The sequence below is a fragment of the Pseudomonas sp. ICMP 10191 genome (genome assembly GCF_001467335.1).
GTDB classification, from domain to species: domain Bacteria; phylum Pseudomonadota; class Gammaproteobacteria; order Pseudomonadales; family Pseudomonadaceae; genus Aquipseudomonas; species Aquipseudomonas cerasi.
On sequence record NZ_LKGW01000001.1, the window covers coordinates 1 to 115343 of the forward strand.

Consider the following 115343-nt stretch of genomic DNA (forward strand, 5'->3'; position numbering starts at 1 on the left):
GCCCAGCCGTTCGGACAGCTGGCGAGCGCCTTGCAGCGGCGTTTCGATGGCAACGTCGTAAACGCGGGAGGTGAGGATTTTGCGCGCGTAATAGTTGAGCAGATCGTGCGGGCCCTGGCTCATCGCATCGCCTCTTCATACGTTGTGCCTGGATACTCGGCGAACGCGCGCGGCAGATCGATAATCAGGTCCAGAATGGCGAGAAGGGCAATAGAGCGAGGGGTGGCGATCATGTCTGACTCCTGATTCGGCAATGGTTGCCCGGGAGACAGAAGAAACCCGCCTCCAGGGCGGGTTTTTTGCAAACGTCGGCTAACCCGCCATGACTGGAATGACGGTAATAATAATCTGGCCGAGGTTGTGCTTGATGAGGTTCATGAGCAGGAGGTTAGGTCGACACTGGCATGCAAGTCAATAGCGCCCGTCCGCTAGAGAGTTGAGGGGAGTGCTGAATCGGCCGCTGTCTTTTTCGTCTGTTTGACAGGAATCAACATTTTTATTTCACATTGGCACTTTAATGTTGATCTTGCGGTCAGTTATTTCAGCTTTGATTATTACCCCCAATCACTCAGCCAAGAGGGCGAAGAAATGGACGAATACCAGGAAGAACTACTTGAATACCGTGCATCGGAACTGGACCCGGTAGAGCCTGCCGACGACGCTACCGAACTGTGAACGGCTTCATGCGCTTTGACGCTGGCTGCGGCGGAACTCTCCCGGAGTCTGCCCGTTCCAGCGTTTGAAGGCGCGTTGAAAGGCTTCGGCAGAAGCGAATCCCAGCAGGTAGGCGATCTCCCCGAACGCCAGTTCAGTGTCGCGAATATAAGTCATCGCCAGATCGCGCCGCGTGTCATTGAGCACTGCGCGAAAGCATGTACCTTCCTCGGTCAGCTTGCGGCGCAGCGTCCAGGTGGGCAGTTTGAGCCTTGCCGCCACTTCCTCCAGATCCGGTTCACTTCCGCCGTTCAATAGCGGCCCCAGCAATTGAATGATGCGTTCACGCAGGCTGCGGGTGCGGGTCTGTTGTTCCAGTTCGCTTTCGCACAGCTGCAACAGGTGCCGCCAGGTACTTGGGCAATGGTCCGGGTTGCGTAATGCCAAGCTGGTCTGATCCAGACGCAGTTGATTGGTCGCCGCGCCAAACACCATCGGGTTATCACTCAAAGCGGCGTACTGCGCGGCATAGTCAGGCGCTTCGAATTCGATCTCGATGCGTTGTGCGCGCAGTTCTGTACCTGCCAGCGTCGAAAGCTGAGCCAGCCAGCCACCTAGAATCGAGTCCACCACAAACCTGTTGTAAGCGTTGTAGGGGCTGATCGAATAGAAGCGCATCCAGGCGCCGCCGGCATCCTCGTGGAAACTCGACTGGCCGCGATAATTGGAACCGTACAAAGGCTCAAAGCGAATCAGCGTGCGCGCCGCCTCGCGCACGTTGGGTGCCTGGGCCGCAGTGATACCGGCCAGACCTGCCTGCGCAAAACGACTGAGCTGGCCCATGCGCAACCCCAGCCCGGGCTGGCCGGTCAGTTGGATGGCGGCATGCCCCAGGCGCATGTAGCGCGGGATCGATAGCCGCGCTCGCGCCTGGCTCAGGCGAATCGGGTCAAGACCGTACTGCTCCAGCAGCGCGTCAGGGTTCCTGTCGAAACTGTTGACCGCATCAGTCAGGCTCTGGATGAAACCCACCGACAGATCACCGAGGCGCAGCGTCAGGGTCGGCATCGTCAAAGCCAGAGGTTGATCAGGCGCGCGCCGCCAGTGGCAGCATTTTCCTGCTGTGGCTCGGCGATCGTTTGCCCTGCGTAGCTGGCAAAACTTTGTCCGGCCACGCCCTGATTCCAGAACTGTCCGCGCATGAATACACTGATCCCGGCCTGCGCAGTGCTTTGCGGAGCACGGCCGGTCAATGTCAGGTGATGCCAGGCGTCGCCCTCACTAGGCGTTTCGTTCGGCACGTCGATGTCTGAGTGCCGAGGCTTGCGCCACGGTTGGGACCAGGCGGCCTTGCCGATCACAAAGGCCGGCACCGCAATCAGTTGTGCACCGCTCTGGTTCAGGCGCGCGTAATTCTCCGGGTACCAGCTGTCGCTACCGATCAGCACTCCCAGACGCCCGGCCGGGGTGTCGACCACATACAACGGTGCGTCGCTTGCCGTGTGCACATAACGCCTCTGATAGCGCTCGGCGTACAACTGACGCTGTGGCTGACCGAGCGGCAGGCCATCGCTGCCAAATGTCAGGCTGCTGTTATACAGGGCGCCGTTGCCGACTTTCAGCTGACCGCCTTCAACACTGGGATCGGGCAGCACAATTGAACCGGCCACCAGTGTGACGCCGAACTCTCTGGCCAGCCCGCCAAACAGTGTCTGATAGTCCCGCGCCATCGATCGGGCCTTGATCCGCAGGTGGGCGTCATCCAGACGGTCCCGGCCTTCGGCCCGCAGCACCGCTTTGATGAATTGCAGCGGGTTGCTCCACGACAGCCAGTCCATGGCTTCATCCAGCGTGGCAGCTTGATAGAGCTGATCCTTCTCGCCACTGGCGAACAGCCATGTGCCGATATGTTCCGGCAGTACCACCACCGTTCGTGGGTTGATCAGGCCATGTTCACGGGCCTGTTGCAGATAAGCGGCGAGCTTGCGGTGCAGTCGCTCAATGTTCTGGTAATCAGTCGGAAACAACTCGGGCTCGATCCCCAGCAGATTGCCGCGTTCTCCGGGCTGGCCTTCATTGATGGCCAGACGAATGCGCAGATCGGACAGGTAGTGACCCGCCGGGCGTTGTCCGGTCCAGATTGCGTAGCTGACAAGGCTGGCAATACTCAGCAGGAGCAGGCAGATGGCGAAGAATTTGCGCATAAAAAGATCGAATGACGGCCATCGGGAAATTGTCGACTAGGGTAGGGCGGCGTCAGGCGCTTGCCAAGTGCCACTGCGCGTTTGGATCAATAACTTGTCACTTTCGGTCATTGAGTGTGTGGCGGGATGCGTCTTTACTGTTGCCCATGAACCAGAGGACCCGCAGAGGTCCTTGCTATTCCGTGATTGACTCGATGGAGCTTCGCCATGACTGCTGCTCATTATCCGCACCTGCTGGCCCCCCTGGATCTGGGCTTCACGACCTTGCGCAACCGCACCCTGATGGGCTCGATGCACACCGGTCTTGAGGAGCGGCCGGGCGGCTTCGAGCGCATGGCGACCTACTTTGCCGAGCGTGCCCGCGGCGGGGTCGGGCTGATGGTCACCGGTGGCATCGCGCCCAATGAAGAGGGTGGTGTCTATGACGGCGCGGCGAAGCTAACCAACGCTGAAGAAGCGGAGCACCATCGCATCGTGACGCGTGCGGTGCACGAGGCTGGCGGCAAGATCTGCCTGCAGATTCTCCATGCCGGTCGTTACGCCTACAGCCGCAAGCAGGTCGCGCCGAGCGCCATTCAGGCGCCGATCAACCCGTTCACGCCGCGAGAGCTGGACGAAGAGGGCATCGAAAAGCAGATCGCCGATTTCGTGACCTGTTCGACGCTGGCGCGCAGTGCCGGTTATGACGGTGTCGAAATCATGGGTTCGGAAGGCTACTTCATCAATCAGTTCCTGGCCGCGCATACCAATCACCGCACCGACCGTTGGGGCGGCAGTTATGAAAACCGTATGCGTCTGGCGGTCGAGATTGTCAGGCGCGTACGTGAGGCGGTCGGGGCACACTTCATCATCATCTTTCGCCTGTCGATGCTCGATCTTGTGGAAGGCGGCAGCAGTTGGGAAGAAATCGTCGAGCTGGCCAAGGCGGTCGAGCAGGCCGGAGCGACCCTGATCAACACCGGTATCGGCTGGCATGAAGCGCGCATTCCGACCATCGCCACCAAGGTGCCGCGCGCCGCGTTCAGCAAGGTCACTGCCAAGCTGCGAGGCTCGGTGAACATCCCGCTGATTACCACCAACCGGATCAATACCCCGGAAGTTGCCGAGCGCATTCTCAGCGAAGGTGATGCGGACATGGTCTCAATGGCTCGTCCGTTTCTGGCCGATCCCGAGTTCGTCAACAAGGCCGCTGCGGGCCATGCCGAACGCATCAACACCTGCATCGGCTGCAATCAGGCGTGCCTCGACCACACCTTCGGCGGCAAGCTGACCAGCTGTCTGGTCAATCCGCGTGCCTGCCACGAGACCGAGCTCAATTACCTGCCCACCCTGCAGGTCAGGAAAATTGCCGTAGTGGGCGCCGGGCCTGCCGGTCTGGCCGCCGCAACGGTTGCCGCACAGCGCGGGCATGAGGTGACGCTGTTCGATTCGGCCAGCGAAATCGGCGGCCAGTTCAATATCGCCAAGCGCGTGCCGGGCAAGGAGGAATTCGCCGAAACCCTGCGTTACTTCCGCAACAAAGTGCAGGAGACGGGTGTTCAGTTGCGCCTCGGCAATCGGGTAAAGGCCGCAGACTTGCTGGGCGCAGGTTTTGACGAGGTGATTCTGGCGACCGGCATCGCGCCGCGCACACCGGCCATCCCCGGTATCGATAACCCCATGGTGTTGAGCTATCTGGACGTCATATTGCAGCGCAAGCCGGTCGGGCGCCGCGTGGCAGTGATAGGTGCGGGTGGCATCGGTTTCGATGTGTCGGAATTTCTCGTGCATCAAGGCGTGGCCACCAGTCTGGATCGCGAGGCTTTCTGGAAAGAGTGGGGCATCGACACGACCTTGCAGGCCCGCGGCGGTGTCGCCGGAGTCAAGTCCGAAGTCCACGCGCCGGCACGTCAGGTGTTTCTCTTGCAGCGCAAGAGTTCCAAAGTCGGCGATGGCCTGGGCAAGACCACCGGCTGGATTCACCGCACGGGGCTCAAGAACAAACAGGTGCAGATGCTCAATGCCGTGCAGTACCTGAAAATCGACGATGCAGGGCTGCATATTCGCATTGGCGAAGACGGCGAGGAAAAGCTGCTGGCGGTGGATAATGTGGTGATCTGTGCCGGGCAGGACCCGTTGCGTGAACTGTATGACGAACTGCTCAACGGCGGGCAAAGCGTGCACCTGATTGGCGGCGCGGACGTTGCCGCAGAGCTGGACGCCAAACGGGCCATCGACCAGGGCTCGCGTCTGGCCGCCACCCTGTGACAGACAATGCCTGATTCAGGGCTTCGCGCCGCAGCCTGCTGATCGACGAAGACCCTGAAACGGCTTGTCTGTAGACTACGGCGCATGATGCTTGACGCCCTCGGCTGGCAACCCACTGCGCCCTTGGAACGCTTGAACCTGCCCTGGCTGCAAGACGCCGGGGTCGAGGTTGCGATTCTGCGTCTGGACCTTATCGATGCGCTGATCAGCGGCAACAAGTGGTTCAAGCTCAGCGAGCACCTGAGCCTGGCTGTGGACTCGGGTGCCGAGGGACTGATCAGCCTCGGCGGAGCGCACTCCAATCATCTGCATGCCCTGGCCGCTGCAGGCAAGCGCTTCGGTTTCCCGACGGTCGGCCTGCTACGTGGTCATGCCCAGCAGACGCCGACGGTGCTCGATCTGCAGGCTTTCAATATGCAACTGCACTGGCTGGGTTACGCCGGCTATCGTGAGCGGCATGCTGCTGGCTTCTGGTCGACCTGGCAGTCCCGCTATCCCGGTCTTTATCCGATTGCCGAAGGCGGTGGCGGGCTTGCTGGTGCTCTGGGTTGCGGTCGATTGCGGGCAATGGTCGAAGAGCAACTCGGGCATCTGGGTTGGGGCGATTACCACGGATGGTGGCTGGCGGCAGGCACCGGTACCACGCTGGCCGGCTTGCTGTTGGCAGAGGCGGGCGTTCGTCCGGTGTATGGGGCGATGGCTGTGCCCGAGGATCACGGGGGCGCGCAAAACATTATCGCGATGCTGAGTGAGGCGGCTGGTGCGCAGGCCGACGCCAGTACGTGCCTGCCTCCCAACTGTGTTCTGCTTGATGCCAGCCGCGGCGGTTTTGCCAGGACCGACGCGGCGCTGCTCGATTTCATTGCCGCCAGCGAGGCTCAGAGCGGCATACCCCTGGAACCACTGTACACCGGCAAGGCATTGCTGGCCCTGCATGATGAGGTGCTGGCCGGTCGTTTCGCGCCCGGCACCCACCTGGTCTTCGTCCACACCGGCGGCCTTCAGGGGCGGCGCGCGATGGACCTGTAAACCACGTGGCAGAGCCTTTGGCACGAATTCTGCGCAGTTCGATGGCGAGACGTCGGCCCTGACTACGTGGATGACACTTCTGGAGAGGGGCATCCGGGTCGCTGTCTCGATAATCGATCCATTCCAGATCAAGACGTCGAGGCCAGTCATGACAACTCCTACCGTAGAGCAAGTCGATCCTGCCACGCTGAAAAAAGTCATCGTCGCTGCGGCCATCGGCAACTTTGTCGAGTGGTTCGATTTTGCTGTGTATGGCTTTCTGGCAACGACGATTGCGCTGCAGTTCTTCCCCAGCGGCGACAGCAGTGCGGCGTTGCTGAAAACCTTTGCCGTGTTCGCCGTGGCCTTCGCCTTCCGACCGCTGGGCGGGATTTTCTTCGGCATGCTGGGTGACCGGATCGGGCGCAAGAAAACCCTGGCGATGACCATCCTGCTGATGGCCGGTGCCACCACACTGATCGGCCTGTTACCGACCTATGCTGCTATCGGTGTGATGGCGCCGGTGCTGCTGACCATCATTCGCTGCGCGCAGGGTTTTTCGGCCGGCGGGGAGTATGCCGGCGCCTGTGCTTACCTCATGGAGCACGCCCCGCGCACGCAACGTGCCTGGTACGGCAGTTTCGTTCCGGTCTCGACGTTCTCCGCATTCGCTGCTGCGGCAGTGGTGGCTTACGCGCTGGAGTCATTTTTATCGACCGAGGCGATGGGTAACTGGGGCTGGCGTCTGCCGTTTCTGATTGCTGCACCGCTGGGGCTGGTCGGGCTGTACCTGCGCTGGAAGCTCGATGAAACCCCGGCGTTTCAGGCGGTCGCTCAAGAACACGCCGTTGCCCATTCGCCACTCAAGGACACCTTGCGCCATCACGCGGCGGCGATGTGCTGTCTGGGCGCATTCGTGTCGTTGACGGCGTTGTCGTTCTACATGTTCACCACCTATTTCGCGACCTACCTGCAAGTGGCCGGTGGGTTGAGCAGGGCAACGGCGCTGCTGGTCTCGTTGATCGCTCTGGCCTTCGCCGCCGCCCTCTGCCCACTGGCCGGTGCCTATTCGGATCGGGTAGGGCGCCGGGTCACGATGGCAACGGCCTGCATTCTGTTGATGATCGTGGTGTTTCCATCATTCCTGATGGCCAGCTCCGGCTCGTTCATCGCCTCGATCATCGGCGTCATGCTGCTCGCCGTGGGCGCAGTGCTGTGCGGCGTGGTAACGGCCGCACTGCTGTCGGAAACCTTTCCCACCCGTACCCGCTACACCGCCTCGGCGATCACCTACAACATGGCCTACACCCTGTTCGGCGGCACCGCGCCGCTGATGGCCACCTGGCTGATCAGCATGACCGGCAGCAACCTGTCGCCCGCGTTCTACCTCATCGTAGTTGCAGCGCTGGCAATGGCTGGCGGCATGGCCCTGCCGGAAACCTCGAAAATCTCGTTGCATGATGTACCTGTTGCAGGTGAGGAGCCGGTGGTGGGGTCAATTGCCTGAGTGCGGGAGTGGTGCGTTAAAACCCGCAGCCTCTGCCGCAAGCGCTTTTCAACAGCGAAGGAACCCGACGAAGTCGGGCCGGAAACTGAGCTGGGACTTTGCTTGCTTTGGTCCCTCAAAGTAAGGCGCCGTAAGGGCGCAAAGGTGACCTGAGCCAAACACCAATCCTCCTGACATCACAGAACCATCGTGTGACGCAGAGCGTCACGAACTGCATTACCACGCGGAGCGTGGAAACGAGAATCCGAGTCGAACTTCAATCCGCCTGATGTCACAGGGCCGCTGTGTGACGCGGAGCGTCACGAACTGCATTACCACGCGGAGCGTGGGAACGAGAATCCGAGTCGAACTTCAATCCGCCTGATGTCACAGAGCCGCTGTATGACGCGGAGCGTCACGAAAGGTATTTCCGTCAGCGAAAACGCAACAAAACGTGGCACAGTCGCCCCGAAAAATGGCACATTGGCGCGCCCCGATACGCGTGACACATCTTGTAATCATCCGTACCGGGCGACCCGCGAACCCTTTTACGGATAAATACCATGGCGACCAGTGCTCCGCCCGCGACGGCGAAGGCCTCGACCACCTCCCAAGCCAGCCCGCTGGTGATGCGCATCATCGGTGCCGTCGCCCTCGCGCACCTGGTCAATGACCTGATTCAAGCCATCCTTCCGTCGATCTACCCCATGCTCAAGGCCAGCTACGACCTGAGCTTCACCCAGATCGGCCTGATTACCCTGACCTTTCAGATCACCGCCTCGCTGCTGCAGCCCTGGGTCGGTTATTACACTGACCGCCATCCCAACCCGCTGGTACTGCCCGTCGGATCGATCTGCACGCTGATCGGCATCGTGATGATGTCGGTGGTCGGCAGCTTCCCCTTGATCCTGCTGGCCGCTGCATTGATCGGCATCGGCTCTTCGACGTTCCACCCGGAAGCCTCGCGTATCGCGCGACTGGCCTCCGGTGGTCGCTACGGGCTTGCGCAATCGACCTTTCAGGTCGGTGGCAACACGGGCACGGCGTTCGGACCATTGTTGGCAGCGGCGATCATCATCCCGTTCGGCCAGGGCAATGTCGCCTGGATCGGGCTGTTTGCGTTGTTCTCGCTGGGGCTGCTGTACGCAATCAGCCGCTGGTATCGCGCGCACCTCAATCTGTTCAAGCTCAAGGCCGGTCAGGCCGCGACTCATGGTCTGTCCAGAAAGCGTGTGATTGCCTCCTTGGCAGTGCTGGCGTTTCTGGTGTTTTCCAAGTTCTTCTACATGACCAGCCTGACCAGCTATTTCACCTTCTACCTGATCGAGAAATTTGACCTGTCGGTCGCCAGCTCGCAGTTGCACCTGTTCCTGTTTCTGGGCGCCGTGGCGGCAGGGACCTTTTTCGGTGGGCCGATCGGTGACCGCATTGGCCGCAAGGCGGTGATCTGGTTCTCGATTCTTGGCGCTGCGCCGTTCACCCTGGCGCTGCCCTACGCCGATCTGTTCTGGACCAGCGTACTCAGTGTGATCATTGGCTTTGTACTGGCCTCGGCGTTTTCCGCCATCGTGGTCTACGCCCAGGAGCTGGTGCCTGGCAACGTGGGCATGATTGCCGGGCTGTTCTTCGGCCTGATGTTCGGCTTCGGCGGCATCGGTGCTGCCTTGCTTGGCTATCTGGCCGACAGCCACGGCATCCTGTTCGTCTACACGCTGTGCTCCTACCTGCCGCTGCTCGGCATCCTCGCGATTCTTCTGCCTCGGACCAAATAATGCTGATAGCAACGCTGATTTTCCTGTTCACCATCACGCTGGTCATCTGGCAACCCAAGGGCCTGGGCGTAGGCTGGAGTGCCGTACTGGGGGCAATCCTGGCGTTGCTGACAGGCGTCGTGCATTTCAGTGACATCGCTGTGGTGTGGGGCATCATCTGGAATGCCACGGCGACCTTCATTTCGCTGATCATCATCACGCTGCTGCTTGATGAAGCCGGTTTCTTTGCCTGGGCAGCGCTGCATGTGGCGCGCTGGGGCAAGGGCAACGGACGCCGTCTGTTTGCCTTGTTCGTGCTGTTCGGCGCGCTGGTGTCGGCTTTGTTCGCCAACGATGGTGCCGTGCTGATCCTCACCCCGATCGTCATTGCCATGATGCTGGCGTTGCGCTTTTCGCCTGCCTCGACGCTGGCGTTCGTCATGGCGGCCGGTTTCATCGCCGATACGGCCAGCCTGCCGCTGGTGGTCTCGAACCTGGTGAACATTGTGTCGGCGGATTACTTCAAGATCGGTTTCAACCGTTACGCAGCGGTCATGGTGCCGGTGAATCTGGCCAGTGTCGCCGCCACCCTGGCCGTGCTGATGTGGTACTTCCGTCGGGACATTCCCGCCGAGTTCGAGCCCGAGCATCTGGACAAGCCGGAAACGGCTATCCACGACCGCGCCACGTTTCTGGCCGGTTGGGCGGTGTTGCTGATTCTGCTGGTGGGCTGTTTCGCCCTTGAGCCGCTGGGCATCCCGATCAGTGCGATCTCGTCAGTGTGCGCAGTGTTGCTGCTGGGCATCGCTGCCAAAGGGCATACGATCAAGACGCGCAAGGTGATGAAAGAAGCACCGTGGCACATCGTGGTCTTTTCGCTGGGTATGTACCTGGTGGTCTATGGCCTGCGTAACGCCGGGCTGACCGATTACCTGGCCAATCTGCTGGATTGGTTCGCGGGCTATGGTATCTGGGGCGCGGCGATGGGCACCGGTGTGATGACCGCGTTCCTGTCTTCGATCATGAACAACATGCCCACGGTACTCATCGGGCTGCTGTCCATCGACGCAAGTCATGCCAGCGGCGCCATCCAGGAAGCGATGATCTACGCCAACGTGATCGGCAGCGACCTCGGCCCGAAAATCACTCCTATAGGCAGCCTGGCCACGCTGCTCTGGCTGCATGTCCTGGAGCGCAAGGGCATCACTATCAGCTGGGGCTATTACTTCAAGGTCGGCATCGTCCTGACCGTGCCTGTGCTGCTGGTCACACTGGCTGCGCTGGCATTGCGGTTGAGTTGAGCGGATGACGGGTGTCGGCCCAAGCTGTGTAAAAACTACTGCGCTCGGCAATACTGCTTTAAAAACAGGCGAAAAATGCTCATTTGGAACACCTAGAGTCGGTCGCGACCCCGGCCGTTTTCGCCTGTTTTTGCCTTGTCTTGCCTTCGCTCGTGACGTTTTTACACAACCTGGGCCAGATTCGGCCACAGGTCCGACACCAGAAACAGCCGCTCGGCTTCCTCCCAATTGCCCTCTGCATTTTCCCTGAGGCGCACCAATAGCTGCGCCGGGGCCAGCGGGTCGAGCTCACTCAGCCAGTCGTGCAACTGCTGATCGCTCCACGCCTGGTTGTAGAGTGCCGGCGCCAGCCAGGCATGGCGCGGCAAGGGCTGCCAGCGTCCCGGCTGGCTTTGCGCAAGGAACGACTGCCAGTCACGCTGGTGCAGCCAGCGACCCTTGAGGTGCTGCGGATGAATGCCGGCAGGGGATTGGCATGAGCCTGGCCACGGGTACAACAGATAGCCGCCCAGCCACAACCGTGCATTGAACGCCTCGACCCCCAGCGCTGCCAGCGTCGCCCGGCTTTCCGGACGTGCGGACATTGGCAACTGATGCTGGCTCAGATGGGTCAGCTTGCGGTCCAGCCGGTCCTGACAGCCAGGCCCCAGCCAGTGCGCCGGATCGCGGCCATCGCCGTCCTGCGGCCCGAGGTAGAGCTTGATCGCCAGTTCGACGTGGTGCACGCCTTCACCATCCCGCAACAGCATGTCCAACTCGCCCAGCGTCTGATTGCCAAGCCTGATGGGCAGGTTGGCGGCGATTATTTCCACCCCCGGTGCATGCTGCACGGCGAATTGCCAGAGCCGTTCGTAATAGCGGCCCAGTCTTCGTGTGCTGGCTTGCGCCAGCCAGTCTTCCAGCGGACGGCTGTCGTGGTCCAGTTGCCAGAGAAAATCCGCCAGCTGCTGTGGGGCTTTCACCCAGTCGCTGCCCGCCAGTGGATGGCGTTGCGGCCAGGGTGCGGTTTCAAGCATGGGCGGGGCGAGGATCACCCAGGCAAGGTCGCGCACTTCGGAATGCCGCAATCGGCGGGGGAGATCGATCAGGCCGGGGAATAGAGTCATGCGCCGAGAATAGCGTGAGTCGCCACCGACAGACAGCGTGTTCGGCAAGCGGCCGGTGCGCACGGGTATTTTTTGCTTCGCAGACAACACATGACGTACGACGTGCGACGGGATGATCATCGAATAAAGAAAGGTTATCGAAAACTATCAGTGGCCTTCTCTTTGTGCAAACTGTCATTCATATCCAGTATATTGTTTGCGTCAAACAATTCAGGCACTGCTCAATGATGTTCATTGGCCGGTCTGTCTCAATTGTGGTCACCTGGTGGTGAACGTCATTCAATCAGTCGGTCGACTCGTGGGCTGCCTAATATAGGCAGTCTTCATGCGGCGGATATTCGACTCGGCAAATCGGATGCCTGGAGTTTTCTATGAACGGTGATATGCAGGCCCGGATAAAACAACTGCTCTCACCCGCCATTGCCCGTGTGCAATGTATTGCCATCGTTTGTTGGCTGGTTGTTCTGTCGGTCACGCCGTATCTGCAATTCGGTCTGCCGGAAATGCTGCTGACCCTTGGCCTGCTGGGGGCGTGCGCCTGGCAATACCGCGCGGTCGACTTCAGAGTCTGGCGATGTATGGGCATGACATTCGTGATCATTGTGGCACTGTGCTTTTCAAGGGCGGGCCATTTGCGCACCGGGATGGACATCAACTGGTCACTCTCGGTCGCCGTGATGATTATCCTGTGTTCGACATTGTTAGTGGTGTATACACGGGATTATCTTCTGGTCGCGGTACTCGCCTGGTGTATTCTCTCTCCCGCTCAAGGATTGGACACGGACAGTGTCGCGACTCTGTTCATGACACTGTTCTTTATCACGTCGGTCAGTCTGGGCAGTGTGATGAATCACACTTACACGCGCACACTTCGTACGGTATTGAGTCTGGAACATCAGTTTCGCGAACTGTCGCTGACCGATGACCTGACCGCCATATTGAATCGCCGGGCACTGATGCAGGCACTGGATAAACATGTGCTGAATAACTCCGCGGGTTATTTTCTGATGCTCGATATTGATGACTTCAAAACCATCAATGATCAATTTGGCCACGACGCCGGTGATCAGGCACTTCGCGTGATGGCTGGCTGCCTGCAAAAGACTGTGGGCAGTCTCGCCTTCGGACGCATGGGCGGAGAGGAGTTCGGCGTGATCCTGCCAATGTGCAGTGAAGATGAAGCTCGGGAATATGTGCTGAACCTGCTGGACTGCATCAGAAAATCACTCGCTGTCAGCCCGCTGACCTGCAGTGCCGGGCTGGCCGACATCCCAGCGGCAGTGGACAGCTCGGAAGTGCTCAAGACTGCCGACATCAATTTGTATCAGGCCAAGCGGGGCGGCAAGGACCGGGCATTCTGGCGAGGTGCGCAGATAGGCGGCCATCGAGCGGGCGGCGTCAGTGTGGAATGCGATAAAACCCGCGCTCTGACACGGTAGGCAGGCATCGGACTTTAGCGTGCTGCCCATACCCTGTTGCAAGGTCCGCGAAACCCTTTTTAAACCCCGGTTTGCTGCTGTCAGGCCCTTTCGCCCATAATCACGTTTTTAAAGTCGTATCGAACCCGCAGCAGGAGCCTCATGGAGCAATTTCGCAATATCGGCATCATCGGTCGCCTGGGCAGTGTTCAGGTGCTCGAGACCGTTCGCCGACTCAAGAGATTCCTGCTGGACCGCCACCTGCACGTCATTCTCGAAGAGACAATCGCCGAGGTCCTGCCCGGTCATGGCCTGCAGACCTCATCGCGCAAGATGCTCGGCGAGGTCTGCGACATGGTCATTGTGGTCGGCGGCGACGGCAGCCTGCTGGGCGCAGCGCGGGCGCTGGCCCGGCATAACGTTCCGGTGCTGGGCATCAACCGTGGCAGCCTGGGCTTTCTGACCGACATCCGTCCCGACGAGCTGGAGGTCAAATGTGCCGAAGTGCTCGACGGGCATTACCTGGTTGAAAACCGCTTCCTGCTCCAGGCCGAAGTGCGTCGCCACGGCGAGGCCATCGGTCAGGGCGATGCGCTCAACGACGTGGTGCTGCACCCCGGCAAGTCCACGCGCATGATCGAATTCGAGATCTACATCGACGGTCAGTTCGTGTGCAGTCAGAAGGCCGACGGCCTGATCGTCGCCACGCCGACCGGATCGACGGCCTACGCGCTGTCTGCAGGCGGGCCGATCATGCACCCCAAGCTCGACGCCATCGTCATCGTGCCGATGTACCCGCATACCCTGTCCGGGCGGCCCATCGTGGTCGACGGCAACAGCGAGCTGAAAATCGTGGTGTCCAAGGACATGACCATTTACCCGCAAGTGTCGTGCGACGGTCAGAATCACTTCACCTGTGCACCGGGTGACACCATTACGGTCAGCAAGAAACCGCAGAAACTGCGTCTGATCCATCCGTTGGATCACAATTATTACGAGGTCTGCCGCACCAAGCTCGGCTGGGGCAGCAAGCTCGGCGGCGGGGGCGATTAATGCTCGATCCGGCGCGTGGCTATGATCTGATCGGTGACGTGCACGGGTGTGCCCATACCCTCGAGCACTTGCTGGAGCTTCTCGGTTACCGTCTGCAGGCTGGCGTTTGGCGCCATCCCGAGCGCATCGTCATCTTCCTCGGCGACATCATCGACCGCGGCCCGCGCATTCGCGAATCGCTGCACATTGTTCGCGACATGGTTCAGGCCGGTCAGGCGTTGTGCATCATGGGCAACCACGAGTTCAACGCGCTGGGCTGGGTGACGCCGGCCCTGTCCGAAAGCGGTCACCAGTTCGTGCGCGAGCACACCCCGCGTCATGCGCGGCTGATCGGCGAGACCCTGGCGCAGTTCGAGCAGTATCCGGATGAGTGGAGCGAGTTCGTCAATTGGTTCTACGAGTTACCGCTGTACCTCGATGCCGGTCGCTTCAGGGTCGTGCATGCCTGCTGGGATGCGACCCTGATCGATCCGCTGCGTGGCCTGCATGGTACGGGGTGTATCGACAAGCATTTCGTCCAGGCATCGGCAGTACCCGGCAGCTTCGCCAGTAATGTCTTCAATCGTCTGCTGCGTGGCACCGACATGCGTCTGCCGCACGGCCTGACCCTGACTGGCGGTGATGGACTGACCCGCGAATTCTTCCGCACCAAATTCTGGGAGGATGATCCGCAAACCTATGGCGACGTGGTCTTTCAGCCGGACGCCTTGCCCGAAGGGGTTGCCAAGACGCCGCTGTCCACATCGGAAAAAAACGCGTTGCTGCGGTATGGCATCAATGAGCCGCTGCTGTTTGTCGGTCATTACTGGCGCAGCGGCATCCCTGCGCCCATCCGGCCTAACCTGGCCTGTCTGGATTACAGCGCCGTGCTCTACGGCAAACTGGTCGCCTATCGGCTGGACCAGGAAACACAAATCGATCCGGACAAATTCGTCTGGGTAGATGTGCAGCGTCCCGAGGTTTGAGAATGAGTCCTGTAGCTGTCCTGCGCTTGCCGCTGAGCACCGACCTGAGCGGTTTTATCAGTTTGTTGCTGCGCTTGCAGATTCCTCACCGAGTCAGTGAAGAGGCTGGCGAGCAAGTCCTGTGGGTGCCGGACGCGCCGCGACTGGTCGAAGAAGTGCGCGAGTTGTACACGCGCTTCCCCGAAGGCGACGAGCACGTTCAACTGGCGCAAGACACCGTGAACTCCACCTACAAGCCGCCCGGCCTGATCGAGCAGTTACGCAGCAGTCCGGTGACGGCCCTGGTGTTGCTGGTCACCTTGCTGGTGGCCGGCTTGACGCTGCTGGGCGATAACCTTGAGGCCGTCCGCTGGCTGACCTTTCAGGATTTCCGCATCAATGGCGAGTACGCAACGTTTCTGCCATTGTCCGAAAGCCTCGCGTCCGGGCAGTGGTGGCGCATCATCTCGCCCATGCTGATCCACTTCGGCATCCTGCACCTGGCCATGAACGGCATGTGGTTCTGGGAGCTGGGGCGGCGGATTGAAATTCGTCAGGGCAGCCTGTCGTTGCTGTTGCTGACCTTGCTGTTCTCGTCGGTCTCAAATTACGTGCAGTACCTGTTCAGCGGCCCAAGCCTGTTTGGCGGACTGTCCGGCGTGCTGTATGGCCTGCTCGGGCATTGCTGGATTTTCCAGATGCTGGCGCCCAACCCGGTCTATCGCCTGCCGCGCGGGGTGTTGATCATGATGCTGGTCTGGCTGGCACTGTGCCTGTCCGGGCTGGTGAGCATGCTCGGCTTCGGCGAGATCGCCAACGGTGCGCATGTCGGCGGGCTGATCATCGGTTGTGTCACCGGGCTGCTGGGTGGTGCGATTGCACGCCGCAAGGCCTAGAATTACCCGCTATTTTCTGGAGTGCGCCATGTCGTCTTTTATAGAAATGATCGAAAACATCACCCCGGATATCTACGAGAGCCTGAAACTGGCTGTGGAAATCGGCAAATGGTCCGACGGTCGCAAGCTCACTCAAGAGCAGCGTGAACTGTCCCTGCAGGCGCTGATCGCCTGGGAAGCGCAGAACCTGCCGGAAGACCAGCGTACGGGCTACATGGGGCCGCAGGAATGCGCCTCGAAATCGGCCCCGGTGCCCAATATCCTGTTCAAATCGGATGCTATTCATTGATCGAAATTGGTCGCGGAGCAGTCAACAAAATGTCGGCGCGTCAGGATGACACGTCGTGTGTGCAATACGCTTTTCGCCTGGGCGACACCGAGATAGCAGTCAACCCGCTGATCGGCAAGACGCTGCGTCTGGAGTTTCTCGGCGCCATTCATTGCAGTCATTGCGGGCGCAAGACCAAGTCCAGCTACAGCCAGGGTTACTGCTACCCGTGCATGCTCAAGCTGGCGCAGTGCGACCTGTGCATCATGAGCCCGGAAAAATGCCATCACGACCAGGGCACCTGCCGTGATCCGGCGTGGGGCGAGCAGTTCTGCATGACCGATCACATCGTTTACCTGGCCAATTCGTCAGGCGTGAAGGTTGGTATTACCCGCTCAACGCAGTTGCCGACCCGCTGGCTGGACCAGGGTGCAAGCCAGGCTCTGCCGATCCTGCGCGTAGCAACCCGCCAACAGTCCGGCTTCGTCGAAGACCTGCTGCGCAGCCAGGTGGCCGATCGTACCAACTGGCGTGCCTTGCTCAAGGGTGACGCTCAACCCGTCGATCTCAAGGCCATTCGCCAGGAGCTGTTCGACAGTTGCGGCGCAGGGCTGCTGGGATTGCAAGAACGATTCGGGCTGCAGGCCATCCAATTGCTACATGACGCCGAGCCTGTCGAGTTTCGTTACCCGGTCGAGGCGTATCCGACCAAGATTGTCAGCTTCAATCTGGACAAGAACCCGATTGCCGAAGGCACGCTGCTGGGGATCAAGGGCCAATACCTGATTTTCGACACCGGCGTGATCAATATTCGCAAGTACACGGCCTATCAGCTGGCCGTGCATCAGTAGAAGGATTCCAGCATGCGCACCGAACAACCGAAAATGATCTACCTGAAGGATTACCAGGCTCCCGAGTACCTCATCGATGAGACGAACCTGACCTTCGAACTGTTCGACGACCACTCGCTGGTTCACGCGCAACTGGTTATGCGCCGCAACCCCGAGCGTGGCGCAGGCCTGCCGCCGCTGGTGCTGGATGGTCAGCATCTGGAACTGGTCTCGGTCAAACTGAGCGATGTCGAGCTGAGCGCTGCGGATTATCAGTTGACCGACGATCACCTGACCCTGCACCCACAGGCTGAAAGCTTTACGGTCGACAGCACCGTGCGCATCCATCCGGAATCCAACACCGCGCTGGAAGGGCTGTACAAGTCCAGCGGCATGTTCTGCACCCAGTGCGAGGCCGAAGGCTTCCGCAAGATCACCTATTACCTCGACCGTCCTGACGTGATGAGCAAGTTCACCACCACCGTCAGCGCCGACAAGCAGGGCTTCCCGATCCTGCTGTCCAACGGCAACCCGGTGGCCAGCGGCGAAGAAGAGGGTGGTCGGCACTGGGCGACCTGGGAAGACCCGTTCATGAAACCGGCCTACCTGTTCGCGCTGGTGGCCGGTGATCTGTGGTGTATCGAAGACACGTTCACCACCATGAATGAGCGGAATGTGACCCTGCGTATCTACGTCGAGCCGGAAAACATCGACAAGTGCCAGCACGCCATGACCAGCCTGAAGAAGTCCATGCGTTGGGACGAAGAGACCTACGGTCGCGAGTACGATCTGGACATCTTCATGATTGTCGCGGTCAACGACTTCAACATGGGCGCGATGGAGAACAAGGGCCTCAACATCTTCAACTCCAGTGCCGTGCTGGCGCGTGCCGAGACGGCGACCGATGCCGCACACCAGCGTGTCGAAGCGATTGTCGCCCACGAATACTTCCACAACTGGTCGGGCAATCGCGTGACCTGCCGTGACTGGTTCCAGCTGTCGCTCAAGGAAGGCTTCACGGTGTACCGCGACGCCGGTTTCTCGGCCGACATGAACTCGGCTACGGTCAAGCGTATCCAGGACGTTGCCTACCTGCGTACTCACCAGTTCGCCGAGGACGCAGGCCCGATGGCGCACGCCGTGCGTCCGGACAGCTTCATCGAAATCTCCAACTTCTACACCCTGACCGTGTACGAGAAGGGTTCGGAAGTGGTCGGCATGCTTCACACCCTGCTGGGTGCTGAAGGCTTCCGCAAGGGCAGCGATCTGTATTTCGAACGCCACGATGGCCAGGCCGTGACCTGTGACGACTTCATCAAGGCCATGGAAGACGCCAATGGCGTCGACCTGACCCAGTTCAAGCGCTGGTACAGCCAGGCGGGCACGCCGCGTCTGGCGGTCAGCGAGTCGTACGATGCTGCGGCCAAAACCTACAGCCTGACCTTCCGTCAGAGCTGCCCGACCACACCAGGCCAGCCTGGCGATCAGAAGCAACCTTTCGTGATCCCGGTTGAACTGGGGCTGCTAGACAGCAAGGGTGGCGAAATTGCCCTGCGTCTGGCGAACGAAACGGCGGCGACCGGCACCTCACGAGTGTTGTCGGTTACTGAAGCCGAGCAGACCTTCACCTTCGTCGACGTCGCGGAAAAGCCGCTGCCTTCGCTGCTGCGCGGCTTCTCAGCGCCGGTCAAGCTGAGCTTCCCGTATGACCGCGACCAACTGATGTTCCTGATGCAGCACGACAGCGATGGTTTCAATCGCTGGGATGCCGGTCAGCAGTTGTCGGTTCAGATATTGCAGGAACTGATCGGCCAGCATCAGCAAGGCCAAAAACTGGTCATGGATCAGCGTCTGATCACTGCACTGGGTACCGTGCTGGCGGATGATGACCTGGATCAGGCGATGGTCGCGGAAATGCTCTCGTTGCCGGGCGAAGCTTATCTGACCGAAATCAGTGAAGTGGCCGACGTTGATGCCATTCACGCTGCTCGCGAGTTTGCCCGTCAGCAACTGGCAGAGGGGCTGTTCGATGGGCTGCTGGCGCGCTATCAGGCCAACCGTGAAGTGTCGAAGGTCACGCCTTATGTGGCCGAAGCCGCGCACTTTGCCCGTCGTGCCCTGCAGAATATCGCGCTGTCGTACCTGATGCTGAGCGGCAAGCCGGAGGTGCTGGCAGCCACCATTGATCAGTTCGATACCAGCGACAACATGACCGAGCGCCTGACTGCGCTGGCCGTGCTGGTCAATTCACCGTTCACTGCCGAGCGCGACAAGGCGCTCGCGGTGTTTGCCGAGAACTTCAAGAGCAATGCTCTGGTCATGGATCAGTGGTTCAGCGTCCAGGCGGCGAGCACGCTGCCAGGCGGCCTGCAGCGTGTGCAGGAATTGATGAAACACCCGGCCTTCAGCATCAAGAACCCGAACAAGGTGCGTGCCCTGATCGGTGCCTTCGCCGGGCAGAACCTGGTCAACTTCCACGCGGCTGATGGCTCCGGCTACCGCTTCCTGGCGGACCTCGTGATCGAGCTGAACGCGCTGAACCCGCAGATCGCTTCTCGTCAATTGGCACCACTGACCCGCTGGCGCAAATACGACAGCGCCCGTCAGGCGCTGATGAAGGCCGAGCTGGAGCGCATCCTCGCCTCCGGCAAACTGTCGGCGGACGTGTATGAAGTGGTGAGCAAAAGCCTGGCTGAATAAGGGTTTGTGCTGTGCCTATTGCCTGAACTGCGTGGGTGATAAAGGCGCTGTCTGCTGATGCGGACAGCGCCTTTTTTGATTTGTGTGCCAATGCTCAAAGCGCTCATCGCAATGCGCCCATCTCGTGGGAGCGAGCTTGCTCGCGAAGGCGATGGTTGCAACGCCTCTGTCCGTGGATTGTACTGGCACCTTCGCGAGCAAGCCCGCTCCTGCAGAGACTGGCGTTTATCCAGTTACCAGCGTTTCAGCCATCCGGTTTTCAGAATTCATCTCGTGTTGTGTAACGACGATAAGAATTCACTCCTGAAAATCTCACATGTGATGCGTATCTATCTTCAGAAACATCTGATACGTTGCTTACCTGATTCACGGCCAGCAGCAAGGGGAAGCGCCAATGCCTCGTAAAACCCAGGGCGATAACGCAACGGTCCCGGCCAAGGTGTCCAAGAGCTCCACTGATTACATGCGTGAAATGCGCCTGCGGCTCAAGGAGGCGGGGCTGGTGAAGCGCGAATTCTGGATCCGGCCGGAAAATGTCGATGCCTTGCGGGGGATCGAAAAAGCTTTAAGACAGCCCTTTCTGGGCAACAGAATAAAACTGGAGGACTTCATGACCGAGAATACCCACTGGACCATCAGCTCTCTGCAGAAGGCACTCAGCGAACTGGAACTGGTGACGAACGGCAAGATCGAGCTTGATGTGACCGAGGGCGATGCCTCGGGAATCAGGCTGACCATGGCCGACTACGGCGACCTGCCGATCTACATCGCCGTGGAAGGCGAGCAGATTCTCGCCGATGCGACCTTGATCGAAGTGAACAAGATCAAGAACGTGCAAGCGTTCAACGACGTTGTCCTGCGCAGCCGCGACCTGTTTCCGCTGTCGTCGGTCGGCATCGAAAAGCTGGGCGGCGGTCAGGAAGTCTACTGCCTGTTCGGCGCACTGAGCGCGGCCTCTTCGCTCACTGTAATCGTGCAGGAAATCCTCACACTCGCGGACAACGTGATCCGTGCGGCCGATGCTTTTGAAGATCATTTCATCTACTGAACAGCGCTGTCAGGCGGAGAACATTCATGACTACAAGTATCTGGAAAAAACTGGTGACCGCTGTTCGTGGCGGCGCTTCCGAAGTGGGCGAGTCGATTGCCGACGCCAATGCCATCCGCATTCTGGACCAGGAAATCCGTGACGCCGAGAACGCGCTGGTCAAGGCCCGCGACGGGCTGATCACCATCAAGGCCAAGCACAAACTCTCGGCGCAGCGTCTTGAAGAACACGCCACCAGCATCGCCAACTGGGAAGGTCGCGCCCTGCAGGCCCTCGATAAGGGTGAAGAAGCGCTGGCTGTCGAATGTGCAAACAAGATTGCCGAAATCGAAGCCCTGCGTGATCAGGAGCAGGCGCTGGCCGATCAGTTCAGCAAGCAGGTCAACCTGCTGCAGGATCAGGTGATCAAGGCCGAGTCGCGAATCAAGAGCCTCAAGCAGCAGGTCGAGATGGCCAAGGCCCGTGAAACCGTGCAAAAGGCTCGCGTTGCAACGGCCACCGCAACCGGCGGTGCCAGCGGCGCCGTGGAAACCGCAGTGGGTTCGCTGGCACGCCTCAAGCAGCGTCAGGACGAACAGGATGCCAAGCTCGAAGCGGCTGAAGAACTGGCCAGCCAGTCCAGCGGCAGCGATCTGGAACGTCGTCTGCAGGATGCCGGGATCGGTGCCAAAAGCGGCGGTGCGCAGGATGTACTGGCGCGCCTGAAAGCCAAAAGTCAGACGCCGGCTCAGTAAGCGCTGCAACAAGGTGGACGAGGGTAGTGCATGGCGTTTTCCCGACGACTCAAGGTCATCCTCGTCCTCTCGGCCGTGTTGATTGCGGTACAGGCAATCAACTCGGTCACCGACAACAGTCTGGTCCATTTCGGTATCATGCCGCGCAGCTTCATCGGGTTGCGCGGCATTGTGTTTGCGCCCTTTCTGCACGGGTCGATTCAGCACTTGCTCAGCAATCTGTTGCCGTTCATTGTGCTGAGCTGGCTGGTGGCGACCGAGGGTGTCAGGCGTTATGCATGGGTCGCCGGGCTGATCTGCCTGCTGGGCGGGCTGCTGGTCTGGAGCTTCGGTCGCAGCAATATCCATGTCGGCGCAAGCGGTCTGATTTTTGGTTTGTGGGCTTATCTGCTGGCGCGTGCGTGGTATCAGCGCAGTATCGCCAGCGTGCTGATCGCGCTGCTGGTGCTGGCCGCTTACAGCGGGTTGGTATTCGGCTTCGTTCCGGTGGCCGGCGTGTCGTTCGAATCACATATCGCCGGTGCAGTTGCGGGCGTTTGTGTGGCCTGGCTGATGCATTCCAGGGCATTGCTGGCGCAGAAGTGAGCCAGTCTAATGCGCGGCGGCAGTGCGCCTGTTGCGCTTGAAGAGCGTTATATATCGTCACCCGTCACTGCAAGGAAATGGATTATGAGTTGGTTCAAACGGGCCATGGGCCTGGAAGCCCCCAAGGCATCAGGCCGGGACGGCGTACAACCGGTCAGCACGGTCAGTCCGCTGGGGCTGGCGTCCGGACGCATGCTGTGCCTGGACAGTTCACTGAAGCTGTTGCTCGACGGTCACTCGGAAGTGGTCGTTCCGGGCGATGAAAAGGTCTGGTCCGTAGGGCATATTGATCTCGGCCAGTCCATGGCACTGCATCGTTTTTACCTCGATAACGAGGACTATTTTCTGCAAGTGGTCAGCGACGGCCCCAATCCGGAGGACGTGCAGGACATCATCCTGTTCGGCTACTACAGCGCCGAGCCGATCACCAGCAAGGATGAATTGCTGCGCCTGACCGGGCCATCATCGAAGATCGGCCTGCCGACCTACGAGCACGATGGCGAGGTCTTCGAGCGGCAATGGGGGACTTCCCCTGGCCAGACCGAGCTGACGCCGCTCGATGAAGACATTGTCAGTCCCGACGCGACTTATCGTGTCAAGCACCTGAGCATGCTGTACGCCCGCGAAACGGGACTGATCAACCGCCGTGAATTTCTGCTGTTTTCCGTAGAGGAAGACGAGGAGGGCAGCATCACGCTCACCACGGCGGTCGGCATAACGCTGCAATCCACTGATATCAACGTTCTTTGACAAGGAAATCCTCATGATCGACGCGCTGCGTATGTCGCTCAATGCCACGGCCGTGTTTGGCTTCGTCCTGTACATTCTGGTGGCGGTCATCCTGTTCGCGCTGTTCCAGTTCATCTACAGCCGGATCACCCCACACAAGGAGTTTGCGCTGATTCGCGAGAACAACAGTGCCGCCGCGCTGGCGTTGGGTGGTTCGCTGATCGGTTTCGCGCTGCCGGCCAGTAACATCATCAGCTACAGCATCAGCATTCTGGACGTGATCGTCTGGGTGGTGATTGCCGCCATTGTGCAGCTGCTGGCGTTCGGCGTTACCAGTCTGGTGCTCAAGGGCCTGTCGACACGCATCGCCAAGGGCGAAATGGCAGCAGCCATCTATTCGGCCAGCGTCGCGATCAGCGTCGGTCTTCTCAATGCCGCCTGCATGACCCCGTCGGTCTGACGGCAGCCTTGAACAAGGAGACTCACGATGAGACGTAGTTCAGTAAAACTGGTACTCGCCGGTGCACTGCCGCTGGCCCTTGCCGGGTGTGGCCCGTCCGAGAAAAAGGACACCGTCAACGCCAAGGCCAACTTCAGTTCGGTGCAGGAATGCGTCGATGCCAAGGTGCCGGTGAATATCTGTTCGGATGCCTACATGCAGGCGCTGTCCGATCATCGCCGCATTGCGCCGACCTATGATGACAAGGCGTCCTGCGACGCGGACTTCGTACCGGATTATTGCCAGGTCACCTCTGACGGCAAGTACATGCCCAAGCTCGGCGGCTTCGAACTGGGCTTTTCCGGGCAAGTGCCGAAAGAGGCACTGGACCGTGCCAATCAGGAAGTCAACCAGTCTGCTCCGGCAGGCATGAGTGGCACCACCGGGCTGATGGCCGGGCTGCTGATCGGCAATCTGCTCAGCAACGGCTTCGGCAATAACCGCTATTACTCGCAGCCCATCTACCAGACGCGCGATGATCGAGGCGGTTATTACAGCTCGTCGCTGCCCAGTCAGATCGATCGCGGCAAGACCTTCGGCCGTTCCACCCAGGCGCAATCCAGCCCGGATCGCAGCTACGGCAGGAGCACCCTGGGGCGCAATCTGGGCAGCTCTGGGTCCGGCTCGTCTTCGGTGTCATCGACCATCTCGCGCGGCGGCTTCGGCAGCCAGGCTTCGGCACGCAGTGGCTGGGGCGGCAAGAGCAGCAGTGGCAGCAGCAGTTTCGGAGGCTGACGGTTCGCGGCATGAAAAAGATCAGCATCGAGGAACGTCCGGACTGGCGCACGACCGCCGAACGTGAAGGCTTCAACTTTCACACTATCGACGGCGAGCGTTACTGGGACGAGCGCGGGTATTACCTGTTCAGCGAACAGCAGATTACCCGCGATCTTGAAGCGCCCACCCAGGAACTTCACCAGCTGTGCATGGACGCCGTGGCGCGCGTGGTGGACAGCGAAGCGCTGCTCCATCAACTGGCGATTCCGGAAGCGTTCTTCGACCTGATCCAGACCTCGTGGAAGGAGGGACACTCGCATCTGTACGGGCGCTTCGATTTTGCCTACGACGGTACAGGCCCGGCAAAGATGTACGAAATCAATGCCGATACGCCGACCAGTCTGATGGAAGCCGGGGCGGTGCAACTGCTCTGGCTGGAAGAGCAGATGGCGCGCGGCGTGTTGCCTGCGCATGCCACCCAGTTCAACTCGATTGCTGAGGATCTGGTTCGGGCCTTTGCCGAGTTTTCCGGCACGAGTCCGTTCTACTTTTCGGCGATGTCCGGTTCCATCGAAGACCGGGGCACTACCGATTTCCTGCGGCGTATGGCAGCACACGTCGGCATCGATGCGAGGCATATCGATATCGAAGACATCGGCCTCGGCGCTGATGGGCGTTTTGTCGATCTGGACGGGCGCTGGATCGAGCGCTTGTTCAAACTGCACGCGTGGGAGCATATCTTTCACGAGGAATTCGGCCAGCACGTGTCAGCCAGCGGCACTCAGTTTGTCGAACCCGCGTGGAAGGCGATTCTCAGCAACAAGGGGATTTTGCCGTTGTTGTGGCAGCTCAACGAAGGTCATCCGAACCTGCTGCCTGCGCATGTCGACCACGAGCCGAGCAAAGCGGTCCCCAAAGGCTGGGTGCGCAAACCCTACTTTTCCCGTGAGGGCGCCAACATTGAAATGCGTACGCCCGGCGATCAGGTCATCTCGGTCGATGGGCCTTATACCGATGCGCCCTACATTCTGCAGGCGTACTCGCCGCTTCCGCGATTTGGCGACAGCTACACGCTGATCGGCTCCTGGGTCATCGGCGATCTTGCGTCAGGGATCGGTATTCGTGAAGACCACAGCCTGATCACCAAGGATACCAGCCGCTTCCTGCCACACGTGGTTATCGACTGAGCGCTGCCTGTCGTCACCCGGTGTTACGGGCTTGAAGCACGTAACACTCTTTTTGTTACCACACGTTCATATACCCGCCAATAAACCGCCATAACGAGCGGCCTTGTTAGTGTGCTGTCTGACAATCAAACAGGCGGTGTCGTTGTTTTTAATTCTGGTCATAACGCGGGAGCACGACGTTTCAGATCTGTATCTTATATAAGTTGTGATCTGTTCTTTATTGCCTGTTGGCATTCACGTTGCATTACTGTGGGCCATTCCGGGTGCCTGCTTCATGAATGTTTAACAGTGTGTTGTTCATTCTTTTTTATTTTGTGAAGTTTCCTACGGACGTATACCCGATAGACAAACTGTTCGCGGGAAGAATACGTGGGTCACTCGGTCTGCCTGTCAAACAACTGTTTATTGGCCGCGCGTCAATAACCGGTGTCGCCCCGACAAAACGCTGTTTATAGCAGAACTATTACAGGCCAGGACGCCATACATGCGTCCCGACGTGGCCATGCAAGGAGAGCCCACATGCTCATGAAACAACTGCTGGGCGGCGCGCTGACGCTGCTGTTCGCGATCAACACCTGCCAGGCAGTCGATACCACGTTGCTCGGGAGTCGTTTGACCCCGCTGGGAGGCGAGATGGCAGGTAATGCCACGGGGACCATTCCGCCCTGGACGGGCGGAATCACCCGGCCCCCGCCCGGATACAAGGGCTCGGGCACTCGGCATGTCGACCCGTATACCGCTGACAAGCCCCTGTTCACCATCACTCACGCCAATATGCAGCACTATCGCACGCGCCTGACGCCTGGGCAGGTGGCGATGTTCGAAACCTACCCCGACAGCTACCGGATGCCGGTATACCCCACGCGACGTTCCGGATCGGCGCCGCAATGGGTGTACGACAACACCCGCCGCAATGCGCAGAAAGCCCGATTGATCGGCGGTGGTAATGGTTTTGTCGATGCCTACGGCGGCATTCCATTTCCGCTTCCGGAAAAGGGCATTCAGGCCGTGTGGAACCACATTGCCCGGTATCGCGGCCATTATGCGGTGCGACGTACTTCGGAAGTTGCGATACAGCGCGACGGCAGTTTCAAGCTGAACACGTCGCGTCAGGAAGTGCTGTTTCGCTTCTATGATCCTGCGGGCAGCTTTGCCAGTCTGGATAACGTGCTGTTCTATTACCTGTCGTTTACCCAGTGTCCCACGCGTATGGCCGGTTCTGCCGTGTTGGTCCATGAAACACTGGACCAGATACAGGAGCCGCGGCAGGCGTGGACCTACAGTGCGCGGCAACGTCGGGTACGCCGCGCGCCGAGTCTGGCTTACGACATGCCGATCCCGGCCTCTGAAGGCTTGCGTACGGCTGACGACACCGACATGTTCAATGGCTCGCCGGATCGTTACGACTGGAGGTTACTGGGCAAACGCGAGATTTATATTCCCTACAACAACTACCGCATTTCCAGCCCCGACATTACCTATCGGCAATTATTGCAGGTGGGTCATCTCAACCCGGCCTATACGCGCCATGAACTACATCGTGTATGGGTGGTGGAGGGCACGCTCAAACCGACCGCGCGTCATGTCTACTCAAGACGCACGCTGTACCTGGACGAGGACAGTTGGCAGGCCGCAATCGTCGATCAGTACGATGCCCGGGGGCAGTTGTGGCGCGTCTCCATGGCGTACCTGAAGAACTACTACGAACTGCCGACGACCTGGTCTGCTCTGGACGTCTTCCATGACCTGCAGGCCCGGCGTTATCACGTACAGAACCTCGACAATCAAGAGCCTGGCACCAGTGATTTCTCTCAACCGGCGCCCAGCGTGAACGCCTTCAAACCAGCGGCCTTGCGGCGCAGAAGCATTCGCTGACCGGCGTCCGGTCAATCTGCCCGATCAACCGTCGTTATGTTTCATCAATCACATTCAACACGCTTAACAAAAGATAACGACATGTCGATTGTCAGGCATTTGCAAAGCTGCCTAGGATGGCTGAGCTTCCAGACAGGTAACGCCATAGCGCTGCGGGCGTCGACATCGATACGAGTTGTCCGGCACCCGCACCCGATAACAGCCACCTGATAATAATAAGAGCGGAAAAGTCCATGCGTGAGTCCTTCCATCGTCGCACCTGGTTATGCGCGGGCATGTCCCTGGCTGTCGTTGCGTCATCCCTGTTTGCGCTGCCAGCCACGGCCGGGTCCGAGCCGGTATCCACTGCCGTTGCTGCAGACGCTCCTGTTTATGCCATCGAGTCGGCCAAAGCCTCACGCACGCTGTTGCTGGACGTCGCCCATGCGGGAGCGCGGCTGGTCGCGGTGGGTGACCATGGGCATATTCTGCTTTCCGATGATCAGGGCAAGACCTGGAGTCAGGCCCGCGTGCCTACCCGGCAGTTGTTGACGGCCGTGTTTTTTGTGGATGAACAGCACGGTTGGGCGGTCGGTCACGACGCGCAGGTACTGGCCAGCAGCGATGGCGGCAAGAGCTGGAGCAAGCAGTTCGAGGACTTGAAGCGCGAGGCTCCGCTGCTGGATGTCTGGTTCAAGGATCTCGACAACGGTTTGGCCATCGGTGCCTACGGCCTGCTGCTGAGCACGGCCGATGGCGGGCAGCACTGGGAAGATGTCAGCGACCGGCTGGACAACGAAGACCAGTACCACTTGAACGGCATCACTCAGGTCAAGGACGCCGGCCTGTTCATCGTCGGCGAAGCGGGCAGCATGTTTCGCTCCCGCGACGAGGGGCAGACCTGGGAGAAAATCGACGGCCCGTATCAAGGCTCGTTATTCGGTGTGATCGGCACGGCACAGCCGTCCACGCTGCTGGCCTATGGTCTGCGCGGCAATCTGTTTCGCTCCAGCGATTTTGGTGACAGCTGGCAGCCCGTCGAACTGAAGGGTGCGCGCGGGCCGATCGAGTTCGGGCTGGCAAGTGCCACGCTGCTGGCCGATGGCTCGCTGGTGCTGGTCGGCAATGGCGGCAGTGTCATGCGCAGCACCGACGACGGTGAAACATTCGCGGTCTTCAATCGACCTGATCGCATCTCGCTGGCCGGGGTCACTGGCAATTCTCAAGGCAATCTGATTCTGGTCGGGCAGGGCGGCGTTCGCCTCACCTCGCCGACGGGCGCCGATACCACCCAACAATAAGACCTTTCAGGGCGGGGATATTCAGGCATGAACACGCACCAGCACGCGCAAGATCCGGATGACAAGGCAGCCTTCCTCGAACGCCTGATTTTCAACCATCGCCCGGCAGTCATCATCCTGTGCCTGCTGGCCAGCCTCTTTCTGTTCTGGCAGGCCACGCAGGTGCGGCCTTCCACCAGTTTCGAGAAGATGATTCCGCTGTCCCATCCGTTCATCCAGAACATGATGGAACACCGCAACGATCTGGCGAATCTGGGTAACACCGTTCGTATCTCGGTAGAGGCCAAGGAGGGTGACATCTTTTCCAAACCTTACATGGAGACGCTGCGTCAGATCAGCGACGAGGTGTTCTACATTCCTGGCGTTGACCGTTCTGGCCTGAAATCGCTGTGGAGCCCGAGCGTACGCTGGACCGAAGTGACGGAGGAGGGCTTTGCCGGAGGCGAAGTGATTCCGCAGAGTTACAACGGTTCGGATGAGAGTCTGGATCTGTTGCGCAACAACATACTCAAGTCCGGACAGGTCGGGCGGTTGGTGGCCAACGATTTCAAATCCAGCATCATTGATGTGCCGTTGCAGGAGTCCTACCCGGATCCGGCAGACCAGGGCAAGTTGCTGGCGCTGGACTATCAGCAGTTCTCGCACCAGCTTGAAGAGAAGATCCGCGACAAGTATCAGGCGCAAAACCCGAACATCAGGATTCACATCGTCGGCTTCGCCAAGAAAGTCGGCGACCTCATTGACGGCCTGTTCATGGTGGTAATGTTCTTTGGCATCGCCTTTCTGATCACGCTGGTGCTGTTGATCTGGTTCACCCGCTGTCTTCGCAGCACCATCGCCGTGCTGATCACCACCTTGATTGCGGTGATCTGGCAACTTGGGCTGATGCACGTCGTGGGGTTCGGTATTGACCCGTACTCGATGCTGGTGCCGTTCCTGATCTTTGCCATCGGCATTTCCCATGGTGTGCAGAAAATCAACGGTATCGCCTTGCAATCCAGCGAGGCCGACAACGCCCTGACCGCTGCAAGGCGGACGTTTCGTCAGCTGTTTCTGCCGGGCATGATCGCGATTCTGGCCGATGCGGTCGGCTTTATCACGCTGCTGATTATCGACATCGGGGTGATTCGCGAGCTGGCCATCGGCGCTTCCATTGGTGTGGCAGTGATCGTGTTCACCAACCTGATCCTGCTGCCGGTGGCGATTTCCTACGTGGGCATCAGCAAGCGGGCGATCAATCGCAGCAAGCAGGATGCGGTGTCCGAGCATCCGTTCTGGCGCTTGCTGTCCAACTTTGCCAGCCCAAAGGTTGCGCCGGTCTCCATTGTGCTGGCGCTGCTGGCCTTCGGTGGCGGGCTCTGGTACAGCCAGAACCTGAAGATCGGCGACCTGGACCAGGGCGCGCCGGAGCTGCGTCCCGATTCACGTTACAACAAGGACAACGCGTTCATTATCAGTCATTACTCCACCAGTTCGGACGTGCTGGTGGTGATGGTCAAGACGCCACCAGAAGGTTGCTCGGCCTATCCGACAATGTCAGCGATCAACGAGCTGGCCTGGAAGATGGAAAACACCCAGGGCGTGCAGTCGGCCATTTCGCTGGTGACGGTGTCGAGACAGATGATCAAGGGCATGAACGAGGGCAACCTGAAATGGGAGAGCCTGTCGCGTAACAAGGATGTGCTGAACAACTCCATTGCCCGCGCCGACGGTCTGTACAACAACACCTGTTCGCTGGCGCCCCTGCTGGTATTCCTCAACGACCATAAAGCCGAAACCCTGGACCGTGCCGTACATGCCGTGCAGGATTTCGCCAAGGAGAACGACACGCCGGACCTGCAGTTCCTGCTGGCCGCCGGCAATGCCGGGATCGAGGCCGCGACCAACGAGGTCATCAAGCAGTCCGAGCTGGTCATTCTGGTGCTGGTCTACCTCTGCGTGGCAGCCATGTGCATGATCACCTTCCGCTCATGGGCCGCCACGCTGTGCATCGTCCTGCCACTGGTGCTGACCTCAGTGCTGGGCAACGCCCTGATGGCGTTCATGGGCATCGGCGTCAAGGTCGCGACTCTGCCGGTTGTGGCGCTGGGAGTGGGCATCGGCGTCGATTACGGCATCTACATCTACAGCCGTCTGGAAAGCTTCCTGCGCGCCGGCCTGCCGTTGCAGGAGGCCTACTATGAAACCCTTAAGTCCACCGGCAAGGCCGTGCTGTTTACTGGTCTGTGCCTGGCCATTGGCGTGTGCACCTGGATCTTCTCGGCAATCAAGTTTCAGGCCGACATGGGCCTGATGCTGACCTTCATGCTGCTGTGGAACATGTTCGGCGCACTGTGGCTGCTGCCCGCGCTGGCGCGGTTTTTGATCAAGCCGGAGAAGATGGCGGGGAAGGTGGGCAATTCGCTATTTTCACATTAAGACACACATGAGGTTATCCAGCCTCTTCTTGGTGAAGTGTCTTCGCTCTGTGCCGAACGTTTCGCAACGCGCGGCTGCTTTTATTGATCGGCTTGTGTCAGGTCAAGGTTGCCTTGCCCTGTAAAAGGGGGACAGCGGGATGAGAGAAGGGGCGAAGAATAGAGTTTTTAGGGTGATAGAGTTAAAGTTTTTATGAGACGCCTATCAGAACTATCAAGGTATTGTTCTGTGGGGTGGAGCTGTTAGTGTGCGGCTTAATAAGATGTCGTAAGAAATACTATAATCGCGCACAGTGAGTATCAGTGTGCAGGCAAAGTGCCGGTATTCAAAGTCTGAGAGTTACTTAAGTTGCGTGAAGGGTGGGGCGTAGTTATCATGAATTGCATGGGCTTCTCACTTGAGAAGTAGCCATTTCAAATGGTTCATGGAGTAGGATGATGGCACTTTCATTGCGCAGCGATATGTTTGGCCATGAAAAAAGCACCGGCAGACAAAAGCTGGAATGGGAGTTCGAACAGAGTGCAAGTGAGCGGGGTGTTCATCACTATGCCTATTTTTTTTATCATCACACGCCAGCCTTACAGCAACATGGCTTTGTTCTGGTCAGCGGTCCGGAGGCAGGGGAAAAGAACAGTCATTGTGCGGAGCGGCAGGACGTAGCGGATACGGTTCGGGGCGTTGCTTGCTCTCAGCCACTATTTACCGGGTTACTGAACAGGCCTGTATCATCAAATGACCGTGGCGAAATGATCGACGCCGGTACCACCTCTGACGGGATGACGGCGTTCTACCTCGGCGAAGAGAAGGCATTCAGTTTACTTCGGTTTGCAAATAAAGAAGCCGGAACAGGGAATGCGCAAGGCGAGTACAGTCTTGCGACGGAGGTGAAGTCGCTGGTTCGTGAGTTTCATCATAAGTTGACGGGCCTGGTCATGGGCTTGAATGAATCGGACGAAAACTTCACTATCACGGACCGTGAAAAGGAAGTGTACATCTGGACGGCAATAGGCAAGACCTGTAATGAAATTGCCGTCATTCTAAATATATCCAAAAGAACCGTGGATTTTCACATTTCCAATGTGATCTCGAAGTTGGGTGTCCGAACCAAACTTCAGGCTTGCATACAACTGACCAAGATGGGCATTTTGTAAGGGACGGTGCTAGCCTTGACGACCGCCCTGAGTGGCAGGTCGCAAAGGCCATTAAAGCGTTGAGTGAGCCTCGGCTCTTTGTGCGCGATTCCGATACAGCGCGGGTTCGATCGGAATACTTATTGACAACCTGCAGTGGAACGCGACGGCTACCGGTTATCGCCTGTTGTTGCCTGCGTACCTTCGCGCGTCGACTGCTCGTACCGCGCCTGATGCGCAGTGTTGTGCTGAGAATGACGTTTGTTTTGCAGGCGATAAATGTTCAGTATCTGGCGTATGACCGATTGCCTGTCGCGACGACCCGAGATGATGCCACCCTTGACCTGATTGACTGCAGCATAGCTCGGGTCCTGCAAAAGAACGCAGTGCGCCTTGTACAGATTCCAGTAGGGGATGCCTGCAAACAAGTGATGAGTGAGATGCAGGTTGTCTCCATGCATGCCGATAAACAGCCTCTCCCACCAGGAGGGGAAACGGTTGCGGGTGATACGCAAGGCCTCCCGTTCCTTGCCGAACAATCCAAAATGTTCAGAAACCTCTGACAGCCAACCGATGACCTGAAAAGCCGTGAGGTAAGGAACGAGCCAGAACATCAGGTAACCGTACAGGCCTGTGGTGGCGTAGAACAACGAGAATAAAACAGCGTGTACTGCGATGAGGGTCAGCGCTTTGCGAGGGGACTTGAACAGTGCGCCCAACCGATGAATGACAAGGTAACGCAGGTAGCTGAATATATTCAGGAGCAGCACGGTTTTAAGCAGATGGTTAAACATGAAGTCAAACCGATCTACGGTCGCCTGCAGTCCAGAATCGATATAGTAACGGTAGTCCGGGTCTTTGTCGGCGTCACCGAGATGATGGTGATGCAGGTGCACGTGCGAATGTCGATAAGCTTCGTAATCCTGAAAGATGGGTAAGCCGGTTAGATAGTGGCCAATGGCATAACTTAGGGAACGGCTTTGAGTCAGGGTTAAATGGGCTGCTTCATGAACAAGGGAGGCGAGTGCGCGTTGCCTTGAACCGATAATTAGCACGCTGAGGGGATAAGCATACAACGACCATTGGGTGAGTGCGACAGCGGAAGCAATGACAATAATATCCCCCGACCAACCCAGTAGCCATCGCCAGTTATTCTTTTTGTAAAGACGCATGAGTTCAAATTTGAGTGCATCGTTACAGTGAAATCTTTGGACGGTTTGCATCGTTTACCTCGACAGGTTGTGCTCTGCAATGCGTTGTTATTAGGGCGTTATATAGACTAGGAAGGTTGGGGGGGCTGCGTAAGCTGTTATTTTTCACAGGTAGACGGTTACAGGGTGTATGTGTTTTTTTTGAAAGAAGTCAATCGTCGTTAACAAAATCTCTTGCATCGGTTTTTTTACGAGGTTGATGTCACCTGATTAATATGTTACCTGAGGCCGTCATGAACAGTTTTGAGAAAAATAATACCGCACCGTCACGCTCTCAAGATCTCGCTAAGCGGGCCGGCGTACAGCATATAACCGGTACGGAAGGGCCACTCTCCATGTCTCAGGAACAGGCCTGGTTTCTTGAGACGTTAGTACCAGAAAGTATCGCTTATAATTTTCAGGCCATGCTGAATATTCGCGGCGACCTTGATATCAACGCGCTTGAACTGGCGCTGAGTATGGTGGTTGAGCGTCATCAGTCACTCTCCACTGTTTTCGATGAGGTTGACGGGGAGCCACGGCAAACTATTCAGGACGCCTGGCCCGTGAACATCCCGATCGTTGACCTGTCTGCCAGCAGTGAAGCGGTACGGCAGACCTACATGAATTCTATTATAAAAGCTGAAATAGCCCAGAAAATCCAAGTGGCGAAACTTCCGCTGATTCGATGGGTGCTGTTCAAATTCAGTGACCAATTCCACTCATTGCTGCACATCGAACACCACCTCATTCATGACGGCTGGTCATTTCGGCTGTTTCTCAAAGAGCTCAATCATTTTTACAACGAACAAAAGGGCCGTGTTAATCAAGAGCCCCTTGAGCCGGTGATCCAGTTTATCGATTACTGCCAATGGGAGCGCGACTGGCTGGATTCGGCTCAAGGTCGTCAAGGCCGAGACTTCTGGTACGGTCGTCTTGAAACCTGGCCTGCCTACACGCATTCGCCGTTTCCTGCACCGAAGGGTGGGCAAGCGGCGTTGGATTTTGTCGGCAGTTCCGTGTCGGTACCGTTGCCCGGTGGGTTGATCAGCGCACTTCAGGCGTATGGCTCGAAGAATAAATCCACCCTGTTCGAGACTATGTTTTCACTGTTTGCCTGTGTAGTAGCGGCGCGTTCGGGTCAGACGCAACAACTGATCGGTACCGCCGTCGCCAACCGCGACCTGCCGGGTATCGAAAACACCATCGGTATGCTGGTCAACATGTTGCCGCTGCGCATCGACATTGACGCGAACACGCCCTGGGCACCTCTACTGGCAGCCGTGAAAGAAGAAATCCGCACGGCCTGTTTGCAGTCGCATGTGCCGTTTTCCACCATGGTTGCCGATCTGAGCCCGGAGCGTTTAACTCAGCAGTTACCTTACATTCAGGTTGCTTTCAGTTTTCATAACTCCATGTCCCGCACCCTGGACTTTGCGGACATTGATGTCGAGGTGGTGGAGGGCTTGGCAAACGGTTCTGCGAAATTCGACCTCAATGTCATTTGCGTTTTCGATGACGAGGTTAACCCGGCCGCTGGCGGTCGTTTCATGCTTGAGTACTCCACCGCTGTCGCCAAAGAGGCAGATGTCGTAGCGCTTATGGATGATTTCCTCCACCTGGCAAGCGCCTGGCTCGAGCAACCGGCAGAAAGCCTCGCCAATGTACGCAAGTCTGCTGTCCTTGCCGCAGGCGGTACTTCTGTCAGTCCTGGCGTAGAGTTCTGGAAACAATCTCTCGACCTCGAAGCCTCGGGTCTTCTGGCTGACCATGCGCTTAATCGCGTTGTCAGCGGGCCACTTGTGCGTCATGAAATCCCATTGTCGGATGAAAGCCTTGCACGCCTGTTTCAAGCGTGTGAACAGCGCCGCATTGAACCTGAAGTAGCGCTTTTTTCTATCTATGCCATTGTCATGGCACGTTATGGCGGGCATCAAACCGTCGTGGCTGGTCTGGGTACCGCTGCCGATGGACAGCGTCTTGCCACACCGTTGCCACTCAAGCTGACGCTCACTGCGCACGATACATTTGCCGATGTCTTCCTGCGCACACAACAGCACTGCGAGCAGGCTCGTCAGTGGCACGCATCTTCCGCACAGAGCCTGGAAAAAGCGCTCGATGACAGTGTTGCGGCATCGGGAAGAGCGCCACAGTCATTAATACAGTCGGTATTCTGCAACGGCCTGTCCGCGCGTGCAGAGCAGGGAAGTGCTTCGGGCAGTCTGCATCCGCCCATCGAATTCGTCCTGGACCGTTCCGGCACAAAGGCTTCGTTGTCACTCGGCTATGCCGCTGACCTGTTCACTCAGGAAACAGCGACATCAATGGCCGGGCATTATGTCCAGCTGCTGGAAAAGGCCGGTGAGTCACTTGACGAGACGTTGGCACAAAGCCTGTCGGCCCAGCACCAGGCTGCCATTCAGGCACAGTGTGAGGGGCTTGCTTCGACCTACCCTGAAACGTCCCTGCACGCCATCGTCGAGGCATTTGCGGCTACACAGCCCGAAGCCATCGCTGTGCGGTGCGGGGAGGCAGTGCTGACGTACGCTCAGCTCAATGAGTCCGCCGACAAAATTGCCGACATATTGCTTCGCAAGGATGTGCAGCCCGGTGATGTCGTCGGTATCTGCATGATGCGCTCCGAGTGGCAGGTTGCAGCGCTCTTGGGCGTACTCAAAGCCGGTGCGTGCTACCTCTCGATCGACTGTGCGTCGCCTGCCGAGCGTCGTGACTGGCTGCTGGAAGAGGCGGACGTCAAGTGGGCACTGATCGATGAGAGTGCTCCGCCTCTACGTGATGCAACCTCAACGCTGTTGATCGGGCAATTGTTGACTGAGCAGGATGACCTGCGCGTGTCGCCACTGGTCAAGCCTGTCGTCAGCGCCGATGCTCACTGCTATTACATGTTCACATCGGGTTCCACAGGCACTCCGAAAGCCACTGCCAGTACCCACCGCGCGGTCGTGAGTCTGGTCAAGGGGACGGACTATATCGATATCAATGGTGACGACCACTTCCTGTTTTTCGCGCCCCTCGCCTTCGATGCATCGACCTTTGAAATTTGGGGTGCCTTGCTGAACGGCGCGCAGTTGGTGGTTCAGCCTGGAGAAGCCGGCGGGCTGGATGACCTGGCACACACACTGGAAAGCCAGCAGGTCAGCGTACTCTGGCTGACGTCCGCATTGTTCCAGGAAATGGTCGATCAGTATCCTCATGCGATGGCTGGCGTCAGACATGTAGTGACCGGCGGTGACGTTGTTTCACCGCAAAGCATGCGCAGTTTTCTGGCACAGTCCACCGGGACGCTCACCATCGGGTACGGCCCTACTGAAGGTACGGTGTTTACCACTGCCTACAGCATGGACAAAGTCGAACAAGTGACTGACAAGCCTCTGATCGGATGGCCAATTGCACAGGCCGATGCCTACATCGTGGATGTTTTCGGGCAGCTTGCCGAGCCAGGTGTTCCAGGAGAGTTATTTATCGGCGGCACAGGTATCACCGGCGCCTACCTCAAGCGTCCGGAACTGAGCCAGGAGCGTTTTGTGACACTGAAGAGGTTCCCCGGCAAAACTCTCTTCCGCACCGGTGACCTGGCGCGCTGGACCCAGAGCCGCGGTATCGAGTTTCTGGGGCGCAGTGACAGCCAGATCAAGATCCGTGGCTTGCGCATAGAGCCTGGTGAGGTTGAGCAGGCGATACGTCAATTGCCTGGTGTCACGGCGTGCTCGCTGATTCTGCGCACACTGAATCTTGATAAGCAACTCGTTGCCTTTGTCAGTCTGGACGGGACCATTGCACTGGATGAACAACAGATTCGTGTAGCGCTAAGGGATCGCCTCCCCGACTACATGGTGCCTTCCGAAGTGCATGTGATCGAGCAACTGCCGGTCAATGCGAGCGGCAAAGTCGACAAGCGTGCATTGCTTGAACTGGCGACTCAAAACGGCCGTGCAAGAGTCACCAGCGAGCGACCGTCGACGGCTCTGGAAAAATCCATTGCCGAGGTCTGGGCGCAAATCCTCAATGTGCCGGAAGTGGGTAGAAACGAAGACTTCTTCTCCATCGGCGGGCATTCGCTGGCCGGCATGCGGATCATGTCGCGGCTGAGCAAGCAATTCGGCAGTCGTCTGTCGCTGAATCTGCTCTTTGAGTATCCCAGCGTCGAGACGCTTGCAGGTGCTATCGAGCGCTCGACCGAGCCGTTGACCGCCTGACCGCCTGACCGCTTACCGGCGCGTGGTGGGTAGTAAAAATACCCCCGCGCGCTTTCTCGCCTCTCAGCCCCCCAATTTAACCCGTCCTCGCAGCGACATCGTTCGCTGTCGAGGTGGAGATGGTCATGTCCCAAAAAAAAACGGTCACTTCAACCACCGGATCCGCTGTCAGGAGTCCGACCCCGGCAGCCCGGGGGTTTCTGAATTTATCGCCTGCGCAAAAAAGCCTCTGGTTCATGCACCAGATGGAAGATGCGAGCGCCACATACAATGTGCCTTTCGCGCTGCGCATTGACGGGGCGCTGGATTGCGCAGCCCTTGAGCGGGCGGTGGACAGTGTCTATCAGCGCCAGACTGCACTGCGCTATCGTTTTCCCTGTATCGATGGGCAACCGGTCATTCGCCTTGTCAACGAGCAACTGTTGACTCGCAAAGTTGACCTGCGAGCCGAGCCGGACAGCGAAGCTGCGCTGAAAGCGTTCGAGCAAAGCGAAGCCCGTTATGTTTTCGATCTTGAGCATGAAGCGCTTCTGCGCGCGACGTTGCTGTACTGTGCGACCGACGAGCATGTTCTGTTGATCAATGTTCATCACATCATTTTCGACGGTTGGTCGATGCAGATCTTCCTCTCTGAAGTGGCCTCAGCCTATTCGGCGCTGGTGCAGGGCAGCGAGGTGAACGTCGAGCCGTTGAACTTCGACTTTGGCGACTATTTAAGTCTGAGCCCATCGAGCGCTGAGCGAGATCCCGATATTGCTCACTGGCAGCAGCGATTGGCCGGTGCGCCTCCGGTATTGCCACTACCGCTGGATGACAAGCGTCCTGCCGTTCAGCGTTACGCGGGGCAGCGTTGTCATTTTCAAGTGCCTGCAGCCGTCTCGGACGCGCTGAAAAAACTGGCCAAGGACTGTCGCGTCACGCCCTATATGGTAGGGCTTGCGGCTTTTTCCGTGCTGCTGTATCGCTATACGCAAGAGGCGGATCTGGTCATCGGATCGCCGATGTCGAATCGGCAATCCGCTGATCTGGAAGGCGTGATCGGTTTCTTCGTCAATACGCTGCCAAACCGGATCGATGCATCGGGTTCTCCTTCTTTCGTCGAGTTGCTCAAAAGAGTTCGCGCCTCGGTGCTCGATACATTCGAGCATGCCCATGTGCCTTTCGATCAGATTGTCGAGGCCATTCAGCCCCCGCGCTCTTTGAGCCATGCGCCGGTGTTTCAGGTGCTGTTCGATATGGCCAACGAGGATTTTTCGGTCGAGCTGGAAAACCTGCGCACTCGCGTTTATACGCTCGACTCCTGCACCGCCAAATATGACCTGAGTCTGACCCTGGCACTGACTGCGCGCGGCATGAGCGGCGCGGTCGAGTATGACACCGCATTGCTGGATGAGACCGCAGTGCAGGGGATGATCGATAGCCTGCTGATCATTATGGAGCAGGTGTCGCGCAACCCGGACGGGGCTATTGACGATTTTTCGCTGTTGTCTGACGAAGCCGTGGAGCAGGCGCTGCGCTTGGCTAATCATCAGCCGGCAGCGCCGCAAGCGCCTTTTGCACCTTTCCATCAGTGGTTCAAATGCAGTGCCGCGCAGTGGGGCGAGATGGATGCGCTGATTTATGCGGACCGTCGATACAGCTATGCGCAACTTGATGCAGAGGCCCGGGTACTGGCGGGTCATCTGCATGCTGCCGGTGTTCGTCATGGTGACCGGATCGCGGTAGTGCAACGCTATGGCCCAGAGGTCATCGTCGCGTTACTGGCGGTGCATCAGGTGGGCGGTATTTATGTGCCGCTCGCAATCGACGATGCGCGTCATGCGGATCTGCTCAAGGACATCGAGCCCAGACTGGTCCTGACGCTGCGCGCCTTTCAGAAGCAACTGCAGGACTATCCGTGCCTGCTGCAGGATGATTTGCCGCAGACCACCGGCACGCTGCTCGAGAGCGAATTCGAGGGGCGCAACACGCAACCGGAAGACATCGCCTACATCATTTTTACCTCCGGCTCTACCGGTCGTCCCAAGGGCGTCAGTGTCTCTCACGGCAGTTGGGTAAGCCTGCTCCAGGCCTTGGAGCAGACTTACGGTCAGACCGAGCCGGGTGTTACTGGCATTTTGCAAATGGCCAATTTCACGTTTGACGTATTCATGAGCGATGTCGTCCGCGCGCTGGCGGTTGGCGCGCGGTTAATCATGTGTCCTCGGCAGAGTCTGGCTGACCCTGAACGACTCTATGAGCTGATCACAGCTGAACGGGTGACGTTGCTCGAGTTCGTGCCTGCGGTCCTGCGGCAGATGATTCGTTACCTGGAAGAGACCGCACGGCGTCTGGATACCCTGCATACACTCACCTGCGGTGCGGACGTGTGGTTTGTCCACGAGTATCGGAAAATGCAGACGCTGTGTGGACCGCATACCAGGGTTGTCAGTGTTTACGGAGTCACCGAGGCAACCTGCGAAAGCGCCACGTTCGAGCCCGATGCAGGGTGGTATGACTCTGAGCGCAGCTTGCCTATCGGCGGTCCCTTGCCTAACACCTCCCTGTACCTGGTCGACGCAACGCTGAATCTGGTACCGCGTACTGTCCCCGGCGAATTGTTGATTGGCGGCGGCGCGGTGGCGTCCGGTTACATGAATCGCCCTGAATTGAACGAGAAGAGCTTCCTGACAGGTTCGTTCTCGGCCAGCGGACGGTTTTTACCTGGCATCGGCAAACAGCGGTTCTATCGCACCGGTGATTTGTGTCGGCACATGCGCGACGGCACCATCGAGTTTTTGGGCCGCAGTGACAACCAGGTCAAAATTCGTGGCTTCCGCATCGAGCTGGGTGAAGTCGAGAGCGTACTCGCCGACCATCCTGATGTGAGTGAATGCGCGGTGGTCACCCGTCAGTCACCAGGTGCCGAGGCCGAACTGATCGGTTATGTGCAAACCCGCGCTACAGCGCAGCAACTCAATGCCTACCTTGGCGAGCGTCTGCCAGGCCATATGGTGCCGCGCCTGTTGGTAGTCTTGCCAGCACTGCCTTTGACCGCAAATGGCAAGATCGATCGCAAGAGCCTGCCTGAGCCCGATTGGGCGCAGGACTCACGCGCTTATGCCGCACCGCGCAACAGTCTGGAAGAACAGCTTGTCGAAGACTGGCAGCAACTGCTCAATGTGCCGCGTATCGGCATTGACGACAATTTTTTCGAGAGTGGCGGGCATTCTCTGCTGGTCACTCAAGTCATTGCGCACATCAAAAAGCGCTTTGGTGTGGCCCTAAGTATTGCAAACCTGTTCGAAGGGCCCACCGTCGCTCAGGTCGCCGAAAAGATCATGCTGAATATGATCCAGATCGCCCAAGGTGCCAGTGTCGCTTCCAGGCCTGCCGCGATCGGACGCAGTAGCGGTATCGAGCGCCAACGTCTCTCGTTTGCGCAACGCCGTCTGTGGTTGACCCAGCACAGTGAGCCGGGCACCGCTTACAACATGCCGGAAATATGCCGTCTGACCGGGCAACTGGATATTCCTGCGCTGGAAGGTGCATTGAATCTGTTACTTGAGCGTCATGAAGTCTTGCGCACGCATTTCACCTGCGAGCTTGAAACGTTTGTGGACGCTCAGGGCCTTACGCAGAAAGAGCCGCTGGTTGTGACAAGTCACGCTGACAGCGCGCGCGTACCGTTCAGGCAGCAAAAAATCGCTCGCGAAGCGCTCTCGGTCACACTGGAGCGGGAGGTGCACACGCCGTTCTTGCTGGACAAGGAACTGCCGATACGCGCGGTGCTTCTGCAGACCGCTTCGGATGAATATGTGCTGTGCCTGACCTTGCATCACATTGCCTACGATGGTTGGTCGAGTGCCTTGCTGCGTCAGGAACTGGCAGCATTTTATCGGCATTTGACGCAAGGTGAGTGCCTCAGGCTTAGCGCACTGGAGGCTCAGTATCAGGACTATGCTGCCTGGCAACGAAATCAACTCGAAAGCGGGGCGTTCGAGGCTCAGCTAGACGCCTGGAAGGCTTCGCTTAAGGACTTGCCGCCGCCTCTGGTACTGCCTGTGCGTTCCAGCCCGCGAGCAGGAAATCCGCTGGCCGGCGACTACGTTGCGCTGACTCTTCCTGGCGATTGCTCGGCAAGGCTCGATCAGCTTTGCCTGCGTCTTCAATGCACGCCGGCCATGGTCATGCACGCCGCGTTCGCGCTGCTATTGCATCGCTACACCGGGCAGGACGACATTTTGATCGGCATGCCATTCTCGGGAAGGGACCATGATGAAAGTGCGAACCTGATCGGTTTCTTCGTTAACCTGCTTCCGTTACGGCTGCGTTTGCGAGGCCCTCTGCGTGTGGCGCAGGTTATCGAGCAGAGTCGCCAGGCCCTGCTTGCCGCCGAGGCAAATCATTCGGTGCCGATCGATTACCTGGCGCAAGTGCTCAACCCGCAGCGGCTGCCCGGCAAGCATCCTTTTTTCCAAGTGGGTCTTGTGGTGCAGAGCACGACGGCCGTACCGCTTACCTTGCCGTATGTGCAATCGGAAGAAATTTCTCTTGCCTCCACTGAGGTGAAGCTGGACCTGATGCTGGAGTTGCGTGCTGTTAAAGGCGAAGGGGTGAGTGGGGTATTCAAATATCGGACGTCACTGTTCGAGCGCTCCGTCATTTCGGGCATGGCAGAGCACTTCCAGTGCCTGCTGGAAAATATGCTGGCCAATGCCGAGCAGACCGTTGCTCAGGTGAAGATGCTTCCTGCAACCGAACATCAGAGGCTGATCAGCCAGTTCAACGACACGTCACGCGACTTCGGCGACGGCGATATCGTCAGCCGTTTTGAACAGCGTGTACGTCAGACTCCGCAGGCTATGGCCCTTCAGTTGCAACAACGCTGCTGGACATACGCGGAACTGGACCGGTTAGCCAACGGCATCGCGCACGCGCTGATAAAGAAGGGTGTGCAAGCGGGTGAGCACATCGGCCTGTTCACTGGACGGCATCCCTATCTGGTGGCAGGCATGCTTGGCATCCTGAAGGCGCGCTGTGCCTTTGTCCCCTTGAATCCGCAGGATTCGATGGAAGGTGCGCTGGGCTACATGATCAAAGACGCAGCATTGCGCCGCGTGGTGGGTCATCAAGGCTTGGCACACGAGCTTGCGGCTTTGGGGCTGGAGACGTTGCTGGTCGACGACTTCGAAGGTGCCGAGGGCGAATGGTCTGCTCCGGCCTGCCAGCGTGAGCCTCAGGATCTGGCCTATATTCTTTACACCTCTGGCTCGACCGGGCAGCCCAAGGGGGTGATGGTTTCGCAGCGCAATATCGATAACACCGCGAATGCATTTGCGCGAGCGCTGGAACTGAATGCTCAGTCGCGACAACTGCAGTATTTTTCGCCTGTCTTCGACGGGGTCTGTGGCGAGGTGTTTCCGGTACTGATCAGCGGCGCTACGCTGGTATTTGCCGCCTCTGAACAGCTGCTTCCGGGGCCGGATCTGGTGACGCTTCTGCGCGAGCAACGTATTACTCATCTGCAGATCACGCCGACGGCCCTGCGCTTGCTCCCCCATGCCGAGCTTGCCGAGCTGAAAGTCATTATCAGCGCCGGTGAGGCCTGTCCGGCGAACGTCGCCCAGACCTGGGCAACCGGCAGACGTTTCCTCAATGGTTACGGTCCGACCGAAACGACGGTGTATGCATCTGCCCAGGATTACTGGGATGAACGAGGCGCCTTGGTATTGCGGCCTCTGGACAACGTCAGAATGTATGTTCTGGACCCGTACCTGAACCCTCTGCCCTGCGGTGTACCCGGCGAGCTTTACATTGGCGGGAACGGGGTGGCACAGGGTTATCTGAATCTGGATGAGCGCACTGCGCAAGCGTTTCTTCCAGACCCATATGGTGTTTCACCCGAGGCGCGGCTGTACCGCACTGGCGACTTTGTGGTTCGTCAATTCGATGGAAGCCTGAGCTATGTCGGGCGTATCGATAATCAGGTGAAGGTTCGCGGTTTCCGCATTGAACTGGGCGACGTCGAAGCGCGCTTGAACGCGATAGTCGGGCTTGAGCAGGCGGTCGTGGTCGTTAAACAGGATGACCACGAGCACAAGATCCTGGTGGGGTATTACGTCGGCAAGCCGAGCATTGCACAGGTGCGTGCAGAGCTGGCGAAAGTGCTGCCGACACATATGGTGCCGGAGCGTCTGATCTGCTTGCCCGAACTACCGCTTAGCCGTACTGGCAAGGTCGATCGCAAGGCACTCGAAAACCTCGTTGATCAGCGCGCGCAGGAAGGCACTGCGGTCGGTAAGATGCCGACCTCTCCTGCGGTCGTCAGGCCCGCTGGAAAACGCCTGCACAACAAGGTCAGAAAGATCTGGCAGGAAGTACTCGATTGTCAGGAAATCGATTCGGACGACAATTTTTTCGATCTCGGTGGCCACTCGTTACGCATTGTCGAGACGCAAAAACGTTTGAGCGAGCTTTTGCAGGCGCCCGTGGCCATGACAGACCTTTTCGAATACCCGACGCTGCGTGGTCTGGTCGCTCACCTGGAACGCTTGCATGGGCCGCTGCCGGAGGTTCGCCAAGCCAGCGAGGCATCACCTGCCATTGATCCCGGAAATCGTACGCTGGCGGTCGTCGGCATGGCCGGGCGCTTTCCGGGCGCCGCTGACCTGAGCGAGTTCTGGCAGAACCTCACCGAGGGGGTGGAGTCGACCCTTTATTTCAGTGACGAGGTCATGCTCGCGCATGGCGTAAGCCCTGATCTGCTGGAGCGTGCCGATTTCGTCAAGTGTGGCAATCGTCTCGAGGATGTCGACAAGTTCGATGCCGAGTTCTTCGGCTTCTCACCTCGTGAAGCCCAGTTGATGGATCCTCAGCAGCGCATCTTTCTTCAATGCGCATGGACCGCTATGGAAGCCGCCGGTTATGGCGGTTCTCTGAACGATTTGCGCGTAGGCGTATTTGCAAGCGCGAGCACCAGCCATTACTTGCTTGATCACGTTTACCCGAGGCGCCAGGAGCTGCAACTGGAGAACATCCAGTGGCTATTGGGTAACGGCCGCGATTTCATGGCGTCGCGTGTGGCTTACAAACTCAATCTCGCCGGACCTGCGATTACCGTCGAGACGGCTTGCTCCTCCTCACTGGTAGCGGTCCAGATGGCTTGCGAAAGCTTGCTGCGGGGCGAGTCGGATATGGTGATCGTCGGCGGTGCTTCCGTCGAAGCTCAATACTACGGTTACCAGGCGGCACCGGGCAGCATCATTTCCGCCGATGGCCATTGCAGGCCTTTCGATGCGCAGGCCAGCGGCACCACAGGTGGCAGTGGTTGTGCAGTGCTGGTCCTCAAACTGGCTGACAGGGCAATCGAAGATCGCGACCATATTCATGCCTTGATCAAGGGCGGGGCGGTCAATAACGATGGCTCCAGCAAAGTCAGTTATACCGCGCCCAGTGTTCACGGGCAGGCCCAGGTGGTGAGCGCCGCGCTCGATGCAGCGAATATCAGTGCAGGCTCCATTGGTTATATCGAGGCGCATGGCACCGGCACTCGCCTGGGTGACCCGGTAGAAGTCCGTGCGTTGACGCAGGCCTATACCAGCGCTTTGCCAAATTTCACGCCGGGCTTTTGTGCCCTCGGTTCGTTGAAGAGCAACATCGGTCATCTTGATGCGGCTTCAGGCGTCGCCGGGCTGGTCAAGGCCATACTTGCCGTGCAGCACGACGTCCTGCCTGCAAGCCTTAACTTCACGCGAGCCAATCCCGAAATTGATTTCAACGACAGCCCTTTTTATGTCAACACGACGTCCCGACCCTGGCCGGCTACGGCCTCGCCACGTCGGGCAGGCGTCAGCTCCTTCGGCATCGGCGGGACCAATGCTCATGTCATTGTCGAGGAGCCTCCGCAGCCGTCAGTGCGCCCGCATGACGATAGCGATTGCTGGTACATACTGCCGTTCTCCGCACGTACCGCTACAGCGCTGGACCATCAGCGTCGGCAACTGATCACCTGTCTGCAGAACCCGGTGGCCGATATACGCGATATCGCCTTCACGCTGGGAGAGGGCCGCACACGATTTGCCTTCAGGGACAGCGTTGTCAGCCAGAGCATTGCCGGAGCCTTGCACGCGCTGCAGACACCTTCGTCCACAGCGCTCATGGAGCGCAGACAGGACCGTCCGATCGTGTTCATGTTCTCCGGGCAGGGTAGCCAGTATGAGGGAATGTTCAAGGGCCTCTACGGCAGTGAGGCGGTATTTCGACAGACAGTTGACCGCTGCACGGTCATATTGAAGCGTTATGGCGTCGACATTCTGGCCAGTCTATACCCGCCAGCGGGTGGCGATACAGCCAACAGTCTGAGCCGTACGGAAATCGCGCAACCGGCACTTTTTGTGGTCGAGTACGCGTGCGCCCTGTTGTTGCAAAGCCGCGGTATCCACCCGCAGGCGCTGATAGGCCATAGCCTTGGTGAACTGGTGGCAGCCTGTTTTGCGGGTGTCTACAGTCTGGAAGACAGCTTGAAGCTGGTTGTCGAGCGGGGCCGCCTGATGCAACGTCAAGCTCCGGGTGCGATGCTTGCCGTTGGCCTCTCTGAAGCAGATTGCGCGCGCTTTCTGGGGCACGGCGTGGAGCTGGCGGCCGTCAATGGGCCGCTGCAATGTGTTCTTGCCGGTGATTTTGAGGCCATTGCGCGGGTCGAGCGACAATTGGCCGAGGAAGGGCTCGTGGGGCGTGTACTGGATACCTCGCACGCTTTTCATTCCCGCATGATGGCTCCTGCTGCGCACGCGTTGAAGGCAGTTGTCAGCGGGTTCTCTGTTCAGTCTCCGACTATCGCGCTCGTGTCCAACCACAACGGTGGCTGGTTCTCGATCGATTCGAGCAGCCAAAGTGATTATTGGGCGTCTCATCTGCTCGATACCGTGCGCTTTTCTGACGGTATCGCGCTGCTTGCCGACGAACTGGAAGACCCGATTTTTCTCGAAGTCGGCCCGGGCCGTGCTCTTCAGAGTGCACTGAAATCCTATGCTGAGCCCTTGTGCGTGCTTGGTTGCACTCGGCATGCACGGGACAGCCGGTCGGACGAGGCGGCGTTGGCGGAAGGCATCGCGTCATTGTGGAGGCAGGGAGCAAGTTTCGGTTGGGCGCAGGCCGCAGGGTGTACAGACGGCGCACGCGTGCCGCTGCCGACTTATCCGTTTGCGCGGGACAGCCACTGGATCGAGGCTGCCGGGACGGTTTCTTCCGCGCAGCACAAGCAACCGTTGTTCCTGCATTGGCAGCGCGTGCAGGGTAACCGTCGGCAGTTCCGATTGAGCCTGTCGCCACAACTCTGGCTGGTGGACGAACATCGCGTTTTCGAAGGAAAGCCAGTGCTTTCAGGCACCGGATGTGTCGAGCTGGTACGCAATGCCTACGCGCGTATGGAAGGCATCGAGTTGATCGAACTGAGTGACGTTTACTTCCCGACCCCTCTGGTTCTGGAAGATGAGCAGGCCTCGCAAAGCGTGCTGATTACATTCAAGGATCACACCGAGAGCACTGAGTTTTTCCTCGAGTCGGTATCGGACGATGGTAACGCTCCGCAGCAGCACAGAATGCTGCACGCGCTAGGTTTCATAAAACGCCACAACCGGGAGCGCCTCGTACTAAAAGGGCTGATGCAGCTTCAGTCCGACCATACTGACTGTCTTGCCGATGAAGTCGAACATGCGGCATTGAACACGCGTCTCGGCTTGTTCGGGCCTCGCTGGAAGTGCTTTCGTTCGATCTGGCTCGGCCAGGATGAGGGGCTGGCGCTTCTGGAACTGGATCAGGTGTTTGCCGCTGACCTTGAGCGCTTTGCGCTGCATCCGGCGTTGCTCGACATGGCGACTGGTTTTCTCTCGATCATGGAAAACAGCACCCGCAGATTACCGTTCCATTATCAGCGCCTGACTATTCATGCACCACTGCGCTCCCGGCTTTACAGCCATGCACGGCGAGTTCGCAGCAATGTCTATGATGTGCAACTGTTCGAAGTCGATAACGACGGCGGAATCGGTGCTCTGCTGGCCGAGGTGATCGGCTTTACTTTGCGCGATGAGCGAGTGGCACCGGACGCGCAGCGCACCGAGCCCTTGGACTGGTGTCAGGTACCAGCATGGCGGCCGGCATTGCCTCCCAGGGGCGACTCGCCGTTACAAGGGCCCTGGCTGGTTGTCACGCGTGGCGTTGCAGCCGATAACAGCATTCTCGCTGCGCTACCGCCGGACAGTGTCTGCATAGGCGATGCAGGTGATTCTGGCGCTACGATCGCGACAATTGCTCGCGGCGACGCACAGGCATATGGACAGCTGTTTAATACACTGGCGACGCAATATGCCTTGCCGAGCCAGATCATTTACATGGCCGGTAAGACGCAGCTTGCGGAAGGCGAGCACGCCGCCATTACGCTGTTTTCCGATCTTATGGTGTTGGTACAGGCATACATTCCTCATGCGATAAACACCACTGTTCTGTCAGTGGTGACCGAAGGTGCCTGCCAGGTGGATGACGATGAGCCGGTCAACAGCTGTGTAGCAACCTTGTCTGGTGTGGTTCGTACACTTACCTGGGAGCTGCCGCAGATACGCTGCCGTCATTTTGATCTGCCGCTGGCCAACGCGGCCGAGAATGAGATGCTACTGCTTCAGGTACTCCAGCACATCGATCCCGATCAGGCTTCTCCGCTTGCGCCGACTCTGGCCTTGCGCAAACAGACGTTGCATGAACCTTGCCTGCGAGCGCTGCAAGTCTCGCAACCTTCACTGCACTTCAAGGAGGGCGGGACCTACGTGGTTACCGGTGGTCTGGGCGGCATGGGGCTGGCGCTGGCCAGTCATCTGGCTGCGAAGGTAAAAGCTGTCACCTTAGTCCTGATGTCCCGTTCGGCGACGGTCAAGGATGAGGTCGGGCAAGCGCTGCAGGCGATGGAACAGCAAGGCGCGCGGATTCAACACGTGGCGGTCGATTGTGCTGATCGTGAGGCTTTCACTGCTGCGCTTCAGCAGGTCAGGCTTCAGCATGGGTGTATCAGTGGGGCGATACATGCCGCAGGTGTGCAAGCCAGCGGTCTCATCCAACTGAGCCAGGCAAATGCATGGGCACAGGTGATGGGCAGCAAGGTGGTTGGCACCGATGTGCTGATAGAGGCTTTGCGCCAGGAGCCTGTCGATTTCATATTTCTGTGTTCGTCGCTGGCGTCGGTGCTCGGGGGGCTTGGTCAGGCGGATTACGCCGCTGCCAACGCCTATCTGGACGCTAGGGCGCAGGCCTGTCGTCAGGAGGGCATGCCTGTGGTTTCGCTCAACTGGGATGCATGGGCGCAGGCAGGTATGCGTGTTGCCTATGACAGTGCGCATCCCGAGCAGGCGCCGATTGACGATGTGCGGGGGCTGACCAACGCAGAAGGTTGCCAGTTATTCGAGCTGGCTCTGGCGCAAAACACTGCTCAGATCATCGTGCACAAGGCGCAGGATCTGCAGCAACTGATCGATCAACTGCAGCGCGGCGGTGCGACGTCGGCGGGCCGGGCAACGACGCTGTTCGACTCCGGTGCCGAGCGTGTTGCGCCACGCAATGCTGTGGAGCAGGAAGTCGCGCAGTTGTGGCAAGAGCTGCTGGGCGGTGATATGCCGGGTGTGCTGGATAACTTCTTCGATCTGGGCGGGCACTCACTGTTGGGGTCCCAGCTGATTTCGCGGATTCGTTCGCGCTTTCAGCAGTGCCTGACGTTGGCCGAGTTCCTTGATGAACCGACCATCGAGCGAATCGCCCGTTCATTGGACAGTGTCGCCGAAGATACGCCAATCGATGCCGATGAAGCCGCCGTACGTTACTGTCTGGTGCCGGTGCAGCGAAACGGCGAGGGGAGACCATTCTTTTGTCTGCCGGGCATGGGCGGCAACGTCAATCAGGTGCTTGGGTTGGCCAAGGCCATGGGCGCGCAACGGCCTTTCTACGGTCTGCAATGCCTGGGGCTCGATGGCAAGGCTGAGCCTCACCTCAGCGTCGAGGAGATGGCCGAACACTATATTCGCTGCATGAAGTCGGTTCAGGCGCATGGGCCTTATCTGCTGGGCGGCCATTCACTTGGCGGAAAAGTGGCGTACGAAATCGCCAGACTGCTTGAAGCACGTGGCGACCAGGTGGGTTTGCTGGCGCTGTTCGACTCGGCAGCCCCTCCGTATACGCAAATGCAGGTGCCTACCGATGCTCAGGTGTTGGGTTCGCTGCTGAGTATCTTCGGGCATTACTTCGACAAGCCAATCAAGCTCAGCCGCGAGGAGTTGCAGGCGCTCGAGCACCTGGGTGACGAGGAAAAGATCCGCTATCTGAAGGACACGCTGGAAAGTCACGGGTTGCTGGATGCGCGTGGCGATGAGGGAAGCATTCGGGGGCTGTTCAACGTGTATAAGGCTGCTGCCGCCTTCGGCATGCGCTATGACCCGCCCAAGGTTGCGCTTGATGCCTCACTGGTACTGTTCAGGGCGGTCGACTCGATGCCCTCCGGTATCAACCTGCCCGAGATCCGTGACACGGATGCCTGGGGCTGGGAGTTGTTCAGTGCGGCAAAGGTAAGAACGGTCGATGTCTCTGGGGATCACTTTACTTGCCTGTCCGTCCACGCCCAGCAAATTGCCGATGTGTTGATCGGGCAACTTGCCGAGTGTGATCGATAACCCGTCGTTGCGGAACATGGCGAGCAGGCTCAACGCCTGCTCGCCTGCATTAATCAGTCTGAGGTCTACATATGTCTGGAGGTTACTCAAAAGGTGAAACTCGCCCACCCATGCGCTTCATTCTTCTGATATTGGGGCTCGATGTGCTTGGTATCGGTCTGGCGATTCCTGTCATGCCGACGCTGATCGCGACTATCTGGCCATCGTCTACCGAGCATGTCTCGTTGGCGCTGGGCGTGGCGCTGACACTTTATTCGGCGATGCAGTTTCTGTGCGCGCCGCTGCTGGGGGCGCTGAGCGACTGTCATGGGCGCCGGCCGGTATTGCTTCTGGCGCTGGCCGGCATGTGCCTGGGCAATCTGATGGCTGGCTTCGCCGGCAGCCTGACGGTCTTGCTGATAGGCCGTGCCATCGCAGGAATCACTGCCGCCAATATCGCCACTGCGATGGCCTATATTGCGGACATCAGTGAGGGTGAGCAGCGCACGCATTTCTACGGTGCAGCGGGCAGTGTCATCGCCATAGCGCTTGTTTTCGGCCCGGTCATAGGCGGGGGGCTTGCGTCTTACGGGCCGCACTTGCCCTTTCTGGTCGCTGGCGGCCTGGCGGCAATCAACCTGCTGTATGGCTACATGAGGTTGCCGGAAAGCCTTGCGGCCGAGCATCGGCGCGCCTTCGAATGGCGGCGAACCAACCCGTTTGGCAGCCTGCGAGGACTATGGGGTACGCAAGGCCTGCGCCCGTATCTGCTGGCTGCGACGTGCTCCTGGTTCGCCTACGGGATATTTCAAAGCTGCTTTGTGCTGGCCAATCAGATGCGTTATGGCTGGAGCATGCTTGAAGTGTCGTACGCATTGGCGGCGCTCGCCCTGGGCATGGCGTTCGCGCAGCGCGTACTGGTACGCAAGCTGACGCCAATCATGTCCAACCAGCGGATAATCGTTACCGGTTATGCCTGTTGCTTACTGGGTTATGCTTTCTATACGGCCGCTGCAAGCGTTTGGCTGACGTTGGTGGGAATGTGTTTCCATGCTGTCGGGCTGATTGCCGAGCCGGCGTTGCGTGGTGAGCTGTCGCGTCATGCCAAGGCAGGGCATCAGGGCGAGCTGCAGGGGGGGCTGACATCCCTGCTGAGTCTAGTGGGCGGTGTAGCGCCAGTGATTGGCGCTCTGATCTTTTCGGGTAACGTCGGCTCGGGCGAGCATTTTCTGTGGCTGGGCGCCCCGTTTTTGGTCAGCCTGTTGATGTACGTGCTGGCGATAGGATGCATCCAGAGGGGGAGAACATCAGCCGCCTGAAACGGTTGACCCTCAAGCTGGAAACCCGTCAACCGCCGCCCAGGACTACACTCAGCGCATTGCGCGCATCGTCCAGTTGCACCAGCGAAGCATGGCGTGCGCCCAGTGCGTCGCGGTTCTGGATGGCGGTGAGGATTGCCTTGTGACGAGGCATGGCCAGTTCGTGCAGGTTGGGACGCTTGTTGGAGTATTTGAGCGCCTCGCGCAACGCCAGTGACAGCATGTTGCACAGGTGTGCCAGCAGGTCGTTGTGGGTGGCGTCGGCGATGCGGCTGTGGAAATCGAGGTCGGGTTGCAGCAGGTCTTCCGGCGTCGGTGCGGCTTCCATGCGCAGATAGGCTTCGTGGATCGACTCGATCTCTGCGTCGGTGGCATGCTGCGCCGCCAGTGCGGCAACCGCTGGTTCGATGACCGCGCGTACGCTGGTCAGCAGGTTGAAGAAATCATTCTGCGGCGAGCTTTGCATGACCCAGTGCAACACGTCCGGGTCCAGCAGATGCCATTCGCGGCGCGCCTTGACCACTGTGCCGACACGCGGACGCGAATAAACCAGACCCTTGGCCACCAGAACCCGTGTCGCTTCGCGCAGGACCGGGCGGCTGACGGCGTACTCTTCGCAGAGCAGCGCTTCGGCAGGCAGCTTTTCGTCAGGCTTGAAACGGCCGGACACGATTTGCATGCCCAGTTCCTGGACGATGCGCGCGTGCATGCTTTTTCGGTCGGAAGGCTTTCGATAATCCATGGGAACGCAGTGGGGTCCTGGCGGTGATTGCTGGGCATCATACCATCGCGCAACGATTACGGCGGCCATCTGCGTCAGGCGGCCGCCGTTTCGTTCAGTGCGAGTGACGAGGGACTTCGGCGCCCCTGCAACCGACCAGGAAGTCGAAATCACAGCCCTGGTCTGCCTGCATCACCCGGTCTACGTACAGTTGACGATAGCCACCGATCAACAGCTGCTGCGGTGCCTGCCAATCGGCGAGGCGCGCCGCCAGTTCGGCTTCCGGGATGTCCAGATGCAGACGTCCGCCAGCGCAGTCCAGCTCGATCCAGTCGCCTTCCTTGACCACCGCCAGCGGACCGCCGGCTGCGGCTTCCGGCGCCACATGCAGAACCACTGTGCCGTAAGCCGTGCCGCTCATGCGCGCATCGGAAATACGCACCATATCAGTCACGCCCTGTGCCAGCAGCTTGGCTGGCAAGCCCATGTTGCCGACCTCGGCCATGCCCGGATAACCTTTGGGGCCGCAGTTCTTGAGCACCATGACCGAGTTGGCATCGATGTCCAGATCCGGGTCGTTGATCCGTGACTTGTACATCTCGAAATTCTCGAACACTACTGCGCGGCCACGGTGCTGCATCAGTGCCGGTGTCGCGGCCGAGGGCTTGAGCACCGCACCCAGCGGCGCGAGGTTGCCGCGCAGCACGCAAATCCCGCCGTCGGCGCGGATCGGGTTATCCAGCGCGCGGATCACCTGATCCTCACCATAGATCGGTGAGTTGCAGGTGTTTTCGCCGATGCTCTTGCCATTGACGGTCAGGGCATCCGGGTTGGGCAGCAGGCTGGCCTCGTTCATGCGCCGCAGCACGGCGGGCAGGCCGCCAGCGTAATAGAACTCTTCCATCAGGAAGCGCCCCGACGGTTGCAGGTCGACGATGGTCGGCATGCCACGGCCCATACGCGACCAGTCATCCAGGTCCAGATCGACGCCGATGCGTCCGGCGATGGCTTTCAAGTGGATGACGGCGTTGGTCGAGCCACCGATGGCCGCGTTGACCCGGATGGCGTTTTCGAATGCAGCCTTGGTGAGAATCTTCGACAGGCGCAGGTCTTCGCGGACCATGTCGACGGCACGCATGCCGGACATGTGCGCCAGCACGTAACGCCGCGAATCCACCGCCGGAATGGCCGCGTTGTGCGGCAGCGAAGTGCCCAGCGCTTCGGCCATGCAGGCCATGGTCGACGCCGTGCCCATGGTGTTACAGGTGCCAGCCGAGCGCGACATGCCGGCTTCGGCGGACAGGAATTCATCAAGGCTGATGGTCCCGGCCTTGTAGGACTCGTGCATCTGCCAGACGATGGTTCCGGCGCCGATGTCCTTGCCTTCATGCTTGCCGTTGAGCATCGGTCCGCCGGTGACAACGATGGCGGGGATGTCGCAACTGGCAGCGCCCATCAACAGGGCAGGGGTGGTCTTGTCACAACCGGTCAACAGCACGACCCCGTCGATGGGGTTGCCGCGAATCGCTTCCTCAACGTCCATGCTCGCCAGGTTGCGGGTGAACATTGCGGTAGGGCGCAGGTTGGATTCGCCGTTGGAAAACACCGGAAACTCCACCGGCCAGCCGCCTGCTTCGATCACGCCGCGTTTGACATGCTCGGCGATCTGCCGGAAATGCGCGTTGCAGGGGGTCAACTCCGACCAGGTATTGCAGATGCCGATGATCGGCTTGCCTTGGAACTGGTGGTCGGCAATGCCCTGATTCTTCATCCAGCTGCGGTACATGAAGCCATTCTTGTCGGCGGTGCCAAACCACTGGGCAGAACGGAGGGTCGGTTTTTTATCGGAGTCAGACATGATCGGCTCTCTTATTGTAAGACTTAATGGCGATACTGCTGGCTAAGGTAAGCCTAAAAAACGCGCATTGGAAGAGTTGTCAGTTTAAATAGTATTACTATATAGTCGGTCGTAGACAAGGGATCATCCTGGCGCATGTGCTGCGTTATTCAGCCCCCAGGCACAGAGGCGATCCCCGCAGGTTCCATAACAAAAACAATGGGAGACCGCCTACATGAGCCAGGAACTGCGGCTTATACGCCGCATTACGTTCAAACTGATTCCTTTCCTTATCCTGCTGTACCTGATCGCTTATGTAGACCGCTCTGCCGTGGGCTTTGCCAAGCTGCACATGGGCGCGGACATCGGTATCGGCGACGCCGCCTACGGGCTGGGTGCCGGACTGTTCTTCATCGGTTACTTCCTGCTGGAGATCCCCAGCAACCTGATGCTTGAGCGCTTCGGCGCACGCCGCTGGTTCGCGCGGATCATGATCACCTGGGGCGCGATCACCATCGGCATGGCCTTCGTCCAGGGGCCGCACAGCTTCTACGTCATGCGGTTTCTGCTGGGCGCTGCCGAGGCGGGCTTCTTTCCCGGTGTGCTGTACTACATCACCCAGTGGTTTCCGGTGCGCCATCGCGGCAAGATCCTTGGCCTTTTCATCCTCTCGCAACCCATCGCCATGATGATCACCGGGCCCGTTTCCGGCGGTTTGCTGGGCATGGACGGCATACTCGGTCTGCATGGCTGGCAATGGCTGTTCATCGTCATCGGCACGCCAGCGATTCTGCTGACCTGGCCGGTGCTGCGCTGGTTGCCGGATGGTCCGCAGCAGGTCAAATGGATGGATCAGGCCGAGAAGGACTGGCTGACCGGTGAGCTGAAAAAGGACTTGGAAGAATACGGCCAGACCCGCCACGGCAATCCGTTGCACGCCTTGAAAGACAAGCGTGTGTTGCTTCTCGCGCTGTTCTATCTGCCAGTGACCTTGAGCATCTACGGTCTGGGCCTGTGGCTGCCGACGCTGATCAAACAGTTCGGTGGCAGTGACCTGACCACCGGCTTCGTGTCATCGGTGCCTTACATTTTCGGCATCATTGGCCTGCTGATCGTGCCGCGCAGTTCCGATCGCCTCAACGACCGTTACGGGCATCTGGCCGTGCTCTATGTGCTGGGTGCCATCGGCCTGTTCTGCAGCGCCTGGCTGACCATGCCGGTGGCGCAGCTGGCTGCATTGTGCGTCGTGGCGTTCGCGCTGTTTTCCTGCACGGCGGTGTTCTGGACCTTGCCGGGGCGGTTCTTCGCGGGTGCAAGTGCCGCAGCCGGTATCGCGCTGATCAATTCGGTCGGCAACCTGGGCGGCTACATCGGGCCGTTCGTGATCGGTGCGTTGAAGGAAATCACCGGCAGCCTGGCATCGGGCCTCTATTTTCTGTCGGGTGTCATGGTCTTCGGGCTGCTGCTGACCGGCATCGTCTATCACGTGCTGGAGCGCAAGCATGTGCTGCCAGTGTCCGACTTCGCGGCGAGTGCCAAGGCGAGATAGGTTTTCAGCGGCCCATTATCTGGAAGGAGAATTTCATGCGGTTAGTACAGTTTGAATTGAGCGACGGTCAGCGCCGGGTCGGTCTGGTCGATGGTGATCAGGTGCGTGAGGTCCAGGGTGTCGAAAGTGTTCGCGAGCTGGCGCTGGCGGCAATCGAGGCGGGTTCGGCTCTGGCGCACCAGGTCGAGCAGCGTGGCGTTGGCGAGACGCATGACTATTCGCAGTTGCTTGAGGCGTTGCGGATCCTGCCGCCGCTCGACCATCCTGATCCGGCGCACCTGCTGGTCAGCGGCACCGGGCTGACCCATCTGGGCAGTGCGTCGGCACGCGACAAGATGCACCAGCAGTCCGGCGACGAAGCCTCGATGACCGACACCATGCGTATCTTTAAATGGGGCGTCGAAGGCGGCAAGCCGGCAGCGGGGCAGGCCGGTGTTCAGCCAGAGTGGTTCTACAAGGGTGATGGCAGCATTGTCGTGCGCCCCGGACATTCGTTTTCGCTGCCGCCCTTTGCCGAAGATGGCGGGGAAGAGCCCGAGCTGAGCGGCCTGTATGTGATCGGTCATGACCGCAAGCCTTATCGCCTGGGCTTCGCCATCGGTAACGAATACTCCGATCACGTCATGGAGCGTCGCAACTACCTGTATCTGGCGCATTCGAAACTGCGCGCCTGTTCTTTCGGTCCGGAGTTGCGCGTGGGCGACTTGCCGCAAAGCCTGTCGGGCACCAGCCGGGTCTGGCGCGACGGCAAGGTGCTGTGGGAAAAAGAGTTCCTCAGTGGCGAAGCGAACATGTGCCACAGCCTGGAAAACCTTGAATACCATCACTTCAAGTACGCACAGTTCCTCAGGCCCGGTGACGTGCATGTGCATTTCTTCGGCACCGCGACGCTGTCGTTTGCCGATGGCGTGCGCACCCAGCCGGGCGATCGTTTCGAGATCAGTCAGGCCGAGTTCGGCAAGCCGCTGGTCAACGGTTTGGCACCGAGCGAGCCGGTGTTTCAGCCGGGCGGCATCGGCAAGCTGTAAGCGCAGTCCCTGTTTGATTGCTCACCGTGCCAGCGCTCGGCGCTGGTACGGCTCTACTTGCGCTCCGACTGTATCTACGCCTGCCTTTTGCCCTATCATTCGCGCTTTTGCTGGCCGGATGAATTTCATGACTACCACACCCACCACACTGCTCGCCGCACTCGAAGCCACCACCATGCTGGAAATCGACGGTCTGCACGCCTGGGACTTCTCTCTGGGCGAGGAACTGAACGTCGAATGCATGGACGGCCGCGAGCGCAAGGTATGGCGCTTCACCAAGGCGCAAGTCGATGCTGCGACCTTCGATGAATCCCTGCAAAGCTGGGTGATCAACGACGGCAACGCCGATCACCGGATCATCTGCCTGGATGCCTTCACCCCTTCCGATGAAGATGATTCTGCGCAGGATTGAGTAAATGCGGGCTGGCGCTGTCATAGACCCCGACAGTGCCGTAACAGGCATCAATAACTTCGATAACAAGGGATGCCCCCATGCCCCATAAACTTCTGCCGTGGCTGGCGATTGCCAGTGCCATGAGCGCATTTACCCTGCAGGCCCAAGCCATGCCCGATACTGAATTGCTGATAGGTTCCTACACGCAAGGCAAGAGTGAAGGGATCTATCGTTTTGCCTTCGACAGCAAAACCGGGATGATCGGCGCCAAGCCGCTGCAAGTGGTCAAAGCCGAAAACCCGTCGTGGCTGACCGTCTCCAGAGACCAGCGCTACCTGTTCGCGGTCAATGAAAATGGCCCCGGACAAAAAGACGTGGTCGGTAAGGTCAGCAGCTTTGCGATCGACCCGAAAACCCGTCAGATCACGCCGATCAATCAGGTTCAAAGCCGTGGTGAAGAACCGACGCACTCCAGCCTGAGCTACGATGGCCGTTACCTGTTCGTGGCCAACTACGCCGTAAACCCCGACCCGGGCGGTGCGCTGACCGTGGTGCCGGTGGGCAAGGACGGCACGTTGAGCGAAGCCGTTCAGGTGCTGCCGCTGGGTCCTGGAAGCAAGGTCAACAGTGAGCGGCAGATGTCGTCGCATGTGCACCTGGCCGTGCCGACCCCGGATGACAAGTACGTGGTGAGCGCCGACCTGGGCGCTGACAAGCTGTTTGTCTATCAGTACGACGCCAGCCAGGCCAAGCCATTGCAGCCAGCCAAGGTGCCGTTCGTGCAGTTGCCGGGCGGCTCCGGACCCCGTCATACCCTTTTCAGTGGGGATGGCAAGCATGCCTGGCTGGTGCTGGAAATGACCGCCCAGGTCGCAGTGTTCGACTACCATGACGGCGGCTTCAAGCAGACCCAACTGGTCGACATGAAGAACAAGGGCGTGGAAGAGAAAAACGGTGGTGGCGCCTTGCACACTTCACCGGATGGCAAGTTTCTGTACGTGACCAATCGGGGTGACGCGAATCAGGTCGTGGTGTTCCGCATCGATCAGGCCAGCGGCAAGCTTGAAGAAATTCAGCGTCGCTCCCTGGAAGGCAAGGAGCCACGCGAGTTCGCTTTCGATCCGACCGGCACGTTCATGCTGTTCGCCAATCAGAAAAGCAACCAGATCGTGACCGTACGCCGTGATCCGCAGAGCGGGAAGATCGGTGAAACGGTGCAGAAATTCGATGCCGATGCACCTTCGTACCTGCGTTTTCTGAACGACAAGTAAGCTGCCCCGGCTCCAGCCCCCAAGATACAAGGGCTGGAGCCGTTATCATTCTTGATGATATGGGTTAGTGCTACAAAAGATTTCTGCTGAACCACCCTCGGGCGTAAGTTTGAGTCACGGCCATAACGGTCAGGACTTCAAACCAGCGTACAGACAGACAAGAGGGGTGACCGACATGAATTTCAATCTTTTCTCCATCATCGCTGCATCTGCTATCTCGGCAAGCGTCGCTCTTCCGGCCAGCGCCAGTGTCGAAGTGAACGACAAGAAAGCCCATGCGACTCAGACGTACACAACCAAATACCTGCAGCAGAGCGCTAATTTCTACGCAGCGCTGGACCACAAATCCGCCCAGTGATTGATCAGCCGTCAAGCTTTCGCGAGCATGTTCGCCCACACAGGTCCCTGCGACTTACTGCCCAATGCGTGGCAGACCATGCACGGAATGTCAGGCGAGCCTGTTCGCGAAAGCGCTGGTGGCACAACATTCAAGAGGCGGACGCAGAGCGTCCAGAGCGGCATTCCCATGCGCAGCGTGAGGAACGATAGTCAACTGCCGTGCCTCACGTTCCGCGTCGCAGGTCCCTCAGTTGCCCACCTCGATTGTGCTCAATCCATTGCCCTGACGACGTACCTTGATCTGCACCGGGATTCGTTCGTGCATTTCCTGGACGTGGGAAATCACGCCGACCTTGCGGCCCTGAGCCTGCAAGCCGTCGAGGGCGTCCATCGCCAGTTGCAGCGATTCCGGATCGAGGCTGCCGAAACCTTCATCGATGAACAGTGACTCGATGCGCAAGGTGCTGGATGCCATCGAGGCGAGGCCCAGCGCCAGTGCCAGCGAGACGAGGAAGGTTTCCCCGCCGGACAGCGAATGAACCGAGCGTAGTTCGTCGCCCATTTCCGTGTCCATGACCAGCAGACCGAGCATGCTGCCGCCGCGTTTCAGGCGGTAACGGCGCACCAGTTGCCTGAGCTGCGCATTGGCATGGTGGACCAGCAGATCAAGGTTGTAGGCCTGGGCGATTTTGCGAAACCTGTCGCCTTCTGCCGAGCCGATCAACGACGCCAGACGTGCCCAGCGCAGGTATTCGCTGTTGGCGTCGGCGATGCGCGTCTGCAGTTCGCTGCTGGCGTTGCGGCGGCGCTGATCTTCACTGAGTTCGGCACGCAGGTCGGCGCAGTGCTGCTCACTGAGCGCCGACTGTTCATGGGCCTGTTTCAGCGCTGCTTCCAGTTGCGCACTGTCGGTCAGATCACTGTGTTGCGCCTGATGCTGTTGCAGGCGCTGATCGCGTTCCTGCAGCAATACTTTTGCCTGCTCCAGCGCCTTGTCGGTGCTACTCAATTGCACACGCAGTTGCTCGATATGTGCGTCGTCGTAGGTCAGCAGGGTGTCCAGCGCGCTATCGTCCAGTTGCGGATGCTGAGCGCGCCATTCGCTGATCTGCACATCAAGTTCAGCCAGTTCCTGTTGCAGGGCCTGCTGCTGTTGCTGTTCGGACTTGAGCTCGGCAGCCAGTTGAATCAGTTGATTGTGGATATCCTGCAGCGCCTGCGCTGCCAGACTTTCTGCCTGTCTGGCCTGCTCGATGGTCTGCTCCAGCGCCTGTTGCCATTGCTCTGCGCTGGCGTGGTCGCCCAGCAGACCGGCAAGTGTCTGCTGACTGTTATGCCGTTGCTCGCCGAGCCGGGTGACTTCCTGCGCCAGTTCGGTCTGGCGGTGCACGCGAGTCTGCTGCTCGACCTGCTGCTTCTCGATCTTCTGCTGACGCTCGGTTTGCTCCTGCTGCTCTTCGTGTTGCTGCTCCAGCTGATCGAGACGCTGTGTCACCTGCTGTTCTAGCTGCAGCACGGTCGCCGATGCATCGCTGCGCAGACCTTCAAGCACCTGGGGCGATACCAGCGGCGTGAATGCCGTCAGTTCTTCTTCCAGCCGCTGCCCGTCGACCTCCAGTTGCTTGAGCTGCTCGGCAACATGGCCCGCAGCGCTCTGGCTGGCTTCGCTCGCCGCCTGCAGCTGCTGCTGCAGGCGTGCAGCGTCTTTTTGCAGGGTCAGCAAGGCTTGCTGACGTTGCTCGTCACGGCTGATGACTTCGCTCAGTTGACTCAATTGCTGGCTCAACCAGCTGTCGCGCTTCTCGGCGTCGCGGTCGAGTAACTGGGCGGCGAGGGGATGTGACTCCAGGTCCGGTGCCAGGGCCTGATGGCGCGCGTTGAGCTGTTCGTGCTGACGCAGCAGCTCTTTCTGCCGGGCGATCACGCCACCGACCTGCTCACGCAATTGATTGCGTTGCTCGGTCAGCAGGTCCACGGCTTTCTGCGCGCTGGCCTGCTCGTTGTCGTCGTGTTGCGTGAGGCTTTCGAGCAGCGCCTCCGGCTGATGCCAAGGGTGTTCGATGCTGCCGCAGACCGGGCAGGGCTGGTCGTCCTGCAACTGCACGCGCAACTCCTCGACACTGGCGCTGCGGGCGAGGCGCTGGCGCTCCAGCAGTTGCCGGGTAACGGTCAGGGTCTGCTCGGCGACGGTCAGTTCATCACGAACGCGAAGGCCTTCGCTGTTGAGCTGTTCGCGTTGCTGCTGGGCGCTCTGCTGTTGCTGGGTCAGCTCGGCAAGTTGCCGGTCGACGTCCTGCTGACTGGCCCACAGACGGGCCAGCTCCTCGAAGGCACGCTGCTGTTTGCGGTTGTCCTGCAACAGGCTGCCGAGGATCTGCACCTGTTCGGTCACTGCCTCCACTTCGCAATCGGCTTCGCGGTACAGCAACTCCAGCGCGCTGCGTTGCTCGGTCAGCTGCTGATCGGCAGTGTTGGCACGTTGCTGCAGGGCAGGCAGCTCGCTGTGCCCGTGCTTGAGGCGATTGGCGATCAGCGTGAGGGATTTCAGGCGGTCACGCCACGCGTTCCAGGCCTGAGCCAGTGGCGCCAGTTCGCTGCTGTGCTGCAGTTGCCCGGCAATGCGCTCCAGACGTTGAGCCACCTGCTGTTGCTGATCGAGCAGGGTTTGCAGGCTGGTCTGGCCCTGGATGCAGAGCTGCTCGCTCTGCTGGTGCAGGTCGGACGCCTTGGCCATTTCCTGGGTCAGGTGATTCAGGGTGTTCTGTGCTTCGAAAGCCTGCAGCAACAGCGGCTTGGCGCTGCTGTGGGCTTGCTGGGCTTCCAGCAAACTGGCCTGCGCCTGAGTACGGTGGCTTTCCAGCTGTTGCTGCTGGTCGTGCAGCGAGGTCTGCTGTTGCTGATGCTGGCGAATCTGTTCAGCCAGCGGATCAAGCTGAGCATTCAGCGTGACCCGACGCGCGAAGCGATGACGCTGCGGGCCCAGGCGTTCCAGCTGGCCGCGGGTCTGGCGTGCTCCGCTGTGGTCGTCCCAGGCCTGTTGCGCACTGTGCAGGGCTTCCTGGGCAGCGAGCTGTTCATCACGCAGACGGTGCAGTTCGGTGAGCCACTGCTGTTTGATTTCCAGTTGCCGTTGCTGTGTCTGATGGGCCTTGAGCTGCTGCTGCGCGTCGCTCAGGCGTTGTTCCAGTCCAGCCAGCAGTTCCGGGGCCAGCGGGATGATGTTGCTGGCCTGCGCAGTCAGGGTTTTCAGGGCGTCTTCGGCTTCCTTGCTTTTGCTGTACGCGCGCCGACCGAGCTGGCTGTAGATCGCGGTGTTGGTGAGCTTTTCCAGCAGCTCGCTGCGTTCCTTGTCATCCGCCTTGAGGAACGCGCTGAACTCGCTCTGGGCAAGCATCACGGCGCGGGTGAACTGCTCGAAGTTCAGGCCCAGGCGATTTTCGATCAATTGCTCGAATTCGCGTTTGCTCTGGTTGCTGAGGATTTGCTCGCTGTCCAGATCGGTGAGGGTCTGGCGGCTGGCCTGCAGTTTTTTGGTCGCATTGTCGCGCGCGCGATTGGTTTCCCAGCGCGCGCGATAACGCCGCTGATCGATGCCGATGAAGTCCACCTCGGCGTAACCGCTGCCCGTGCCGCGGCGCAGCAGGGTACGTGGGTCGCTGGTGGTGATGTCGCCATCGATGTCCGGGACCTTGGACTGGCCGATATTGCTCAGCCGCGGAATCGCCCCGAACAGCGCCAAACACAAGGCATCGAGCAGGGTGCTTTTGCCCGCGCCGGTAGGACCGGTGATGGCAAACAGTCCGGCGCTGGCCAGCGGCTCGGCAGTGAAGTCGATTTCAAAGGGGCCGGCCAGCGAGGCCAGGTTTTTCAGGCGAATGGCGAGGATTTTCATGGCAGCTCGCTCTCCTGCTGAACTTCGCGCAGCAGCGTGGCGAAATCGGTCAGCGTCTGTTCGTCGACCTCGCTGCCGAAGTTGTCCTGCCAGGCACGGCTGAACAGTTCCTGAGGCGTGAGCTGGTCCAGTTCGATCAGCGTGGCGTCACCCTCGTTGCCGTCCGCGCTGCCTTTGCCGGCATATTCGGCACCGATGCGTACCAGCCGCACGGCCTTGCCCTGTAGGGCGTTTTCGATCTGGTTGCGCAGGTCCGGCTGGGGTTCATCCAGGCGCACGCGTACTTCCAGCCACGGCTGGCGGTCCGGATCGGCGAGCAGGTCGATGTCCGGCAGCGCCTTGAGCTGTACCAGCAGATCGGCCAGTGGCGCAGGCCCGAGGCGTTGCAGGTTGACGGCGCGAGGGATGAACAACGGCTCGACACTGGTCAGCGTCTCGCCGTCGCAATTGATCTCCAGAATCTGGTGCTGATAGCTGATTTCCGAAAAGGACAGCGGGATCGGCGAGCCGCTGTAGCGAATGCGCTCCTCGCCGTTGACCCGCTGCGGTTTGTGCAGATGGCCCAACGCAACATAGGTGATGCTCGGCCCGAACAGGATGGCCGGCAGGGCTTCGGCGTTGCCGATGATCAGGCTGCGTTCGGAGTCTTCCGAGACCGAGCCGCCTGCCATGTGGGCGTGGCTGATGGCTATCAATGCCTGACCGGGCTGGCGCTTGAGGTCAGCCGCCGCGATCAGCAGCTCATGCACCCGGCCGATGCCACGCAGGTAGTCATCGCCCAGGGTCGGACCGGTGACTTCGGCGGGACGCAGGAACGGCAGCGCCAGGCACCAGGCCTTGATGTCGCCATTGGCGTCCGGCAACGGCAACAGCAGGCGTTCGGCATCCAGCACGCCATCGTCCAGCCACATTACCCTGCCCAGCGCGTGGGTACGCAAGCGGCGCATCAGCGGGGCGGGAAGTTCGATACGCGAGCCGGAGTCGTGGTTACCGGCGATCATCACGATGGTCAGCAGCGGCTGCTGCTCGTGGGCGTTGACGATGAAGTCGTACAGGCGTTCCTGCGCTTTGACCGGCGGGTTGACGGTGTCGAAGATGTCGCCCGCGATCAACAGTACATCCGGTTTACGGTCGGCCAGACGGGCCAGTAGCCAGTTCAGGAAGCAGGCGTGTTCGAAATCCCGCTCCTGGCCGTGCAGGTTCTGACCCAAGTGCCAGTCAGAGGTGTGAAACAGACGCATTGGTTTACCTTGTCGTATAGGGGTGTTGCCTGAGCTGCATCCTTATTTGGGATACAGCGGCGGCAACCCGGCATCACCTGCCGGGTCCTGAATATGTTCGGCGGCGGGCAGCTTGCGCACCGCGCGCCAGAGGTCCCCGCCCAGCCACAATTTGCCGGTTTCGCTGTACAGCGCACCGTTGAGACCGTCCAGGGCATCGGACAGCGGCACGAAACGCGCGGCCATTTCGGCCAGGGTTTCCGGTTGCTGGCGTGCCCAGGCGTCGAGCGCCTGACGGGTGCCCTGCGGATCATTGGCCAGGCAGGCGCGTTTGAGGTCATCGAGTACGGTACGCGGGCTGGGCCCGGTCTGCACGGCCCGGGCGATTGCCGGCTGTCCACGGGCGCGCCACCACAGGCCGAAACCGAGCAGTGTGGTGCAAAGCAGCAGCAATGTGCTCATCTGCCACGGCCAGACTGGCGGACCGATCACGGTCACGCCGCTCATGTCGTTGTTCACCGGGGTGTCCACCGCCAGACCGGGGTTGCTGCTGATCTGCAGGGTGCGCGCGGGCAGGCTGGTGTGCTCCAGATGATCTTCGCGGGTATTCCACCAGGTCACTTCAACCGCAGGCAGGTCGATTGCCCCGGCGCGGGCTGGCACCAGGGCCTCGCTTTCTTCGCGCGTGCCGATCAGGCCGCGTTCGCTGGGCAGGTTGCGCAGTTGTGGCTGATCCGGGTAACGCCGCAGGCCAGGTACTTCTGTGGGCGGCAGAGGTGGCAGCTGCGCGCCGGCCAGCCCTTCGGCCTTGAGCGTCAGGGTGCGGGTCAGCGAATCGCCGACCTGCGTAGTGCCGGGCTCCGGGCTCCAGCTTTCTTCCAGGTTGATACTGCGTGCCGGCAACCAGGCGACATCGGCCGGGTAGTCGGCAGGCTTGGGCTTGACGGTCAACGGCACTTCGGCGGACTTGACCCGCACCGATCGGCCCGGCTGCGGACCGAACGGATTGCTGTCCTGGGCTTGCGAACCCTCGGCAGGCGTCTGCACCAGCGTGGCGCTGAACACTTGCGCCGGTATCTTCAGCACGCCGCTCTGCTGCGGGTAGATCGCGTAGCGTGTCTCGATGACCCCGTGGCGCACACCGTTGATCAGCTTTTCGTAAGTGCGCGAGTCACCGAGTTTTTCGACCCGTGCGTCCGGCACTTGCAAGGGGCTCAGGCTGCTGTCGTCGAACAGCGACACCGAGTGGTAGACGCGCAGGGTCAGCACGGCCTGGGCCTGAACATACACGCTGTCCTGATCCAGGCTCGCTTCAATAAAGATCGATGCCAGATGGTTGCCTTGCTCCTGGGGCTCGCTCTGCAGGACCTGCAAGGTCAGCGGCTGGCTTTTCAGCTCGCCCAGTTGCAGCGACGGAATCAACACGCTTCCCGTCTCGCGAGGCAGCAGGGTGACGATCCAGCGCGTCGTTGCCTGGCTGCTGCCATCCAGGGTTTTCAGGCTGTTGAGCTGGCGCGTGTCGCGCACCTCGAAACTGCTTTCCAAGGCGCTCATGTCCGGCTTGCCGAACTGCGTCACATCGTCGGTTTCCAGCGTCAACTCGACGGTTTCTCCGGCGTTTAGGCGCGTGCGGTCAACGCTGGCGGTCAGTTGCGCAGCCTGCAGCGACAAGGTGATCAGGCTCAGCAGCAGGCCGATCAATAAGGTGTAAACGCGACTCATCGGGTCTTTTCCTGATGTTGCTGTTCGTAGCGAAATTTGCGCCGCAACAGTTCGCCCGGATCATCCGGAATCTGCCTCAGCCACTGCTCCAGCTCCTGACGCCGCTCGCCGGTCATGGGGCTGTCGGCGGACTGAAGCGGCGGGCGGGTGGTCTGTTCGTCGTCTGCCGACTCGCCCGAGGTGGCCTGGCCGCTGCTGTCCGGCGGCAGGCTTTCGCTGGTGCCGGGTTGATCCGATCGGGACGGGTTCTGCTCGGCGGGTGAAGCGCTGCTATTGGGATCTTGCGACGCCTGCTGACCTTCTTCGCCTTGATCGGCCTTGTTCTGTTCGTCCTGGGCAGGCTTCTGCTCTTCGGTCTGATCCAGCAGACTTTGCACCAGTGCCCGATTGGTTTGTGCCGCAGGGAAGTCGGGCTGCCGGTCCAGGGCCTGCTCGTAGGCATCCAGTGCCGCTGCCAGCTCGCCGTTACGGGCCAGCGCATTGCCACGATTGTAGTGGTCGGCGGCGCTGTTGCCTTCGGCAAACTGCCGGGCGGCGCTGGCGTAGTCTTGCGCCTGGTAAAACGCCACGCCTTTCCAGCGCGAGTCTTCGAAGCGTTGCGCAGCTTCGGCTGGCCGGTGCTGTTCCAGCAACCGCTGGCCCTGTTGATCGGGACGCAGCCACAGGTCCTGAAACTCGAACGCCTGGCTGTTCTGCGGAAACATGAATATCAGCGGCAGGCAGAACAGCCAGCCGCGCCGACCGGCCAGTGCCGCGATAAGCAGCAGGGGCAGCAGCAACCAGTGGCCCTGGTCAGCCCAGGTGTCGAGTTGCACGAACTGGCCGTCGCGGCTCATGTGTCGAGGGCTGGCCAACAGACCAAGGCTGCGCAAGTCCTCTTCATCGCCGCGTGCCTGGCGATAGCTGCCACCGACCTGATCGGCGAATTCGTTGAGGCTGGTGCTGTCCAGGCGCGGGACCAGAATCGCACCCTGATCGTCCTTGAGCAGGCTGCCGTTTTCCTGTGTGACCGGCGCGCCTTCGGGCGTGCCGACCCCGAGGATGAGCAGTGGCGGCGATTGCCCGCGCAACGCGGCACGGATGCCCTGACGTTCCTGTTCGCTCAGCGACGAGGTGATCAACAGAATCCGCCCCTGACCCAATGCGCCCTGTTTGAGCAGGTGCAGCGCTTTCTGCACGGCCAGATCGGCGCGCTGGCCGGTCACCGGCATGATCGACGGTCTGATGGCTTCCAGCAGGTTGTGGCTGGTGACCAGATCATCGGACAGCGGCACCAGGGTGTGTGCGCTGCCTGCGTAGACAACGACGGCGGTCTGCGCATCGCTGCGCTTTTGCAACAGGTCCAGCAGCTTGCGTCTTGCCTGTTCCAGACGGGTAGGGGGCGTGTCGGTGGCGAGCATCTGTGGGGTGAGTTCGAGAATCACCACCAATGGATCGACCGGCTTCTGGCTGATCTGTTCGACGCGCTGCCAACTGGGGCCCAGCAAGGCGAAAAGGGCCAGCAACCAGGCGAGCCCCAGCGCGACCCATGGCAGTTTGCTGTTGCTGCCGCGCCCACCGTTGAGCAACACCTCGTGAAAGTGAGTGGGCAGCAGCATTTGCCAGCGTCCGGCGCGTTTCTGCCGGTGCCAGAGCCGCCAGATCAGCAGCGCCAGCAGTGGCGTGATCAGCAGCCATTCCGGGCGAAACCAGTGCGGCCAGAGCCCGCTGATCATCGCGACCTCCACAGGCTTTTGCAGCGCTCACGCCAGTTGATGGAACGCACCGCCGTCAGTAGGCGTTGCAGGGCGTTGTTCGGCCACAACTCACGCAGCACCAGCAGCACACTCAGCAGCAGGGCTGTCGCCAGTGGCCATTGATAAAGCGCTTGCGCCGGACGCGCCTGGGTGGGCTGCTGTGCCACCGGCTCCAGGGCATCGAGGGTGGCGCGGATTTTTTCCAGTTGGTCGCCATCGCGCGCGCGGAAATACTGGCCACCGCTTAGGCTGGCGATTTCCTTGAGTGTCGGTTCGTCCAGATCAAGACTGGGGTTGAGGCCAAGTACGCTCTGCAGCGCGTCCTTGTCAGGGTCCGAGCCGATGCCGATCGGGTAGATTTTCACCCCTTCTTCGGCAGCCAGGCGTGCGGCGGTGATCGGATCGATCTGACCGGCGTTGTTGGCGCCGTCGGTGACCAGCACCAGCGCACGACTGGTGGCCGGACGCATACGCAGACGTTTCAGGGCCAGCCCGATGGCATCGCCCAGTGCGGTGTTCTTGCCTGCAATGCCTATCCTCGCCTCGTCGAGCCAGACCCGCACAGTGCGGCGGTCATAGGTCAGTGGCGCCTGAACAAACGCCTGGGTGCCGAACAGGATCAGGCCGACCCTGTCGCCCTTGCGGCCTTCGAGAAAGTCACCGAGCAGTTGTTGCACCAGCACCAGCCGGCTGACTTCATCGCTTTTCCATTGCATGTCCGGGTAGTCCATCGAGCCAGACACGTCGACCGCCACCAGCAGATCGCGGCCGCTGGCAGCCACCGGCAGCGGCTCGCCCAGCCANTCAGCAGCAACAGCCAGATCAGCAAGAACGGCGCACGCTGTCTCCACACCGGCAGATTGGCTTTGGCGCGGCGACCGCTCAGGCCTTCGAGTTCACTGAGAAAGCTGACCTTGAGCGCGGGCTCGCCGCTGTCGGCCATGGGCAGCAGGGCGCGCATCAGCCACGGCAATGGCAGCAGGGCGAAGACCCACGGCCAGGCGAACTCAAACATGTTTGCGGATCCAGGTATCGACTGCCTGAGTCAGGCCGGTGATGGCCTTGTCGTCCAGTTTGCACTCGGGCTTGTAAGCGCCTTCAACCAGAATCATCCAGCGCGTCAGGCCGGCCGCCGGGCAGCGATTGTCGAGGAACGCCAGCCATTTGCGGCCGTTAAGGGTATGGCTCTGGCTGTGTGGGTAGTGGTTACGGCACAGGCGCTTGAGCAGGCCGTTGATCTGCTGCAGCCAGGCACCGGCCGGCGCGCCGTCGTAGGGTTTCGGCAGGCTGGCCAGTTCCGCCAGCGCGGCGAGGCGAACCGGGTCCAGCGGCTGTTCGCTGCGCACGTTGCGGGCCTTGGCCGGCAGCAGTTTGCGCAAGCGCCACAGACCCCAGCCCGCCACGGGGATCAGCAACAGCAGCAGCCACCAGCCCGGCGCAAGCGGCCAGAAGCCGACGGCTTCGGGCGCAATCAGCGGCTCCAGCTGATCGAGGGGATTCATTTGCGCTTCACCGGACGTCGCGCGTTGAGGTATTCGCGCAGTTGTTCGACGAGCTCCGCCTGGGTACTCAATGGCATGAGCAATACCCGCAGCTTCTGCGCCAGCAACTCCCAGCGCGCCGTGCGCTCCTCGCCCTGTTGTCGGTAGGCGCGGCGCAGTTCGGGGTTGAGGGTGTCGATTTCGAGTTGCGCGCCGCGTTCGGCAAAGCGCAGCAAACCGGCAGCGGGCAGGGCGCGGTCCAGTGGGTCGGAAAGCGGCAGCAACAGCAGGTCGCTGTGCCGTGACAGCAGGCTCAGTTGTTGTTCGGCGGCATCGGACAGGGCGCGCTCGTCGCAGAGGACGATGACCAGACTGCCGGGGCGCAGCACTTCCCGTGCGCGACGCAGCGCAGTGCCGAACGCATCGCGGTCTGGCGGAATCTCGGTATGCAGCGACTGATTGACCCGCACCAGCCGGTTGAGCAACTGCAGCAGGCTTTGTTTGCTGCGTCGCGGCTTGATCTCGTAGTGTTCGTTATCGCCGAACACCAACCCGCCGACTCGGTCGTTGTGTTCCAGCGCCGCCCAGCCGATCAGCGCGGCCGCCTGAGCCGCGAGTACCGACTTGAACATCAGGCCGGAGCCGAAGAACAGCCGTCGGCTCTGTTCCACCAGAATGAAAATGGGCCGCTCGCGTTCCTCATGGAACAGCTTGGTGTGCGGCTCCTGCGTGCGTGCCGTGACGCGCCAGTCGATGCTGCGCACATCGTCACCGGCCTGATAGACCCGCACCTGATCGAAATCCACACCACGCCCGCGCAACTTGGAATGGTGCAGGCCGATCAGCGGGCTGCGTTGGCTCGGGGTGGAAAACAGCTGCACTTCCCGCACCCGATGACGCATCTCGATCAGCTCGCTGAGGCTGACGCGGATGCCCGGCTGGGGGATCAGGTAGGGTTGCATGGGGTCAGGCGACGGCCACGACGTCGAGGATGCGCTGAATCACGCGATCCTGATCGATACCGGCCGCTTCGGCCTCGAACGACAGGATGACCCGGTGGCGCAAGACATCGAACAGCACCGCCTGAATGTCTTCGGGGCTGACGAAGTCGCGTCCGGCCAGCCAGGCATGTGCACGGGCACAGCGGTCCAGCGAGATGGAACCCCGCGGGCTGGCACCGTAGGCAATCCATTCGGCCAGTTCCGGGTCGAACTTGGCCGGGGTACGGGTGGCCATGACCAGTTGTACCAGGTATTCCTCGACCGCATCGGCCATGTACAGGCCAAGGATTTCCTTGCGTGCGGCAAAGATCGCCTGCTGGCTGACGCGACGCTCCGGCTTGGTTTCGCCGTTCAGGGCTTCGCCACGCGCCTGTTGAAGGATCTTGCGTTCGACGGCGGCATCCGGGAAGCCGATCTTGACGTGCATCAGAAAACGGTCGAGCTGGGCTTCGGGCAGCGGGTAGGTGCCTTCCTGCTCGATGGGGTTCTGGGTCGCCATGACCAGAAACAGCGGCGACAGGTCGTAGGTGCTGCGCCCGACACTGACCTGCCGTTCGGCCATGGCTTCGAGCAACGCCGACTGGACCTTGGCCGGCGCACGGTTGATTTCGTCGGCCAGCACCAGGTTGTGGAAGATCGGCCCTTGCTGGAACACGAAGCTGCCGGTTTCCGGGCGATAGATCTCCGTACCGGTGATGTCGGCAGGCAGCAGGTCGGGGGTGAATTGAATGCGGTGAAACTGGGCTTCGATGCCTTCTGCCAGCTCCTTGATGGCTTTGGTCTTGGCCAGGCCGGGAGCGCCTTCGACCAGCATGTGGCCGTCGGCAAGCAGAGCGATGAGCAGGCGTTCGATCAGCTTTTCCTGGCCAAGGATCTGCGTTGAAAGAAAAGTTCGCAGCGCAATCAGCGCTTCACGATGTTCCATCGGTGACGGTTCCTGGCAGGGCGAACAGCGGTGTCTGGTGACTGCTGAGCTGGGGGCGATACTTTAATCCATCCAGGCAGGTATCGACTAACGACTACCGCGTTTTTTATTGCATTTAGAGAAGTGCCTGTCATTTATGCAGGTATTGTCCTACATGATACATAGGTATCCATGTAGGAAGGCTGGCTATGGCTCTCGGAACCACGGCGTCAGAGTCGATAGAAGTCCGCCGCGTTTTCCCACAGCGCCTGACGGGCGCCGCTTTCGCCCAGTGCGTCGATCAACAGTTCGATATCGTCAGGCCTGAAGCGGCGGGGTGCGCGGGTCGACGGCAGGTCGGTGCCGAACATCAGGGCATTCGGGTTGGCGGCGTGGATATCCCTGAGCGCCTCGCGCACCGGAAAGTCAACACGCCCGAAACCACAGGCCTTGACCCGAACACCGTGCTCGGCAAGGCGCAGGAGCACGGGCAGCCCTTCGGCACTCAACCCCAGGTGATCGATGCTGATGGCAGGTAGTTTGCGCAGGCGTGTTTCGATGGGCGCCAGTTCTCGCGAGTCGATATACAGCTCGGAGTGCCAGCCTGCGTGTTCATGGACACGCAAGGCCAGTGCCTCCAGCTGGTCGAGCTGCTCCGAGCCGCCGCGCTTGAGGTTGAAGCGCAAGGCGCGCACGCCTGCCGCGTTCAGGTTGTCCAGCTCTGCATCGGTGACGCTGGCGGGCAATTGCGTGACACCGACGAAACCCGGTCCCAGCAGGCGCAGGGCCTGAAGAAGATATCCCTGATCAAAGCCCTGAAAGGAACCGGACACCACCGCGCCGCCCTGAACGCCCAGCGGCTGGACCGTCGCAAGGTAGTCAGCGACACCGAACGGCTCCGGTAGATAGCCGTTATTGGCGATCAGTGGGAAATGCGGGTCGATGATGTGGCAGTGGGCGTCGAAAATGCGGTTCATGACACACTCCTGTTCGGCGAAGTACTCACTCTAGCGCTTTTTTGATCATCAGCTGATTGTGCTGGTGTACTCACCGACGTTTTCGAGAATGACCTGTAACGTTTGGTGAACGTCCTGCAACTCGCCTGCATCGGTGGCGTGGAGAATTTCGTACTGATGGTGGCCATCGAGCTGCTTGGCGTCCTGCGTGTCGATTTCCACCAGCAGGCGCTCGGCACTGAAGGTGACTTTCAGGCTGGACACACTCAGGGACTTGTCGTCGCTGACGGTGATTTCCACTTCGTTCTCGTCCGGGAAGCGGGTCAGGGAAAACAGCATGCCGTTTTCTGCGTGGCAGCAGAGCAGCGCCATATCGTCATATTCGTCGTCGCACGGGTTGGCGATGAGGCTGGCGGTCTTGATTTGCATGGGTGGCTCCGGGTCTGTCCAGGTAAGGCGTGAGTGAATTTTGCGAGTCCCGGGCAAATAATGTCGGGCGATATTGGCACCATCGTGCGCAGTGTATCGCGACCTGATGACCGAATATGTCGCAGCCTCGTAAGCAGTGTGCGCTCAGCTCTCGTTAAGCTGCGTGACGGACAAGTGGTGTACGGTGTCGGGTGCGCGTAGCGTTTTTTCACTCCAATGTACAAATGTGACTACCCTGACACGGCGCGCGTTACTACTTTAGCTTTACACTCGATCTGGTGATGCCCACGCGATTGGATGCAAGGGCACCCCGGTTTCAACACCTTCTTCAAGCCTCCCCAATAAAAGCCAAAGCGGAGTACCACAGATGGCGTTCTTCACCGCAGCCAGCAAGGCCGACTTCCAGCATCAACTGCAAGCGGCACTGGCTCAGCACATCAGCGAACAGGCACTGCCACAAGTGGCGCTGTTCGCCGAGCAATTCTTCGGCATTATTTCCCTCGACGAACTCACCCAGCGGCGGCTTTCCGACCTGGCAGGCTGCACCTTGTCCGCATGGCGCCTGCTGGAGCGTTTCGAACATGCTCACCCGCAGGTCCGGGTCTACAACCCCGATTACGAGCGCCACGGCTGGCAATCGACTCACACTGCCGTTGAAGTGCTGCATCATGACCTGCCGTTTCTGGTCGACTCCGTCCGCACCGAGCTGAACCGCCGCGGCTACAGCATCCACACCCTGCAGACCACCGTGCTGAGCGTGCGTCGCGGCGCTGCTGGCGAATTGCTCGAGCTGCTGCCCAAAGGCACCGCCGGCGACGACGTGCTGCAGGAATCGCTGATGTACCTGGAGATCGACCGCTGCGCCAACGTCAGCGAGTTGAACGTGCTGGCGCGCGAGCTGGAGCAGGTGCTGGGCGAAGTACGCGCTGCCGTCGAAGATTTCGGGCCGATGAAAGCGCGTCTGCACGAGCTGCTGGCCAGTATCGATGCCAACGAGTCCAACACCGACGTCGAGGAAAAAGCCGAGATCAAGGTCTTCCTGCAATGGCTGGTGGACAACCACTTCACCTTCCTGGGCTACGAAGAGTTCGAAGTGCGTAACGACGCCGAAGGCGGCCAGTTGGTCTACGACGAGTCGTCCTTCCTGGGGCTGACCCGACTGCTGCGCCCTGGTCTGACCCGCGAAGAGCTGCACATCGAAGACTACGCGGTGAAATACCTGCAGGAACCGGTGCTGCTGTCGTTTGCCAAGGCGGCGCATCCAAGCCGCGTGCACCGTCCGGCGTACCCGGATTACGTTTCGATCCGGCAGATCGACGCGTCGGGCAAGGTCATCAAGGAATGTCGTTTCATGGGCCTGTACACCTCGTCGGTGTATGGCGAGAGCGTGCGACAGATTCCGTACATCCGTCGCAAGGTCGCCGAGGTCGAGCGTCGCTCCGGTTTCGACGCCAAGGCGCACCTGGGCAAGGAACTGGCGCAGGTCGTCGAAGTGCTGCCACGTGACGACCTGTTCCAGACGCCGGTGGACGAATTGTTCACCACGGTCATGTCGATCGTGCAGATTCAGGAGCGCAACAAGATTCGCGTGTTCCTGCGCAAGGACCCGTACGGGCGTTTCTGCTACTGCCTGGCCTATGTGCCGCGCGACGTGTACTCCACCGAAGTGCGCCAGAAGATCCAGCAGGTCTTGATGGATCGCCTCAAGGCCAGCGATTGCGAGTTCTGGACGTTCTTCTCTGAATCGGTGCTGGCGCGGGTGCAGTTGATTCTGCGCGTAGACCCGAAGATCAATCTGGAGATCGACGTCGCCCAGCTGGAAAACGAAGTCATTCAGGCGTGCCGTTCGTGGAAGGACGACTACGCCAGTCTGGTGGTTGAAAGCTTCGGTGAAGCGCACGGCACCAATGTGCTGGCCGACTTCCCGAAAGGCTTCCCGGCTGGCTACCGCGAGCGTTTTGCGGCGCATTCGGCAGTCGTCGACATGCAGCACGTACTGAGCCTCAGCGAAGCCAATCCGCTGGTGATGAGCTTCTACCAGCCACTGGCCGGTGGCCGCCAGCAATTGCATTGCAAGCTGTATCACGCCGATACACCGCTGGCCCTGTCCGACGTGTTGCCGATTCTGGAAAACCTCGGCCTGCGGGTGCTGGGCGAGTTCCCGTACCGCCTGCATCATGCCAACGGTCGCGAGTTCTGGATTCATGATTTCGCCTTTACTTACGGCGAAGGTCTGAACCTCGATATCCAGCAGCTCAACGACACCCTGCAGGATGCGTTCGTGCACATCGTGCGCGGCGATGCCGAAAACGATGCGTTCAACCGTCTGGTACTCACCGCCGGCCTGCCGTGGCGCGACGTGGCACTGCTGCGTGCCTATGCGCGCTATCTGAAGCAGATTCGTCTGGGCTTTGACCTGGGTTACATCGCCACCACGCTGAACAACCACACCGACATCGCCCGCGAGCTGACGCGTCTGTTCAAGACCCGGTTCTATCTGGCGCGCAAGCTGGGTTCCGACGATCTTGACGACAAGCAGCTGCGTCTGGAACAGGCGATTCTGACTGCGCTGGACGACGTGCAGGTGCTCAACGAAGACCGCATCCTGCGTCGTTATCTGGACCTGATCAAGGCAACCCTGCGGACCAACTTCTATCAGGCCGATGCCAACGGGCAGAGCAAGGGCTACTTCAGCTTCAAGTTCAACCCGCGCCTGATCCCCGAGTTGCCCAAGCCGGTGCCCAAGTTTGAAATCTTCGTTTATTCGCCGCGTGTCGAAGGCGTGCATCTGCGCTTCGGCAACGTGGCGCGTGGCGGCCTGCGCTGGTCGGACCGCGAGGAAGACTTCCGTACCGAAGTGCTGGGCCTGGTAAAAGCCCAGCAGGTGAAGAACTCGGTCATTGTGCCGGTAGGTGCCAAGGGCGGCTTCGTGCCGCGTCGCCTGCCGACCACCGGCAACCGCGACGAAGTGCAGGCCGAGGCAATCGCCTGCTACCGCATCTTCATCTCCGGGCTGCTGGACATCACCGACAACCTCAAGGAAGGCGCGCTGGTGCCGCCGGTCAACGTCGTGCGGCATGACGACGATGACCCGTATCTGGTGGTGGCCGCCGACAAGGGCACGGCGACGTTCTCCGACATCGCCAACGGCATTGCCATCGATTACGGCTTCTGGCTGGGTGACGCCTTCGCTTCCGGTGGTTCTGCCGGTTATGACCACAAGAAGATGGGCATCACCGCCAAGGGTGCCTGGGTGGGCGTACAGCGTCACTTCCGTGAACGTGACATCAATGTGCAGCAGGACAGCATCAGCGTGATCGGTATCGGCGACATGGCCGGTGACGTGTTCGGCAACGGCCTGCTGATGTCTGACAAGCTGCAACTGGTCGCAGCGTTCAACCACCTGCACATCTTCATCGATCCGAATCCGGACCCGGCCAGCAGCTTTGCAGAGCGTCAGCGCCTGTTCAATCTGCCGCGCTCGTCCTGGACCGACTACGACACCAGCATCATGTCCGCTGGCGGCGGGATCTTCCCGCGCAGCCTGAAGAGTATCGCCATCACCGAACAGATGAAGGCGCGCTTCGATATCAAGGCCGACAAGCTGACCCCGACCGAACTGCTGCATGCGCTGCTCAAGGCGCCGGTCGATCTGTTGTGGAACGGCGGTATCGGCACGTACGTGAAGTCCAGCGAAGAATCGCATGCCGATGTGGGCGACAAGGCCAACGATGCGCTGCGCGTCGACGGCAACGAGCTGCGCTGCAAGGTGGTGGGCGAGGGCGGCAACCTGGGCATGACCCAGCTGGGCCGTGTCGAGTTCGGCCTCAATGGCGGCGCGACCAACACCGACTTCATCGACAATGCGGGCGGTGTGGACTGCTCCGACCACGAAGTGAACATCAAGATCCTGCTCAACGAAGTGGTGCAGGCCGGTGACATGACCGAGAAGCAGCGCAATCAGTTGCTCGAAAGCATGACCGATGAAGTAGGCCACCTGGTGTTGGGCAACAACTACAAGCAGACCCAGGCGTTGTCGCTGGCAGCCCGTCGCGCTTACGAGCGGATTGCCGAATACAAGCGTCTGATGAGTGACCTGGAGGCGCGTGGCAAGCTTGATCGTGCCATCGAATTCCTGCCTGCCGAAGAGCAGATTGCCGAGCGGATTGCAGCCAAGCAGGGCTTGAGTCGTGCCGAGCTGTCGGTGTTGATCTCGTACAGCAAGATCGACCTCAAGGAAGCGTTGCTGGAATCCCGTGTGCCGGATGACGACTATCTGGCGCGTGATATGGAAACCGCGTTCCCGCCTTCGCTTGGCGCCAGGTTTTCCACAGCCATGCGCGGCCATCGTCTGAAGCGCGAAATCGTCAGCACGCAGATCGCCAACGATCTGGTCAACCACATGGGCATCACCTTCGTGCAGCGGCTCAAAGAGTCGACCGGCATGAGCGCTGCTGCGGTGGCCGGTGCCTACGTGATCGTGCGTGACATCTTCCACCTGCCGCACTGGTTCCGTCAGATCGAGGCGCTGGACTACAAGGTTTCGGCGGAAATCCAGCTGGCGCTGATGGATGAGCTGATGCGTCTGGGGCGTCGAGCCACGCGCTGGTTCCTGCGCAGTCGTCGCAATGAACTGGACGCTGGCCGTGACGTGGCGCACTTCGGTCCGCACCTCGCTGCACTGGGCCTCAAGCTTGACGAGCTGCTGGAAGGGCCTACCCGCGAGATGTGGCAGACCCGTTATCAGGCGTATGTCGAAGCCGGTGTGCCGGAACTGCTGGCGCGCATGGTCGCCGGTACGACACATCTGTACACGCTGTTGCCGATCATCGAAGCCTCCGACGTGACCGGGCAGAACGCTGCCGATGTCGCCAAGGCGTACTTTGCCGTTGGCAGCGCGCTGGACATAACCTGGTACTTGCAACAGATCAGCAGCCTGCCGGTGGAAAACAACTGGCAGGCGCTGGCGCGTGAAGCGTTCCGTGACGATGTCGACTGGCAACAGCGGGCAATCACCGTGTCTGTTCTGCAGATGGCCGACGGTCCTTCGGAAATCGACGCGCGTCTGGCCCTGTGGCTGGAACAGCATGCTCTGATGGTCGAGCGCTGGCGTGCCATGCTGGTCGAACTCCGTGCGGCAAGCGGTACGGATTACGCGATGTACGCGGTTGCCAACCGCGAGCTGCTGGACCTGGCCATGAGCGGGCAGGGCATCACCGTGTAATCGGGCTGTAAAAGTTGTACCCATAAAAAACCCGCATCGAAAGATGCGGGTTTTTTTGTCTGCTCGACGCGTTCTGTAAGTCGATTACAGCGCCGACAGATGCTCGTAAAGAATCGTTGCACCGACCACGATCAGTACGATACCGCCAACGATTTCAGCGCGTTTGCCGACCATGGTGCCCAGTACCCGGCCCAGCATCACGCCGATGGTGACCATGACGGTAGTCGCCAGGCCGATGGCCAGGGCGGCAACCACGATATTGACGTCGACAAATGCCAGGCCTACGCCGACCGCCAGTGCATCGATACTGGTGGCGAATGCGGTGACGGCAAGAATCCAGAAAGAATGCTGCCCCGGCTTTTCCTGCTCTTCGTCATCGTCTTGCTTGATGCCGTTGTAGATCATGTGCAGGCCGAGCACCAGCAGCAGAGTGAAAGCGATCCAATGGTCCCAGCTCTCGGCGAAGCGCGCAGCCACCTGGCCGATACCCCAGCCTATGACTGGCGTGATGGTTTCGATGGCGCCGAATATGAGGCCCGTGCGCAATGCTTCGAGAAAGCGCGGTTTATGCAGGCTTGCTCCTTTACCAAGGGCCGCAGCAAAGGCGTCCGTGGACATGGCAAGCGCGAGAAAGAGGAGGGAAATCGGATTCACGGTTATATCCAGTCGGGCTATGAGTCAACGACGCAACCACACGCCCGACTTTAGGCATGGATGCATCGTTGGTCTCGCCAACCAGAAGGTGTTCGCACCACGGCATGCTGCCGAGAATGTTGATGCGAACGCTCTGTGACCGGAGTCAAGAGCAGGCTACTCCCCAACAAGGGCCGCCACTATAGCCATGTGAATGTGAAAAATATATGTACGTGTTCGATTGAGGGCAAAAAAAACCCCATCGCGAGGATGGGGTTCTTATGGTGCCTGCTTTCGTGCTTACACTTGAACGGCCGGGATGTTGGCGTTCGCAGCGGCTTCACGGAACTCGGCGATCTGATCGAAGCTCAGGTAGCGGTACACGTCCGCTGCCATGGTATCGATCTGGTTGGCGTAGCTCATGTACTCTTCGACCGTCGGCAGACGACCCAGAATAGACGCAACGGACGCCAGCTCGGCCGAGGCCAGATAGACGTTCGCGCCGTCACCCAGTCGGTTCGGGAAGTTACGGGTCGACGTCGACACTACGGTCGAGTTCGGTTCCACGCGTGCCTGGTTACCCATGCACAGCGAGCAGCCCGGCATTTCCATGCGCGCGCCAGCCTTGCCGTAGATGCCGTAGTAGCCTTCTTCGGTCAACTGGTGAGCATCCATCTTGGTCGGCGGCGACAGCCACAGACGCGTCGGCAGCTGGCCCTTGACCTGATCCAGCAACTTGCCCGCAGCGCGGAAGTGGCCGATGTTGGTCATGCAGGAGCCGATGAACACTTCATCGATCTTCTCGCCCTGTACCGAAGACAGCAGGCGGGCATCGTCCGGGTCGTTCGGCGCGCAGAGCACAGGCTCCTTGACGTCGGCCAGATCGATTTCGATGATTTCGGCGTACTCGGCGTCCTTGTCGGCTTCCAGCAGCTCCGGGTTGGCAACCCAGGCTTCCATCGCCTGAGCACGACGCTCCAGAGTGCGCGGATCACCGTAGCCCTGTTCGATCATCCAGCGCAGCAGGGTGATGTTCGAATTCAGGTATTCGATGATCGGCTCTTTGGCCAGCTTGATGGTGCAACCGGCAGCCGAACGCTCGGCAGAGGCGTCGGACAGCTCGAAAGCCTGTTCGATGCTCAGGTTGTCGAGGCCTTCGATCTCCAGGATGCGACCGGAGAATGCGTTCTTCTTGCCTTTCTTCTCTACGGTCAGCAGGCCAGCCTGAATCGCGTAGTAGGGAATGGCGTGAACCAGGTCGCGCAGGGTGATGCCAGGTTGCATCTTGCCCTTGAAGCGAACCAGGATCGATTCAGGCATGTCCAGCGGCATGACGCCCGTTGCAGCGGCGAACGCCACCAGGCCGGAACCGGCCGGGAAGGAGATACCGATCGGGAAGCGGGTGTGCGAGTCGCCACCGGTACCGACGGTGTCCGGCAGCAGCATGCGGTTCAGCCAGCTGTGGATGATGCCGTCGCCCGGACGCAGGGAAACGCCGCCGCGGGTCATGATGAAGTCAGGCAGCGTGTGGTGCGTCTTGACGTCGATCGGCTTCGGATAGGCTGCGGTGTGGCAGAACGACTGCATGACCAGGTCGGTCGAGAAGCCCAGGCACGCCAGGTCTTTCAGTTCGTCGCGGGTCATCGGGCCAGTGGTGTCCTGGGAGCCGACGGTGGTCATCTTCGGTTCGCAGTAGGTGCCCGGACGAACGCCCGCTACGCCGCATGCCTTGCCGACCATCTTCTGCGCCAGGGTGTAACCCTTGGTGCTTTCAGCTGGCTGGTCAGGGGTCTTGAACAGGTCGAACTCCGGCAGGCCCAGTTCGGCGCGCGCCTTGCTGGTCAGGCCGCGGCCGATGATCAGCGGAATACGGCCGCCAGCGCGGACTTCGTCGAGCAGCACCGGGGTCTTCATTTCGAAGGTGGTGATGACTTCGTCGCTGTCGTGCTTGCAGACCTTGCCAGCGTAGGGGTAGACGTCGATCACGTCACCCATGTTGATGTTCGAGACATCGAATTCGATTGGCAAAGCGCCAGCATCTTCCATGGTGTTGTAGAAGATCGGAGCAATTTTGCTGCCGAAGCAGAAACCGCCGGCACGCTTGTTCGGGACGTAAGGGACGTCGTCGCCGAAGAACCAGAGTACCGAGTTGGTTGCCGATTTACGCGAGGAACCGGTACCGACCACGTCACCGACGTAGGCAATCGGGAAGCCCTGACCGCGCATTTCTTCGATCTGCTTCATCGGGCCGATGGCGCCCTGGACGTCAGGGACGATCCCGTCACGGGCCATTTTCAGCATGGCCAGTGCGTGCAGCGGGATGTCTGGACGCGACCAGGCATCAGGAGCAGGGGACAGGTCGTCGGTGTTGGTTTCGCCGGTGACCTTGAAGACGCGCAGGCTGATCTTGTCGGCCAGCGTCGGACGCTTCTTGAACCACTCGCCGTCGGCCCAGGACTGCAGGACAGCCTTGGCGTGGGCATTGCCGTTCTTGGCTTTTTCGGCCACGTCGTGGAAGGCGTCGAACATCAGCAGGGTGTGCTTGAGTTGTTCGGCAGCGACTGGCGCGAGGGTGGCGTCGTCGAGCAGTTCAACCAGGGTGACGATGTTGTAGCCACCTTGCATGGTGCCGAGCAGTTCGGTAGCGCGTTTTTTGTCGATCAGGGGAGAAGTGGCTTCGCCCTTGGCCAGGGCAGACAGGAAACCGGCCTTGACGTAGGCAGCTTCGTCAACGCCTGGCGGAACGCGATTGGTGATCAGGTCGACAAGGAAAGCTTCTTCGCCAGCCGGGGGATTCTTCAGCAGCTCGACCAGGCCTGCAGTTTGTTCGGCGTTAAGCGGCTGGGGCACGATGCCCTGGGCGGCACGCTCTTCGATATGTTTACGGTAGGCTTCAAGCACAGTATTAACCCTCATCAGTGGTCCCAAATGGGTGTCCGGGACGCTCATCCAGAAACCGCCCGTACCCACGCAAGGCTTATTGAGCCTTGTTGGCAGGGTAGCGGTGATTCCTAACAGAAGCTGTTTTCAAAGTTTTACGCCTGCAGGGCGGGGGGAGTGGCGGTCGACACGGCCATTCGTGATGAGGGAATGGCCTGTCGACGCCGCACTGCGGGATTAACTTGACTGTGCTCGTGACGCTTTGAAAACAGCTTCCAACGGACATTGGCGCCTTAAAAGGCTCGCTGATTCTACGCCAAAACTTTGCCGAAGGTAAGTTAGCCCCTACATCTTCGGGGGTGAACTTGCTTAGACAAAGGGCTAACATGAGCCCCTGTTTCGCCTTCCCCAGTCCTGCCTGACATGCCCGATTACATTATCAAAACCCCCTGCGTCGGCCTTTGCTCCACTGTTTACGGGGATCTGGTGTGCCGTGGCTGCAAGCGCTTCCACCACGAGGTCATCCACTGGAACGGCTATAACGAGGATGAAAAAAGAGCGGTCTGGCTGCGTCTGGAGCAACTGCTGGTCCAGGTGATGACTGCCAAGCTCGAAGTCTTCGATGCCGACAAGCTGCGTGCGCAGCTGACCCAGCGCAAGATCCGCTTTGTGCCACACCAGTCCGAATACTGCTGGGCTTACCAGTTGATCGCCCGTGGCGCACGGGTCATCAGCCAGGTCGAGGCCTACGGTTTCGTGTTGTTGCCGGAGTTTCGCGACTGGACGCTGCCGGAACTGCGCGATGCCATCGACCGCGAGTTTTTCCTGCTCTCCGAGGCGCACTATCAGCGCTATATCGCGCCGGGCTTTCTGCGCGACGCATTCGGCGCCTGACAAAACCGGCATGCTTTTGTGTCGCGAGGTACCGTGGCTCCTCGTATAATGCGCGGCCGTGCCTCTCCGTCATTCTGTGAGCCTATGTACCCGATCCCTGAAATCGAAGCCTTTCTGCTTTGCCGCACCCCCGACAGCTGGGTCCAGGCCGCGCTGCGCAATCTGGACATCCTGCTGATCGACCATGCGAACAACGAGAAGAAGGCCGCCGGGGCTGCGTTCCAGTTCATGTTTCAGTACAACGACAAGTTCGACCTGTTGAGCAAGATGTCGCGTCTGGCCCGGGAAGAGCTGCGCCACTTCGAGCAAGTCATCAGCATCATCAGAAAGCGCCAGATCCCCATGGCCAACATCAGCTCGGCCCGTTATGCCGGAGCGCTGCGCAAGCTGGTGCGTAATCACAACCCCTACCGGCTGACCGATGCGCTGATCGTCGGTGCCATCGTCGAGGCTCGTTCCTGTGAGCGATTCGCCGCGCTGGTGCCGCATCTTGACGAAGAGCTGGCCAAATTCTATGGCGGTCTGCTGAAGTCCGAAGCGCGGCACTTTCAGGACTACCTCAAGCTGGCTTACAGCTATGGCGACAAGGCTGATGTCGATGCCAAGATCGAGGAGATCCGTCTGGCCGAGCGTGAGCTGATCGAAAGTCCTGACGAAGAGTTCCGCTTTCACAGTGGCGTCCCTGTCGCCGCCTGATTCCTCTCGCACGTCCGCCCCCCAAAACGACCGCCTTGCCAGCGGTCGTTTTTTTATGGGGATTTAGTAAGCACGCTAATAAATGCTTTGACAACGGCTGCCTAGGCAGTAATATTTTGCAATCACTGCCTAGGCAGCTATCTGGGTCAATCCGTGAAACATTTCAGCCCCGACAATTTCGAATCCAGCCTCATCGGGCTGCTGGTCGGTCGTACCAATGCGCTCAAAGACCGCATGCTCGACAAGTACCTGCTGCCCTATGACGTGACGTTCGCGCAGTTCAAGGTGCTGATCATCATTGCCCAGTTTTCTACCGATACCCCCGTGGAATTGTGTCGGCACCTGTCACTGGACAGCGGTTCGATGACCCGCATGCTCGATCGTCTGGAACAGAAAGGGCTGGTGGTGCGCAAGCGCTCCGCGACCGATCGTCGTCAGGTGCGTCTGGCGCTGACCGAGCAGGGACAGGCGCTTTCCGATCTGTTGCCGCAGATTGGCGCCGACGCGATGAATGACACGTTCGCCGCGCTCGACAGTGAAGAGGTCGAGAGCCTGAAAAGAATTCTCACCAAGGTGCTGGTGGCTGCCGATGACCACATCACCCTGACTCGTTTGAGCTTCAACCCCAAAGCTAAAAGCTGAGCAGCCGACGTGTTGGCAGGCGTGAGCCTGATCGCCGTCGTTCCGTCGCTTCGCTGATTAAAGGTAACTGCCATGGCCACTGCTGCCGCTGAAAACACATCTGCCCAGGCTCCTCAACAGGAGCCGAAGTCTGGCAAGCGCAAGTTCCTGCTGATCGGGCTTGCCATTGTCGTGGTGATCCTCGCACTGGGCATCTGGGCCTGGTACGAGATCTACGGCCAATGGAGCGAAGAGACCGACGACGCCTATGTCAATGGCAACGTGGTCGAAATCACCCCGCTGGTCACCGGAACCGTCATCAGTATTGGTGCCGACGATGGTGATCTGGTGCACGAAGGGCAGGTCCTGCTCAAGTTTGACCCGAGCGATGCCGAAGTCTCGCTGCAGAGCGCCGAGGCCAATCTGGGCAAGGTTGTGCGCCAGGTGCGCGGCCTTTACAGCAACGTCGATGGCATGAAAGCGCAACTGGCCGCGCAGCGTGCTGCGGTGCAGACCGCTCAGGACAACTATAACCGTCGTCGCAGCCTCGCAGCCGGCGGGGCGATTTCCCAGGAAGAGCTGTCGCACGCAAGAGACAGCCTGACCAGCGCGCAGAGCGCCCTGAACAATATTCAGCAGCAACTCAGCACCAGCGTGGCGTTGGTCGATGACACCGTGGTGTCCTCGCACCCGGACGTCAAGGCTGCGGCCGCACAGTTGCGTCAGGCCTACCTGGCCAATGCACGTTCGACGCTGGTGGCACCGGTCACCGGCTACGTCGCCAAACGCACCGTGCAACTGGGGCAACGCATTCAGCCGGGCACTGCAACCATGGCGGTCATTCCGCTGGATCAGTTGTGGATCGATGCCAACTTCAAGGAAACCCAACTGGGCAAGATGCGCATCGGTCAGCCAGTGGAGATCAGCTCCGACCTGTATGGCAGTGATGTGAAGTACAGCGGCACCATCGACAGCCTGGGGGCCGGTACCGGCAGTGCCTTTGCGTTGTTGCCTGCGCAGAATGCCACTGGCAACTGGATCAAGATTGTCCAGCGTGTGCCGGTGCGGGTGCACATCAACCCTGAAGAACTGGCGAAGTACCCGTTGCGTATCGGCCTGTCGACCACGGTTGAAGTCAATCTGCATGACCAGAGCGGTCCGGTCCTGGCGCAACAGCCGCGCAAACAGGCGGCCTTCAGCACTCAGGTGTACACCGAGCAACTGGCTGACGCCGACGCGCTGATCGCCCGCCTGATTCACGAGAACAGTGCGCCCGGTGGCAAGACTGCCGTTCAGCGCTGAACCGCCAATCCGTGAGTCCCGGCCTGCTGGCCGGGGTGTCGCATTCGTCTTCAGGGATTCGCGATGAGCAACAACGCCCCCGCTTCTTTTACCCCGCCAAGCCTGTTGCTGTGCACCATCGGTCTGTCGCTGGCGACCTTCATGCAGGTGCTCGATACCACGATTGCCAACGTGGCGCTGCCGACCATCGCCGGCAATCTGGGTGTCAGCTCGGAGCAGAGCACCTGGGTGATCACCTCGTTTGCGGTCAGCAACGCGATTGCCTTGCCGCTGACCGGCTGGCTCAGTCGCCGCTTCGGTGAGGTCAAGCTGTTCCTGTGGGCCACCATTCTGTTCGTGATGGCTTCGTTCCTGTGCGGTATTTCCCAGTCCATGCCGGAACTGGTGGGCTTTCGCGCGCTGCAGGGCATGGTCGCCGGTCCGCTGTATCCGATGAGTCAGACCCTGCTGATTGCGGTGTACCCACCCGCCAAAAGAGGCATGGCCCTGGCATTGCTGGCGATGGTGACGGTGGTGGCGCCCATTGCCGGTCCGATCCTCGGTGGTTGGATCACCGACAGCTATAGCTGGCCCTGGATCTTCTTCATCAACATTCCCATCGGCCTGTTCGCCGTGCTGGTGGTGCGTACCCAGATGGCCAAAAGGCCGGTCACGACTGCTCGTCAGCCGTTGGACTATATTGGCCTGATAGCGCTGATCGTCGGTGTGGGCGCGCTGCAGATAGTGCTCGACAAGGGTAATGATCTGGATTGGTTCGAGTCGAACTTCATCATCTTTGGCTCGCTGATTTCGCTGGTCGCGTTGACCTTCTTCGTGATCTGGGAAATGACCGACAAGCATCCGATCGTCAACCTGCGCCTGTTTGCCTACCGCAATTTCCGCATCGGCACACTGGTCATGATCGGCGGCTATTCCGGCTTCTTCGGCATCAACCTGATATTGCCGCAGTGGTTGCAGACCCAGATGGGCTACACCGCCACCTGGGCTGGGCTGGCCGTCGCGCCGATTGGCATCCTGCCGGTACTGATGTCGCCCTTTGTCGGCAAGTACGCGCACAAATTCGATCTGCGTCTATTGGCCGGGCTGGCATTCCTGGCGATGGGGTTGAGTTGCTTCATGCGTGCAGGCTTCAACACCGACGTGGATTTCGAGCATGTGGCGATGGTCCAGTTGTTCATGGGCATTGGCGTGGCACTGTTCTTCATGCCGACTCTGAGTATTCTGCTGTCTGACCTGCCGCCCAATCAGATCGCCGATGGTTCAGGGCTGGCAACCTTTCTGCGCACCCTGGGCGGCAGCTTCGCAGCCTCGCTCACCACTTGGATCTGGATTCGCCGCGCCAACCAGCATCATGCCTACCTGAGTGAAAACATCAGCACCTTCGACCCAGCCACCCGCCACGCCCTTGACAGCCTGGGCGGCGCCAGCCCGCAGGCCTACGCTCAACTGGAGCAGACCCTCAACGCCCAGGCCTACATGATGTCCACCGTGGATTACTTCTACCTGCTGGGCTGGATATTCGCAGGACTGATCCTGCTCGTCTGGCTGGCCAAACCTCCATTCGCCGCCAAGGCCGGGCCTGCGGCAGGGGGCGGGCACTAGTTTCTTATGCGCCTATCTGAACCGTGCCTTTGGCCAAACTGCTCTAAAGTGCTTTTTCAATCGCGATGGCACAGACGACGCAGAGTGCGACGTTAGTGACAGTGCAAAGGAACCCGACGAAGTCGGGCCGGAAACAGGAGCGGGGACTTTGCTCACTTTGGTCCCTCAAATTGAGTCGCCGAAGGGCTAAAAGGTGACCTGAGCCGAACGGCAATCCGCCTGAAGGCGCAGAGCCGCTGTGCTCTCAGCCGTTACCGCGCAATCAATTCAACAGCGCAGTCGTTTCAGGCACAAAGTCGAACGGGTTCAGGCTGAAACCCTGATCATCCACCTGCAACACCCAGCCCTGACGATCCCAGTCACCCAGCACAATGCGCCTGGCCGCCTGATCGCCAATCTGCAACTTATGAATCGCCGGACGATGAGTGTGACCGTGGACCAACGTACGCACGCCGAACTGCTGCATGATCCGCGGCACCTCGTCCGGCGTCACATCGACAATATCGTTGGCCTTCATACGGGTTTGCGCACGGCTCTCATTACGCAACTTGCGCGCCAGCTTATGGCGGGTGCCCAGCGGCAAATGGCGCAGAATGAAAAGCGTCAGCGGATGGCGCAGATAGCGACGCATCCGGATATAACCTTCATCGCGGGTGCACAGACTGTCGCCGTGCATCAGCAGCACCGGCTCACCGTTCAACTGCACGACGCTCGGGTCACTCAGCAGTGTACAGCCTGCTGCCTTGCAGAAACCCTTGCCGAGCATGAAATCACGGTTGCCGTGCATCAGAAAAATTCGTGTGCCGCTGTCGCTCAACTCGCGCAGGGCCTTGCAGATCGAAAGCTGGAACGGCGACATCGCGTCGTCACCGATCCAGACTTCAAAAAAATCCCCGAGGATATACAGCGACTCGGCGTCGCGAGCGCGTCCTGCGAGCAGATCCAGAAACGCCCGGGTAATGTCCGGGCGCTCCTGTTCAAGGTGCAGATCGGAGATCAGCAGTATCACTCAACGATCTCGGCTTTCTCGATGATCACGTCTTCTACCGGGACGTCCTGATGGCCGGCCTTGCTGGAAGTTGCCACGCCTTTGATCTTGTCGACGACATCAGTGCCTTCGATCACTTCACCGAATACAGCGTAACCCCAGCCTTGAACGGTCTTGGCGCTGTGGTTCAGGAAGGCGTTGTCAGCGACGTTGATGAAGAACTGCGCAGAGGCCGAATGCGGCTCCATGGTGCGGGCCATGGCGACGCTGTACTTCTTGTTCGGCAGACCGTTGTCGGCTTCGTTCTGGATGCTCGGGCGCTTGTCTTTCTTTTCTTTCATGCCAGGCTCGAAACCGCCGCCCTGAACCATGAAGTTGCCGATCACACGGTGGAAAACCGTGTTTTCGTAATGACCGGCTTTAACGTATTCGATGAAGTTGGCAACGGTCAGCGGCGCCTTTTCTTCGTTCAGTTGCAGCACGATGTCGCCGTGGTTGGTAGTCAGCTTTACATTAGGCATTTGGGAAGTCGCTCTCTAGTCATGCATGAATGGGCAGATTATGACCCTGACGCGCAGTTTACAGACGAGGTTACATTTTTCAGCGCTTTTGCAGCTTTTATGCCTTCAAATACGCAGTCTGTTGTCAGGGACTTGACAGCTTCGGCTATGATAAGCGCTTTGATTTAGTCGGCCTACCCTGGCCGCGCACGTATGTCCAAGGATCCTATGAGCAAGCCCACTCCAGAACCCGCTGCCCATTCAAAGGCAGGTCCAGCCGTACCGACCAATTTCCTGCGTCCTATCGTGCAGGCAGACCTGGACTCGGGCAAGCACAGCAAAATCGTGACCCGCTTTCCGCCGGAGCCCAACGGCTACCTGCACATCGGTCACGCCAAGTCGATCTGCGTGAACTTCGGTCTGGCCAAGGAGTTCGGTGGCGATACGCACCTGCGTTTCGATGACACCAACCCGGCCAAGGAAGACCAGGAATACATCGACGCCATCATGAGTGACGTCAAGTGGCTGGGCTTCGAATGGGCGGGCGAAGTGCGCTACGCCTCGCAGTATTTCGACCAGTTGCACGACTGGGCGGTCGAGCTGATCAAGGCGGGCAAGGCTTACGTTGACGATCTGACCCCCGAACAGGCGCGCGAATATCGCGGCACCCTGACCGAGCCGGGCAAGAACAGTCCGTTCCGCGAGCGCGGCGTCGAGGAAAACCTCGACCTGTTCGCGCGCATGAAAGCCGGCGAGTTCGAGGATGGCGCTCGTGTACTGCGCGCCAAAATCGACATGGCCTCGCCGAACATGAACCTGCGTGACCCGATCATCTACCGCATTCGTCATGCGCATCACCATCAGACCGGCGACAAGTGGTGCATCTACCCGATCTATGACTTCACCCACGGTCAGTCGGATGCCCTCGAAGGCATCACCCACTCGATCTGCACCCTGGAGTTCGAAAGCCATCGTCCGCTGTACGACTGGTTCCTCGACAACCTGCCGGTGCCGTGCAAGCCGCGCCAGTATGAGTTCTCGCGCCTGAACCTGAACTACACCATCACCAGCAAGCGCAAGCTCAAGCAACTGGTTGACGAGAAACACGTCAGTGGCTGGGATGACCCGCGTATGTCGACGCTGTCGGGCTTCCGTCGTCGTGGCTACACGCCGAAATCGATTCGCAATTTCTGCGAAATGATCGGCACCAACCGCTCTGACGGCGTGGTCGATTTCGGCATGCTCGAATTCAGCATCCGCGACGACCTGGACCACAGCGCGCCGCGCGCCATGTGCGTGCTGCGCCCGCTGAAAGTGGTCATCACCAACTACCCGGAAGGTCAGGTCGAGAAGCTGGAACTGCCGCGCCACCCGAAAGAGGACCTGGGCATGCGCGAGCTGCCGTTCTCGCGTGAGCTGTACATCGACCGCGACGATTACATGGAAGAGCCGCCAAAGGGCTACAAGCGTCTTGAGCCCAATGGCGAAGTGCGTTTGCGTGGCAGCTATGTGATCCGCGCCGATGAAGCGATCAAGGATGCCGACGGCAACATCGTCGAGCTGCGTTGCTCCTACGATCCGGACACCCTGGGCAAGAATCCTGAAGGCCGCAAGGTCAAGGGCGTCGTGCACTGGGTGCCGGCAGCCGAGAGCGTAGAGTGCGAAGTGCGTCTGTACGATCGTCTGTTCCGTTCGCCAAACCCTGAAAAAGCCGAAGAGGGCGCAAGCTTTCTGGACAATATCAACCCGGACTCCCTGCAAGTACTGACCGGTTGTCGCGCCGAGCCCTCGTTGGGCCAAGCGCAGCCGGAAGACCGTTTCCAGTTCGAACGCGAAGGTTATTTCTGCGCGGACATCAAGGACTCCAAACCTGGTCGACCTGTCTTCAACCGCACCGTGACGTTGCGGGATTCCTGGACCTGATGCTGTACGTTTGAGGGGGAGCACGTGCTTTCTATCTACAACACGCTCACCAAGAGCAAAGAAGTTTTCAAGCCGCTGGATGGCAACAAGGTGCGCATGTACGTCTGCGGGATGACCGTGTACGACTACTGCCACCTGGGCCATGGCCGCAGCATGGTTGCGTTCGATCTGGTGACGCGCTGGCTGCGCTTCAGCGGTTATGAACTGACCTATGTGCGCAACATCACCGATATCGACGACAAGATCATCAACCGGGCGCGGGAAAACGGTGAGTCGTTCGACGCACTGACCGCGCGCATGATCGGTGCCATGCACGAGGACGAGGCGCGCCTCAACATCCTCAAGCCAGACATGGAACCGCGTGCCACCGATCATATCCCCGGCATGCATGCCATGATCCAGACCCTGATCGACAAGGGCTATGCCTATGCGCCGGGTAACGGCGATGTGTATTACCGGGTCGGCAAGTTTCAGGGTTACGGCAAGCTGTCGCGCAAGAAGATCGAAGACCTGCGCATCGGCGCGCGCATCGAAGTGGACGAGTCCAAGGAGGATCCGCTGGACTTCGTGCTCTGGAAAGGTGTCAAACCGGGCGAGCCGAGCTGGGAATCGCCCTGGGGTGCAGGACGTCCCGGCTGGCATATCGAGTGCTCGGTGATGTCGACCTGCTGCCTGGGCGAGACCTTCGATATTCATGGCGGCGGCAGCGACCTCGAGTTTCCGCACCATGAAAACGAAATCGCCCAGAGCGAAGCGGCCACCGGCAAGACCTACGCCAATGCCTGGTTACACTGCGGCATGATTCGCATCAATGGCGAGAAGATGTCCAAGTCCTTGAACAACTTCTTCACCATCCGCGACGTGCTGGAGAAATACCACCCGGAAGTGGTGCGTTACCTGCTGGTGTCGAGCCACTACCGCAGCGCGATCAACTATTCCGAAGACAGCCTGCGTGAGTCGAAGGCGGCACTTGAGCGTTTCTATCACGCGCTCAAGGGCCTGCCGCTTGCCGAGCCTGCGGGTGGCGAGGCGTTCGTCGAGCGTTTCAGCGCGGCGATGAACGATGACTTCGGTACACCTGAAGCCTGCGCGGTGCTGTTCGAGATGGTTCGCGAGATCAATCGTCTGCGTGAGTCCGATGTCTCAGCGGCAGCGGGTCTGGCGGCGCGCTTGAAGCAACTGGCCAGCGTGCTGGGAGTCCTGCAACTCGAAGCCGACGACTTTTTGCGCGCTGGCGCGGAAGGGCGGGTTAATGCGGCTGAAGTGGAGGCGCTGATTCAGGCGCGTCTGGCTGCGCGTGCCGCGAAAGACTGGGCCGAGTCCGACCGTATCCGCGACCAGATCACCGCCATGGGTGTGCTTCTGGAAGACGGCAAGGGCGGCACCACCTGGCGTCTGGCGGACTGATCAAGTAAGGCGGCTGGGTGACGCGAAGCGTCATGAAGTGCATTCCCACGCGGAGCATGGGAACGATAATGACCCGGAAGACTATCGTGCCCACGCTCCGCGTGGGCATGCTGTTCTGGACGCTCCGCGTCCTGTCCTCGATGCTCGGCCTGCCGAGCGTCGAACACTAAACGATCCGCTGTTCCCGCAACCGCTTGTACAGTGTGTTGCGGCTGACGCCCAGGCGTTTGGCCAGCTGTGAAATATTCCCGCCTGCCGCTTGAAACAATTGGCCGAGGTCTTCGGTCGCGTGAAGGCGCGTGGCCGATTCCTGAGTTCTGACCGGGATAGGGCATTCCTCATTCACCTGTGCATCGAGCAGAAAGTCCTCGGGCAGATGGTCAGTGCCGATCGGCTGTTCGTCGGCCAGTGCCAGCGCCACCTGAATCACACTGTTGAGCTGGCGCAGATTACCCGGCCAAGGGTGATGCTCGAATAACTCAAGTACCTCTCTGGAAAAGCCTGCACGCTGATGGGCATCACGGTGCCGCTCCCAGATTCGCTGGATAAGCGCATGCTTGTCAGTCCGCTCGCGCAGGGGAGGAAGTTCGATGCTCAGGCCGCTGATCCGGTAATAAAGATCCTGGCGGAAAAGCCCCGTCTGGACCTGATCGCGCAGGCTTCGGTTGGTGGCTGAAATCAGGCGTATGTCGACCGGATACAACTCGCTGCTGCCCAGTGGCTGAACGCAGCGCTCTTGAAGCACGCGCAGCAGCCGCGCCTGTACCGGCATCGGCATGTCGCCCACTTCGTCGAGAAACAGCGTGCCTTTGTCGGCCTTGCGGATCAGGCCGATGCTGCCCTTCTGATTGGCCCCGGTGAAGGCGCCTCTTTCATAGCCAAACAGCTCGGCCTCGACCAGTTCGGCCGGGATCGCTGCGCAGTTGACGGCGATCAGAGGCTGGCCGGCGCGCGCACTGGCCTGATGCAGGGCTTTGACAAACACTTCCTTGCCGACCCCGGTTTCCCCGTGGATCAGCAGCGGAATGTCTTTTTCCAGCAGCCGCTGCGCCTGACGCACGGCTTTTTCGATTTTTGCATCACCCAGGCTGATCGCCTCCAGGTCAAGACTCTGCGGCGCCGCGGGTGCCTGAACTGGCTGTACGCTGTGCAGCTTGAGCGGCTTGCGGGTCGGCCGCTTGAGCAGGCACTGAAAGCGATTGTTGCCAAATGCATGCAGTGCAAACGGACGCGCTTCGGTCTCGCTGAGCAATTGCAGGATCGGACATTTGAACAGCGTCTCGATGCTGGCGCCGGCCGGAGTCTTCCCCAGCAGGGCGTCGGCACGCCGATTGGCGCAAAGGATCTGGCCGCTTTCGTCAAAAATCAGCAGGCCAGCCCATTGGCTGTCGAGGTTGTTCAGACCGGTATTGAAGATCAGCTGGAAGTGGGAATCGCGGAACTGGTCGAGGATCAGGCGGTTTTCCACCGACTGGCTCATCATTTTGACCATGCCCAGCGTGTGCGAGGGTGGCAGGAAGCTGTCACTGGACACATCCAGCACGGCAATGATGCGCCTGTCGGCGTCGAAGATCGGTGAGGCCGAACCAGTCATGAAGCGATTGGCCTTGAGGAAATGCTCGTCCGGTTCGATATGGATGGCCTGTTCGCAGGCCAGCGCCGTGCCGATGGCGTTGGTGCCCGTGCCGCGTTCGCTCCAGCTGGCACCGGGCATGAAGCCCTGAGCCTGGGACGATTCGACGAAGCGTTGCGCGCCCCAGGACTTGAGCAGCTGACCTTGAGGGTCGGCCAGAAGAATCAGGCAGCTGGAGTTGCTGAGAATGTTTTCGTAGACCGGCAGGACCTCCTGATGGGTGGTCTGTACCAGTCCGCGATGGCGCTCCAGCAGCCTGGAAACCTCCGCCCCCGGCAGTTGGCCGAATGAGGGGCGCGTCTGATGACTGAGGCCGAAGTCCCGGCAGCGGGTCCATGAATCCTGAATGATGATGTCGTGAGCAAGCGAAGCGCTGGTTTGAGACATGAGGATGCCTGCGAATATGACGTATTGTTTTTGTTTTTAGGTCCCGTCGGCGTGACCATCCTTGCCCGCAACGTCCGTCCAGTGTCGTTCAGTTTTGTTCAAAGTCAATGTTCATTTTGTTCAAGTGTTCAGTATTTTCTGTTCATTATTGTTCAGCTGTGAAAGGCGTTTCGTCCCCTGAATACGGGCGAACGCTCTGTTTCGGGCTTCACCGGCGATCCGCCTGAGCTGGCACGAATGTCGCTATCTGCAAACAGTCACGCATTCACCCTTAAGAAAAAAACAACAAAGGGCACGCCATGTCACTCACGCTGGAGCATGTCAGTCGCGCCGTCGATGGCCAGGTCTGGATCGACGACGCCTCCCTGAGCTTTGAGCCGGGATCATTCAACGTTCTGCTGGGGCGCACCCTGTCCGGCAAAACCAGCCTGATGCGCTTGATGGCCGGGCTGGACAAGCCGGACAGCGGGCGAGTGCTGATGAACGGGGTCGATGTCACCCATCGTCCGGTTCGTCTGCGCAACGTCTCGATGGTTTATCAGCAGTTCATCAATTACCCGAGCATGACGGTGTTCGAAAACATCGCCTCGCCGCTGCGTCAGGCCGGTCTGTCCAAAGATCTGATCCACAGCCGGGTGCAGGAAACCGCGAAGATGTTGCGCATCGAAAAATTCCTGCAACGCCATCCCCTCGAACTGTCCGGTGGGCAGCAGCAGCGCACCGCGATGGCCAGAGCGCTGGTCAAGGACGCCGAGCTGATCCTCTTCGATGAACCGCTGGTCAACCTCGATTACAAGCTGCGCGAAGAGCTGCGCCAGGAAATGCGTGAGCTGTTCGCCGCTCGCCATACCATCGCCATCTACGCCACTACCGAGCCCAATGAAGCGCTGGCGCTGGGCGGCACCACCACCATCCTGCATGAGGGGCGGGTGGTGCAGAGCGGCAAGACCCCTGAGGTCTATCATCGACCCGCGACTGTGCTGGCCGCCGAGCTGTTCTCCGAACCGCCGATCAACCTCATGCCGGGCCGTATAGATGGCAATGAAGTCAGCTTCGCCAACTTCGTGCATTTCCCGCTCAACGTCGACCTGCGGGCTGTCGGCGACGGCGAGTATCGTTTCGGCGTGCGCCCCAGCCATTTGAGCCTGGTGCCGTCCAACGATGACGATCTGGAACTGGCGGTCACCGTCGAGCTGGCGGAAATCAGTGGTTCGGAAACCTTCCTGCATGTGCGCAACGAGCTGTTCTCGCTGGTCCTGCATCTGCCAGGCGTGCATGCCTATGACGTCGATGCGGCGATTCGGGTGTACATCCCGACCCACAAATTGTTTGTATTCGATCAGCAGGGCGGCCTGATTCAGGCGCCGGGCCTGCGTATGGCGAGGGTTGCCTGATGGCCGAGATCCGCTTGCAGAACCTTGCGCACAGCTACAGTGCCAAGCCCGGTCCTGACGACTATGCAATTCGCGAGATGAGCCACGTCTGGGAGCAGGGTGGTGCTTACGCGCTGCTCGGGCCTTCCGGGTGTGGCAAGTCAACCCTGCTCAACATCATTTCCGGTCTGCTCAGTCCGTCGCAGGGCCAGGTGCTGTTCGACTCGAAAGTGGTCAATGAGCTGCCCCCGGAGCGTCGCAACATTGCTCAGGTTTTCCAGTTTCCAGTGATCTACGACACCATGACGGTGTTCGATAATCTGGCCTTTCCGTTGCGCAATCAGGGCCTGGACGAGGCGCGGATTCTCATCAAGGTCAACGAAATTGCCGATGTCCTGGACCTGCAGCCGCTGCTGAAAAAGAAGGCGCGCAACCTCAGCGCGGACGAAAAGCAGAAAGTCTCCATGGGTCGCGGGCTGGTGCGCGATGACGTGTCGGCGATCCTCTTCGACGAACCGTTGACTGTGATTGACCCACACCTGAAGTGGAAACTGCGGCGCAAGCTCAAGCAGATCCACGAGCAGTTCAATATCACCATGGTCTACGTCACTCACGATCAACTGGAGGCGTCGACTTTCGCCGACAAGATCGCCGTGATGTATGGCGGTCAGATCGTCCAGTTCGGCACGCCGCGGGAGCTGTTCGAGAAGCCGTCGCACACCTTTGTCGGCTATTTCATCGGCAGCCCGGGGATGAATCTGATTGACGTTACGCCGCAGCCGGGCGGCGTCGGTTTTGCGGATATTCACCTGCCGCTGCCTGAGTCGTTGCAGCAGAAGCTCGCCAATACGCCGTGGAAAACTCTGAAAGTGGGTATTCGTCCTGAGTTCGTGCATGTCTGGGACGGACCTTACGACGATGCGATGTGTGCCGACGTGACCTATGTGGAAGACCTCGGCACCTACAAGATCATCACCCTGAAACTGGGTGGGCAACTGCTGAAGGTGCGGCTGCAGGAAGACAAACCGGTGCCGCAAGGCCAGGCCTGGATCAGCTTTCCGGGGCAATGGCTGATGCTCTATGCAGATGATTACCTGATCGAAGCCGGCCCTGCCAGTGAGGTGTCCCATGCGTAAGGTTCAGAACAACAAGGCCTGGTGGCTGGTGATGCCGGTGTTTCTGCTGGTGGCATTCAGCGCGATTATCCCGATGATGACTGTGGTCAACTATTCAGTGCAGGACATCTTCGACCAGTCCAGCCGCTATTTCGTCGGCACTGACTGGTTCCGGCAGGTCCTGCAGGACCCGCGTCTGCATGACTCGCTGCTGCGTCAGTTCATTTATTCGGGCTGTGTACTGCTGATCGAGATCCCGCTGGGTATCGCGATTGCCCTGACCATGCCGACCAAAGGGCGCTGGTCGTCGTTGTGCCTGATCGTGATGACCATTCCACTGCTGATCCCGTGGAACGTGGTCGGCACGATCTGGCAGATCTTTGGCCGTGGTGATATCGGTTTGCTGGGGTACACGCTGAACAACGTGCTGGGCATCAACTACAACTACGCCGCCAATGCCTCGGATGCCTGGGTGACGGTGCTGGTCATCGATGTCTGGCACTGGACCTCGCTGGTGGCCTTGCTTTGCTATTCAGGGTTGCGGGCAATTCCGGATGTGTATTACCAGGCGGCACGCATCGATCGTGCGTCAGGCTGGGCGATCTTCCGGCACATCCAGTTGCCGAAGATGAAAAGCGTGCTGCTGATCGCGGTGATGTTGCGCTTCATGGACAGCTTCATGATCTACACCGAGCCGTTCGTGCTGACCGGTGGCGGACCGGGCAACTCCACCACATTCCTCAGTCAGACCCTGACCACCATGGCGCTCGGGCAGTTCGACCTGGGGCCTGCGGCCGCGTTCTCGCTGGTGTATTTCCTGATCATTCTGTTGGTGTCATGGGTGTTCTACACCGCCATGACTCACAGCGAAAAGAATTGAGGGGCTGGTCATGAGTCTGCGCAAAACCATACCGCTGTGGATTTACCTGTTGTTTCTGCTGGTGCCGATCTACTGGCTGATCAACATGTCGTTCAAGACCAATACCGAGATCCTGGGTGGCCTGACCCTGTGGCCGCAGGATTTCACCCTGGCCAACTACAAGGTGATCTTCACTGACGAGAGCTGGTACAGCGGCTACCTCAACTCGCTGTACTACGTGTGCCTCAATACCGTGATATCGCTGAGCGTCGCACTGCCGGCAGCCTATGCGTTTTCACGCTATCGTTTTCTCGGCGACAAGCACCTGTTCTTCTGGCTGCTGACCAACCGCATGGCACCACCGGCAGTCTTCCTGCTGCCATTTTTCCAACTGTATTCGTCCATCGGCCTGTTTGACACGCACATCGCCGTTGCACTGGCGCACTGTCTGTTCAACGTTCCGCTGGCCGTATGGATTCTGGAGGGTTTCATGTCCGGTGTTCCCAAGGAAATCGATGAAACGGCCTACATAGACGGTTACAGCTTTCCCAAGTTTTTCGTGAAGATTTTCATTCCACTGATTGGCTCGGGTATCGGTGTCACCGCGTTTTTCTGCTTCATGTTCTCCTGGGTCGAGCTGTTGCTGGCGCGCACCCTGACGTCGGTGAACGCCAAGCCGATCGCTGCGGTGATGACCCGCACCGTCTCGGCATCGGGTATCGATTGGGGGGTGCTGGCGGCGGCAGGGGTGTTGACCATTCTGCCGGGCATGCTGGTGATCTGGTTCGTTCGCAACCATGTGGTCAAGGGCTTTGCTCTTGGTCGTGTCTGAGGAGTCGAAAAAATGGAGTGGATGTCCTGGACACTGCCCACTGCGGCCTTCTTTATCAGCATTGCGCTGCTGCTGGCAGGAATGACCGTATGGGAATTGCGCTCGGCAAGTATCGAGCGCCGCGGTTTTCTGCCGATTGCCACCACGCGTGGCGACCGTCTTTTCATTGGGCTTTTAGGTAGCGCTTATCTGCATTTGCTGGTGATCGGCGCGACGGACTGGAGCATCTGGATCGCTTCTGGGGCTTCCCTGGTGTGGCTGTTGGTGGTGATGCGTTGGGGTTAGAGGGCGGCCGGGCGTGGTTGCCGGGGTGATCCGGTCGGCAGTATTGAAAAAGCGGGACTACATGAAAGCAACCTGGAGATGACTATGTTCAATAAGAAAAACAAGCTGCAACATAGCGTGACGCTGGCAACCATGATCATGCTCAGCGGGTTGAGCGTGTCGGCATGGGCGGATCAGTACGAAGATGCGGCGAAGAAGTGGGCGGCGAGCGAGTTCAAGCCGAGCACGCTTTCCGATGCCGAGCAGTTGAAAGAGCTGGAGTGGTTCATCGAAGCTGCCAAGCCGTTTCGTGGCATGGACATCAAGGTGGTGTCGGAAACCCTGACCACCCATGAATACGAGTCCAAGACCCTGGCCAAGGCGTTCACCGAAATCACCGGTATCAAAGTCACCCATGACTTGCTGCAGGAAGGTGATGTCATCGAAAAGCTGCAGACCGCCATGCAGTCGGACAAGAGCATCTATGACGGCTGGGTCAACGACTCGGACCTGATCGGTACGCACTTTCGCTACGGCAAGGCCCTGTCTCTGACGGATCTGATGGCCAGTCCGGAAGGCAGCAAAGTCACGTCGCCGACGCTGGACCTGAAAGACTTCATCGGCACCTCGTTTACCACTGCTCCGGATGGCAAGCTTTATCAACTGCCTGACCAGCAGTTCGCCAACCTGTACTGGTTCCGTGCCGACTGGTTCGAACGTCCCGACCTGAAAAAGAAATTCAAGGACAAGTACGGCTATGAGCTGGGCGTTCCGGTCAACTGGTCGGCTTACGAGGACATCGCCAAGTTCTTCAGCGAAGACGTCAAGGAGATCGACGGCAAGAAAGTCTTCGGGCACATGGACTATGGCAAGAAAGACCCGTCACTGGGCTGGCGTTTCACCGATGCCTGGTTCTCCATGGCCGGCAGCGGCGACAAGGGTTTGCCTAACGGTCTGCCGGTGGATGAGTGGGGTATTCGCGTCGAAGACTGCCATCCGGTCGGCTCCAGCATTACCCGCGGTGGCGACACCAACGGCCCGGCGGCAGTGTTTGCTACGCAGAAATACATCGACTGGCTGAAAGCCTATGCGCCGCCGGAAGCGGCGGGCATGACCTTCTCCGAATCCGGGCCGGTGCCGTCGCAGGGTAACGTCGCGCAACAGATCTTCTGGTACACCGCCTTTACCGCCGACATGACCAAGCCGGGCCTGCCGGTAATGAATGCTGACGGCACGCCGAAGTGGCGCATGGCGCCTTCGCCGAAAGGCCCTTACTGGAAGGAAGGCATGAAGCTTGGCTACCAGGATGTGGGTTCATGGACGTTCCTGAAGTCGTCCGACGAGAAAAAGCGTCTGGCCGCTTGGCTGTATGCGCAGTTCGTGACCTCGAAAAGCGTTTCGCTGAAGAAAACCATCGTCGGACTGACGCCAATTCGCGAGTCGGACATCAACTCCAAGGAGATGACCGCGCTGGCGCCCAAACTGGGAGGTCTGGTGGAGTTCTATCGTAGCCCGGCCCGCGTTCAATGGTCGCCTACCGGCACCAACGTGCCTGACTATCCGAAGCTGGCACAGCTGTGGTGGAGCCATGTGGCCGAGGCGGTCACTGGCGAGAAGACTGCGCAGGAGGCCCTCGACGGTCTGGCCAAGGACCAGGATGCAATCATGACGCGCATTGAGCGCTCCAAGGTTCAGGAAGCCAGCAAGTGTGCGCCGAAGATGAATCCGGAAACCACTGCGGAAGCCTGGTACAAGAAGGCCGAAGAGAGCAACGGCAAGTTCCTCGCGCCACAGCGCAAACTGGCCAACGAGAAACCCAAGGGTGAAACCATCGCCTACGCTGACCTGCTGAAAAGCTGGGAGGCTGGCAAGAAGTAAGGTTTTGTCGAGGTAAAAAAAACGGCACCTTGAAGGTGCCGTTTTTTATTGCTGCAGGCTGATCAGTCGTGCAGGGTTTCTGCGGCGTACAGCGTGTTTTCCAGCAGGCAGGCGCGGGTCATGGGGCCAACGCCGCCCGGAACCGGAGTGATCCAGCCGGCGCGGGGCAGGGCGGTCTCGTAAACCACGTCGCCTACCAGCTTGCCGTCTTCCTGGCGATTGATGCCGACATCGATGACGATGGCACCTGGCTTGATCCATTCGCCTTTGACAAGGCCTGGCTTGCCGGCGGCAACCACCACCAGATCGGCACGACCTACATGGCCTGCCAGATCCTTGGTGAAACGGTGGGTCACCGTGACGGTGCAGCCCGCCAGCAGCAGTTCCATTGCCATTGGGCGACCGACGATGTTGGACGCACCGACGACGACGGCATCCAGCCCGTACAGGTCGACACCGGTGCTTTCCAGCAGGGTGATGATGCCTTTTGGGGTGCACGGGCGCAGCAGCGGGATGCGCTGGGCGAGACGGCCCACGTTATAAGGATGGAAACCGTCCACGTCCTTGTCCGGGCGAATGCGCTCCAGCAGCAGCGAAGCATCGAGGTGCGCAGGCAAGGGCAGTTGCAGCAGGATGCCGTCGACAGCGGCATCCTCGTTGAGGCGGTCGATCAGATCGGTCAGTGCGGTCTGAGTGGTCTCAGCGGGCAAGTCGTAGGCCTGGGAGATAAAGCCGACTTCCTCGCAGTCCTTGCGCTTGTGAGAGACATAGACCTGAGACGCGGGGTCGCTGCCGACCAGAATCACCGCGAGGCCCGGCGTACGCAGACCTTGCTGGCTACGTTCGGCGACACGTTTGGCGATCTGCTGGCGCAGGCTGGCGGCGATCGCCTTGCCGTCGATTAGTTTTGCAGTCATGACGCGTGATTAACCATCGAGAGGAAATAAAATGAGCGCGCATTCTCGCATGACATGGCGCGAGGGCAAAGGCGATTGCTTTGCATATTCAGCTAACTCCTTTATCTAGCTGAATTTTTTTCAAAAAAAGGTTGACGACCCCAGGGGCCGTCTATAAGATTCGTCGCACTTGCCGGGCAGAGCCCAGCACTGGTTAAGCTAGCACTGGTTGATTCGGTCAGGCAGAGTTGCAAATCAGCTCGGTGTGATTGATTGAAAGCCTTTTAGTTTGTTATCGCAAGAATACAAATTATATAAGTGCCCGTAGCTCAGCTGGATAGAGCATCCGCCTTCTAAGCGGATGGTCGCAGGTTCGAGTCCTGCCGGGTGCGCCATTTAAGGCAGCTTTGGCACAGCAAGTAAGTTGCATCGTCACGCGCAATATGGTGGGCGTAGCTCAGTTGGTAGAGCACAGGATTGTGACTCCTGCGGTCGTGGGTTCGAACCCCATCGTCCACCCCATATTAAGAAGGGCGCCAGATTCATAGTCTGGCGCCTTTGCTTTAAAAGTCTGAAATGCGGATGTGGTGGAATTGGTAGACACACTGGATTTAGGTTCCAGCGCCGCAAGGTGTGAGAGTTCGAGTCTCTCCGTCCGCACCAGGATAAATGTAGCCGACTATCAGTGTTTCGGTTGCAAAAAGGTACAAAAAGAAAGCCGCCTAGTGCGGCTTTTTTTGTTTTGGCGTATTCGTTCCATCGCCTCGCTGGTCCGTCGGCCCTGTCGCCGTCGGTCGATCGAGGCGTGCTATGCAGATGGATTCGGTCATCGTCCGGTGCAGATGCTTCCTTATATAGGGGCCGTGCCAGACACGTCGCGAGTGATGCGAGGTGTTTTCCTTTCTCCTCCGGCTGCAGGCCGATTCCTTCTTGTTAACCCGCCCTTTTTCAGTAGGGTGACTTCTTGAGTTTGACCCACTAGAATGCATGCCCTTGATTCTGGGGTCGGAAACGGCCGGCTAACGTCTGTGCAACGAGGAATATCCATGCAAGTTTCTGTTGAAAATACTTCCGCTCTTGAGCGCCGCATGACCATTGGCGTGCCTGCCGAGCGCATCGAGACCGAAGTCAACAAGCGTCTGCAACAGACCGCGCGCAAAGCCAAGATCCCGGGCTTCCGCCCTGGCAAGGTGCCTATGAGCGTGATTCGTCAGCGTTACGAGGACGGCGCACGTCAGGAAGCACTGGGCGATCTGATTCAGGCTACTTTTTATGAAGCTGTGGTTGAGCAGAAGCTGAACCCGGCTGGTGCTCCTGCTGTAGAGCCCAAGTCGTTCGAAAAAGGCAAAGATCTGGAATACGTGGCTACTTTCGAAGTATTCCCGGAATTCACCGTTGCCGGCTTCGATAGCATCTCCGTAGAGCGCCTGTCTGCCGACGTGGCCGACAGCGATCTGGACAACATGCTTGAAGTGCTGCGCAAGCAGAACGTTCGTTTCGAAGTGGCTGATCGTGCTGCCCAGAACGAAGACCAGTTGAACATCGATTTCATCGGCAAGGTCGACGGCGAAGTGTTCGCTGGCGGTTCCGCTGCCGGTACCCAGCTGGTGCTGGGTTCGGGCCGCATGATCCCTGGTTTCGAAGACGGTCTGGTTGGCGCCAAGGCCGGTGAAGAGCGCGTTCTGAACGTGACCTTCCCAGAGGACTATCAGAACCTCGAGCTGGCCGGCAAGGCTGCCGAGTTCACCGTGACCGTCAACACCGTTTCCGAGCCAAAGCTGCCTGAGCTGAACGAAGAGTTCTTCAAGCAGTTCGGTATCAAGGAAACCGGTATCGAAGGCTTCCGCACCGAAGTTCGCAAGAACATGGAGCGCGAGCTGCGTCAGGCGATCAAGTCCAAGGTCAAGAATCAGGTCATGGACGGTCTGCTGGCCGCCAACCCGATCGAAGTGCCCAAGGCGCTGCTGGAAAACGAAGTCAACCGTCTGCGTGTGCAGGCCGTTCAGCAGTTCGGTGGCAACATCAAGCCTGACCAGCTGCCGGCAGAGCTGTTCGAAGAGCAGGCCAAGCGCCGCGTCGAGCTGGGTCTGATCGTTGCCGAGGTCGTCAAGCAGTTCGACCTCAAGCCTGATGATGCTCGCGTTCGCGAAATGATTCAGGAAATGGCCTCTGCCTATCAGGAGCCTGAGCAGGTCGTTGCCTGGTACTACAAGAACGAGCAGCAAATGAACGAGGTACGTTCTGTTGTGCTTGAAGAGCAAGTTGTAGATACTGTTTTGCAGAAAGCTAGCGTGACCGACAAATCGGTCTCCTACGAAGAAGCTGTCAAGCCGGTGGAAGCTCCAAAAGCCGACTGATTTCTCTTTTCGTGCGAAAACACCCACAAGCCAGCCTTCGCGCTGGCTTGTGCGTATTCAAGACTCGACTATTTGGGAGTGAATGCAGGACATGTCCCGCAATTCTTATATTCAGCAGAACTCTGACATCCAGGCCGCTGGCGGCCTGGTCCCGATGGTTATCGAGCAGTCCGCCCGTGGCGAACGCGCCTATGACATCTATTCGCGCCTTCTCAAGGAGCGAGTCATCTTTATGGTGGGTCCGGTAGAGGACTACATGGCCAACCTTATCGCGGCGCAACTGCTTTTCCTTGAAGCGGAAAACCCGGACAAGGATATCCATCTCTACATCAACTCGCCGGGCGGTTCGGTGACTGCAGGCATGTCGATCTACGACACCATGCAGTTCATCAAGCCGGACGTTTCGACCATCTGTATCGGTCAGGCTTGCAGCATGGGTGCATTCCTGCTGGCCGGCGGTGCAGAAGGCAAGCGTCACTGCCTGCCCAACTCGCGAATGATGATTCACCAGCCGCTGGGCGGTTTCCAGGGTCAGGCGTCGGACATCGACATCCATGCCAAGGAAATCCTGCACATTCGTCATCGTCTCAACTCGCTGCTGGCTCATCACACCGGCCAGAGCCTCGAAACCATCGAGCGCGATACCGAGCGTGACAACTTCATGAGCGCAGAGCGTGCAGCCGAATACGGCCTGATCGACTCGGTGATCAACAAGCGTCAAATGCCTGCCTAAGCGGCTCAAAATGTAGGGGGTCGGGACAACCGACCGCCTGCGGACTTGAAAAAGCCCGCAATAGCCTTCATCTTGTGTTGCAAGCCTACCGGATTGGATCGATCGAATGACTGACACCCGCAACGGCGAGGACAACGGCAAATTGCTCTATTGCTCCTTCTGTGGCAAAAGCCAGCATGAAGTGCGCAAATTGATTGCCGGCCCCTCGGTCTTTATCTGCGACGAGTGCGTCGACCTGTGCAACGACATCATCCGTGAGGAGGTGCAGGAAGCCCAGGCCGAAAGCAGCGCGCATAAATTGCCTTCGCCAAAAGAAATCAGCGGCATCCTTGACCAGTATGTAATCGGTCAGGAACGTGCCAAAAAGGTTCTCGCAGTAGCGGTGTACAACCACTACAAGCGTCTGAATCAGCGTGACAAGAAAAACGACGACGTCGAACTGGGCAAGAGTAACATCCTGCTGATCGGACCTACGGGTTCCGGCAAGACGTTGCTGGCCGAAACTCTGGCTCGCCTGCTCAACGTACCGTTCACCATCGCTGACGCCACCACCCTGACCGAAGCCGGTTATGTGGGTGAGGACGTCGAAAACATTATCCAGAAGCTGTTGCAGAAATGTGATTACGATGTCGAGAAGGCCCAGATGGGTATTGTCTACATCGACGAAATCGACAAGATTTCGCGCAAATCCGACAACCCTTCGATCACTCGTGACGTGTCCGGTGAAGGCGTGCAGCAAGCCTTGCTGAAACTGATCGAGGGCACCGTGGCTTCCGTTCCGCCTCAAGGTGGTCGCAAGCACCCGCAGCAGGAATTCCTGCAGGTGGACACGCGTAATATTCTCTTTATCTGCGGTGGCGCCTTCTCGGGCCTGGAAAAGGTCATTCAGAACCGTTCCACCCGTGGCGGCATCGGCTTCAACGCCGAGGTTCGCAGCAAGGAGGAGGGCAAGAAGGTCGGCGAGTCGCTGCGTGAAGTCGAACCTGACGATCTGGTCAAGTTCGGTCTGATCCCCGAGTTCGTGGGCCGTCTGCCGGTGCTTGCAACGCTGGACGAGCTGGATGAGGCTGCTTTGATACAGATCCTCACCGAGCCGAAGAACGCACTGACCAAGCAGTATGCCAAGCTGTTCGAGATGGAAGGTGTGGACCTCGAGTTCCGTACCGATGCGCTGAAATCGGTTGCCCGTCGCGCGCTGGAGCGCAAGACCGGTGCCCGTGGCCTGCGTTCGATTCTCGAGGGCGTGCTGCTCGACACCATGTACGAAATCCCGTCGCAAAGCGATGTGAGCAAGGTGGTGATCGACGAAAGCGTTATCGATGGCACGTCCAAGCCGTTGTTGATCTACGAAAACAACGAGCCGCCTGCCAAGGTTGCTCCCGACGCATAAACGCATGTTCATATGCGTGTGAAGTAATACTGAAGGGGGCCTTTTTGGTCCCCTTTTGCATTTTTAGGCTGTTCATTCGTTTTGTATGAAGAAACTGATCTTGGCGGGTCGCGCCTCTAGAGCTTGTTTTTTTCTGACGCTACCCCCATCTTGGCTTCAAGCTAATTCCATCTGTCCCGGCCAATTGGCCGCCGTAGAGGCGAAATCATGAAGACCACTATTGAATTGCCTCTCTTGCCATTGCGTGATGTCGTGGTTTATCCGCACATGGTTATCCCGCTGTTCGTGGGGCGCGAGAAGTCTATCGAAGCCCTTGAAGCGGCAATGACAGGCGACAAGCAGATCCTGCTGCTCGCGCAAAGAAACCCGGCTGACGACGATCCTGATGAAAAGGCTCTGTACAGCGTCGGCACCATTGCAACCGTATTGCAATTGCTCAAGCTGCCCGATGGCACCGTCAAGGTGCTGGTCGAAGGTGAGCAGCGTGGTTCGGTAGAGCGTTTTATCGAAGTCGATGGCCACTACCGCGCAGACGTCTCGCTGATCGACGAAGTCGATGCACCGGACCGTGAATCCGAAGTGTTCGTGCGCAGCCTGCTGGCTCAATTCGAGCAGTATGTGCAACTGGGCAAGAAGGTCCCCGCAGAGGTCCTGTCGTCGCTTAACAGCATCGATGAGCCTGGTCGCCTGGTTGACACCATGGCCGCGCACATGGCGCTCAAAATCGAGCAGAAGCAGGAAATACTCGAGATTATCGACCTGTCAGCCCGTGTCGAGCATGTGCTGGCCTTGCTGGATGCCGAAATCGACCTGCTGCAGGTCGAAAAGCGCATTCGCGGTCGCGTTAAGAAGCAAATGGAGCGCAGCCAGCGCGAGTACTACCTGAATGAGCAGATGAAGGCCATTCAGAAGGAACTGGGCGATGGCGACGAAGGCCACAACGAAATCGAAGAGCTGAAAAAGCGCATCGATGCCGCAGGTCTGCCCAAGGACGCTCTGACCAAGGCGAATGCCGAGCTGAACAAGCTCAAGCAGATGTCGCCGATGTCCGCCGAAGCGACCGTGGTGCGTTCCTACATCGACTGGCTGGTTCAGGTGCCGTGGAAGGCGCAGAGCAAGGTACGTCTGGACCTTGCGCGTGCCGAAGCGATTCTCGATGCCGACCATTACGGTCTGGACGAGGTCAAGGAACGCATCCTCGAATACCTCGCCGTGCAAAAGCGCGTGAAGAAGATTCGTGGCCCTGTGCTGTGTCTGGTAGGTCCACCGGGTGTGGGTAAAACCTCCCTGGCCGAGTCCATCGCCAACGCAACCAACCGTAAATTCGTGCGGATGGCACTCGGCGGCGTGCGTGACGAGGCTGAAATTCGTGGTCATCGCCGGACTTACATTGGTTCGATGCCAGGAAGATTGATACAAAAGATGACAAAGGTGGGCGTTCGCAACCCGCTGTTCCTGCTTGACGAAATCGACAAGATGGGCAGCGACATGCGTGGCGATCCGGCGTCGGCATTGCTCGAGGTGCTTGATCCCGAGCAGAACCACAATTTCAACGATCACTACCTTGAGGTCGACTACGATCTTTCGGACGTGATGTTCCTTTGCACGTCGAACTCGATGAACATTCCGCCAGCCTTGCTGGACCGGATGGAAGTCATTCGCCTGCCGGGCTACACCGAAGACGAAAAGATCAACATCGCCGTCAAGTACCTCTCGCCCAAGCAGATTCAGGCCAACGGCTTGAAGAAAGGTGAGATCAGTTTTGATGAGGATGCGATCCGCGACATCATCCGTTACTACACCCGTGAAGCGGGCGTGCGCGGGCTTGAGCGTCAGATTGCCAAGGTCTGCCGCAAGGCGGTCAAAGAGCACGCGATGGAAAAACGTTTCGCGGTTCAGGTCACAGCCGACATGCTCGAGCACTTCCTGGGCGTGCGCAAGTTCCGCTACGGGCTGGCAGAGCAGCAGGATCAGATCGGTCAGGTCACCGGCCTGGCGTGGACGCAGGTGGGTGGTGAATTGCTGACCATCGAGGCTGCCGTGGTATCGGGCAAGGGCCAGTTGATCAAGACCGGTTCGCTCGGGGATGTGATGGTCGAATCCATTACCGCAGCCCAGACCGTGGTTCGCAGCCGGGCTCGTAGCCTGGGCATTCCAGCTGATTTCCACGAGAAACACGACACGCATATCCACATGCCGGAAGGCGCCACGCCGAAGGATGGACCGAGCGCTGGTGTGGGCATGTGCACCGCCCTTGTTTCGGCGCTTACGCAGATCCCTGTGCGTGCGGATGTGGCAATGACGGGCGAAATTACTTTGCGTGGTCAAGTGCTGGCGATTGGTGGTTTGAAGGAAAAACTGCTGGCTGCACACCGTGGCGGAATCAAGACGGTGATCATTCCAGAAGAAAACGTGCGTGATTTGAAGGAGATTCCTGACAATATCAAGCAGGATCTGCAGATCAAGCCCGTTAAATGGATTGACGAAGTCCTGCAAATTGCGCTGCAATACGCGCCGGAGCCTTTGCCGGACGTGGCTACAGATCTGGTCGCCAAGGAAGAGAAGCGCGAGTCTGACTCTAAGGACAGAATTAGCACGCATTAAGTCTGGGCAGGCTTCCTTGACAGCTTTTTAGAGCCCTTGTTATAAAGCCGCTCTTTAAAGCAATCACTGGCAAGCCTTCCAGCGCTCGTTTTGCTTAACACCTAAAACTTAGAAACATACTCAATATAGAGATAAGGGGACTTAGAGTGAACAAGTCGGAACTGATTGATGCTATCGCTGCATCTGCTGATATCCCGAAAGCTGCTGCTGGCCGCGCGCTGGACGCAGTGATCGAATCCGTCACTGGCGCTCTGAAGGCTGGCGACTCGGTTGTTTTGGTTGGCTTTGGTACGTTCTCCGTGACTGATCGTCCTGCTCGCATCGGTCGCAACCCTCAGACTGGCAAGACGCTGGAAATCGCTGCTGCCAAGAAACCAGGTTTCAAAGCCGGTAAAGCTCTTAAAGAAGCTGTCAACTAAGCCTCTCTATGCCTTTGCCCGCTGGATCGGGCCTGTCCTGATCCAGTAGCGGAGCGGTGGTGCACTCGGTTGCGACACCGAGGGGTTCGAGCCCTACCGCTTCGTCAGTTACGAGAAGGCGCATCCTCGGATGCGCCTTTCTTCTATCCGCTTTCTACCCACGCTCCGCGGTTGGTTAGTCAGTACAACCGTTTTGGGGGACGCAATGCTGCAGAACATCAGGGACAATTCACAAGGCTGGATTGCCAAGACAATTATCGGACTCATCATCGCCTTGATGGCCTTCACCGGCATCGAAGCGATGTTTACCGCTACCAGCAACAAGCAGAACGCGGCTGAAGTCAACGGCGAGGACATCTCTCAGAATGAGTTGAGCCAGGCTGTCGACATGCAGCGCCGCCAGTTGGCTCAGCAGCTTTCGCAACAGCTGGGCAAGGATTTCGATCCTGCCATGCTGGATGAAAAGCTGCTGCGCGAATCAGCGCTCAAGGGCCTGATCGACCGCAAGCTGCTGCTGCAAGGCGCGGCGGATGCCAAGTTCTCGTTTTCCGACGCGGCACTGGATCAGCAGCTTTTGCAGACGCCTGAATTTCAGGTGGACGGTAAATTCAGCGCTGACCGTTTCGATCAGGTGATTCGCCAGTTGGGTTACAGCCGTCTGCAGTTCCGCCAGATGCTGGGTCAGGAAATGCTCATCGGTCAGGTGCGTGCAGGTGTTGCCGGCAGTGCCTTTGTAACCGACGCACAGGTTGAAGCCTTCGCACGCCTCGAAAAGCAGACCCGTGATTTCGCGTCGCTGACCCTGCCTGCCGATACCTCGGCGGTCAAGGTGACCGATGACGAAGTCAAGGCGCATTACGACGAGCATGCCAAGGAGTTCATGAGCCCTGAGCAGGTCGTACTCGACTACATCGAATTGAAGAAGTCGTCCTTCTTCGACAAGGTGCAGGTCAAGGACGAGGACCTGCAGGCGGCTTATCAGAAGGAAATCGCCAATCTGTCCGAACAGCGTCGTGCGGCACACATCCTGATCGAAGTGAACGACAAGCTGAATGACGAGCAGGCCAAGGCGAAGATTGAAGAAATTCAGCAGCGTCTGGCCAAGGGTGAGGATTTCGCGGCATTGGCCAAGGAATACTCGCAGGACCCTGGTTCGTCCAACAAGGGCGGTGATCTGGGCTACGCAGGCAAGGGTGTCTATGACCCGGCTTTCGAAGAGGCACTGTATGCCTTGAACAAGGATCAGGTTTCGCAGCCGGTGCGTACCGATTTCGGCTGGCACCTGATCAAGCTGCTGGGCGTTGAAGCACCTTCGGTGCCGACCTTTGCCAGTCTGAAAGGCAAGCTGACCAACGATTTGAAATCGCAGCTGGTCGAGCAGAAGTTTGTCGAAGTGACCAAGCAACTGGAAGACTCGGCGTTCGAATCGTCCGACCTGTCCCAGCCGGCACAGGACCTGGGCCTGAAGGTTCAGACCACTGCACCGTTCGGTCGTGAGGGCGGCGAAGGCCTGACGGCCAACCGTGCGGTCATCCAGGCGGCATTCAGCCCTGAAGTGCTGGAAGAAGGCGCCAACAGCAACACGCTGGAGCTGGATCCGGAAACCGTTGTGGTGGTGCGCTCCAAAGAGCACCTGCAACCGCAGCAGTTGCCACTTGAGAGCGTTGCCAGCTCGATTCGCGCTCAACTGGTCAAGGAGCATGCTTCGGCAGCTGCCAAGGCCAAGGGCGAGGCGCTGCTGGCCGGTCTGCGTGAGGGCAAGATTCCTTTGGCTGCCAAGCAGGACGGTCGTGACTGGAAGATGATGGAAGCGGTCACTCGCAGTCAGGAAGGGGTTGACCCTCAAGTGCTGCAGACGCTGTTCCGCATGCCCAAGCCGGCAGGCAAGGACAAGCCGGAATTCGCCAGCATCACTGCTTCGGACGGCAGCTTCGTGATCGTCCGTCTCAATGGCGTCAACCAGGCGGCTGCGCCGACTGACGCCGAGAAGGCACAATACCGTCGCTTCCTCGCCTCCCGCGAGGGGCAGCAGGATTTCGCGGCGTACCGTGCACAGCTGGAAAGCAAGGCGAAGATCGAGAAGTTCTAGGCTCGAAACGCGTAAACAAAGAAGGCCGCTCATTGAGCGGCCTTCNTCCATGCTGCCCATCGCGGTGGTGTTGAAGCCGCCGTCGACGTACATGATTTCACCGCTGATGCCCGACGCCAGGTCGGAGCACAGGAACGCGCCGGCGTTGCCGACTTCGTCGATGGTGACGTTACGGCGCAGAGGGGTCTGCGCTTCGTTGGCCGCCAGCATCTTGCGGAAGTTCTTGATGCCTGACGCGGCCAGGGTGCGGATCGGGCCGGCCGATACAGCATTGACGCGAGTACCTTCCGGGCCGAGGCTGCCGGCCAGGTAACGAACGCCAGCTTCCAGGCTGGCCTTGGCCATGCCCATGACGTTGTAGTTGGGCATGGTGCGCTCTGCGCCCAGGTAGGACAGGGTCAGCAGGCTGCCGTTGCGGCCCTTCATCATTTCGCGACCGGCCTTGGCCAGGGCCACGAAGCTGTAGGCGCTGATGTCATGAGCGATGCGGAAACCTTCGCGCGTGGTGGCTTCGGTGAAGTCGCCATCGAGCTGGTCGCCAGGCGCGAAGCCGACCGAGTGAACGATCACGTCCAGGCCGTCCCACTTCTTGCTCAGCTCTTCGAAGACCTTGTTGATCTCTTCGTCGCTGGCCACATCGCAAGGGAAGCACAGCTCAGGGCCCGAACCCCAGCCTGCGGCGAACTCTTCGACACGACCCTTGAGTTTGTCGTTCTGGTAGGTGAAGGCAAGCTCTGCGCCTTCACGATGCATGGCGGCGGCAATACCGGATGCGATGGACAGTTTACTGGCGACACCGACGATCAGGACGCGCTTACCGGCGAGAAAACCCATGTGTTGTTCCTCTTCAGGTTCAGGTTAATCGACAGCTACCGGCGCCAGGAAGGCGGCCTCCAGCAGCTGCTGTGTATAAGGATGTTGCGGTGCGGCGAAGATATCCTGCGCTGCACCCTGTTCGACCACTTGGCCTTGCTTGACCACCATCAACTGGTGGCTCAGCGCTTTGACGACAGCCAGGTCATGGCTGATGAACAAATACGTCAGGTTGTACTTGGTTTGCAGCGAGCGAAGCAGCTCGACGACCTGACGCTGTACGGTCCGGTCGAGGGCCGAGGTCGGCTCGTCCAGCAAAATCAGCGCCGGCTTCAAGACCAGCGCACGTGCAATGGCGATCCGCTGGCGTTGGCCACCGGAGAACTCGTGAGGGTAGCGGTGCCGGGTATCCGGGTCCAGACCAACCTCCCTGAGCGCTTCGATAATCGCCGTCTGCTGTTCGGCCGCCGTACCCATGCCGTGGATTCGCAAGCCTTCGCCAACGATTTCAGCCACCGACATGCGCGGGCTCAAACTGCCAAACGGGTCCTGGAAAACCACTTGCATCTGCCTGCGCAGCGGACGGATTTGCTGTTGCGACAGGGATTCTAGCGCGTTGCCCTTGAACCGTATGGTGCCCTGACTGCCGATCAGTCGAAGAATCGCCAGGCCCAGCGTCGATTTGCCCGACCCGCTTTCACCCACAATACCCAGTGTTTGCCCTTGCGGCAGGCTGAAACGTATGCCGTCCACCGCCTTGACGTGGTCGACCGTACGCTTGAGCAGGCCTTTTTTGATCGGGAACCAGACTTTCAGGTCCTCGACTTCAAGCAGCGGGGCGCCGGCGGTGTTGGTCGATGGACCGCCGCTGGGCTCCGCGCTGAGCAACACTTGAGTGTAAGGATGTTGCGGCGAACGGAACAATTCTTCGCACGATGCCTGTTCGACGATGCAACCGCGCTGCATGACACATACTCGGTTGGCTATTTGCCTTACCACGTTCAAATCGTGGCTGATCAGCAGCAGTGCCATGCCCAGGCGAGCCTGCAACTGCTTGAGCAGTTCGAGGATTTTCAGCTGTACCGTCACATCCAGCGCAGTGGTCGGTTCGTCGGCAATCAGCAGCTCGGGTTCATTGGCCAGGGCCATGGCGATCATCACACGCTGACGCTGGCCACCTGAAAGCTCGTGTGGCAGCGCTTTGAGGCGTTTGTGTGGCTCAGGTATGCCGACCAGATCGAGCAGCTCCAGCGTGCGCTCGGTGGCGGCCTTGCCAGTCAGGCCCTTGTGCAGGCCCAGCACCTCGTTGATCTGTTTTTCCACCGAATGCAGCGGATTGAGCGAGGTCATTGGTTCCTGGAAGATCATGGCGATGCGGTTGCCACGGATCGAACGCAGTTTTTTCTCTTCGACCTTCAGCAGGTCTTCACCCGCGTAGCGGATCGTGCCGCTCGGGTGGCTGGCGATGGGGTAGGGCAGCAGGCGCAGGATTGAGTGCGCGGTGACTGACTTGCCCGAACCGCTTTCGCCGACCAGCGCCAGCGTTTCACCACGACGAATATCGAAGCTGATGTTCTCGACCACGCGTTGCCGCGAGTCGCCCGTCACGAACTCGACCGCCAGATCGCGGATTTCGATCAGATTGTCATTGTTCATCTTATTTCCTTGGGTCGAAAGCATCGCGGGCGGATTCGCCGATGAACACCAGCAGACTCAGCATGATGGCCAGCACAGCGAAGGCGCTGATGCCCAGCCAGGGCGCCTGCAGGTTGGATTTGCCCTGCGCTACCAGCTCGCCCAGTGACGGCGAGCCGGCGGGCAGGCCGAAGCCCAGAAAGTCCAGCGCCGTCAGGGTGCCGATGGCCCCGGTGAGAATGAACGGCAGAAAGGTCATGGTCGATACCATGGCGTTGGGCAGGATATGGCGGAACATGATTGCGCCGTTCTCCATGCCCAGCGCCTGCGCGGCCCTTACGTATTCCAGATTGCGGCCACGCAGGAACTCGGCGCGCACCACGTCCACCAGGCTCATCCAGGAAAACAACAGCATGATGCCCAACAACCACCAGAAGTTGGGTTGTACGAAGCTGGCAAGGATGATCAGCAGATACAGTACCGGCAGGCCCGACCAGACCTCGAGGAAGCGCTGGCCCAGCAGGTCGACCCAGCCGCCATAGAAACCCTGCAAGGCGCCGGCAATGACGCCGATGATCGAGCTGAGGATGGTCAGGGTCAGGGCGAACAGTACCGAAATCCTGAAACCGTAGATCACCCGCGCCAGGACGTCACGGCCCTGATCATCGGTGCCCAGCAGGTTCTCCCGCGAAGGCGGCGCCGGAGCAGGGACTTTCAGGTCGTAGTTGATGCTCTGGTAGCTGAACGGGATGGGCGCCCACAGGGTCCAGCCATCCTTCGCGGCGAGCAGTTCCTTGATGTATGGGCTCTTGTAGTTGGCTTCCAGCGGGAATTCGCCACCGAAGGTGGTTTCCGGGTAACGCTCGAATACCGGGAAATACCAGTGGCCGTCGTAGCGCACAGCCAGCGGTTTATCGTTGGCGATCAGTTCGGCGCCCAGGCTCAGGCCGAACAGAATCAGGAACAGCCACAATGACCACCAGCCACGCCTGTTGGCCTTGAAGCGTTCGAAGCGACGGCGATTGAGAGGAGACAGCTTCATATCAATGCTTCCTGCTTTCGAAGTCGATGCGCGGGTCTACGAGGGTGTAGGTGATATCGCCGATCAGCTTCACCACCAGCCCCAGCAGGGTGAAGATGAACAGCGTGCCGAACACCACCGGATAGTCGCGGTTGATCGCGGCTTCAAAACTCATCAGGCCCAGGCCGTCCAGCGAAAAGATCACTTCCACCAGCAGCGAGCCGGTGAAGAAGATACCGATGAACGCCGACGGGAAGCCTGCGATCACCAGCAGCATCGCGTTGCGAAACACATGGCCGTAGAGCACCTTGTGGTTGCTCAGGCCCTTGGCTTTGGCCGTGGTCACGTATTGCTTGCTGATTTCGTCGAGAAAGCTGTTTTTGGTCAGCAGCGTCATGGTGGCAAAGTTGCCGATCACCAGTGCGGTGACTGGCAAAACCAGATGCCAGAAGTAATCGAATAGCTTGCCCAGCGTGCTCAGTTCGTCGTAGTTGTTGGAGGTCAGCCCGCGCAGTGGAAACCAGTTGAAGTAGCTGCCCCCGGCAAACACCACGATCAGCAGAATCGCGAACAGGAACGCCGGAATGGCATAGCCGACAATGATTGCCGAACTGGTCCATACGTCGAACTGGCTGCCGTGGCGCGTGGCCTTGGCAATCCCCAGCGGGATCGACACCAGGTACATGATCAGGGTGCTCCATAACCCGAGGGAAATGGACACCGGCATTTTCTCGACAATCAGGTCGATGACCTTGGCATCACGAAAGAAGCTGTCGCCGAAATCCAGCGTGGCGTAGTTCTTGATCATGATCCACAGGCGTTCCGGCGCCGACTTGTCGAAACCGTACATGCGTTCGATTTCCTTGATCAATGCCGGGTCCAGGCCTTGCGCGCCGCGGTAGTTGGAGCCGGCCACCGATACTTCGGCGCCGCCCCCGGCTATCCGGCTGGTGGCGCCATCGAAGCCTTCGATCTTGGCGATCATCTGTTCGACCGGGCCACCGGGGGCGGCCTGAATGATGACGAAGTTGATGATCAGGATGCCGAGCAGGGTAGGGATGATCAGCAGCAGCCGTCGCAGAATATAAGCCAGCATGTTATTGCTCCGCGTTCGCAGGCTTGGCCTGATCAGGGGCTGACGGGGTCGCGGCCACCGGTTTGACATCCGGCCTGGCCCACCAGGTCATCAGGCCGATATCGGAAAGTGCTTCGGCCTTGGGATGGTCGAGGTGATTCCAGTAAGCCACCCGCCAGGTCTTGATGTGCCAGTTCGGAACGACGTAAAAGCCCCACAGCAGCACACGGTCCAGTGCCTTGGTATGGGTGATCAGGCTTTGCCGTGAGTCGGCGTTGATCAGGCCGTTGACCAGCTCATCCACCGCAGGGTCCTTGAGGCCCATGAAGTTGCGGCTGCCCGGGTTGTCGGCGCTGGATGAGTCGAAGTACACGCGCTGCTCGTTACCTGGCGAGCTGGACTGCGGATAGCCAGTGACAATCATGTCGTAGTCCCGCGAGCGCAGGCGGTTGATGTATTGCGACACGTCGGCCCGACGAATCACCAGCTCGATACCCAAGTCGCTAAGGTTGCGCTTGTAAGGCAGCAGAATGCGCTCGAACTCGGTCTGGGCCATCAGAAACTCGATTTTTACCGGGTTGCCCTGCGCGTCGACCATCTTGTCGTCGACGATCTTCCAGCCCGCCTCCTGCAACAGCTGGAAGGCCCGGCGCTGCTGCGGACGGATCATACCGCTGCCATCGGTGACCGGCAGGGTGAAGGGTTCGCTGAACACGCGATCCGGAATCTTGCCGCGCAACGGTTCCAGAAGCTTGAGTTCTTCGGCAGACGGCAGGCCGCTGGCGGCCATTTCCGAGTTGTCGAAATAACTTTTGGTGCGGCTGTACGAGCCGTTGAACAGCTGTTTGTTGGTCCACTCGAAGTCCAGCAGCAGAGTCAGCGCCTCACGGACCCTGACGTCCTGAAACACGGGCTTGCGCAGGTTGAAGACAAAGCCCTGCATGCCCGTCGGGTTGCCATTGGGAAGCTCTTCCTTGATCAGCCTGCCGTCGCGCACTGCGGGCGTGTCGTAAGCGGTTGCCCAGTTCTTGGCACTGGTTTCCAGCCAATAGTCGAATTGCCCGGCCTTGCCGGCCTCCAGCGCTACCGTATTGTCGCGGTAGTAGTCGGTGGTCAGCACGTCAAAGTTGTAGAAACCCTTGTTGATTGGCAGGTCCTTTGCCCAGTAATCCTTGACCCGCTCATAACTCACCGAACGACCGGCCTTCACGTCGGCGACCTTGTAGGGGCCGCTGCCCAGCGGGAAGTCCAGGTTGCCCTTACTGAAATCGCGATCGGCCCAGAAATGCTTGGGCAGCACCGGCAACTGGCCAAGGATCAGCGGCAACTCGCGGCTGCCCTTGTGCTTGAACTTGAACAGC

At 59.3% G+C, this 115343-nt stretch carries 77 protein-coding genes, 3 tRNA genes, 2 pseudogenes and 1 riboswitch (1 of these 83 running past the window's edge); of the genes and pseudogenes, 54 read left to right on the forward strand and 28 right to left on the reverse strand.

The window, feature by feature from the left end; genetic code table 11:
- From AO388_RS29510 to AO388_RS00010, 3 genes are all read right to left on the reverse strand, one after another.
- The coding region (locus tag AO388_RS29510) for a hypothetical protein (protein ID WP_442963816.1) at positions 1-123 on the reverse strand (123 nt) is incomplete at its 3' end.
- 558 nt (positions 124-681) lie between these two features.
- Complete coding sequence (locus AO388_RS00005; protein ID WP_004414173.1) at positions 682-1722, reverse strand: AraC family transcriptional regulator; 1041 nt, start codon at positions 1720-1722, stop codon at positions 682-684.
- 2 nt (positions 1723-1724) lie between these two features.
- Positions 1725-2858 carry a carbon-nitrogen hydrolase family protein gene (locus tag AO388_RS00010; protein WP_058415874.1) on the reverse strand — a complete coding sequence of 378 codons (1134 nt, stop codon included), beginning with the start codon at positions 2856-2858 and terminating at the stop codon, positions 1725-1727.
- A 207-nt stretch (positions 2859-3065) separates the two neighbouring features.
- On the opposite strand from AO388_RS00010, the gene AO388_RS00015 reads away from it, so the two are divergent.
- The 5 genes from AO388_RS00015 to AO388_RS00035 all read left to right on the forward strand — a co-directional run bounded on the left by AO388_RS00015 (position 3066) and on the right by AO388_RS00035 (position 10651).
- A complete protein-coding gene (locus AO388_RS00015) occupies positions 3066-5105 on the forward strand; it encodes an NADPH-dependent 2,4-dienoyl-CoA reductase (RefSeq protein WP_004414170.1) in 2040 nt (679 codons plus the stop codon).
- A gap of 84 nt (positions 5106-5189) precedes the next feature.
- Positions 5190-6134: a 1-aminocyclopropane-1-carboxylate deaminase/D-cysteine desulfhydrase gene (locus tag AO388_RS00020; protein ID WP_058415875.1), complete on the forward strand. Its 945-nt coding sequence runs from the start codon at positions 5190-5192 to the stop codon at positions 6132-6134.
- A gap of 148 nt (positions 6135-6282) precedes the next feature.
- Complete coding sequence (locus AO388_RS00025) at positions 6283-7620, forward strand: MFS transporter (protein WP_058396659.1); 1338 nt, start codon at positions 6283-6285, stop codon at positions 7618-7620.
- Between the two features lie 542 nt (positions 7621-8162).
- A complete protein-coding gene (locus AO388_RS00030; RefSeq protein ID WP_054081184.1) occupies positions 8163-9371 on the forward strand; it encodes an MFS transporter in 1209 nt (402 codons plus the stop codon).
- The gene (locus tag AO388_RS00035; RefSeq protein ID WP_044308663.1) at positions 9371-10651 is read left to right on the forward strand and encodes an arsenic transporter; all 1281 of its coding nucleotides are present in this window, start codon (positions 9371-9373) and stop codon (positions 10649-10651) included. The genes AO388_RS00030 and AO388_RS00035 overlap by 1 nt, the downstream gene beginning before the upstream one ends.
- A 161-nt stretch (positions 10652-10812) precedes the next feature.
- Here AO388_RS00035 and AO388_RS00040 read toward each other — a convergent pair whose 3' ends face one another.
- Entirely contained in the window at positions 10813-11757 is a 945-nt protein-coding gene (locus AO388_RS00040) for a DUF1853 family protein (protein ID WP_058415958.1), read from the reverse strand.
- 371 nt (positions 11758-12128) lie between these two features.
- On the opposite strand from AO388_RS00040, the gene AO388_RS00045 reads away from it, so the two are divergent.
- The 18 genes from AO388_RS00045 (at position 12129) to AO388_RS00130 (ending at position 32089) form a co-directional block, all read left to right on the forward strand.
- Complete coding sequence (locus AO388_RS00045; protein ID WP_046719742.1) at positions 12129-13196, forward strand: GGDEF domain-containing protein; 1068 nt, start codon at positions 12129-12131, stop codon at positions 13194-13196.
- A 141-nt stretch (positions 13197-13337) separates the two neighbouring features.
- Positions 13338-14228: an NAD(+) kinase gene (locus tag AO388_RS00050; RefSeq protein WP_003409651.1), complete on the forward strand. Its 891-nt coding sequence runs from the start codon at positions 13338-13340 to the stop codon at positions 14226-14228.
- Positions 14228-15193, forward strand: a complete 966-nt coding sequence (locus tag AO388_RS00055) for a metallophosphoesterase (protein WP_003409653.1) — start codon at positions 14228-14230, stop codon at positions 15191-15193. The genes AO388_RS00050 and AO388_RS00055 overlap by 1 nt, the downstream gene beginning before the upstream one ends.
- Before the next feature lie 2 nt (positions 15194-15195).
- A complete protein-coding gene (locus AO388_RS00060) occupies positions 15196-16068 on the forward strand; it encodes a rhomboid family intramembrane serine protease (RefSeq protein WP_058396656.1) in 873 nt (290 codons plus the stop codon).
- A gap of 28 nt (positions 16069-16096) precedes the next feature.
- Entirely contained in the window at positions 16097-16357 is a 261-nt protein-coding gene (locus tag AO388_RS00065) for a YeaC family protein (protein ID WP_003368468.1), read from the forward strand.
- The gene (locus tag AO388_RS00070; RefSeq protein ID WP_004414155.1) at positions 16354-17187 is read left to right on the forward strand and encodes a DUF2797 domain-containing protein; all 834 of its coding nucleotides are present in this window, start codon (positions 16354-16356) and stop codon (positions 17185-17187) included. Before AO388_RS00065 ends, AO388_RS00070 begins: the two co-directional genes overlap by 4 nt.
- Before the next feature lie 12 nt (positions 17188-17199).
- Positions 17200-19866, forward strand: a complete 2667-nt coding sequence (pepN, locus tag AO388_RS00075; RefSeq protein WP_054081182.1) for an aminopeptidase N — start codon at positions 17200-17202, stop codon at positions 19864-19866.
- A 394-nt stretch (positions 19867-20260) separates the two neighbouring features.
- Positions 20261-20914: a YjfI family protein gene (locus AO388_RS00080; RefSeq protein WP_058415876.1), complete on the forward strand. Its 654-nt coding sequence runs from the start codon at positions 20261-20263 to the stop codon at positions 20912-20914.
- 26 nt (positions 20915-20940) lie between these two features.
- A complete protein-coding gene (locus AO388_RS00085; protein WP_003368474.1) occupies positions 20941-21648 on the forward strand; it encodes a PspA/IM30 family protein in 708 nt (235 codons plus the stop codon).
- A 30-nt stretch (positions 21649-21678) separates the two neighbouring features.
- Complete coding sequence (locus AO388_RS00090) at positions 21679-22233, forward strand: rhomboid family intramembrane serine protease (protein ID WP_003368475.1); 555 nt, start codon at positions 21679-21681, stop codon at positions 22231-22233.
- 84 nt (positions 22234-22317) lie between these two features.
- A complete protein-coding gene (locus tag AO388_RS00095) occupies positions 22318-22983 on the forward strand; it encodes a DUF2491 family protein (protein ID WP_003368476.1) in 666 nt (221 codons plus the stop codon).
- Positions 22984-22996: 13 nt separating this feature from the next.
- The gene (locus tag AO388_RS00100) at positions 22997-23422 is read left to right on the forward strand and encodes a DUF350 domain-containing protein (RefSeq protein ID WP_003368477.1); all 426 of its coding nucleotides are present in this window, start codon (positions 22997-22999) and stop codon (positions 23420-23422) included.
- Positions 23423-23449: 27 nt separating this feature from the next.
- Positions 23450-24196, forward strand: coding sequence for a DUF1190 domain-containing protein (locus tag AO388_RS00105; protein WP_004414143.1), 747 nt, complete (start codon positions 23450-23452; stop codon positions 24194-24196).
- Between the two features lie 11 nt (positions 24197-24207).
- Positions 24208-25365 (forward strand): glutathionylspermidine synthase family protein, encoded by a 1158-nt coding sequence (locus AO388_RS00110; protein WP_058415877.1) that lies wholly within the window; start codon positions 24208-24210, stop codon positions 25363-25365.
- Between the two features lie 519 nt (positions 25366-25884).
- Positions 25885-27240 (forward strand): DUF1329 domain-containing protein, encoded by a 1356-nt coding sequence (locus AO388_RS00115; RefSeq protein WP_054081178.1) that lies wholly within the window; start codon positions 25885-25887, stop codon positions 27238-27240.
- A gap of 233 nt (positions 27241-27473) precedes the next feature.
- Positions 27474-28520 (forward strand): YCF48-related protein, encoded by a 1047-nt coding sequence (locus AO388_RS00120; RefSeq protein WP_083515739.1) that lies wholly within the window; start codon positions 27474-27476, stop codon positions 28518-28520.
- 27 nt (positions 28521-28547) lie between these two features.
- The gene (locus AO388_RS00125; protein WP_058415879.1) at positions 28548-30938 is read left to right on the forward strand and encodes an efflux RND transporter permease subunit; all 2391 of its coding nucleotides are present in this window, start codon (positions 28548-28550) and stop codon (positions 30936-30938) included.
- A gap of 437 nt (positions 30939-31375) precedes the next feature.
- Positions 31376-32089, forward strand: a complete 714-nt coding sequence (locus tag AO388_RS00130; protein ID WP_054081176.1) for a LuxR C-terminal-related transcriptional regulator — start codon at positions 31376-31378, stop codon at positions 32087-32089.
- Between the two features lie 149 nt (positions 32090-32238).
- Here the strand turns inward: AO388_RS00130 and AO388_RS00135 are convergent, their stop codons facing one another.
- Positions 32239-33291 (reverse strand): fatty acid desaturase family protein, encoded by a 1053-nt coding sequence (locus AO388_RS00135; protein ID WP_032609993.1) that lies wholly within the window; start codon positions 33289-33291, stop codon positions 32239-32241.
- A 323-nt stretch (positions 33292-33614) separates the two neighbouring features.
- On the opposite strand from AO388_RS00135, the gene AO388_RS00140 reads away from it, so the two are divergent.
- The 3 genes from AO388_RS00140 to AO388_RS00150 all read left to right on the forward strand — a co-directional run bounded on the left by AO388_RS00140 (position 33615) and on the right by AO388_RS00150 (position 51459).
- Entirely contained in the window at positions 33615-37475 is a 3861-nt protein-coding gene (locus AO388_RS00140; RefSeq protein ID WP_058415880.1) for a non-ribosomal peptide synthetase, read from the forward strand.
- Positions 37476-37600: 125 nt separating this feature from the next.
- Positions 37601-50161: a hybrid non-ribosomal peptide synthetase/type I polyketide synthase gene (locus AO388_RS00145; RefSeq protein WP_058415881.1), complete on the forward strand. Its 12561-nt coding sequence runs from the start codon at positions 37601-37603 to the stop codon at positions 50159-50161.
- 110 nt (positions 50162-50271) lie between these two features.
- On the forward strand, positions 50272-51459 hold the full coding sequence (locus AO388_RS00150) for an MFS transporter (protein ID WP_054081172.1): 1188 nt from the start codon (positions 50272-50274) through the stop codon (positions 51457-51459).
- A 28-nt stretch (positions 51460-51487) separates the two neighbouring features.
- Here the strand turns inward: AO388_RS00150 and AO388_RS00155 are convergent, their stop codons facing one another.
- Complete coding sequence (locus AO388_RS00155) at positions 51488-52201, reverse strand: FadR/GntR family transcriptional regulator (protein WP_003368499.1); 714 nt, start codon at positions 52199-52201, stop codon at positions 51488-51490.
- A gap of 94 nt (positions 52202-52295) precedes the next feature.
- Positions 52296-54038 carry an IlvD/Edd family dehydratase gene (locus tag AO388_RS00160; protein ID WP_058415882.1) on the reverse strand — a complete coding sequence of 581 codons (1743 nt, stop codon included), beginning with the start codon at positions 54036-54038 and terminating at the stop codon, positions 52296-52298.
- Between the two features lie 214 nt (positions 54039-54252).
- On the opposite strand from AO388_RS00160, the gene AO388_RS00165 reads away from it, so the two are divergent.
- The 5 genes from AO388_RS00165 (at position 54253) to AO388_RS00185 (ending at position 58617) form a co-directional block, all read left to right on the forward strand.
- Entirely contained in the window at positions 54253-55566 is a 1314-nt protein-coding gene (locus AO388_RS00165) for an MFS transporter (RefSeq protein ID WP_003318619.1), read from the forward strand.
- A 35-nt stretch (positions 55567-55601) separates the two neighbouring features.
- Complete coding sequence (gene araD1 / locus AO388_RS00170) at positions 55602-56594, forward strand: AraD1 family protein (RefSeq protein ID WP_005755049.1); 993 nt, start codon at positions 55602-55604, stop codon at positions 56592-56594.
- A gap of 127 nt (positions 56595-56721) precedes the next feature.
- Positions 56722-57006, forward strand: coding sequence for a DUF5629 family protein (locus AO388_RS00175; RefSeq protein ID WP_003368505.1), 285 nt, complete (start codon positions 56722-56724; stop codon positions 57004-57006).
- 80 nt (positions 57007-57086) lie between these two features.
- Positions 57087-58259, forward strand: a complete 1173-nt coding sequence (locus AO388_RS00180) for a lactonase family protein (protein ID WP_058415883.1) — start codon at positions 57087-57089, stop codon at positions 58257-58259.
- A 175-nt stretch (positions 58260-58434) separates the two neighbouring features.
- On the forward strand, positions 58435-58617 hold the full coding sequence (locus tag AO388_RS00185; RefSeq protein ID WP_003305416.1) for a hypothetical protein: 183 nt from the start codon (positions 58435-58437) through the stop codon (positions 58615-58617).
- A 228-nt stretch (positions 58618-58845) separates the two neighbouring features.
- Here the strand turns inward: AO388_RS00185 and AO388_RS00190 are convergent, their stop codons facing one another.
- The 10 genes and pseudogenes from AO388_RS00190 to AO388_RS00235 form a co-directional block, all read right to left on the reverse strand.
- Positions 58846-62490: an AAA family ATPase gene (locus AO388_RS00190; protein ID WP_058415884.1), complete on the reverse strand. Its 3645-nt coding sequence runs from the start codon at positions 62488-62490 to the stop codon at positions 58846-58848.
- Positions 62487-63731 (reverse strand): exonuclease SbcCD subunit D C-terminal domain-containing protein, encoded by a 1245-nt coding sequence (locus AO388_RS00195; RefSeq protein ID WP_058415885.1) that lies wholly within the window; start codon positions 63729-63731, stop codon positions 62487-62489. Before AO388_RS00195 ends, AO388_RS00190 begins: the two co-directional genes overlap by 4 nt.
- Positions 63732-63773: 42 nt before the next feature.
- Positions 63774-65432: a BatD family protein gene (locus AO388_RS00200; protein ID WP_058415886.1), complete on the reverse strand. Its 1659-nt coding sequence runs from the start codon at positions 65430-65432 to the stop codon at positions 63774-63776.
- A complete protein-coding gene (locus tag AO388_RS00205) occupies positions 65429-67147 on the reverse strand; it encodes a VWA domain-containing protein (protein WP_058415887.1) in 1719 nt (572 codons plus the stop codon). The genes AO388_RS00200 and AO388_RS00205 overlap by 4 nt, the downstream gene beginning before the upstream one ends.
- Positions 67144-68183, reverse strand: a pseudogene (locus tag AO388_RS00210) (vWA domain-containing protein). The gene AO388_RS00205 and the pseudogene AO388_RS00210 overlap by 4 nt, the downstream one beginning before the upstream one ends.
- A complete protein-coding gene (locus AO388_RS00215; protein ID WP_004414100.1) occupies positions 68176-68670 on the reverse strand; it encodes a DUF4381 domain-containing protein in 495 nt (164 codons plus the stop codon). The pseudogene AO388_RS00210 and the gene AO388_RS00215 overlap by 8 nt, the downstream one beginning before the upstream one ends.
- Positions 68667-69611 (reverse strand): DUF58 domain-containing protein, encoded by a 945-nt coding sequence (locus AO388_RS00220; RefSeq protein ID WP_003318876.1) that lies wholly within the window; start codon positions 69609-69611, stop codon positions 68667-68669. Before AO388_RS00220 ends, AO388_RS00215 begins: the two co-directional genes overlap by 4 nt.
- Positions 69612-69615: 4 nt before the next feature.
- Positions 69616-70575, reverse strand: coding sequence for an AAA family ATPase (locus AO388_RS00225; protein ID WP_003342804.1), 960 nt, complete (start codon positions 70573-70575; stop codon positions 69616-69618).
- A gap of 209 nt (positions 70576-70784) precedes the next feature.
- Positions 70785-71531, reverse strand: a complete 747-nt coding sequence (locus AO388_RS00230) for an amidohydrolase family protein (RefSeq protein WP_058415888.1) — start codon at positions 71529-71531, stop codon at positions 70785-70787.
- A gap of 48 nt (positions 71532-71579) precedes the next feature.
- The gene (locus AO388_RS00235; RefSeq protein WP_004414094.1) at positions 71580-71939 is read right to left on the reverse strand and encodes a hypothetical protein; all 360 of its coding nucleotides are present in this window, start codon (positions 71937-71939) and stop codon (positions 71580-71582) included.
- 367 nt (positions 71940-72306) lie between these two features.
- Between AO388_RS00235 and AO388_RS00240 the strand changes: the two genes are divergently transcribed.
- Positions 72307-77163, forward strand: a complete 4857-nt coding sequence (locus AO388_RS00240; RefSeq protein ID WP_004414092.1) for an NAD-glutamate dehydrogenase — start codon at positions 72307-72309, stop codon at positions 77161-77163.
- An 84-nt stretch (positions 77164-77247) separates the two neighbouring features.
- Here AO388_RS00240 and mntP read toward each other — a convergent pair whose 3' ends face one another.
- A complete protein-coding gene (gene mntP / locus AO388_RS00245) occupies positions 77248-77817 on the reverse strand; it encodes a manganese efflux pump MntP (protein WP_004414091.1) in 570 nt (189 codons plus the stop codon).
- Positions 77818-77823: 6 nt separating this feature from the next.
- A riboswitch (yybP-ykoY riboswitch) is annotated at positions 77824-77989 on the reverse strand.
- A gap of 107 nt (positions 77990-78096) precedes the next feature.
- A complete protein-coding gene (gene acnB / locus AO388_RS00250) occupies positions 78097-80697 on the reverse strand; it encodes a bifunctional aconitate hydratase 2/2-methylisocitrate dehydratase (protein WP_004414089.1) in 2601 nt (866 codons plus the stop codon).
- A gap of 402 nt (positions 80698-81099) precedes the next feature.
- On the opposite strand from acnB, the gene AO388_RS00255 reads away from it, so the two are divergent.
- The 5 genes from AO388_RS00255 to AO388_RS00275 all read left to right on the forward strand — a co-directional run bounded on the left by AO388_RS00255 (position 81100) and on the right by AO388_RS00275 (position 85791).
- A complete protein-coding gene (locus AO388_RS00255) occupies positions 81100-81570 on the forward strand; it encodes a DUF1289 domain-containing protein (protein WP_002554470.1) in 471 nt (156 codons plus the stop codon).
- Between the two features lie 84 nt (positions 81571-81654).
- Positions 81655-82266 carry a tRNA-(ms[2]io[6]A)-hydroxylase gene (locus AO388_RS00260; RefSeq protein WP_003368536.1) on the forward strand — a complete coding sequence of 204 codons (612 nt, stop codon included), beginning with the start codon at positions 81655-81657 and terminating at the stop codon, positions 82264-82266.
- Positions 82267-82419: 153 nt separating this feature from the next.
- Positions 82420-82908, forward strand: a complete 489-nt coding sequence (locus AO388_RS00265; RefSeq protein WP_003368537.1) for a MarR family winged helix-turn-helix transcriptional regulator — start codon at positions 82420-82422, stop codon at positions 82906-82908.
- 72 nt (positions 82909-82980) lie between these two features.
- Positions 82981-84189 (forward strand): HlyD family secretion protein, encoded by a 1209-nt coding sequence (locus AO388_RS00270; RefSeq protein ID WP_003368538.1) that lies wholly within the window; start codon positions 82981-82983, stop codon positions 84187-84189.
- A gap of 42 nt (positions 84190-84231) precedes the next feature.
- Positions 84232-85791: a DHA2 family efflux MFS transporter permease subunit gene (locus tag AO388_RS00275; protein WP_223272521.1), complete on the forward strand. Its 1560-nt coding sequence runs from the start codon at positions 84232-84234 to the stop codon at positions 85789-85791.
- A gap of 262 nt (positions 85792-86053) precedes the next feature.
- On the opposite strand, the gene lpxH is transcribed toward AO388_RS00275, so the two are convergent.
- Positions 86054-86800: a UDP-2,3-diacylglucosamine diphosphatase gene (lpxH, locus tag AO388_RS00280; protein ID WP_058396639.1), complete on the reverse strand. Its 747-nt coding sequence runs from the start codon at positions 86798-86800 to the stop codon at positions 86054-86056.
- Positions 86797-87300, reverse strand: a complete 504-nt coding sequence (locus AO388_RS00285; protein WP_003404493.1) for a peptidylprolyl isomerase — start codon at positions 87298-87300, stop codon at positions 86797-86799. The genes lpxH and AO388_RS00285 overlap by 4 nt, the downstream gene beginning before the upstream one ends.
- Positions 87301-87507: 207 nt before the next feature.
- Here AO388_RS00285 and AO388_RS00290 point away from each other — a divergent pair, with 207 nt between their 5' ends.
- Complete coding sequence (locus AO388_RS00290) at positions 87508-89202, forward strand: glutamine--tRNA ligase/YqeY domain fusion protein (RefSeq protein ID WP_004414076.1); 1695 nt, start codon at positions 87508-87510, stop codon at positions 89200-89202.
- 24 nt (positions 89203-89226) lie between these two features.
- Positions 89227-90609, forward strand: a complete 1383-nt coding sequence (gene cysS / locus AO388_RS00295) for a cysteine--tRNA ligase (RefSeq protein ID WP_058415889.1) — start codon at positions 89227-89229, stop codon at positions 90607-90609.
- Between the two features lie 166 nt (positions 90610-90775).
- Here the strand turns inward: cysS and AO388_RS00300 are convergent, their stop codons facing one another.
- Positions 90776-92629 carry a sigma-54-dependent Fis family transcriptional regulator gene (locus AO388_RS00300; RefSeq protein ID WP_058415890.1) on the reverse strand — a complete coding sequence of 618 codons (1854 nt, stop codon included), beginning with the start codon at positions 92627-92629 and terminating at the stop codon, positions 90776-90778.
- A 299-nt stretch (positions 92630-92928) separates the two neighbouring features.
- Here AO388_RS00300 and AO388_RS00305 point away from each other — a divergent pair, with 299 nt between their 5' ends.
- The 6 genes from AO388_RS00305 to AO388_RS00330 all read left to right on the forward strand — a co-directional run bounded on the left by AO388_RS00305 (position 92929) and on the right by AO388_RS00330 (position 98950).
- A complete protein-coding gene (locus tag AO388_RS00305) occupies positions 92929-94023 on the forward strand; it encodes an ABC transporter ATP-binding protein (protein WP_003368548.1) in 1095 nt (364 codons plus the stop codon).
- Positions 94023-95138 carry an ABC transporter ATP-binding protein gene (locus AO388_RS00310; RefSeq protein WP_058415891.1) on the forward strand — a complete coding sequence of 372 codons (1116 nt, stop codon included), beginning with the start codon at positions 94023-94025 and terminating at the stop codon, positions 95136-95138. The genes AO388_RS00305 and AO388_RS00310 overlap by 1 nt, the downstream gene beginning before the upstream one ends.
- Positions 95131-95997 carry a carbohydrate ABC transporter permease gene (locus tag AO388_RS00315; protein WP_002552729.1) on the forward strand — a complete coding sequence of 289 codons (867 nt, stop codon included), beginning with the start codon at positions 95131-95133 and terminating at the stop codon, positions 95995-95997. Before AO388_RS00310 ends, AO388_RS00315 begins: the two co-directional genes overlap by 8 nt.
- A gap of 10 nt (positions 95998-96007) precedes the next feature.
- The gene (locus AO388_RS00320) at positions 96008-96808 is read left to right on the forward strand and encodes a carbohydrate ABC transporter permease (protein ID WP_004414065.1); all 801 of its coding nucleotides are present in this window, start codon (positions 96008-96010) and stop codon (positions 96806-96808) included.
- A gap of 12 nt (positions 96809-96820) precedes the next feature.
- The gene (locus AO388_RS00325; protein WP_003415748.1) at positions 96821-97093 is read left to right on the forward strand and encodes a DUF2160 domain-containing protein; all 273 of its coding nucleotides are present in this window, start codon (positions 96821-96823) and stop codon (positions 97091-97093) included.
- Between the two features lie 84 nt (positions 97094-97177).
- Complete coding sequence (locus AO388_RS00330) at positions 97178-98950, forward strand: ABC transporter substrate-binding protein (protein ID WP_004414063.1); 1773 nt, start codon at positions 97178-97180, stop codon at positions 98948-98950.
- Positions 98951-99012: 62 nt separating this feature from the next.
- On the opposite strand, the gene folD is transcribed toward AO388_RS00330, so the two are convergent.
- Entirely contained in the window at positions 99013-99867 is an 855-nt protein-coding gene (gene folD, locus AO388_RS00335; protein ID WP_003368557.1) for a bifunctional methylenetetrahydrofolate dehydrogenase/methenyltetrahydrofolate cyclohydrolase FolD, read from the reverse strand.
- Between the two features lie 297 nt (positions 99868-100164).
- Here folD and AO388_RS00340 point away from each other — a divergent pair.
- The 9 genes from AO388_RS00340 (at position 100165) to AO388_RS00380 (ending at position 109438) form a co-directional block, all read left to right on the forward strand.
- Positions 100165-100241 (forward strand) — tRNA-Arg (locus AO388_RS00340).
- Between the two features lie 51 nt (positions 100242-100292).
- Positions 100293-100368, forward strand: a tRNA-His gene (locus AO388_RS00345).
- 56 nt (positions 100369-100424) lie between these two features.
- Positions 100425-100509 (forward strand) — tRNA-Leu (locus tag AO388_RS00350).
- A gap of 383 nt (positions 100510-100892) precedes the next feature.
- Positions 100893-102203 carry a trigger factor gene (gene tig / locus AO388_RS00355; protein WP_058415892.1) on the forward strand — a complete coding sequence of 437 codons (1311 nt, stop codon included), beginning with the start codon at positions 100893-100895 and terminating at the stop codon, positions 102201-102203.
- 91 nt (positions 102204-102294) lie between these two features.
- Positions 102295-102936 (forward strand): ATP-dependent Clp endopeptidase proteolytic subunit ClpP, encoded by a 642-nt coding sequence (clpP, locus tag AO388_RS00360; protein WP_002552734.1) that lies wholly within the window; start codon positions 102295-102297, stop codon positions 102934-102936.
- 106 nt (positions 102937-103042) lie between these two features.
- Positions 103043-104326 (forward strand): ATP-dependent Clp protease ATP-binding subunit ClpX, encoded by a 1284-nt coding sequence (clpX, locus tag AO388_RS00365; protein WP_003368559.1) that lies wholly within the window; start codon positions 103043-103045, stop codon positions 104324-104326.
- Between the two features lie 207 nt (positions 104327-104533).
- The gene (gene lon / locus AO388_RS00370) at positions 104534-106930 is read left to right on the forward strand and encodes an endopeptidase La (RefSeq protein ID WP_003368560.1); all 2397 of its coding nucleotides are present in this window, start codon (positions 104534-104536) and stop codon (positions 106928-106930) included.
- A gap of 146 nt (positions 106931-107076) precedes the next feature.
- Positions 107077-107349 carry an HU family DNA-binding protein gene (locus AO388_RS00375; protein WP_002552737.1) on the forward strand — a complete coding sequence of 91 codons (273 nt, stop codon included), beginning with the start codon at positions 107077-107079 and terminating at the stop codon, positions 107347-107349.
- A gap of 205 nt (positions 107350-107554) precedes the next feature.
- Positions 107555-109438: a SurA N-terminal domain-containing protein gene (locus AO388_RS00380; protein ID WP_058415893.1), complete on the forward strand. Its 1884-nt coding sequence runs from the start codon at positions 107555-107557 to the stop codon at positions 109436-109438.
- A gap of 42 nt (positions 109439-109480) precedes the next feature.
- Here AO388_RS00380 and fabI read toward each other — a convergent pair.
- The 5 genes and pseudogenes from fabI to AO388_RS00405 all read right to left on the reverse strand — a co-directional run.
- A pseudogene (gene fabI, locus AO388_RS26720) lies at positions 109481-110272 on the reverse strand (enoyl-ACP reductase FabI); the annotation flags it as partial.
- 24 nt (positions 110273-110296) lie between these two features.
- Positions 110297-111907, reverse strand: coding sequence for an ABC transporter ATP-binding protein (locus tag AO388_RS00390; protein ID WP_004414034.1), 1611 nt, complete (start codon positions 111905-111907; stop codon positions 110297-110299).
- A gap of 1 nt (position 111908) precedes the next feature.
- Positions 111909-112928, reverse strand: a complete 1020-nt coding sequence (locus AO388_RS00395; protein WP_058415895.1) for an ABC transporter permease — start codon at positions 112926-112928, stop codon at positions 111909-111911.
- Between the two features lies 1 nt (position 112929).
- Positions 112930-114003 (reverse strand): microcin C ABC transporter permease YejB, encoded by a 1074-nt coding sequence (locus tag AO388_RS00400; RefSeq protein ID WP_004414031.1) that lies wholly within the window; start codon positions 114001-114003, stop codon positions 112930-112932.
- Position 114004: 1 nt separating this feature from the next.
- Positions 114005-115343, reverse strand: partial view of an extracellular solute-binding protein gene (locus AO388_RS00405; RefSeq protein ID WP_003368572.1) — the 3' portion only. 518 nt of this gene lie beyond the right edge of the window; the window shows 1339 of its 1857 coding nt (coding positions 519-1857); the start codon falls outside the window, past its right edge; it ends in the stop codon at positions 114005-114007.

Coding starts and splice junctions, on each gene's coding strand:
- AO388_RS00300 (WP_058415890.1), bottom strand. CDS start 92,629: ATGTCTCAAACCAGCGCTTCGCTTGCTCACGACATCATCATTCAGGAT.
- AO388_RS00310 (WP_058415891.1), top strand. CDS start 94,023: ATGGCCGAGATCCGCTTGCAGAACCTTGCGCACAGCTACAGTGCCAAG.
- AO388_RS00290 (WP_004414076.1), top strand. CDS start 87,508: ATGAGCAAGCCCACTCCAGAACCCGCTGCCCATTCAAAGGCAGGTCCA.
- AO388_RS00160 (WP_058415882.1), bottom strand. CDS start 54,038: ATGTCTGACTCCGATAAAAAACCGACCCTCCGTTCTGCCCAGTGGTTT.
- AO388_RS00040 (WP_058415958.1), bottom strand. CDS start 11,757: ATGACTCTATTCCCCGGCCTGATCGATCTCCCCCGCCGATTGCGGCAT.
- AO388_RS00395 (WP_058415895.1), bottom strand. CDS start 112,928: ATGAAGCTGTCTCCTCTCAATCGCCGTCGCTTCGAACGCTTCAAGGCC.
- AO388_RS00220 (WP_003318876.1), bottom strand. CDS start 69,611: ATGCAACCCTACCTGATCCCCCAGCCGGGCATCCGCGTCAGCCTCAGC.
- AO388_RS00325 (WP_003415748.1), top strand. CDS start 96,821: ATGGAGTGGATGTCCTGGACACTGCCCACTGCGGCCTTCTTTATCAGC.
- AO388_RS00115 (WP_054081178.1), top strand. CDS start 25,885: ATGCTCATGAAACAACTGCTGGGCGGCGCGCTGACGCTGCTGTTCGCG.
- tig (WP_058415892.1), top strand. CDS start 100,893: ATGCAAGTTTCTGTTGAAAATACTTCCGCTCTTGAGCGCCGCATGACC.
- AO388_RS00230 (WP_058415888.1), bottom strand. CDS start 71,531: ATGAACCGCATTTTCGACGCCCACTGCCACATCATCGACCCGCATTTC.
- AO388_RS00260 (WP_003368536.1), top strand. CDS start 81,655: ATGTACCCGATCCCTGAAATCGAAGCCTTTCTGCTTTGCCGCACCCCC.
- AO388_RS00215 (WP_004414100.1), bottom strand. CDS start 68,670: ATGAATCCCCTCGATCAGCTGGAGCCGCTGATTGCGCCCGAAGCCGTC.
- AO388_RS00110 (WP_058415877.1), top strand. CDS start 24,208: ATGAAAAAGATCAGCATCGAGGAACGTCCGGACTGGCGCACGACCGCC.
- AO388_RS00085 (WP_003368474.1), top strand. CDS start 20,941: ATGACTACAAGTATCTGGAAAAAACTGGTGACCGCTGTTCGTGGCGGC.
- folD (WP_003368557.1), bottom strand. CDS start 99,867: ATGACTGCAAAACTAATCGACGGCAAGGCGATCGCCGCCAGCCTGCGC.
- AO388_RS00080 (WP_058415876.1), top strand. CDS start 20,261: ATGCCTCGTAAAACCCAGGGCGATAACGCAACGGTCCCGGCCAAGGTG.
- AO388_RS00020 (WP_058415875.1), top strand. CDS start 5,190: ATGATGCTTGACGCCCTCGGCTGGCAACCCACTGCGCCCTTGGAACGC.
- AO388_RS00255 (WP_002554470.1), top strand. CDS start 81,100: ATGCCCGATTACATTATCAAAACCCCCTGCGTCGGCCTTTGCTCCACT.
- AO388_RS00155 (WP_003368499.1), bottom strand. CDS start 52,201: ATGGATTATCGAAAGCCTTCCGACCGAAAAAGCATGCACGCGCGCATC.
- AO388_RS00315 (WP_002552729.1), top strand. CDS start 95,131: ATGCGTAAGGTTCAGAACAACAAGGCCTGGTGGCTGGTGATGCCGGTG.
- AO388_RS00305 (WP_003368548.1), top strand. CDS start 92,929: ATGTCACTCACGCTGGAGCATGTCAGTCGCGCCGTCGATGGCCAGGTC.
- AO388_RS00320 (WP_004414065.1), top strand. CDS start 96,008: ATGAGTCTGCGCAAAACCATACCGCTGTGGATTTACCTGTTGTTTCTG.
- AO388_RS00125 (WP_058415879.1), top strand. CDS start 28,548: ATGAACACGCACCAGCACGCGCAAGATCCGGATGACAAGGCAGCCTTC.
- AO388_RS00140 (WP_058415880.1), top strand. CDS start 33,615: ATGTCTCAGGAACAGGCCTGGTTTCTTGAGACGTTAGTACCAGAAAGT.
- AO388_RS00100 (WP_003368477.1), top strand. CDS start 22,997: ATGATCGACGCGCTGCGTATGTCGCTCAATGCCACGGCCGTGTTTGGC.
- AO388_RS00005 (WP_004414173.1), bottom strand. CDS start 1,722: ATGCCGACCCTGACGCTGCGCCTCGGTGATCTGTCGGTGGGTTTCATC.
- AO388_RS00225 (WP_003342804.1), bottom strand. CDS start 70,575: ATGGAACATCGTGAAGCGCTGATTGCGCTGCGAACTTTTCTTTCAACG.
- AO388_RS00235 (WP_004414094.1), bottom strand. CDS start 71,939: ATGCAAATCAAGACCGCCAGCCTCATCGCCAACCCGTGCGACGACGAA.
- lon (WP_003368560.1), top strand. CDS start 104,534: ATGAAGACCACTATTGAATTGCCTCTCTTGCCATTGCGTGATGTCGTG.
- AO388_RS00285 (WP_003404493.1), bottom strand. CDS start 87,300: ATGCCTAATGTAAAGCTGACTACCAACCACGGCGACATCGTGCTGCAA.
- AO388_RS00010 (WP_058415874.1), bottom strand. CDS start 2,858: ATGCGCAAATTCTTCGCCATCTGCCTGCTCCTGCTGAGTATTGCCAGC.
- AO388_RS00030 (WP_054081184.1), top strand. CDS start 8,163: ATGGCGACCAGTGCTCCGCCCGCGACGGCGAAGGCCTCGACCACCTCC.
- clpX (WP_003368559.1), top strand. CDS start 103,043: ATGACTGACACCCGCAACGGCGAGGACAACGGCAAATTGCTCTATTGC.
- AO388_RS00060 (WP_058396656.1), top strand. CDS start 15,196: ATGAGTCCTGTAGCTGTCCTGCGCTTGCCGCTGAGCACCGACCTGAGC.
- AO388_RS00270 (WP_003368538.1), top strand. CDS start 82,981: ATGGCCACTGCTGCCGCTGAAAACACATCTGCCCAGGCTCCTCAACAG.
- AO388_RS00035 (WP_044308663.1), top strand. CDS start 9,371: ATGCTGATAGCAACGCTGATTTTCCTGTTCACCATCACGCTGGTCATC.
- AO388_RS00130 (WP_054081176.1), top strand. CDS start 31,376: ATGGCACTTTCATTGCGCAGCGATATGTTTGGCCATGAAAAAAGCACC.
- AO388_RS00190 (WP_058415884.1), bottom strand. CDS start 62,490: ATGAAAATCCTCGCCATTCGCCTGAAAAACCTGGCCTCGCTGGCCGGC.
- AO388_RS00095 (WP_003368476.1), top strand. CDS start 22,318: ATGAGTTGGTTCAAACGGGCCATGGGCCTGGAAGCCCCCAAGGCATCA.
- araD1 (WP_005755049.1), top strand. CDS start 55,602: ATGCGGTTAGTACAGTTTGAATTGAGCGACGGTCAGCGCCGGGTCGGT.
- AO388_RS00145 (WP_058415881.1), top strand. CDS start 37,601: ATGTCCCAAAAAAAAACGGTCACTTCAACCACCGGATCCGCTGTCAGG.
- AO388_RS00180 (WP_058415883.1), top strand. CDS start 57,087: ATGCCCCATAAACTTCTGCCGTGGCTGGCGATTGCCAGTGCCATGAGC.
- AO388_RS00015 (WP_004414170.1), top strand. CDS start 3,066: ATGACTGCTGCTCATTATCCGCACCTGCTGGCCCCCCTGGATCTGGGC.
- pepN (WP_054081182.1), top strand. CDS start 17,200: ATGCGCACCGAACAACCGAAAATGATCTACCTGAAGGATTACCAGGCT.
- AO388_RS00390 (WP_004414034.1), bottom strand. CDS start 111,907: ATGAACAATGACAATCTGATCGAAATCCGCGATCTGGCGGTCGAGTTC.
- AO388_RS00090 (WP_003368475.1), top strand. CDS start 21,679: ATGGCGTTTTCCCGACGACTCAAGGTCATCCTCGTCCTCTCGGCCGTG.
- AO388_RS00120 (WP_083515739.1), top strand. CDS start 27,474: ATGCGTGAGTCCTTCCATCGTCGCACCTGGTTATGCGCGGGCATGTCC.
- AO388_RS00045 (WP_046719742.1), top strand. CDS start 12,129: ATGAACGGTGATATGCAGGCCCGGATAAAACAACTGCTCTCACCCGCC.
- AO388_RS00240 (WP_004414092.1), top strand. CDS start 72,307: ATGGCGTTCTTCACCGCAGCCAGCAAGGCCGACTTCCAGCATCAACTG.
- AO388_RS00175 (WP_003368505.1), top strand. CDS start 56,722: ATGACTACCACACCCACCACACTGCTCGCCGCACTCGAAGCCACCACC.
- AO388_RS00135 (WP_032609993.1), bottom strand. CDS start 33,291: ATGCAAACCGTCCAAAGATTTCACTGTAACGATGCACTCAAATTTGAA.
- AO388_RS00205 (WP_058415887.1), bottom strand. CDS start 67,147: ATGATCAGCGGGCTCTGGCCGCACTGGTTTCGCCCGGAATGGCTGCTG.
- AO388_RS00400 (WP_004414031.1), bottom strand. CDS start 114,003: ATGCTGGCTTATATTCTGCGACGGCTGCTGCTGATCATCCCTACCCTG.
- AO388_RS00165 (WP_003318619.1), top strand. CDS start 54,253: ATGAGCCAGGAACTGCGGCTTATACGCCGCATTACGTTCAAACTGATT.
- AO388_RS00200 (WP_058415886.1), bottom strand. CDS start 65,432: ATGAGTCGCGTTTACACCTTATTGATCGGCCTGCTGCTGAGCCTGATC.
- clpP (WP_002552734.1), top strand. CDS start 102,295: ATGTCCCGCAATTCTTATATTCAGCAGAACTCTGACATCCAGGCCGCT.
- AO388_RS00055 (WP_003409653.1), top strand. CDS start 14,228: ATGCTCGATCCGGCGCGTGGCTATGATCTGATCGGTGACGTGCACGGG.
- AO388_RS00025 (WP_058396659.1), top strand. CDS start 6,283: ATGACAACTCCTACCGTAGAGCAAGTCGATCCTGCCACGCTGAAAAAA.
- AO388_RS00105 (WP_004414143.1), top strand. CDS start 23,450: ATGAGACGTAGTTCAGTAAAACTGGTACTCGCCGGTGCACTGCCGCTG.
- AO388_RS00050 (WP_003409651.1), top strand. CDS start 13,338: ATGGAGCAATTTCGCAATATCGGCATCATCGGTCGCCTGGGCAGTGTT.
- AO388_RS00065 (WP_003368468.1), top strand. CDS start 16,097: ATGTCGTCTTTTATAGAAATGATCGAAAACATCACCCCGGATATCTAC.
- AO388_RS00330 (WP_004414063.1), top strand. CDS start 97,178: ATGTTCAATAAGAAAAACAAGCTGCAACATAGCGTGACGCTGGCAACC.
- AO388_RS00380 (WP_058415893.1), top strand. CDS start 107,555: ATGCTGCAGAACATCAGGGACAATTCACAAGGCTGGATTGCCAAGACA.
- AO388_RS00195 (WP_058415885.1), bottom strand. CDS start 63,731: ATGCGTCTGTTTCACACCTCTGACTGGCACTTGGGTCAGAACCTGCAC.
- AO388_RS00185 (WP_003305416.1), top strand. CDS start 58,435: ATGAATTTCAATCTTTTCTCCATCATCGCTGCATCTGCTATCTCGGCA.
- AO388_RS00150 (WP_054081172.1), top strand. CDS start 50,272: ATGCGCTTCATTCTTCTGATATTGGGGCTCGATGTGCTTGGTATCGGT.